This window comes from Bradyrhizobium prioriisuperbiae (assembly GCF_032397745.1).
Classification (GTDB): domain Bacteria; phylum Pseudomonadota; class Alphaproteobacteria; order Rhizobiales; family Xanthobacteraceae; genus Bradyrhizobium_A; species Bradyrhizobium_A prioriisuperbiae.
The window spans coordinates 918433-1033775 of sequence record NZ_CP135921.1; the positions used below are offsets into that span (position 1 = coordinate 918433).

At 63.4% G+C, this 115343-nt stretch carries 104 protein-coding genes and 1 pseudogene (2 of these 105 only partly in view); 44 read left to right on the forward strand and 61 right to left on the reverse strand.

The features are described 5' to 3' along the window. Positions 1-784 carry the 5' portion of an adenylosuccinate synthase gene (locus RS897_RS04270; RefSeq protein WP_315835354.1) on the reverse strand. The gene continues 509 nt to the left of window position 1, outside the view, so only the first 784 of its 1293 coding nucleotides appear in the window; it begins with the start codon at positions 782-784; its stop codon lies beyond the left edge, outside the window. A 294-nt stretch (positions 785-1078) separates the two neighbouring features. On the opposite strand from RS897_RS04270, the gene RS897_RS04275 reads away from it, so the two are divergent. Both RS897_RS04275 and RS897_RS04280 read left to right on the forward strand, forming a co-directional pair. Beyond that, positions 1079-1996, forward strand: a complete 918-nt coding sequence (locus tag RS897_RS04275) for a DMT family transporter (RefSeq protein WP_315835355.1) — start codon at positions 1079-1081, stop codon at positions 1994-1996. A 61-nt stretch (positions 1997-2057) separates the two neighbouring features. After that, positions 2058-2675: a glutathione S-transferase family protein gene (locus RS897_RS04280; RefSeq protein WP_315838516.1), complete on the forward strand. Its 618-nt coding sequence runs from the start codon at positions 2058-2060 to the stop codon at positions 2673-2675. A 45-nt stretch (positions 2676-2720) separates the two neighbouring features. Here the strand turns inward: RS897_RS04280 and RS897_RS04285 are convergent, their stop codons facing one another. After that, the gene (locus tag RS897_RS04285; RefSeq protein ID WP_315835356.1) at positions 2721-3995 is read right to left on the reverse strand and encodes a pilus assembly protein TadG-related protein; all 1275 of its coding nucleotides are present in this window, start codon (positions 3993-3995) and stop codon (positions 2721-2723) included. Positions 3996-4108: 113 nt separating this feature from the next. On the opposite strand from RS897_RS04285, the gene RS897_RS04290 reads away from it, so the two are divergent. From RS897_RS04290 to RS897_RS04300, 3 genes are all read left to right on the forward strand, one after another. Further along, a complete protein-coding gene (locus RS897_RS04290; protein ID WP_315835357.1) occupies positions 4109-5350 on the forward strand; it encodes a helix-turn-helix domain-containing protein in 1242 nt (413 codons plus the stop codon). Between the two features lie 137 nt (positions 5351-5487). After that, on the forward strand, positions 5488-7533 hold the full coding sequence (locus RS897_RS04295) for a pyrroloquinoline quinone-dependent dehydrogenase (RefSeq protein WP_315835358.1): 2046 nt from the start codon (positions 5488-5490) through the stop codon (positions 7531-7533). Between the two features lie 249 nt (positions 7534-7782). Continuing rightward, positions 7783-8703, forward strand: a complete 921-nt coding sequence (locus tag RS897_RS04300; protein WP_315835359.1) for a DMT family transporter — start codon at positions 7783-7785, stop codon at positions 8701-8703. A gap of 9 nt (positions 8704-8712) precedes the next feature. Here RS897_RS04300 and RS897_RS04305 read toward each other — a convergent pair whose 3' ends face one another. Beyond that, entirely contained in the window at positions 8713-9918 is a 1206-nt protein-coding gene (locus RS897_RS04305) for an ABC transporter substrate-binding protein (RefSeq protein WP_315835360.1), read from the reverse strand. Between the two features lie 215 nt (positions 9919-10133). Between RS897_RS04305 and RS897_RS04310 the strand changes: the two genes are divergently transcribed. Then, on the forward strand, positions 10134-11261 hold the full coding sequence (locus RS897_RS04310; RefSeq protein WP_315835361.1) for an FUSC family protein: 1128 nt from the start codon (positions 10134-10136) through the stop codon (positions 11259-11261). A gap of 9 nt (positions 11262-11270) precedes the next feature. Here the strand turns inward: RS897_RS04310 and RS897_RS04315 are convergent, their stop codons facing one another. Beyond that, positions 11271-12095 (reverse strand): class I SAM-dependent methyltransferase, encoded by an 825-nt coding sequence (locus tag RS897_RS04315; RefSeq protein WP_315835362.1) that lies wholly within the window; start codon positions 12093-12095, stop codon positions 11271-11273. Between the two features lie 184 nt (positions 12096-12279). Here RS897_RS04315 and RS897_RS04320 point away from each other — a divergent pair, with 184 nt between their 5' ends. Both RS897_RS04320 and RS897_RS04325 read left to right on the forward strand, forming a co-directional pair. Next, the gene (locus RS897_RS04320) at positions 12280-13344 is read left to right on the forward strand and encodes an AraC family transcriptional regulator (protein WP_315835363.1); all 1065 of its coding nucleotides are present in this window, start codon (positions 12280-12282) and stop codon (positions 13342-13344) included. A 144-nt stretch (positions 13345-13488) separates the two neighbouring features. Then, positions 13489-14904 (forward strand): serine hydrolase domain-containing protein, encoded by a 1416-nt coding sequence (locus RS897_RS04325; RefSeq protein ID WP_315835364.1) that lies wholly within the window; start codon positions 13489-13491, stop codon positions 14902-14904. 66 nt (positions 14905-14970) lie between these two features. On the opposite strand, the gene serA is transcribed toward RS897_RS04325, so the two are convergent. The 8 genes and pseudogenes from serA to RS897_RS04365 form a co-directional block, all read right to left on the reverse strand. After that, the gene (gene serA / locus RS897_RS04330; protein ID WP_315835365.1) at positions 14971-16557 is read right to left on the reverse strand and encodes a phosphoglycerate dehydrogenase; all 1587 of its coding nucleotides are present in this window, start codon (positions 16555-16557) and stop codon (positions 14971-14973) included. A gap of 115 nt (positions 16558-16672) precedes the next feature. Continuing rightward, positions 16673-17845, reverse strand: coding sequence for a phosphoserine transaminase (locus RS897_RS04335; protein WP_315835366.1), 1173 nt, complete (start codon positions 17843-17845; stop codon positions 16673-16675). Positions 17846-17980: 135 nt separating this feature from the next. Beyond that, positions 17981-18565 (reverse strand): annotated as a pseudogene (locus RS897_RS04340) (glutathione S-transferase family protein). 112 nt (positions 18566-18677) lie between these two features. Continuing rightward, complete coding sequence (locus RS897_RS04345) at positions 18678-19556, reverse strand: outer membrane protein (protein WP_315835367.1); 879 nt, start codon at positions 19554-19556, stop codon at positions 18678-18680. Between the two features lie 187 nt (positions 19557-19743). After that, positions 19744-20586 (reverse strand): outer membrane protein, encoded by an 843-nt coding sequence (locus RS897_RS04350; protein ID WP_315835368.1) that lies wholly within the window; start codon positions 20584-20586, stop codon positions 19744-19746. 295 nt (positions 20587-20881) lie between these two features. Continuing rightward, complete coding sequence (locus RS897_RS04355; protein ID WP_315835369.1) at positions 20882-22126, reverse strand: MFS transporter; 1245 nt, start codon at positions 22124-22126, stop codon at positions 20882-20884. Between the two features lie 117 nt (positions 22127-22243). Further along, positions 22244-23590, reverse strand: coding sequence for a phosphoglucosamine mutase (glmM, locus tag RS897_RS04360; RefSeq protein ID WP_315838517.1), 1347 nt, complete (start codon positions 23588-23590; stop codon positions 22244-22246). A gap of 322 nt (positions 23591-23912) precedes the next feature. After that, positions 23913-24104 carry a hypothetical protein gene (locus RS897_RS04365; RefSeq protein WP_315835370.1) on the reverse strand — a complete coding sequence of 64 codons (192 nt, stop codon included), beginning with the start codon at positions 24102-24104 and terminating at the stop codon, positions 23913-23915. A 103-nt stretch (positions 24105-24207) separates the two neighbouring features. On the opposite strand from RS897_RS04365, the gene RS897_RS04370 reads away from it, so the two are divergent. Continuing rightward, positions 24208-25347 (forward strand): alpha-hydroxy acid oxidase, encoded by a 1140-nt coding sequence (locus RS897_RS04370; RefSeq protein WP_315835371.1) that lies wholly within the window; start codon positions 24208-24210, stop codon positions 25345-25347. A 116-nt stretch (positions 25348-25463) separates the two neighbouring features. Here the strand turns inward: RS897_RS04370 and RS897_RS04375 are convergent, their stop codons facing one another. From RS897_RS04375 to RS897_RS04415, 9 genes are all read right to left on the reverse strand, one after another. Then, positions 25464-26087, reverse strand: a complete 624-nt coding sequence (locus RS897_RS04375) for a hypothetical protein (RefSeq protein ID WP_315835372.1) — start codon at positions 26085-26087, stop codon at positions 25464-25466. Positions 26088-26178: 91 nt separating this feature from the next. Next, positions 26179-27015 carry a shikimate dehydrogenase gene (locus RS897_RS04380; protein ID WP_315835373.1) on the reverse strand — a complete coding sequence of 279 codons (837 nt, stop codon included), beginning with the start codon at positions 27013-27015 and terminating at the stop codon, positions 26179-26181. Positions 27016-27018: 3 nt separating this feature from the next. Next, on the reverse strand, positions 27019-27450 hold the full coding sequence (locus RS897_RS04385) for a GlcG/HbpS family heme-binding protein (RefSeq protein ID WP_315835374.1): 432 nt from the start codon (positions 27448-27450) through the stop codon (positions 27019-27021). A gap of 115 nt (positions 27451-27565) precedes the next feature. Next, entirely contained in the window at positions 27566-29329 is a 1764-nt protein-coding gene (locus RS897_RS04390; protein WP_315835375.1) for a SulP family inorganic anion transporter, read from the reverse strand. Between the two features lie 68 nt (positions 29330-29397). Then, the gene (locus RS897_RS04395; RefSeq protein WP_315835376.1) at positions 29398-29664 is read right to left on the reverse strand and encodes a helix-turn-helix domain-containing protein; all 267 of its coding nucleotides are present in this window, start codon (positions 29662-29664) and stop codon (positions 29398-29400) included. Between the two features lie 139 nt (positions 29665-29803). Beyond that, positions 29804-31876 (reverse strand): elongation factor G, encoded by a 2073-nt coding sequence (locus tag RS897_RS04400; protein ID WP_315835377.1) that lies wholly within the window; start codon positions 31874-31876, stop codon positions 29804-29806. Positions 31877-32092: 216 nt separating this feature from the next. Next, positions 32093-32572, reverse strand: a complete 480-nt coding sequence (locus RS897_RS04405) for a DUF992 domain-containing protein (protein WP_315835378.1) — start codon at positions 32570-32572, stop codon at positions 32093-32095. A 243-nt stretch (positions 32573-32815) separates the two neighbouring features. Then, positions 32816-33334, reverse strand: a complete 519-nt coding sequence (locus RS897_RS04410; protein WP_315835379.1) for a DUF992 domain-containing protein — start codon at positions 33332-33334, stop codon at positions 32816-32818. 131 nt (positions 33335-33465) lie between these two features. Then, on the reverse strand, positions 33466-34668 hold the full coding sequence (locus RS897_RS04415; RefSeq protein WP_315835380.1) for a pyridoxal phosphate-dependent aminotransferase: 1203 nt from the start codon (positions 34666-34668) through the stop codon (positions 33466-33468). 196 nt (positions 34669-34864) lie between these two features. Here RS897_RS04415 and RS897_RS04420 point away from each other — a divergent pair, with 196 nt between their 5' ends. The 8 genes from RS897_RS04420 (at position 34865) to RS897_RS04455 (ending at position 44659) form a co-directional block, all read left to right on the forward strand. Continuing rightward, complete coding sequence (locus RS897_RS04420) at positions 34865-36106, forward strand: glycosyltransferase family 87 protein (RefSeq protein WP_315835381.1); 1242 nt, start codon at positions 34865-34867, stop codon at positions 36104-36106. A 202-nt stretch (positions 36107-36308) separates the two neighbouring features. Then, positions 36309-36959 carry a glutathione S-transferase family protein gene (locus RS897_RS04425; protein WP_315835382.1) on the forward strand — a complete coding sequence of 217 codons (651 nt, stop codon included), beginning with the start codon at positions 36309-36311 and terminating at the stop codon, positions 36957-36959. 173 nt (positions 36960-37132) lie between these two features. Beyond that, complete coding sequence (locus RS897_RS04430) at positions 37133-37303, forward strand: hypothetical protein (RefSeq protein WP_315835383.1); 171 nt, start codon at positions 37133-37135, stop codon at positions 37301-37303. 92 nt (positions 37304-37395) lie between these two features. Continuing rightward, positions 37396-38559 carry a PQQ-dependent sugar dehydrogenase gene (locus tag RS897_RS04435; protein ID WP_315835384.1) on the forward strand — a complete coding sequence of 388 codons (1164 nt, stop codon included), beginning with the start codon at positions 37396-37398 and terminating at the stop codon, positions 38557-38559. A gap of 333 nt (positions 38560-38892) precedes the next feature. Further along, positions 38893-39723, forward strand: coding sequence for a PAS-domain containing protein (locus tag RS897_RS04440; protein WP_315835385.1), 831 nt, complete (start codon positions 38893-38895; stop codon positions 39721-39723). Positions 39724-40198: 475 nt separating this feature from the next. Beyond that, complete coding sequence (gene olsA / locus RS897_RS04445) at positions 40199-41038, forward strand: lyso-ornithine lipid O-acyltransferase (RefSeq protein ID WP_315835386.1); 840 nt, start codon at positions 40199-40201, stop codon at positions 41036-41038. Between the two features lie 97 nt (positions 41039-41135). After that, positions 41136-42074: an aldo/keto reductase gene (locus tag RS897_RS04450; RefSeq protein ID WP_315835387.1), complete on the forward strand. Its 939-nt coding sequence runs from the start codon at positions 41136-41138 to the stop codon at positions 42072-42074. A 593-nt stretch (positions 42075-42667) separates the two neighbouring features. After that, positions 42668-44659, forward strand: coding sequence for an SPFH domain-containing protein (locus RS897_RS04455; protein ID WP_315838518.1), 1992 nt, complete (start codon positions 42668-42670; stop codon positions 44657-44659). Between the two features lie 32 nt (positions 44660-44691). Here the strand turns inward: RS897_RS04455 and RS897_RS04460 are convergent, their stop codons facing one another. Beyond that, positions 44692-45924 carry a DUF1501 domain-containing protein gene (locus RS897_RS04460; RefSeq protein WP_407654429.1) on the reverse strand — a complete coding sequence of 411 codons (1233 nt, stop codon included), beginning with the start codon at positions 45922-45924 and terminating at the stop codon, positions 44692-44694. Between the two features lie 5 nt (positions 45925-45929). Continuing rightward, on the reverse strand, positions 45930-47438 hold the full coding sequence (locus RS897_RS04465; protein ID WP_315835389.1) for a DUF1800 domain-containing protein: 1509 nt from the start codon (positions 47436-47438) through the stop codon (positions 45930-45932). 147 nt (positions 47439-47585) lie between these two features. Here RS897_RS04465 and RS897_RS04470 point away from each other — a divergent pair, with 147 nt between their 5' ends. Continuing rightward, positions 47586-47807, forward strand: a complete 222-nt coding sequence (locus tag RS897_RS04470; RefSeq protein WP_315835390.1) for a cysteine-rich CWC family protein — start codon at positions 47586-47588, stop codon at positions 47805-47807. On the opposite strand, the gene RS897_RS04475 is transcribed toward RS897_RS04470, so the two are convergent. From RS897_RS04475 to RS897_RS04490, 4 genes are all read right to left on the reverse strand, one after another. Beyond that, positions 47779-48045: a SemiSWEET family sugar transporter gene (locus tag RS897_RS04475; RefSeq protein WP_315835391.1), complete on the reverse strand. Its 267-nt coding sequence runs from the start codon at positions 48043-48045 to the stop codon at positions 47779-47781. The two genes, RS897_RS04470 and RS897_RS04475, sit on opposite strands and share 29 nt — an antisense overlap. A gap of 68 nt (positions 48046-48113) precedes the next feature. After that, entirely contained in the window at positions 48114-48809 is a 696-nt protein-coding gene (locus RS897_RS04480; RefSeq protein WP_315835392.1) for a glutathione S-transferase family protein, read from the reverse strand. A 9-nt stretch (positions 48810-48818) separates the two neighbouring features. Continuing rightward, positions 48819-49520 carry a glutathione binding-like protein gene (locus tag RS897_RS04485; RefSeq protein ID WP_315835393.1) on the reverse strand — a complete coding sequence of 234 codons (702 nt, stop codon included), beginning with the start codon at positions 49518-49520 and terminating at the stop codon, positions 48819-48821. 261 nt (positions 49521-49781) lie between these two features. Continuing rightward, entirely contained in the window at positions 49782-50561 is a 780-nt protein-coding gene (locus RS897_RS04490) for a DUF4394 domain-containing protein (RefSeq protein WP_315835394.1), read from the reverse strand. A gap of 183 nt (positions 50562-50744) precedes the next feature. Between RS897_RS04490 and uvrB the strand changes: the two genes are divergently transcribed. From uvrB to RS897_RS04515, 5 genes are all read left to right on the forward strand, one after another. Then, the gene (uvrB, locus tag RS897_RS04495) at positions 50745-53615 is read left to right on the forward strand and encodes an excinuclease ABC subunit UvrB (RefSeq protein ID WP_315835395.1); all 2871 of its coding nucleotides are present in this window, start codon (positions 50745-50747) and stop codon (positions 53613-53615) included. Positions 53616-53725: 110 nt separating this feature from the next. After that, positions 53726-54097: a tRNA-binding protein gene (locus RS897_RS04500; RefSeq protein WP_315835396.1), complete on the forward strand. Its 372-nt coding sequence runs from the start codon at positions 53726-53728 to the stop codon at positions 54095-54097. A gap of 230 nt (positions 54098-54327) precedes the next feature. Beyond that, positions 54328-54789 (forward strand): nuclear transport factor 2 family protein, encoded by a 462-nt coding sequence (locus tag RS897_RS04505; protein ID WP_315835397.1) that lies wholly within the window; start codon positions 54328-54330, stop codon positions 54787-54789. A gap of 223 nt (positions 54790-55012) precedes the next feature. Further along, the gene (locus RS897_RS04510) at positions 55013-55255 is read left to right on the forward strand and encodes a hypothetical protein (protein ID WP_407654430.1); all 243 of its coding nucleotides are present in this window, start codon (positions 55013-55015) and stop codon (positions 55253-55255) included. 240 nt (positions 55256-55495) lie between these two features. Further along, positions 55496-55927, forward strand: a complete 432-nt coding sequence (locus RS897_RS04515) for a nuclear transport factor 2 family protein (protein WP_315838519.1) — start codon at positions 55496-55498, stop codon at positions 55925-55927. An 83-nt stretch (positions 55928-56010) separates the two neighbouring features. Here RS897_RS04515 and RS897_RS04520 read toward each other — a convergent pair whose 3' ends face one another. Together RS897_RS04520 and RS897_RS04525 are read right to left on the reverse strand one after the other, a co-directional pair. Then, a complete protein-coding gene (locus RS897_RS04520) occupies positions 56011-56661 on the reverse strand; it encodes a 3-oxoacid CoA-transferase subunit B (RefSeq protein WP_315835399.1) in 651 nt (216 codons plus the stop codon). Positions 56662-56682: 21 nt separating this feature from the next. Then, a complete protein-coding gene (locus RS897_RS04525; RefSeq protein WP_315835400.1) occupies positions 56683-57384 on the reverse strand; it encodes a CoA transferase subunit A in 702 nt (233 codons plus the stop codon). A gap of 274 nt (positions 57385-57658) precedes the next feature. On the opposite strand from RS897_RS04525, the gene RS897_RS04530 reads away from it, so the two are divergent. Further along, positions 57659-59614, forward strand: coding sequence for an AsmA family protein (locus tag RS897_RS04530; RefSeq protein ID WP_315838520.1), 1956 nt, complete (start codon positions 57659-57661; stop codon positions 59612-59614). Here RS897_RS04530 and RS897_RS04535 read toward each other — a convergent pair. The 5 genes from RS897_RS04535 to RS897_RS04555 all read right to left on the reverse strand — a co-directional run bounded on the left by RS897_RS04535 (position 59611) and on the right by RS897_RS04555 (position 66766). Beyond that, a complete protein-coding gene (locus RS897_RS04535) occupies positions 59611-60429 on the reverse strand; it encodes an ABC transporter permease subunit (RefSeq protein ID WP_315835401.1) in 819 nt (272 codons plus the stop codon). The genes RS897_RS04530 and RS897_RS04535 overlap by 4 nt on opposite strands. Next, positions 60429-61343 carry an ABC transporter permease gene (locus RS897_RS04540; RefSeq protein ID WP_315835402.1) on the reverse strand — a complete coding sequence of 305 codons (915 nt, stop codon included), beginning with the start codon at positions 61341-61343 and terminating at the stop codon, positions 60429-60431. Before RS897_RS04540 ends, RS897_RS04535 begins: the two co-directional genes overlap by 1 nt. Positions 61344-61347: 4 nt before the next feature. Continuing rightward, complete coding sequence (locus RS897_RS04545) at positions 61348-62490, reverse strand: ABC transporter ATP-binding protein (protein ID WP_315835403.1); 1143 nt, start codon at positions 62488-62490, stop codon at positions 61348-61350. Then, a complete protein-coding gene (locus RS897_RS04550) occupies positions 62483-63973 on the reverse strand; it encodes a glycerol-3-phosphate dehydrogenase (RefSeq protein ID WP_315835404.1) in 1491 nt (496 codons plus the stop codon). The genes RS897_RS04545 and RS897_RS04550 overlap by 8 nt, the downstream gene beginning before the upstream one ends. Before the next feature lie 147 nt (positions 63974-64120). Then, positions 64121-66766 (reverse strand): sensor domain-containing protein, encoded by a 2646-nt coding sequence (locus RS897_RS04555; RefSeq protein WP_315835405.1) that lies wholly within the window; start codon positions 66764-66766, stop codon positions 64121-64123. 204 nt (positions 66767-66970) lie between these two features. Between RS897_RS04555 and RS897_RS04560 the strand changes: the two genes are divergently transcribed. Then, the gene (locus RS897_RS04560) at positions 66971-68074 is read left to right on the forward strand and encodes an NAD(P)/FAD-dependent oxidoreductase (RefSeq protein ID WP_315835406.1); all 1104 of its coding nucleotides are present in this window, start codon (positions 66971-66973) and stop codon (positions 68072-68074) included. Positions 68075-68287: 213 nt separating this feature from the next. Here RS897_RS04560 and RS897_RS04565 read toward each other — a convergent pair whose 3' ends face one another. Further along, positions 68288-68473, reverse strand: coding sequence for a YdcH family protein (locus tag RS897_RS04565; RefSeq protein ID WP_315835407.1), 186 nt, complete (start codon positions 68471-68473; stop codon positions 68288-68290). A gap of 380 nt (positions 68474-68853) precedes the next feature. Here RS897_RS04565 and RS897_RS04570 point away from each other — a divergent pair, with 380 nt between their 5' ends. Continuing rightward, positions 68854-69060: a YdcH family protein gene (locus RS897_RS04570; protein WP_315835408.1), complete on the forward strand. Its 207-nt coding sequence runs from the start codon at positions 68854-68856 to the stop codon at positions 69058-69060. On the opposite strand, the gene RS897_RS04575 is transcribed toward RS897_RS04570, so the two are convergent. Continuing rightward, complete coding sequence (locus tag RS897_RS04575; RefSeq protein ID WP_315835409.1) at positions 69050-69859, reverse strand: GGDEF domain-containing protein; 810 nt, start codon at positions 69857-69859, stop codon at positions 69050-69052. The genes RS897_RS04570 and RS897_RS04575 overlap by 11 nt on opposite strands. A gap of 246 nt (positions 69860-70105) precedes the next feature. Between RS897_RS04575 and purE the strand changes: the two genes are divergently transcribed. From purE to rpsU, 3 genes are all read left to right on the forward strand, one after another. Continuing rightward, positions 70106-70594 (forward strand): 5-(carboxyamino)imidazole ribonucleotide mutase, encoded by a 489-nt coding sequence (gene purE, locus RS897_RS04580; RefSeq protein WP_315835410.1) that lies wholly within the window; start codon positions 70106-70108, stop codon positions 70592-70594. Beyond that, positions 70591-71700: a 5-(carboxyamino)imidazole ribonucleotide synthase gene (locus RS897_RS04585; RefSeq protein ID WP_315835411.1), complete on the forward strand. Its 1110-nt coding sequence runs from the start codon at positions 70591-70593 to the stop codon at positions 71698-71700. Before purE ends, RS897_RS04585 begins: the two co-directional genes overlap by 4 nt. 172 nt (positions 71701-71872) lie before the next feature. Continuing rightward, on the forward strand, positions 71873-72184 hold the full coding sequence (gene rpsU, locus RS897_RS04590) for a 30S ribosomal protein S21 (protein ID WP_315835412.1): 312 nt from the start codon (positions 71873-71875) through the stop codon (positions 72182-72184). A 73-nt stretch (positions 72185-72257) separates the two neighbouring features. Here rpsU and RS897_RS04595 read toward each other — a convergent pair whose 3' ends face one another. The 9 genes from RS897_RS04595 to RS897_RS04635 form a co-directional block, all read right to left on the reverse strand. Continuing rightward, positions 72258-73076 carry an alpha/beta hydrolase gene (locus tag RS897_RS04595; protein WP_315835413.1) on the reverse strand — a complete coding sequence of 273 codons (819 nt, stop codon included), beginning with the start codon at positions 73074-73076 and terminating at the stop codon, positions 72258-72260. Between the two features lie 106 nt (positions 73077-73182). Next, complete coding sequence (locus tag RS897_RS04600; RefSeq protein ID WP_315835414.1) at positions 73183-74088, reverse strand: cell envelope biogenesis protein TolA; 906 nt, start codon at positions 74086-74088, stop codon at positions 73183-73185. A 169-nt stretch (positions 74089-74257) separates the two neighbouring features. After that, complete coding sequence (locus tag RS897_RS04605) at positions 74258-75355, reverse strand: calcium:cation antiporter (protein WP_315835415.1); 1098 nt, start codon at positions 75353-75355, stop codon at positions 74258-74260. 89 nt (positions 75356-75444) lie between these two features. Further along, positions 75445-76266 carry an enoyl-CoA hydratase-related protein gene (locus RS897_RS04610; protein WP_315835416.1) on the reverse strand — a complete coding sequence of 274 codons (822 nt, stop codon included), beginning with the start codon at positions 76264-76266 and terminating at the stop codon, positions 75445-75447. 82 nt (positions 76267-76348) lie between these two features. Next, positions 76349-77749, reverse strand: a complete 1401-nt coding sequence (locus RS897_RS04615) for an NAD(P)(+) transhydrogenase (Re/Si-specific) subunit beta (RefSeq protein ID WP_315835417.1) — start codon at positions 77747-77749, stop codon at positions 76349-76351. 12 nt (positions 77750-77761) lie between these two features. Next, complete coding sequence (locus RS897_RS04620; protein WP_315835418.1) at positions 77762-78085, reverse strand: proton-translocating transhydrogenase family protein; 324 nt, start codon at positions 78083-78085, stop codon at positions 77762-77764. Positions 78086-78096: 11 nt separating this feature from the next. Beyond that, the gene (locus tag RS897_RS04625) at positions 78097-79227 is read right to left on the reverse strand and encodes a Re/Si-specific NAD(P)(+) transhydrogenase subunit alpha (RefSeq protein WP_315835419.1); all 1131 of its coding nucleotides are present in this window, start codon (positions 79225-79227) and stop codon (positions 78097-78099) included. Positions 79228-79317: 90 nt separating this feature from the next. Next, complete coding sequence (locus tag RS897_RS04630; RefSeq protein WP_315835420.1) at positions 79318-79470, reverse strand: aa3-type cytochrome c oxidase subunit IV; 153 nt, start codon at positions 79468-79470, stop codon at positions 79318-79320. A gap of 202 nt (positions 79471-79672) precedes the next feature. Then, a complete protein-coding gene (locus RS897_RS04635; RefSeq protein ID WP_315835421.1) occupies positions 79673-81565 on the reverse strand; it encodes a M3 family oligoendopeptidase in 1893 nt (630 codons plus the stop codon). Between the two features lie 258 nt (positions 81566-81823). On the opposite strand from RS897_RS04635, the gene RS897_RS04640 reads away from it, so the two are divergent. The 4 genes from RS897_RS04640 to RS897_RS04655 all read left to right on the forward strand — a co-directional run bounded on the left by RS897_RS04640 (position 81824) and on the right by RS897_RS04655 (position 88130). After that, positions 81824-82039, forward strand: coding sequence for a hypothetical protein (locus tag RS897_RS04640; RefSeq protein WP_315835422.1), 216 nt, complete (start codon positions 81824-81826; stop codon positions 82037-82039). Between the two features lie 90 nt (positions 82040-82129). Continuing rightward, positions 82130-83632 carry a sigma-54-dependent transcriptional regulator gene (locus RS897_RS04645; protein ID WP_315835423.1) on the forward strand — a complete coding sequence of 501 codons (1503 nt, stop codon included), beginning with the start codon at positions 82130-82132 and terminating at the stop codon, positions 83630-83632. Positions 83633-84015: 383 nt separating this feature from the next. Then, a complete protein-coding gene (locus RS897_RS04650) occupies positions 84016-86106 on the forward strand; it encodes a L,D-transpeptidase family protein (RefSeq protein WP_315835424.1) in 2091 nt (696 codons plus the stop codon). Between the two features lie 356 nt (positions 86107-86462). Continuing rightward, positions 86463-88130: a peptidoglycan L,D-endopeptidase MepK gene (locus tag RS897_RS04655; RefSeq protein ID WP_315835425.1), complete on the forward strand. Its 1668-nt coding sequence runs from the start codon at positions 86463-86465 to the stop codon at positions 88128-88130. A 150-nt stretch (positions 88131-88280) separates the two neighbouring features. On the opposite strand, the gene RS897_RS04660 is transcribed toward RS897_RS04655, so the two are convergent. Next, on the reverse strand, positions 88281-88556 hold the full coding sequence (locus tag RS897_RS04660) for a DUF2312 domain-containing protein (RefSeq protein ID WP_315835426.1): 276 nt from the start codon (positions 88554-88556) through the stop codon (positions 88281-88283). Positions 88557-89113: 557 nt separating this feature from the next. Between RS897_RS04660 and RS897_RS04665 the strand changes: the two genes are divergently transcribed. The 3 genes from RS897_RS04665 (at position 89114) to RS897_RS04675 (ending at position 93011) form a co-directional block, all read left to right on the forward strand. Next, a complete protein-coding gene (locus tag RS897_RS04665; RefSeq protein WP_407654432.1) occupies positions 89114-90583 on the forward strand; it encodes a caspase family protein in 1470 nt (489 codons plus the stop codon). 181 nt (positions 90584-90764) lie between these two features. Further along, positions 90765-92204 carry a caspase family protein gene (locus tag RS897_RS04670; RefSeq protein WP_407654433.1) on the forward strand — a complete coding sequence of 480 codons (1440 nt, stop codon included), beginning with the start codon at positions 90765-90767 and terminating at the stop codon, positions 92202-92204. Positions 92205-92363: 159 nt separating this feature from the next. Continuing rightward, positions 92364-93011: an OmpA family protein gene (locus RS897_RS04675; RefSeq protein WP_315835429.1), complete on the forward strand. Its 648-nt coding sequence runs from the start codon at positions 92364-92366 to the stop codon at positions 93009-93011. A 59-nt stretch (positions 93012-93070) separates the two neighbouring features. On the opposite strand, the gene RS897_RS04680 is transcribed toward RS897_RS04675, so the two are convergent. From RS897_RS04680 to RS897_RS04715, 8 genes are all read right to left on the reverse strand, one after another. Continuing rightward, positions 93071-94510 (reverse strand): amidase, encoded by a 1440-nt coding sequence (locus tag RS897_RS04680; protein ID WP_315835430.1) that lies wholly within the window; start codon positions 94508-94510, stop codon positions 93071-93073. Positions 94511-94520: 10 nt separating this feature from the next. Next, entirely contained in the window at positions 94521-95615 is a 1095-nt protein-coding gene (gene atzD / locus RS897_RS04685) for a cyanuric acid amidohydrolase (protein WP_315835431.1), read from the reverse strand. A 48-nt stretch (positions 95616-95663) separates the two neighbouring features. Continuing rightward, on the reverse strand, positions 95664-96587 hold the full coding sequence (locus tag RS897_RS04690; protein ID WP_315835432.1) for an ABC transporter permease: 924 nt from the start codon (positions 96585-96587) through the stop codon (positions 95664-95666). Between the two features lie 20 nt (positions 96588-96607). Beyond that, positions 96608-97702: an ABC transporter permease gene (locus tag RS897_RS04695; protein ID WP_315835433.1), complete on the reverse strand. Its 1095-nt coding sequence runs from the start codon at positions 97700-97702 to the stop codon at positions 96608-96610. Position 97703: 1 nt separating this feature from the next. Next, on the reverse strand, positions 97704-99206 hold the full coding sequence (locus RS897_RS04700; RefSeq protein WP_315835434.1) for an ABC transporter ATP-binding protein: 1503 nt from the start codon (positions 99204-99206) through the stop codon (positions 97704-97706). Positions 99207-99246: 40 nt separating this feature from the next. Further along, on the reverse strand, positions 99247-100272 hold the full coding sequence (locus RS897_RS04705) for a BMP family protein (protein WP_315835435.1): 1026 nt from the start codon (positions 100270-100272) through the stop codon (positions 99247-99249). 218 nt (positions 100273-100490) lie between these two features. Beyond that, positions 100491-101453, reverse strand: coding sequence for an IclR family transcriptional regulator (locus tag RS897_RS04710; RefSeq protein ID WP_315835436.1), 963 nt, complete (start codon positions 101451-101453; stop codon positions 100491-100493). 87 nt (positions 101454-101540) lie between these two features. After that, positions 101541-101843 (reverse strand): DUF1244 domain-containing protein, encoded by a 303-nt coding sequence (locus tag RS897_RS04715; protein ID WP_315835437.1) that lies wholly within the window; start codon positions 101841-101843, stop codon positions 101541-101543. Positions 101844-102064: 221 nt separating this feature from the next. Here RS897_RS04715 and RS897_RS04720 point away from each other — a divergent pair, with 221 nt between their 5' ends. Together RS897_RS04720 and pyk are read left to right on the forward strand one after the other, a co-directional pair. Further along, positions 102065-102679 carry a DUF1036 domain-containing protein gene (locus RS897_RS04720; protein WP_407654434.1) on the forward strand — a complete coding sequence of 205 codons (615 nt, stop codon included), beginning with the start codon at positions 102065-102067 and terminating at the stop codon, positions 102677-102679. Then, positions 102676-104112, forward strand: coding sequence for a pyruvate kinase (gene pyk / locus RS897_RS04725; RefSeq protein WP_315835438.1), 1437 nt, complete (start codon positions 102676-102678; stop codon positions 104110-104112). Before RS897_RS04720 ends, pyk begins: the two co-directional genes overlap by 4 nt. A gap of 118 nt (positions 104113-104230) precedes the next feature. Here the strand turns inward: pyk and RS897_RS04730 are convergent, their stop codons facing one another. From RS897_RS04730 to ykgO, 4 genes are all read right to left on the reverse strand, one after another. Beyond that, positions 104231-104656 carry an OsmC family protein gene (locus tag RS897_RS04730; RefSeq protein WP_315835439.1) on the reverse strand — a complete coding sequence of 142 codons (426 nt, stop codon included), beginning with the start codon at positions 104654-104656 and terminating at the stop codon, positions 104231-104233. Between the two features lie 78 nt (positions 104657-104734). Further along, entirely contained in the window at positions 104735-105703 is a 969-nt protein-coding gene (locus RS897_RS04735; RefSeq protein WP_407654528.1) for an alpha/beta fold hydrolase, read from the reverse strand. 114 nt (positions 105704-105817) lie between these two features. Continuing rightward, positions 105818-106453 (reverse strand): tetratricopeptide repeat protein, encoded by a 636-nt coding sequence (locus RS897_RS04740; RefSeq protein ID WP_315835441.1) that lies wholly within the window; start codon positions 106451-106453, stop codon positions 105818-105820. A 120-nt stretch (positions 106454-106573) separates the two neighbouring features. Next, a complete protein-coding gene (ykgO, locus tag RS897_RS04745) occupies positions 106574-106699 on the reverse strand; it encodes a type B 50S ribosomal protein L36 (protein WP_315835442.1) in 126 nt (41 codons plus the stop codon). A 368-nt stretch (positions 106700-107067) separates the two neighbouring features. Between ykgO and RS897_RS04750 the strand changes: the two genes are divergently transcribed. The 4 genes from RS897_RS04750 to RS897_RS04765 all read left to right on the forward strand — a co-directional run bounded on the left by RS897_RS04750 (position 107068) and on the right by RS897_RS04765 (position 110463). Continuing rightward, positions 107068-107937, forward strand: coding sequence for an amidohydrolase family protein (locus RS897_RS04750; RefSeq protein ID WP_315835443.1), 870 nt, complete (start codon positions 107068-107070; stop codon positions 107935-107937). Positions 107938-107999: 62 nt separating this feature from the next. Next, complete coding sequence (locus RS897_RS04755; protein ID WP_315835444.1) at positions 108000-109049, forward strand: aldo/keto reductase; 1050 nt, start codon at positions 108000-108002, stop codon at positions 109047-109049. A 2-nt stretch (positions 109050-109051) separates the two neighbouring features. After that, complete coding sequence (locus RS897_RS04760) at positions 109052-109906, forward strand: amidohydrolase family protein (RefSeq protein ID WP_315835445.1); 855 nt, start codon at positions 109052-109054, stop codon at positions 109904-109906. A gap of 80 nt (positions 109907-109986) precedes the next feature. Beyond that, positions 109987-110463, forward strand: coding sequence for a YbaK/EbsC family protein (locus RS897_RS04765; RefSeq protein ID WP_315835446.1), 477 nt, complete (start codon positions 109987-109989; stop codon positions 110461-110463). A gap of 175 nt (positions 110464-110638) precedes the next feature. On the opposite strand, the gene RS897_RS04770 is transcribed toward RS897_RS04765, so the two are convergent. The 3 genes from RS897_RS04770 to RS897_RS04780 form a co-directional block, all read right to left on the reverse strand. After that, a complete protein-coding gene (locus tag RS897_RS04770) occupies positions 110639-111505 on the reverse strand; it encodes a fumarylacetoacetate hydrolase family protein (protein ID WP_315835447.1) in 867 nt (288 codons plus the stop codon). A gap of 38 nt (positions 111506-111543) precedes the next feature. Then, a complete protein-coding gene (locus tag RS897_RS04775) occupies positions 111544-112542 on the reverse strand; it encodes a tripartite tricarboxylate transporter substrate binding protein (RefSeq protein WP_315835448.1) in 999 nt (332 codons plus the stop codon). Between the two features lie 248 nt (positions 112543-112790). Beyond that, complete coding sequence (locus RS897_RS04780) at positions 112791-113516, reverse strand: FadR/GntR family transcriptional regulator (RefSeq protein ID WP_315835449.1); 726 nt, start codon at positions 113514-113516, stop codon at positions 112791-112793. Between the two features lie 330 nt (positions 113517-113846). Between RS897_RS04780 and RS897_RS04785 the strand changes: the two genes are divergently transcribed. Then, positions 113847-115037: an ABC transporter substrate-binding protein gene (locus RS897_RS04785; RefSeq protein ID WP_315835450.1), complete on the forward strand. Its 1191-nt coding sequence runs from the start codon at positions 113847-113849 to the stop codon at positions 115035-115037. A gap of 147 nt (positions 115038-115184) precedes the next feature. Continuing rightward, positions 115185-115343: the 5' portion of a hypothetical protein gene (locus RS897_RS04790; protein WP_315835451.1), read on the forward strand. It continues 132 nt past the right edge of the window; only the first 159 of its 291 coding nucleotides appear in the window; it begins with the start codon at positions 115185-115187; its stop codon lies beyond the right edge, outside the window.

The window sequence follows — 115343 nt, forward strand, 5'->3', positions numbered from 1 at the left end:
CATAACCGACCGCGCCCGGCCCCATGCCGGTGCCGGTGGCAGCCTGGGCCGCGACCGTGTTGGACGAGGTGACATAGGGATAGGTGCCGTGGTCGACATCGAGCAGCGCGCCCTGCGCACCTTCGAACAGGATGCGCTTGCCTTCCCGGCGCTTCTGATCGAGCAGATTCCACACCGTCTCGGCATAAGGCAACACCTTCGGCGCCAGCGCCGTCAGCTCCTTCAGGATGTCGCCAGCATCGAATTCCGGCAGACTGAGGCCGCGCCGCAGCGTGTTGTGATGCACCAGCAGGCGATCGATCTTGTGCGGCAACGCGTCGAGGTCGGCGAGGTCCATCAGGCGGATAGCGCGGCGGCCGGCCTTGTCCTCATAGGCGGGGCCGATGCCGCGCCGGGTGGTGCCGATCGCGGTGCCGGTGTTGGAGGATTCGCGCAAGGCATCGAGCTCGCGATGCAGCGGGAGGATCAAAGTGACGTTTTCGGCGACGCGCAGATTGTCCGGCGAGACCGCGACGCCCTGCCCGCGCAGCCGCTCGACCTCATCGAGAAAGGCCTGGATGTCGAACACCACGCCATTGCCGATGACGGAGAGCTTCGACGGCCGCAGCACGCCCGAGGGCAGCAGCGCCAGTTTGTAGGTATTGCCGTCGATGACCAGCGTATGACCCGCATTATGGCCGCCCTGGAATCGGACGACGATGTCAGCCTGTTCCGACAACCAGTCGACGATCTTGCCTTTTCCCTCGTCGCCCCACTGGGCGCCGACGACGACAACATTGGCCATTTCGCAAAAGTCCCCTGAAATCCGTCAACAGGATGGGTTTGGAACGACTCACTTTGCGGCCGGGGCCGCTCGCATGTGAGACAAATCAACCGGATAAAGGATGCGGGCGGATGACGCAAGCCAAATGGGCGATTTCCGCATGGGCGCGATGCAGCCAAACCATTGATATCCCCTGAAAATCCTTCATTGTTGCTGTCATCGGGGTCGCTGCCCCGACAATCCGGCGGCGCAATCCGTTTAGAACCTGCCCGGAGCCCCGGCGCTCCCCACCACAGCCACCGAAGTACCGCAAAAATGACGGCTTCCGATCTGCCCCGTGGGCCCTCGCCGATCGGCTGGCTGGGCCAGCAACCCTACCTGCTGCTAAGCCTGACCTCGCTGTTCTGGGCCGGCAATATCGTTGTCGGGCGCCATCTCGCGGGCGTGGTGCCGCCATTCACCCTGTCGTTCATCCGCTGGGCCGGCGCGACGCTGATCATCCTGCCGCTGGCCTGGCCACATCTTACCGCCGACTGGCCCGCCATCCGCAGGCAGATCGGATTGATGCTGTTCCTGTCAGTCAGCGGCGTCGGCATCTACAACACGCTGGCCTATTACGGCCTGCAATACACCCAGGCCCTTAACGCGCTGCTGCTGCAGTCCGCGGGGCCGCTGTTCGTGGCGCTCTGGTCGCTGGTGCTGCTTGGGGTCCGGCTGAGCTGGCTGCAGGCCTTCGGGATCGCGGTCTCGCTGGTCGGCGTGCTGACCATCCTGACCCGAGGACACCTTGAGACGCTTGCCGGAATCCAGTTCAACCGCGGCGACCTGTTCTTCACCGCCGCGCTGGCGATCTTCGGCGTCTATTCGGCGCTGTCGGTGAAGCGGCCGCCGATCCACAATCTGTCGTTTCTGGGATTCACCATGGGCTTCGGCGCGCTGTCGCTGATCCCGCTGGTGATCTGGGATGCGTTCTACAGTCCGCCCGTCGAGGTCTCCACATCGAGCCTGCTATCGCTCGCCTATGTGGTGATCTTTCCCTCCACGCTCGGCTACCTCTGCTTCAACCGCGGCATCCAGTTGATCGGGGCCAACCGCGCCGCGCCGTTCTTTCATCTGATCCCGGTGTTCGGCGCCGTCATGGCGATCGCCTTTCTCGGCGAGCGGCCGGAATTGTTCCATCTGGTGGGCTTCGCACTGGTGCTGGCCGGGGTGTTTATCGCGGCACGAAAATAGGGGATCATCCACCGTTCGGACGCGCCCCAATAATCAGAATTCCGGAAAGGTCTCGCCCATGATGATGACGCTTTATTTCGCTCCCCACACCTGTGCACTCGCCTCGCACATCGCGCTTGCGGACGCCGGCGCGGACTATGTTGCCGAGATCGTCGACTTCAAGACAAACCAACAGCAGAGCCCGCAATACCTGGCCATCAATCCCAAGGGCCGCGTGCCGGCGCTGGTCACCGACCGCGGCATCCTGACCGAAACCCCGGCCATCCTGGGCTTCATCGCGCAGAGCTTTCCGCAGGCCCGGCTTGCGCCGGCCGATCCCTTTGCATTCGCGCAAGCGCAGTCGTTCAACAACTATCTGTGCGCCACGGTGCATGTGGCGCATGCCCATGGACCGCGCGGCCGTCGCTGGGCTGACGAACCCGAGGCGATCGCCGCCATGCAACGCAAAGTGCCGCAGACCATGACCGCGTGCTTCGACCTGATCGAAAACGGCATGCTCAAGGGGCCGTGGGTGATGGGCGAGAGCTATTCGATCTGCGATCCCTATCTGTTTACGCTGACGACGTGGCTGGAAGGCGACGGCGTCGACCTCACCCGCCTGCCGCGGGTGATGGATCACCATCGCCGCATGGCCGAGCGAGCCGCGACACGCAAGGCGCTAGCCGAGCAACTGGGATGATCGATCGACGATAAGGCAGGCATTCTTGAAGACAGGCGCGCTTGCTCAGTTGGTGAGGTGTGCTTGCGCCACGGCTTTCTGAAACAGCGCGGTCATGGCATCGGAAATGCCCTGGGTCGGGCTCACCTCGAAATAGAAGCCCGGCGACGCACAGCTCTGCATGTTGGTGGCGATCTCGCTCGAAAACGGCGCTATCCAGGTGTTGTACCAGGAATTGGTCGGCAGCGGCAGATAGGTGGTGTAAAGCACCGCGATCTGGATGCCACGTTTCTTGATCGCCGTGCAGGTCGCCACGGTCAGTGGTTCCTGGCAACGGCCTCCGGTGGTTTTCTTCGTGCACGTCGACGGATAGTACGCATCGGCGACACCGTCGGAGACGAAGAACAGAAATTTCTGCGGAGCCGACGAGGCGCCGGATCCCGGCGTTGCGATCGCATTGTTCATCGCAGCCAGGACATTGTCGTAGTCGGTACACTGGTCGCTGTTGTAGTTCTGATAGGGCGTGGTCATCAGATCGATGGCGTTGGCCGCCGTCTTGGCGCTCGACAGGCTCGCCGTCAATGCCGTGATCGTCGTCAGTGAAGTGCCGTTGCAAGACGGCCCGAACGTATAGATCGCCATCCGGAACTGGTCGGGCACGATCGCCGTCGCGGTCGCCGTGTCCATCAGCGACTGTGTCGCCTGCCGGACCACGTCGATGCGCATCGTCACGCCGAGCTTCTTCGCGAGCTTGTAGTAGTCGTTGGAATTCGACAGGTCATGGCACGCAAACGCGCATTTGTCGGAGGTGTTGGCGACCATCGTCGCAACGTCGGTCGGCGTGGCGGCGACCCCCATCGACGGAGTGTTGTCGAGCAGCAGATGGAAATCGATATAGGTCGGCAGCGCGGATGCCGCCGTCGAAGTGCCGGCCACCGTCATGGTGTTGAAGCCGGCCAGCTTCATGAGCTGGGTCGGCATTTCCGCCGAATAGTTGACGGTCGCGGTGCGGCCGTTGGCGCTGTCGCTGACGCTGACCGAGGCGCTTTTCGACGAAACCCAGGCGACGTCCGATTGCGCGTCGAACATGTTCGACGCAACCGTTTGAGCCACCGACGTGCTCAACGACAGCGCCCCACGATTGACGGCGGACAGCGCGGCCGCATCCGCAGCCGCATCAAGTTTGACCTTGGCCGCCGTGGCAAGGGCGTAGTCGATGGCGGCACCGACCAGACAGAGCAGCACCAGCAGCGACACCCCGAACAGCATGGCGATGCTGCCGCGCCGGTCGCGTCGAAAGCTGTGCAGCAGGTCTCCGGCCGCGCCGATGGCGCGAGCCACCGACCATCGCCTCGTCACGGGAAAACTACTCTCTCTGCACGTTTCCGGATATTTCAGCCAGGGCATGCCTGTATCTCGTATTGAACGCCGCGCCTAATTTTCGGGCTGCCCGTTTGGCCTTCGCCGCTCTGCTCGGCGATTTCCCTACGGTACTATCTTCCGGAAATCTTAATGACGGCGATATTCCACCCGTGCCAAGGCACGCAGCCGGCGGCTCCGTCAATTACCCGGCGGAAACCACGCGACTGAAATTTCGCCATCCAGATCGCTGGAGAATCTTGATATGTTCGACCGCTTCGCGAGCGCTCGTCAGCCGGCGGACAGCATCAGGATTTGACGTGCTCCTCGCCAATTACCCAGAATGCCGATCAGGTGACGCCGACGAGATCGAAAGCCTGTTGATCGCCAATGCCGGCGGCACGCATTTCGATGTGGATCGGGAGCGAGCGAATTTCGTCTTTCACGTCAACATGGTTCGGCTGAACGATGTCGCGCTGCTGTGGTCGACCTGTAATACGGCGATCCACATCGATCATGGACCGGTGAGTTATCTCCGCCATGTTTTTCCAATTGAGAAATCGAGCCGGATCGAGATCGACGGCCGGCCGGCCACCAGCGGATCGCACTTGTCGGGATCTCTGGTCCCCAACGGCAGATCATGGCGCATCGACAACGAGGCCGATTTTCAAAACCTGAGCCTGCGCATCGAAGCCGGCGCTCTCAAGCGAAAATTGTGGGCAATGACCGGCATCGAGCCCGCAGGCGACCTGGAATTTCAGCCATCGGACAACGATAGCCGCACGCTGTTGCTGCGAGACGCCGTATTCCGGTTTGCCCACGACATCCAGGCCATGGGACCGCACCTCCCGGCTCGCAGTATGCTGGAGCTCGAACAGGTGCTCGTCGTCGGGTATCTGCTCTGCAACCGACACAACTACAGCCAACTGCTGCAATTGCAGCCTGCGGCGCCAAGCCTCGCACAGGTGAGGCGCGTTGAGGATTTTATCGCCGCGAACTGGAACAAGCCGCTCGATATCGAAGTGCTCGCGGCAGTGGCTGATGTCAGCGTCCGAAGTTTATTCCGGAGTTTTCGAAACCTGCTGGACTGTTCCCCGCAGGCTTTCGTCAAAAAGATCAGGCTGAAGCAGGCGAGGACGCTGCTGCGCCGGGGCGGAGACTCGACCTCGGTGATGGCAATCGCCCTGCAATGCGGCTTTCACAGCCTCGGCCATTTCGCGCGGTCCTATCGCGATCTGTTCGGCGAGTTGCCATCGGACACCCTGCACCACAGCCGGCCCTCGATCCATATCGAGCCCTCTGAGCAAATCAACGGATCCAGCCCAAAGACGGCTTGATCGGGTCTCGCCATTTTGCAGCGTCGAAGGTGCCTTGCCCAACCGCGTCGCACTTTGCACTTGCGGGTCCCATCGAGTCCGGACCATGCTCTCCATCACGCTGGCGAACGGGCGACCAGGGGGACTGCGTCGAGATCATGAAGCGGCCGAGTTGCCTGATTGCACATGTTCCGATTGCGCTTGCCTTGGTTGCGCTCGCCCTGATCCCGCTCGCGCCTGCGACCGCCTGGCAGCATTGGGGCGGCGATGGCGGCGGCACGCGGTTCTCGCCACTCGACAAGATCACGCCGGCCAATGTCGATGGCATGGTCAGGGCCTGGGAGTTCCGCACGGGCGACCTGCAAAACAAGTCACCGGCGCTGATGGCGCGGACCAAATTCCAGACGACGCCGCTGCTCGTCGAAGACAGTTTGATCTTTTGCACGCCCTTCAACGACGTGGTCGCGCTCGATCCGGGCACAGGCGCACAAAAGTGGCGCTTCGACCTGAACATCAGCACCGATCTGCGGCCGGCCAACCGCTGGAACTGCCGCGGCGTCGCCTATTGGCGCGATGATGCCCGTGCAGCGGATGCGGCATGCCGCAGCCGTATCTTCATGGGCACCAACGACGCCCGGGTGATCGCGCTCGACGCGCGCACCGGACGCCGCTGCGCGGAGTTCGGCAGCAATGGCGAGGTCCGGCTCGATCCGGGCGTGCCGCTGGATTGGCCGGGCGAATACCAGATCACCTCGCCGCCGGTGGCGAGCCACGGCGTCGTGGTGGTGGGATCGGCCATCGCCGACAACCGCCGCGTGAGCGCGCCGCGCGGGTCGGTGCATGGCCTCGACGCGCGGACCGGCGCCCTACGCTGGACCTGGGATCCGCTGCTTCATGACGGCGTCGATGCCGGCCATGCCAATGTCTGGGCGCCGATGTCGGTCGATGAAGCGACCGGTGTGCTGTATCTGCCGACATCGTCGCCGAGCCCGGATTTCTGGGGCGGCAAGCGTCCCGGCAACAATACGCACGCCAACTCCGTTGCTGCGCTGCGCATCGAAAGCGGTGAGCTGATATGGGCCTACCAGACCGTGCATCACGATGTCTGGGATTACGATCTGCCGGCGCAGCCGACACTGACGCGGATCGACACCAGCAGCGGCCAGCGCGATGTGGTGATCCAGGCCACCAAGCAGGGCTTGCTGTTCGTGCTGGACAAGACCACCGGTCAACCGGTGTGGCCAGTCGAGGAAAGGCCCGTGCCGCAGAGCGGCGTGGACGGCGAGCTGTTGTCGCCGACCCAACCGTTCCCAACCCACCTGCCCGCATTGGTGCCGCAACGTCTGTCGGTGGACGATGCCTTCGGCGTGCTTCCATTCTGGGATCGTCCCGGCTGCCGCGCCCAGTTCGCCAGCAGCCGCAATGACGGCCTCTACACGCCGCCGTCGACCCAGGGCACCCTGCTGTTTCCAATGACCGGCGGGGGCGTCAACTGGGGCGGCGTCGCCTTTGATCCGGTCAACCAGATCCTCTACGCCAACACCAGCCGCGCGGTGCAGCGCGTCACTTTGATTCCACGTGCGGCGGTCGGCGACGATTTCAAGGCGCCGCCTGGCCATGATTACGGACCGCAGCGTGGCGCGCCGTTCGCGATGACGCGCTCGCTGGTGGCCTCGCCTCTCGGCATGCCCTGCAACAAGCCGCCGTGGGGCGCGCTGGTCGCGGTCGATTTGAAGGCCGGCAAAATTCTCTGGCAATCGTCGGTCGGAACCACCGAAGACCGCGCGCCGCTCGGCATCCCCTTCGCGTTCGGCACCCCGCTCGTAAATGGCGTCCTGGTCACCAAAGGCGGGCTCGTTTTCACCGGCGCGATGGATGCGTATCTGCGTGCCTACGACGCGAAGTCGGGCGCAGAACTCTGGCAGGGTCGCCTGCCGGTTCCCGGCATCGCCAATCCGATGACTTATCTCTGGAACGACGAACAGTATGTGGTGATCGGAGCGGGTGGCAATTCCGAGTCCGGCGCGACGATCGGTGACAGCCTGGTGGCGTTCCGCCTGGCGCGCGCCAGCGAAGCACCGTCGCTGTGGTCGCGGACCATCGATCGGCCCGGTGGGCGCTTCTGGAGCGGCACCATCGGCATCGTCGTCGCACTCGCTTGCCTGCTCGCCATCGGTGTCACGTGGCGGCGGCGGCGCATCTGACGTGCCGCCTGACCATTCGATATGCAGGTGTCGTTTTCACGTGCAGATGACCGCACCGCGCGCAATTCCACATAGGACGGTCCCGGCATTGGGTGTTGTCGCTGCGCGCGAAGTGGGACACATTTAGAGCGTCAGAATTTGCAAACTTGCCGCTCAGTTTCGCAGTTGTGGCTTTGCTGAATTTCAAGCTCCAGCGCCCGTCGCGCACTTGTGTGCTCACATGCGCGTTCACAGCCATTTCCGATCCATATGACCATCGCCGAACGTCCATCGTATCGATCATCCGTGTTGCAGCGACTGAACAACCAGCCGTATCTGCTGCTCAGCCTGACGTCGCTGTTCTGGGCCGGCAACCTCGTGCTCGGACGCTTTGTGGTCGGGCACATCCCACCCCTGACAATCTCGTGCATCCGATGGGCTGGTGCGGTGCCGATCATCCTGCCGATGGCTTGGCCTTATCTGCGGCGCGACTGGCCGGTGATCCGCAAATCCCTGCCGATGTTGCTGCTGCTGTCGCTCACCGGTTATGCGGCCAACAATGTGCTGGCGTATTACGGCCTGCACTACACCCAGGCGCTCAATGGATTGCTGATCCAGTCGTCCGGACCGCTGTTCGTGGCGTTGTGGTCTCTGGTGCTGTTCGGGGTGCGGCTGACGCTGGCGCAAGCCGCAGGCATCGCCATCTCGCTGACCGGCGTCTTCACCATCCTGCTGCACGGCGACCTCGGCGCCATCGCGCGGGTCCACTTCAACAAGGGCGACATCATGCTGACGCTCGCCCTGGTGGTGTTCGGCATTTATTCGGCGCTGATGCCGAAACGTCCGCCGATCCATCCGTTCTCGCTGTTCGCCTGCACCGTCACCGGTGGCGCACTGTTGCTGACGCCGCTGATGATCTCGGAAATCGCCGCCGGCCAGTATCCCGTGTTCGATCTGACCACGGTCCTGTCGCTGGGATACGCCATCCTGTTTCCGTCGATCCTGGGTTATCTCTTTCTCAACCGCGGCATCGTGCTGATCGGGCCGAACCGGGCGGCGCCGTTCATTCACCTGATCCCGGTGTTCGGCTCGGCGATGGCGATCATCTTTCTCGGCGAGCGGCTCGAGCTGTTTCACATCGTGGGTTATGCGCTGGTGCTGGGCGGCATCTTCATGGCGTCTCGGAAATGACTGCCGCAACTATTTGACCAGCGGACAGCCGCCTTCGCTGAGTGGACGGAACGCCTGCTCGGCGGGAATCTTCGCCACCAGCTTATAGAGATCCCACTCGGACTTGGACTCCTCGGGCTTCTTGACCCGGAACAAATACATGTCACGCAGCACGCGGCCATCGATCCGCAGCCTGCCGCCGTGGGTCATGACATCGTTGACCGGCATCGCCCGCATCTGCGCCATCACCTGGTCGGCGTCGCGGGTACCGGCCGCCTGCACTGCCTTCAGGTAGTGCAGCACGGCGCTGTAGGCGCCGGCCTGGGTCATGCTCGGCATCCGCTTGGTCCGCGCAAAAAACCTTTGCGACCACGTCCGCGTCGCCTCGTCGAGATCCCAGTAGAACGCCTCGGTCAGCATCAAGCCCTGGGCATCCCTGAGGCCGAGACTGTGGATATCGCTGATGAACGCGACCAGCGCCACCAGCTGGGTGCCGCCCTGGGGCAACCCGAACGCGACCGCCTGCCTGATGGCGTTGATGGTGTCGGAGCCGGCGTTGGCGAAACCGACAATGTTGGCGCGCGATCCCTGCGCCTGCAGAAAGAACGACGAGAAATCCAGGGTGCCGAGCGTATGGCGCACCGCACCGTGAACCCGCCCGCCGTTGGCGACCACCACCGCCGCCGCGTCCCGCTCGAACGCCTGGCCGAAGACATAATTGGCGGTGATGAAGAACCAGTCCTTGCCGCCGCGCTTCGCGATGCTGTCGACGGTGCCGTGCGACATCGCGTAGGTGTCCCAGGTCCAGTGAGCGGCATAGGGCGAGCAGGATTTGCCGGTGATGTCGGAACTGCCGGCGCTGGTCACCAGCGCGATCTTCTTCCGCTCTCGCGCCAATTGCATGACGGCCACAGCGACATCGGAGGTCGGAATGTCGGTGATGACATCGACGCCGGAATCGTACCAGTCGCGCGCAATCTTCGACGCCACGTCCAGGCTGTTGCGACCATCCGCCGATACGATCTCGATCGGCTTGCCGAGAGCCTTGCCGCCGAAATCCTCCACCGCCATTTTCACGGCCTCGACCGAGCCCTGGCCGCCGATATCCGCCAGCGCCCCGTTCACATCGGCAAGCACGCCGATTTTGATGGCATCCGCCGTCTGCCCGAACGCCTGCGGAGACAAAACCGCAACCAGCATGAGTGCAGCGATGGAGCGAACGCCGAGCGAGCGCATCTCGAGAGCCTCCCGAACAATGTTCCTTATCGGTGCAGGGTGCTGCACCTTTGTGCAAAGTCTAGCAGGAAGCCCTACCGGAATGTAGAGCGCAACCTGAAACACGAATCTTCACAGCGAGCGAAAAGTCCCAGGCTTTCCGATTGCGATCGGGGGCCAGCCGGATTACCAAGGGCCCGGTTGTTCTCACCATCGAGATTGCACGGACCATCAGCTTGCCGACCATCAGTAAACTCGTGTGGCTGCGGATCCGGCTCCATCAGCGCCGGGGACAGCTGATTCTGGCGCTCCGGATCACGATCTCGGCGCTGCTGTCGCTGGCACTGGCCCTCGCTCTCAAGATGCCGCTGCCGCTGTGGGTGGTCATGACCGCGCTGATCCTGACCCAGGCGAGTGTCGGCCGCTCGCTGCGTGCGGTCACCGATTACATGATCGGCACGCTCGGCGGCGCGATCTATGGCGGTGCCATCGCCGTGCTGATCCCGCATGAAAGCGAGATCGCGTTGCTCGCCGTGCTGGCGCTGGCGGTGGCCCCGCTGGCGGTGCTGGCCGTCTTCAACCCGCGCATGAACATCGGACCGGTGACTGCCGTGATCGTGCTGCTGCTGCCGGCCGTCACCCATCACACCCCGCTGGAGTCCGCCATCTACCGCGTGCTCGAGGTGATGCTCGGTGCGTCGACCGGACTTGCGGTGTCCCTGCTGGTATTCCCCTCCAGCGCGCACGATCAGGCGATCGAGGCGGCGGCACGCACCCTCAATCTGATGGCGAAAGCGTTCAGCAAACTGGTCTCTGACATCGCTCATGGCCGCGACGTGGACTCGCTGCACGAAATTCAGGACGGCATCGGCAAGGCGCTGGTGCGGCTCGACACGGTCGCGGCGGAAGCAGCGCACGAACGATCGGCAAAACTCGCCTCCGAGCCCGAGACCGGCCCGCTGTTGCGTACATTGCTGCGGCTGCGCCACGACCTCGTGATCATGGGACGCGCGGTGGCGATGCCGCTGCCCGACGTGCTGCAGACCCACCTCGATGCGCCCATGGCGCAGGTGAGCGACGCCTTCACCGATTACATGCGCGGCTGCGGCAATGCGCTGGTAGCGCGGGGCAACCCGCCGCCGCTGGATGCGGTGCGCCTGGCCCTGGAAACCTATGCCGTGGAGGTCTCGGTCGTGCGCCGCGAGGGACTGACGCGAGATTTGCCGGCAGATGACGCCGAGCATTTCTTCGCGCTGGGATTCGCGCTGGACCAGATCCACCAGAACTTCCGGGATCTGGAGCGTTGCGTCACCGAATGGTCGCAGACACCCACGCCAACGACCACCAAAACGATCGCGAAATAGGCCGGTCGGCTATTTCACGCCGCGGCCGAGATAGGCATTGAACGTCAGCGTCACGGCGCCCTCGCCGAGCGCGCCCTGCAACCGTTCGAAGACGCCGCGCGCGACCTTGTCCCAGGTCTGCTCGCCCAGCTTATGACGCAGCAGGACGATCGGCGCCGTCGTGCGCTGGATCATGCTCCAGCATTCGGAGAGTGACGATGCCGTCGAGCTGTGACTGACGGACTCGATCCTGACCTCGCGGAAGCCCGCTGCCGTCATTTCATCCGCGAATGCGCTGGGGTCGCCCAGCGGCGCCTTGCCTTCCCCGAACGGCAGGTTCGGCAACATGGCCCGGACGCTCTCCATCACCAACGCAAACGGCCGATCGAAAGGTGCCCAGCTGCTCACCACGGCACGCCCGCCCGGCCGCAACACGCGTCGCATCTCCTGCAATCCCTTCGCGCGATCCGGAAAGAACATCAGGCCGAACATGGAAAAGGCCCCGTCGTAGGTATCGTCCGCGAACGGCAGGGCTTGACCATCCCCAAGCCGCGCATCGATGGCCGTCCCGGCTTCGACGGCGCGGCGGTTGAGATTGGCGATCATCGTTGGCGAGAAGTCGATCGCACTGACTGTGGCACCGGTCTTGGCCGCAAGCATGGCCAAGGTGCCGGGACCGGTGGCGACATCGATGACGCGCCCCCCTGCCGGCAGGGCGGCAATCCGTAACGCATCGGTCGCGAACAACTCGAATTGCGGCACCAGTTCAGCCGCATAGGCATCGGCCACCAAATCCCAGGGCTCCGGGCTCGCCAGAGGGCTAGTGGGCGGGGTTTTCTCGACGGCGTCCTGCATGGGTGACGGTCCTCTGGTCGAAATTGAAGCGGCGCCACTTGTGTAGGGACCTTGTGGCTTTTTCACATCTCCCGAACAGGAGATCGAGGCGGAGGGCGCCAAAGAAGCATGACTGCAAATTGAACCGGGATGTGAGAGGCTCTAACCTCGCGACAAACGAGGCCTGCCGGACCCATCGATCGACATGACCCTTGCCACCATCGACCTTGCCCTGCGAGTCGGCACCACGGCGCTGCTATTGCTGCTGGCGATGGTGCTGCTGCGCGACGTCGGCCACACCACAGCGGGACGGCTGGCCGCCGCCTTCGCGCTGGGATCCGCAGCCTACGCGCTGAGTTCGGCAGCCGGTTTCGCTGAGCCTGTGACGTGGTCGCGCGGACTGCTGATCGCGCTGTCGACCGGCAATGTGGTCGTATTCTGGCTGTTCGCACGGGCGTTGTTCGACGACGGCTTTGTCGTGCGCGGATGGCATGCCGCGGCCTGGGCGGCGATGGTCAGCCTGAGCATCCTGAACTGCGCCGTGCTGGCACCCGACCATGGCCCGGGCAACCGCATACTCGGTCCGGCCCTGACCCTGGCCGCCCTCACATTCATCGTGCTCGCGGTCGGCCAGAGCGTCGCATCGTGGTCCGCCGACCTGGTGGAGGGCCGTCGCCGGCTGCGGGTGTTCATTGTGGCCGCCACCGCAATCTATGGCGGGATCAACACCGCTCTGCAGTTGCTTCCCGCCAGCGACCCGCCGTCGATGCTGTTCAGCACCATCAACGCCCTGGCTCTGGCCGGGATTGTCGCCGTCATCACGGTCTCGATGATGCGGGCCGCGGGTGACGACGTGTTCGTGACGCCCACCCCTGCCCGTCACGCCGGCCCTCCGCCGGACGAGCCCGCGCACGTCACCGATCGGAAACTCGCCGACGCGCTGGCGCGGCTGATGTCGGAGGAGCGGATCTATCGCCAGGAAGGCGTGACCATCGGACTGCTTGCCACGCGACTCAGTGTTCCCGAATACAAGGTACGGCGACTGATCAACCAGCAGCTCGGCTACCGCAACTTCAACGTATTTCTCAACAACTACCGGATCGAAGAGGCCAAGGCGGCGCTGGCCGACCCGGCTCAGGCTGCCGTGCCGGTCACGACCATTGCGCTCGATGCCGGCTTCCAGTCGCTGGGACCGTTCAACCGCGCCTTCAAGACCGAGACCGGCGTGACGCCGACGGAATATCGTCGCGCTCGGACATCGGCAGCATAAACTTCTGATTTCCAGCTGAAATTTCGAATTCGGCCAGCCGTTTCCAGCTTTCGGTCAGGCCGATTCCAGAATCGGCGAGCGGCCGCTGCACGCACCGGGCTTGTATCCCTCCACGCGCTCAGGCGCAGCAACGGGAACGAGCCGATGAAAAAAGCCAACATGTTGATCCTGGCAACAGTCAGCGCGACAGCACTGGGCGTCGCCACTCTGACCGCGGCCTGGCCGAGCGGGCCGGCGCGCATCGCCACCGGCTTCATCGCCCATGTGCTGTGCTCGGAGGCCTTCGTCGCGGGGCGCGACCCCGGCCAGGTTCTGTCCGAGACGATCGACGTCATGCCTGGTGTCGGATTGATCAGCTGGGGCATCCGGGTCGAGATCGATCGCTCCCGCAGGCAGGTGACCACGACCCTGTTCGGCAACGCGCCAGGCCGCGCCGCCTACCGCGACGGCCTGGGATGCATCATGGTACATGACGCGCAGCCGGTCGATGCAGCGCGGCCACCAGCAGAGGCCGCAACGCCACCGCTGCTGCCGGAGATCGCCGGCCCCGTGGAAGTCGACACGACCGATTCGCGCCTCAAACTCGCGCTGGAGCACGCTTTCACCGAGCCCGGCACACCGCAGTTCCAGCACACCAAGGCGGTGGTCGTGGTCCAGAACGGCAAGCTCATCGCCGAGCGTTACGCGTCGGGCTATGGCGTCGACACGCCGATCCACGGCTGGTCGGCGACCAAATCGGTGATCAACGCCTTGATCGGAATCCTGGTGCGCCGGGGCAAACTCGCGGTCGATCAGCCCGCACCCGTGGCGCTGTGGCAAAACCCCGGCGACCCGCGGCACGCCATCACCATCGATCACCTGTTGCGCCACACCAGCGGACTGGCCATGGGCAGTTCGCTCAAAGCGTCACTGAGGAGCGTGTTCGCCCCGGTCAACCGGATGAAATTCATCATCCGCGATATGGCGGAATTCGCCGAGGCCGCGCCCCTGGAGACCACACCCGGCGAGGCCTGGAATTATCACGACGGCAACACCGTCATCCTGTCGCGCATCATTCGCGATGCCGTGGGCGGCCATGCCGCGGACGTGGTGCGCTTTGCGCGACAGGAACTGTTCGACCCGCTGGGCATGCGCAACGTGACGCTGGAATTCGATGCCACCGGCACGCCGGAGGGGTCGAGCCAGATGTTCGCAACCGCCCGGGACTGGGCGCGCTTCGGTATGCTCTATCTCGACGACGGCGTCATCGGCGACAGGCGCGTGCTGCCCCAGGGATGGACGCGCTACAGCGCTGCGCCCACACCGGACGCCTGGGTCGGCTACGGCGCCGGCTTCTGGACCAATCTCGGCGATAGTTATGGCGCCGGTGTGCGGACCGGCCTCGGCATGCCGCGCGACGCATTCATCGCCAAGGGCTCGTTCGGGAAATGGGTCATCATCATCCCGTCGGAGCGGATGGTGATCGTGCGCCTCGCCGTCGCCCGCGACAAAGACGACGTCGAGGGCGTCTCGCGTCTGGTCCGCGATGTTATCGCCGCGACCAGGAACTCCGGCAGCTGACCCAAAAAAGCCGCCGCGCTGACGGCGCGACGGCTTCAAAATTTTACAATCGTTTAGCCGTAAGGCTCAGAACGTCAGCGCCTTGGCCTGCTTCACATGCGGCAGCGCCAGCGTCTTGGCCAGCGCGTCCGCCGGCACCTCGCCGTCGACCTCGACCAGAGCAATGGCGTCGCCGCCCGGCTTGTTGCGGCCGAGATGGAAGGTCGCGATATTGACTTTGGCGTCGCCCAGCAGCGATGCGAACTGACCAATAAAGCCTGGTTTGTCCTCGTTGGTGACATAGATCATCGACCTGCCGAATTCGGCGTCGACGCGGATACCCTTGATGTCGACCAGACGCGGCTTGCCGTCATGATAGACGGTACCGGAGACCGAACGCTCCTGCTTCTCCGTCGTCACCGTCACGGTGATGAGGCTCTCGTAATCGCTCTGCGCCGCGCGTGTCACCTCGTCGACCACCATGCCACGCTCCTTGGCGACCACCGGTGCGGAGACGACATTGACGTCACCGAGCATCGGCCGCAGCAGCCCCGACAGCGCCGCCGAGGTCAGCGCCTTGATCTTCATCTCGGCGACCTGGCCCTCATAGGTGATCTGTACCTTGGTGATGCCACTGTCGGTGAGCTGGCCCGCGAACGATCCCAGCTTCTCGGCCAGATCGATGAACGGCTTCAGCTTCGGCGCTTCCTCCGCCGTGATCGACGGGAAATTCACCGCGTTGGAAATCGCACCGGTGAGCAGATAGTCCGACATCTGTTCGGCAACCTGCAGCGCCACGTTTTCCTGCGCTTCGGTGGTGGAAGCACCAAGGTGCGGCGTGCAGATCACGTTGGGATGGCCGAACAGCACGTTCTTGGTGGCCGGCTCCTCGACAAACACGTCGAAGGCGGCGCCGGCGACATACTTGGAATTCAGCGCGTCGACCAGTGCCTGCTCGTCGACCAGGCCACCACGGGCGCAGTTGATGATGCGCACGCCCTTCTTCATCTTGGCGATGGCGGCGGCGTCGATGATGTTCCTGGTCTTGTCGGTCAGCGGCGTGTGCAGGGTGATGAAATCGGCGCGCTTGAACAGGTCGTCGAGCTCGACCTTTTCGACGCCGATGTCCTTGGCGCGCTCCGGCGACAGGAACGGGTCGAACGCAATCACCTTCATCTTCAGGCCCTGGGCACGGTCGGCAACGATCGAGCCGATGTTGCCGGCACCGACAACGCCGAGCGTCTTGCCGGTGATTTCCACGCCCATGAAGCGGTTCTTCTCCCACTTGCCGGCCTGGGTGGAGGCGTCGGCCTGCGGGATCTCACGCGCCAGCGAGAGCATCAGCGTGATGGCGTGCTCAGCGGTGGTGATCGAGTTGCCGAACGGGGTGTTCATGACGATGATGCCCTTGGCGGTGGCCGCCGGGATCTCGACATTGTCGACGCCGATGCCGGCACGGCCGATCACCTTCAGCTTCGCCGCCTTCTCCAGGATCTTCGCAGTCGCCTTGGTCGCCGAACGGATGGCGAGACCGTCATAATTGCCGATGATTTCGGCGAGCTTGTCCTTGTCCTTGCCGAGGTTGGGCTGGAAGTCGACCTCGATACCGCGGTCTTTGAAGATCTGGACAGCCGCGGGAGACAGCGCGTCGGAGATGAGAACCTTGGGTGCCATTGGAATGTTCCTTCACCTCCCATGACGGGAGGAATCGGCCGTCGCGGCCGGGGTCATGCGAATGATTGAGACTGCAAAAGGACGAAAGCCCTCCCATTGGGGAGGGCTTCGAACATCAGGCAGCTTTCGCCTGCGCGGCCTTGGCTTCCGCAAAGGCCCAATCGAGCCAGTGCGTCAGGGCGGCTACGTCGGACGCTTCCACCGTGGCCCCGCACCAGATGCGCAGGCCGGGAGGGGCATCACGGTAGTGGCCGAGATCGTAACCCGCGCCTTCCTTCTCCACCGCGCCAACCAGCGCCTTGGCGAAGGCTGCCTGCGCGTCGGCCGGCAATGCGGTGATCGCCGGATCGACAACCTTGAGACACACCGAGGTGTTGGAGCGGATTGCGGGATCAGCGGCGAGGAAATCCACCCACGGCGTCTTCGCAACCCAATCGGTGATCACCTTGGTGTTGGCATCAGCACGTGCGATCAGGCTCTTGAGGCCGCCGACCGACTTGCCCCAGTTCAGCGCATCGAGATAGTCCTCGACGCAAAGCATCGACGGGGTGTTGATGGTTTCGCCGACAAAGATGCCGTCGATCAGCTTGCCGCCCTTGGTCATGCGGAAGATCTTCGGCAGCGGCCACGGCGGGGTGTAGCTTTCCAGCCGCGCCACGGCGCGGGGCGACAAGATCAGCATGCCGTGCGCGGCTTCGCCGCCCAGCGCCTTCTGCCAGGAGAAGGTGACGACATCGAGCTTCGGCCAGTCGAGCGGCTGCGCAAACGCAGCGGACGTGGCGTCGCAGATGGTCAGGCCTTCGCGATCCGCCTTGATCCAGTCGGCGTTGGCGACGCGCACACCGGAGGTGGTGCCGTTCCAGGTGAACACCACGTCGGACGCCGGATCGACCTTCGACAGATCCGGGATCTCGCCATAGCCCGCGGTGAGCTTGGTGACGTCCTTCAACTTGAGCTGCTTGATCACGTCGGTGACCCAGCCGTCGCCGAACGATTCCCAGGCGATGGTGGTGACGGGCCGCGGGCCGAGCAGCGACCACAGCGCCATTTCGACGGCGCCGGTGTCGGACGCCGGCACAATGCCGATCTTGTAGTCAGCCGGAACTCCGAGCACTTCGCGGGTCAGGTCAATCGCAAGCTTGAGCTTGGTCTTGCCGACCTTGGCGCGATGCGAGCGGCCGAGCGCTGCGTCCTTGAGATTTTCGGGGGTCCAGCCGGGGCGCTTGGCGCAGGGGCCGGAAGAGAAATGCGGAACGTTGGGCCGCGTGGCGGGCTTCGCCTGTGTCATAGTCTATCCTTCCAGATAGCTGCCTCTCGGTGGGGAGAGGTATCCCGCCGGCGGATTTAGGGAAAATGCGGGCTATCGTCAAGGAACTTCGGCCGCGGCTGATCACAACCGTGGCATGCAAGGCAGGCGGAGCGTTCAGCCGCCGATACCAAGCGCCTGTTCGGCCTCGCCGATCCAGCGGCGCAGCGCCGGATGACCTTCGAGATCAAAGCCACCTTCGTGGGCGATGCGGGTATAAGCGAGCAGCGCCACGTCCGCCAACGAAACCGCGTCTCCGACCAGGAATCGGGTCTTGAGCAGTTGCTGCTCCATCCGCGCCGGCGCCGCATAACCGCGCTTGACCTTCTCCGGATCGAGTTCGGCGACCGCCTTGCCGAGATAGACCATGTGGAAGCGGCAGACCGAAACATACGGTTCGTGGCTGTACTGCTCCCAGAACAGCTACTCATCCATCTTTGCCGCCAGAAAAGCATCGGTGGGAATCAGCGCGCTGCCACGGGCGAGATAACGGATGATGGCGTTGGATTGCGCAAGCGTGCGGCCGTCATCGAACTCGACCAACGGCACCTGCCCAGCGGCATTCATGGCGAGGAACGCCGGCGTGCGGCTTTCGCTTTTCATGATGTCGATATCGATCCAGGTGTAGGGCAACGCGAGATGATCGCACACCCATTTTACCTTCAGGCAGTTGCCCGAGCCGGTATCGCCATGGATTTTCATGGGTCCGCCCTGCGTTTGTCCGCCAAGCGAAACAGAGCAAGCGCAGCGAGTCAATTCGGGAGCGACTGGCGGCGATGTCGCAGCCAGCCGACTTGATCCATCTTCGAAATGATCAGAACTTGTAACCGACGCCGGCGCGCACGGTGTTCATTCGAAGGTCGATGTTATTCACCGTCTGGAACTTGATGTATTCGTATTCGCCACGCGCAAACACGTTACCGAACAGCATCGCTTCCAGACCCACGCCGAGCGTATATCCGTATATAAAGACGCCGTTTCCGGACTGCGCTTGCGAATAGACTGATGTAATCGTTGGCCCAGCCTGAACCGGTGGCGTCGCCGTCGTGTAGAACGTGTCGGTTTCGGTGACAGTCGCGGCGCGATAAATATTAGCTCGACCAACCGCCAGACCGCCGAAGACATAGGGCATGAAATTATCGACCGCCCAGCCTGCGCGTCCGCGCAAGGTGAGCACATCGGTTATCTTGGCCGAGGCGTTTCCACTCAGTTGAACGCCGCATTGGCCGGTCGTCCCTGTTGGCGGTACGATGCACTTGCTGTCGTCGACGGAGACCGCTGGCAATGAGTTGTTGACCGACGACCCAGCCAGGCCCGAAAGCCGGCTATAGTTGGCTTCGATACCGACAACGACATCGTCCCACTGCGAATTCCAACCGACGAATCCGCCAAAAGTTGTGCTTGTCGGACTACTTTTACCGAGCAGTGTCCATTTTGAAACGACATCGCCAATAGCGACGTTCTGAAGTGCATAGGCGGTAAGCGATTGCGTGGCCTTGCTGAAATCCATGGCCCCGCTGCTATAGCCGAACTGGCCACCGATGTAGGCGCCCTGCCAGTTCACGCTCGACCTGCTCAAGCCATCGCTGAAGCCACCGCGCAGAATCGGGAGATCGGAGAGATCCGGAAGATCGGCGGCCTGTGCGCCTTGCGCCATCACGGCCATTACCGCTGCCAATACCAACCGACGCATGACGACACTCCACTCACAACCAAACGATGCGCGAAGTATTGCGCGTTAACCTTAATCAATGGTTGCCGTCATGTGATTGCGGTTGAATTGGCGACGCAATGCGCGCGCCGAATTGCAATCGTAGACATAAAAAAACGGCGCGGAGAGCATCCGCGCCGTTGAGGTTGCAGTGGAGACAAGAAAGCGATCAGCCCTTGGTGATCAGCGGCCGCGGCGCGTAGACCGGAGTCGGGTCGAGCGACCAGCGCACGCCGAGACGCACGTCCTGCGAGGTGATGTGCTTGAAGGTCATCGGGTTGACGACGTTGTTGGTGCCGTCGAAGGCCTTGATGTCGCCGGTGATGCCGTCGCCCAGATCGACATAGCGATAAGCCAGTTCCATCGTCAGGCCTGGCGTGACCTTGTAGGCGAGGCCGGCGTGGACGGCCCAAGCGAAGTTCCATTTCGAGGCGCTGTCGGCGAAGGCCGAGCTGGGGAGAGCTCCGGCCCCGAAACTCGCGAGCCCTTGGTCAGTGAAGTTGGAGATGGTGACGCGCGAGGTACCGACACCGGCGCCGATGAACGGTGTGACACACCACCAGGTGCCGAGATCAACATAGGCATTGGCCAGGAACAGCCACTCGGACTTGCTGGCCGAATAGTTGTCAACGCCGGCGCCGATCGGGCCACCACCGACCGGGAAAGTGTTGAGATCGCGTCCATGGAAGTTCGCGCTCGCCCGATATTCACCGGTCGCGTCTACGCGAAACCAGTTGTTGATCTGGTAGCCCACACCGAGGCCGTAAATGCCTGCGCTGTCGAAGCCCAGCGTCTGGTTCTGCGTGATCAGGTTGGCGTCGAGCGCGTTGTTCAAACGCTTCACGCTCTGATTGCTGATGCCGATATCGCCGCGCAGATACCAGCCGCCGAAGTCGGCGGGCGGCGGCGGCGCGTAGGCTGGCGGCGGCGCGATCGGAAGATCGGCAGCCAGCGCCGCGGTCGACAATAACGATGCCGCGGTGGCGGCAAGCAGATACTTCAGATTACGCATTGGTCGGTCCCTTTCGTCCGGTGAGGCAGACGACGCAAAAGGCCTCACGAAAAACTCACAACCGGACGATGGCACCAAATGTTTAAGCGGCACTTAACCCTAATTATTAAGGTTGATTTTTGGTGATAAAGGTGTGGCCGCGGTATCATCATATCGGAACGATTGCTGTGTTCGACGCAAGTCTTAACAGTGTGTTGATTAAAACAGCCTCGACCGCCCCCTTGTGTGAGCGGTGCCAGCCTCGAATCATTGCAGCAAATGGAACGGCGGCAAGCCCTCGCGATATCGCGGAACTCTATGCTTGGACGCTGCGCTTCAGGTTGGGCAGGAACACCGCCAGCAAACCAATCGCCGGCAGGAACGCGCAGATCGCATACACGAAATCGATTCCCATGCGATCGGCAACCTCGCCGAACACCGCGGCGCCGATGCCGCCGGCACCGAACGCAAAGCCGAAGAACAGCCCGGAGATCATGCCGAAGCGATGTGGCAGCAATTCCTGCGCATAGACCATGATCGCCGGCATCGCGGAGGCCATGATGAAACCGATGATGACACTGAGCACCGCGCTCCACATCAGGTCGGCGTGCGGCAGCAGCAGCGTGAACGGCAGCGCGCCCAGGATCGAGGCCCAGATCACATAGCGACGCCCGATGCGATCGCCGATCGGCCCGCCGAAGAAGGTGCCGGCTGCGACCGCTCCAAGAAACAGGAACAGATAGAGCTGCGCGCTTTGGGTCGACACGCCGAACTTGTGAATGAGATAGAACGTATAATAGCTGCCGATGCTGGCCATGTAGAAATATTTGGAGAACACCAGCACGATCAGGATCGCGATCGCCATCGCAATGCGCGACGTCGACGGCGCGTGCGGATCGCGCACGAGCTGGGCCGCCTTGCGCGGCACGATGCGGGGTTTGTACCAGTTCCCGATCCGCCACAAGATCACAATGGCCAGCGCCGCGATCAACGAAAACCACGCCAGACTCGGCTGGCCGAATGGCACCACGATCAGCGCCGCCAGCACCGGCCCCATCGCCGAGCCGAAATTGCCCCCGACCTGAAACACCGACTGTGCGAAGCCGAAGCGACCGCCGGAGGCGAGCCGCGCAATGCGCGCAGATTCCGGATGAAACACCGCCGATCCCAGACCGACCAAAGCCGCTGCCAGCAGAATGACGTAGTAGTGGTGCGCGACGCTGATCAGCAACAGGCCGAAGAACGTGAAGCCCATGCCGGCGGCAAGCGAATACGGCATCGGCTTCTTGTCGGTGACAATGCCGACAAGCGGCTGCAGCAGCGAGGCCGTTATCTGGAAGACCAGGGTGATCAGCCCGATCTGCGCGAAGTCGAGCGCGTAGTTGTCCTTCAGGATCGGGTACACCGATGGAATCAACGACTGCATGGTGTCGTTGAGGAAATGCGAAAAGCTGATGCTGCCGAGCACGACGTAGGTAGGCCCGGCGGAGATCTGGCCGGTGGTCGACGTCACTGTCGGCACGGCAACAGCGTCTTCGGCAATGACGACAGGCTTGTTCACGGCAGCGTCCAGCGATCGCAATTGATGGGGATCGATGCTGGTTTTATGGCCCGAACCGGCGCAAAACCAGCCTCATTTCACCATGGCAGCTGTGCGGCAGGCGTGGACGGCGCGTCGCTACGCGGCCGCCGCCTGGCTCAAGGCCGACACCACGATGTCGACCACCTCTTCGACCACGTCGCGATCGTCGCCCTCGCCCATCACACGGATCACCGGTTCGGTGCCGGAGGAGCGGACCAGCAGCCGGCCATGGCCGTTCAGCCTGTTTTCGGCGGCCTTGATCGCGGACTTCACTTCGGCATTGTCCAGCGGCTTGCCGCTGCGATACCGGACGTTCTTCAGGATCTGCGGCAGCGGATCGAAGCGATGGCAAACCTCCGACACCGGCCGTCCCAGCTTCTGGATCACCGCAAGCACCTGCAGCGCGGAGACGAAGCCGTCACCGGTGGTGTTGTGGTCCGAGAGAATGATGTGCCCCGACTGCTCGCCGCCGACATTGTAGCCCTGCGCCAGCATCTGCTCGATGACATAGCGGTCACCGACCGACGTGCGCACCAGCGACAAGCCCTCAGCGGCCAGATAGCGCTCCAGACCGAGATTCGACATCACGGTGGCGACGATGCCCGGCTTCGACAGCCGCCCGTCTTCCTTCCAGCTCTGCGCCACGACGGCAAGCAACTGGTCGCCGTCGACCACATGGCCGCGCTCATCGACGATGATGACGCGATCCGCATCGCCATCGAGCGCGATACCGATATCGGCGCGCATTTCGCGCACCTTGCTGCGCAGCGTCTCCGGCGCGGTCGAGCCGCAATCCTTGTTGATGTTGAAACCGTCGGGCTCGACGCCGATCGAGATGACATCGGCGCCCAGTTCCCACAGCGCCTCTGGCACCACTTTGTAGGCGGCGCCATGGGCACAATCGATCACGACACGCATGCCGTCCAGGCTGAGACTGCGCGGCAGGGTGCGCTTGGCGAATTCGATGTAACGATCGTGCACGCCGTCGATGCGGCGGGCGCGACCAAGGCTGGCGCTGCCGGCGAGCTTCTTGGTGATGCTCTCGTCCATCAACTGTTCGATCTGCATCTCGACATCATCGGACAGTTTGTAGCCGTCCGGCCCGAACAGTTTGATGCCGTTGTCGTCGAACAGGTTGTGGGACGCCGAAATCATCACGCCGAGATCGGCGCGCATCGAGCGCGTCAGCATCGCCACCGCCGGCGTCGGCATCGGGCCGAGCAGCAGCACATCCATGCCGACCGACGTGAAGCCGGCCACCATTGCGTATTCGATCATGTATCCCGAGAGGCGGGTATCCTTGCCGATCACCACGCGGTGGCGGTGATCCCCACGCTGAAACACCAGTCCTGCGGCCTGCCCGACCTTCAGCGCCAGCTCCGGCGTGATCACGCCATTGGCGCGACCGCGGATGCCATCAGTTCCAAAATACTTGCGAGCCATCATTCCCCCGCTCTGCGTCCATCCCCCTGGACGCGAGCCACGATTATACGTCGGGGCTGCTTATAAAGCTTTTGAGACGAAAACGACTTCAAAAAATATGATGAATCATTACTGGCTGACGGATCCTGTCCACCCGCAATACACTGAAATTGCTTGATAATTAATCAGACCAAGGTTTGAAAGGCTGCCCTGCCCCTACTTCTGCTCAAAACTCGGGGCCATCATTTTACAGCCTGACCTGCGACGGCCGGCCGGCACCGCCGGGTTCGGAGCGCACAATCCGAACGACGATTCGACGCCGCCATTGCGGTGCGGTGAAGGTCTAAACGTCTCCCGAACGCTTGATGTGACGGTCGTCCTTCGAGGGTGCCGGCTGGGTCACGCTCACGGGGTCGGACGCGGGAAACGTCTCCTCGAGGCCCTCCTCCAGCGCCTGTTCAAGCGCGGCCTTCTCGGAGGCTGGGCTTGTATCGTGCTTTTTGCTGTGCTTTTCGTCCAGTCTCGGCCCGGCCATGGATGCGCTCCGCAGTTCATCGCAACACAACGCGCTGCGACCACAGCCGTTCCATGCTATCTGACGGGCAGATCAAACAACAAAGAGGGCTTTGGAAACTCCCATGAAAGACATCACCTGCATCGAGGACCTTCGGCAGCTTCACAAGCGCCGGGTGCCGCGCGCCTTTTTCGGCTATGTCGACGCCGGCTCCTATGCAGAGGAAACGCTGCGCGCCAATCGCGAGGACCTGCAGAAGATCAAGCTGCGGCAGCGGATCCTGGTCGATATCTCGAAGCGCGATCTCGGCACCACGGTCCTTGGCGAGACAATCAAGTTGCCCCTGATCCTCGCGCCGATCGGCTCCGGCGGCATGCAGTATGGCGACGGCGAAATCCACGCCTGCCGCGCCGCCCAGGCCGCCGGCATTCCCTATACGCTCTCCACCATGTCGATCTGCTCGATCGAAGACGTCGCCGCCAATGTCGACAAGCCATTCTGGTTTCAGCTCTATGTGATGAAAGATCGCGGCTTCTGCAAAGCCCTGATCGAACGCGCGATCGCGGCGAAATGCAGCGCGCTGGTGCTGACTGTCGACCTGCAACTGCTGGGCCAGCGCCACGCCGACATCAAGAACGGGCTGTCGGTGCCGCCGCAGCTTCTGAAATTCAACAACATCGTCGACTTCATCACCAAGCCGGGATGGGTCGCTGGCATCCTGCGCGGCAAGAGCCGGACTTTCGGCAACATTGCCGGTCATCTGCCGCACGCTCAGGATCTGGCCTCTATATCCGGCTGGGTCGCGTCGCAGTTCGACACCTCGCTGAACTGGAAGGACGTGGAATGGATCCGCAGCATCTGGCCGGGCAAGCTGATCCTCAAAGGCATTCATGATGTCGAAGACGCGCGCGAGGCGGTGAAGACCGGCGCGCACGGCATGGTGGTCTCGAACCACGGCGGACGCCAGCTCGACGGAGCCCCCTCGTCGATCTCCGTGCTGCCGAAGATCGTCGACGCGATCGGCACGCAGACCGAAGTGTTGTTCGATGGCGGTATCCGCTCGGGTCAGGACGTCATGCGCGCACTGGCGCGCGGCGCGAAATCCTGCATGATCGGACGCTCCTATATTTACGGCCTCGGCGCCGGTGGCGAGGCCGGCGTCGCCAAGGCGATCGACATCATCGCGCAGGAGCTCAGCGTAACCATGGGGCTGTGCGGCATCAACAAGATCAGCGAGATCGGACCGCAGGTCATCGCAGAGTAACAGATCACACCGAAGCGCAATGCTCTCTGCCTCGGTTCGCATCTGCAAACAAAAAGGCCGGCGTGCGAAACGCCGGCCTTTTTTCTTGTGCACGAGAAAACGCTCTGACGTCAGATTTACATCGGCGGCGTAATGCCGTCGCGACCGACCAGCACCCGCTTCGACGACAACGTGCCGTCACTGGATTTGGTGACGAAAGCGATGATCTTGGCGCCGGCCTTCAACTCGCTCTTGTCGCCGTCCGCGAAACTCACAATCGGCGTATCCGGACTCACCACGACTTTCTTCTCGCCATCCTTGTATTTGACCTCCAGCGACTTGCCGTCGTTGCCCTGGACCTCCTGGGCGGCGACGGTCGCGTTGGTCATTGTGCTGTTCGGGCGCAGATCGTACTGACGAAAGCCCTCGGCGGTGCCACGCGCGGATTCGGGGAAAATATGAATCGCGATCGCCTTCTGGCTGCCGTCGGCCTGGGGCATTCCGGTGACGCCGATGTAGGAGCCGGACTTCACGTCGGCGAGCGTGGCCTTGACGAGCCCCGTGACGACCACGTCGCCGGTCACACTGATCTTCTGGGTGGAACCATCGCGCGCCGTGACGGTGAGGGTGCCGCCATCGACGCTGTCGATGGTGCCGCGGATTCGTGAGGGCCCCTGCTGCTGGGCGAACGACGGGCCGGAGCCCGACACGACCGCAAGCACAATCGCTGCGGCGACGAGTTTCAGAGTTTTTTGGGGCATGAGATGTCCAGGTGAGCGTACATGAGAAGAGGCGGGATCAACCTACCCCTAACCCTGAAGATACGCCCCTATTCCCGGATTGTTACCCCGTTCACTTGCGTGTGAAGAGATCCGCCTCGACCAGCGCCCGCAGTTCAGGCGTGACGTGCGGTGTCTGCCCAAACCACAGCGAAAAGCCGCGCACTGCCTGGTACAACAGCATCCCCAGGCCATCCGCCGTCCGCAGCCCTCTTGCCGTGGCAGACGCAAGCAACGGCGTCACCAGCGGCGCGTAAACCAGATCACTCACCACCGCGTCGGAAGGAAGCCGGCCGACGTCGAGGGCCAGCGCCGGCTGCCCGTTCATGCCAAGGGACGTGGTATTCACCAGCAGCCGTGTCGCGGGGAGGATATCGCCGATGGCATCCCATGCGACCACATGAACCCTGGCACCAAATTGCGATGCGAGCTCCTCGGCCCGGGCCTGGGTGCGATTGGCGAGGCCGATCCGGGCGATGCCGCGCTCCAGCAGGCCGAAGATCACGGCCCGCGACGAGCCCCCGGCCCCGAGCACCAGCGCTTGAGCCGTGCCGTCCCAGCCCGGCGCGCTGGCATCCAGATTATGGATGAAGCCTTCGACGTCGGTGTTGGTGGATCGCAGCACTCCGTTGTCGAACCACAGCGTGTTGGCTGCTCCCACCGCCTGCGCCCGCGCATCCGGCGATGCCAGCGCCAGCATGCGCTCCTTGTGGGGAATGGTGACGTTGGCGCCGACATAACCGTGCGACGTCAACTGCCCGACGAAATCATCGATCGCATCGGGCGGCACGGCCTCGATCCGATAATCGCCGGCGATACCGAGCTTATCGAGCCAATACTTGTGGATGATCGGCGAGCGCGAATGCGCCGCCGGCCAGCCAATCAGACATGCCGCGCGAAGCTTGCTCATTAGCTACACGCCGGCATCGGCTTTCAATCCGGCGGCCTCGATGGCAGCAATGGTGCAGGCCTCATCATTATCGGAAGTGTCACCGGAAATGCCGACCGCGCCGATGATGCTGCCGTCAGTGCCGCGCACCAGCGCCCCACCCGGCATCGGCGCGAACCGGCCGCCGCTGATCTCGGAAATCGCCGCGGCGAATTCCGGCTGCTTGGCGGCCCGTACCGCAAGCGGGCGACCGCCCGAATTGAACCCGAGGCAGCCATAGGCCTTGGCGCGGGCGATGTCGGGACGGAACAGACCGCCGCCATCCTCTCCGGAGAACGCTACCAGCACACCGCGCGCATCGAGCACGGCAACGCCGACCGGCTTCAGTTTCAGCTCACGCGCCTTGTGCAGCGCGGCTTCAATGATCTTTGCGGCTTGCGCCAGTGTGAGAGACATGGTTCGACCCGATCCTAGTAGTCTTGCCCGATAATCTTGCCCGATGATTTCTGGTTTGGGGCGTGTTCACCCGCCCGCTTTCTGGGTCAAACCACGTCAGGCCGGATGGAGTCAATCAGGCAGGGTCGGAGCCGGACCGATCGATATTGGCGGCATCGGCCGTCGCCGGCGGTGAGACCGCGCCAATATTGGCGTGTGCCAGCGCGACCGCCGCAGCAATGCTGGTCATGAAACGGACCTGCGGTTGGCGAACCCCATGAAGCAGCAGCGTATGTCGCACCGGGGCCCGCGCCCCGGTCACGTAGACACGCACATTCCTGCCCGCCGCCTTGCGCACAAAGCCTCCGAGCGTTGCTGCGGCGCTCGAATCCAGCAGCGGCACCGCCGACAGATCGATCACATAGGCTTTCGGATGTTCGGCGATCCGTTCCAGCGCATCGGCAACGGTCGCCGTCGCGCCAAAAAAGAAGGCCCCGGAAATGCGATACACCACCACATCGGGATCGGTCGCGAGTGTCGCGTCGTAAGGCACCCGCGCTTTTCCGCCCGCGGCGTCGGAGTGATCCTCATTCAACAAGAGCGGCACATTCATGACGTCAACGGTGTGAGCCATGCGATGCAGGAACAGCAGCGAACTGAGGCCAAAGCCGGCAAGAATACCTTCCGTCAGATCACGAAACACAGTCAGCAGGAAGGTTGCCAGAACGACGATCGCATCGCTGCGTGACGCGCGCACCAGAGTTGCGAACGCGTGCCGCTCGGCCATGTTCCAGGCCACCGTCGCCAATACGCCGGCGAGTGCGGCAAGCGGAATGTAACTCGCCAGTGGCGCGGCCAGCAGCATGAACAGCAACAGGAAGACCGAATGCAGAATCCCAGAGAGCGGCCCGCGTGCGCCGGATCGGACATTGGTCGCGGTGCGAGCAATGGTGCCGGTGACGCAAATGCCGCCAAACAGCGCGGAGGCCATGTTGGCGGCGCCCTGGGCGACCAGTTCGCAGTTGGAGCGATGGCGGCGCCCCGTCATGCTGTCGGCAACGACGGCCGACAGCAGGCTTTCGATGCTGCCGAGCAGCGCGAACGACAACGCCGACGGCAGAACCTCGATGATCTTGGCGAGCGTGATGGCTGGCAGTTGCGGTGCCGGAAGCCCGCGCGGGATGCCGCCGAAGCGGGTCCCGATGGTTTCCACTGGAAGATTGCAGGCCCACGCAACAACCGTCACGAGGCCAACCGCGATGAGAAGTCCCGGCCAGTGCGGCCGCCAGATTCGAATCGCGACAATGGTTCCGATCGCCAGCGCCGACAACAGCACGGCGAACGGACTCACGGTCGGCCATGCCAAAGCCAGCGCCTGCAGCTTCGGCAACAGCGCGCCGGGTTCGGCGCCGGCAAGCGTAAACCCGAGAAGATCCTTGATCTGACTGGCGAAGATGATGACGGCGATGCCAGCGGTGAACCCGACCGTGACCGGATAGGGAATGTATTTGATGAAGGTGCCGACCTGCAGGAAACCGGCGGCCAGCAGAATGAGGCCCGCGAGCATGGTGGCGAGGATCAGGCCATCGATGCCATGCAGATGGACGGTTGCCGCCACCAGCACGATGAACGCGCCGGCCGGACCGCCGATTTGAAACCGGCTGCCGCCGAGCAGCGAGACAACGAAGCCGCCGACAATGGCGGTATAGAGTCCGCGATCCGGCGTGACGCCCGATGCAATCGCGATCGCCATCGACAGCGGCAGCGCGACGATCGCGACCGTCAGGCCGGCGACAACGTCGGCGCGAAAATCCCGCAGCCGATAGTTCTCGCGCAGCACGGTGACGAGCTTCGGGGTGAACAGATCGACAAAGGTGGGTTGCAGAGCAGTGGCGGCCATTGTCGTCCTTTCCTGCCGCGTGAGTTGCCTTTGCAGGATCGGCGACCGTTGCAGCCGCCGGTTTTCAGTCAGCGCAAATCTGGAGGCTTTGCATGTTTGAAACGCACGCCGCGCCCCCCCTCGGTGCTTTGCGCGTTATCGCCGATCAGCTCGATCCCGGCGCGGTCGAAGGCTTCGACGACTTTCATCAAGGTATCGATCACACCGCGCACCGTGCCGTCGCTCGCCTCCATGCGCTGGATCGTCGGCAGCGACACGCCGGACATCTCCGCGAGTTGCCGCTGGTCGATACCGAGCAACGCACGCGCCGCGCGCATCTGAGCGGGAGTGATCATGTCAATTCCAAACGTTTAATTATGGTGCATAAAACATCATTTATACCATAAATACAATGGATATTTAGTCGAAAAGATTCTTCGTAGAAAAAGGGGCGCTGCGAACAGCGCCCCTTTAGGCTTCCAAATCGGCGTCTGGTCAGGCCGCCGCGGAACGATGTGCCGCGATGATCTGGTCCGCGGCGCGGCCGGTGACCTCCGCCATGTGATCGAACCGACGGGTAAAACCACCGGCGCCAGCGGTGGCCGACCGCAGCTCGACAATCAGGTCGCCGATCTCGGCTTCGGGCATCATCGCCCGGACCGCATCCCATCCGGACCAGTTTTCGCGGGTGTCAAACGACAGGATCTGTCCGCGCCGCCCCGACAGGATGGCGTTGATTTTCGCCGTCGCATCGGTCGGACAGACGATCTCGACCACATAGATCGGCTCCAGCAGCACCGGCTGGCACTGCGGCAGCGCTTCGCTCATGCCGGTGCGCGCCGCCGTGCGAAACGCCAGATCGGACGAGTCGACACTGTGATAGGAGCCGTCAGTGAGGGTGACGGCGATATCGATCACCGGGAAGCCGAGCGGGCCTCGCAACAGCGCGTCCTTGACGCCCTCCTCCACCGCCCCAATGTAGTTGCGGGGCACCGCGCCGCCGACCACTTTCTCGGTGAAGGTGAAGCCGGTGCTACGTGGCAGTGGCTTGATCTCGAGCACTACGTCGCCGAACTGGCCGTGGCCACCGGACTGCTTCTTGTGACGGCCGCGCTGGGTGATCGGCTTGCGGATGGTTTCCTGATAACCGACGCCGGGCGGATGCTGCTTGACGTTGACGCCGAAGCGATCGCGCAACCGCTCCAGCGCCACCCGCAGATGCATCTCGCCCTGTCCCCACACGACCATCTCATGGGTCAGCGGATCGTGAATAACGGTCAGCGACGGGTCCTCCTCATACAACCGCGTCAGCGCCTGGCCGAGCTTGACGTCGTCCTTGCGGTCGACTGCAGCAAGCGCGATCGCGAGCACCGGAGACAATGACGCGATCTCGATCAATGACGCCGGCGCGGTCTTGCCCGACGAAATCGTATCGCCGGTCTTGATCTGGTCGAGCTTGCCGAGCGCGATCACGTCGCCCGCATCGGCCGACGTGCGTTTGGTATCGCTCGCCGCGGAGGCCGCCGACATGCCGGAGACGCGACCGGAACGGCCATCCGACGATTGCACGGTGGCCCCCTCCTCCATGTGCCCGGCCAGCACCCGGCTAAGCGACAGCTTGCCGCCATGCTGCAGATGCGCCGTCTTCATCACGTAAGCGATCGCGTCCTTGCCTGTCGCAGCGGCTCCAAGGCGCTTCGCTGTCTCCGCCACGCCCGGGCATTCATGCCGCAGCGCCTTCATCAACCGCAGCACGCCGTTCTCGCGTGTCGCCGACCCCAGCAGCACCGGACAAATCTGCCCGTCGCGCAACTCCTTCGCCAGATCGTCGAACACGGCATCGCGCGGCGGCGGAATATCTTCCAGCAATTGCTCCATCAACCGGTCGTCGTGATCGGCCAGCTTTTCAAGCATGGTGAAGCGGGCTTCCTTTTCGCGATCGAGATCGCTGCCTTCCAGCGCCACCACCTCGGAGGGCATGTGCTCGCGGTAAACGAAGGCGCGCTCCAGCGCGAGGTCGACGAAGCCGGCGATAATATTGTCGGTCCAGATCGGAATCTGCCGCAGCACCAGCGGCACCCGCGAGGCCGGCTGCAGCGTGGCCAGCGTCTCGCGCACCCGCTGATCCGCCTTGTCGATCTTGTTCAGAAACAGAAAGCGCGGAATGCCGAGGTCTTCCAGCTCGCGCATGATGATCTGAAGCTGCGGCAGCTTGCGCTGGTCGGCCTCGCAGACCACCACCGCGGCATCGACCGCCGGCAGCGCCGTACGCATGTCGTGGATGAACTCCACTGATCCCGGGCAGTCGATGAAGGTATAGGTATCGCCCATGAAGGTCGTGGTGGCTGCGGTCAGCCCGACGCTCATGCGATGGCTGCGCGCCTCCGGGGATGAATCTCCGAAAGTGGTGCCTGCTTCGACGGTGCCTGGTTTGGGGATTGCGCCTGTGCGCGCGAGGATAGCCTCGAGAAGGGTGGTCTTACCGCTTTGGAATGGGCCCACGAGCGCAATGCACCGTGGACCTCGGGGACTTCTGACATCAAGTCCCTTTGAGACTTCGTGTCCCATTGCCGCCTCCTGACTGGAGCTCGGCCCATGATTGGGTCGGCGACGGGGATCGTCTCAGGGGTCCGCCCGGTTGGCAAGGACGAAACTTGCGGCTCTGCAACATGACGCCAGCCGACCGTCAAAGGAGCTGCCGTCTGCCACGTCGGCGCAAGACAAACGGCCGATACGAAATTCGTATCGGCCGCCTCAGGTCAGATCACGTCAAATTGTCTGGATTCAGCGTCCCGGACGCAGGGTCAGCTCGGCAACGCCCGCCGCGATGCTGATGCCAACCTGACCCTGCAGGCTGAGCGGCTGCAACGCGAACGAATTCGTTGAACCACCGATCAACGCGTTGCCGCCGACACCGACGCCGACCGTAGCGCTGCCCTGCACGCCGCCGTAGCCGCCGGAGAGATCGCCGGGACCGATCCGGTTGGTGGGGGCGAACACTGCCCAGGCCAGCGCGCTCTGCTCGGTAATGCCGAGGTCGAGGCCGATCTTGCGGATCTGCGCCACATAATAATCCGGCGCCCGGCCGTCGGCGTTGAACACGCAGGACAGGTTGGTGACCGAGCCGACGATGAAGCCGAGGCTCGAGCCGCCGCGGCACTCGAGCACGCCGACCTGAACGCGGCCTTGCTGGGCATGAGCAAGCGTGAACGACGCTGCAAGTGTGATGGCGGCAACTCCGAGGAGTGCAGACAGGCGGCGCATGGGTAATCTCCAGCTGGGTCGCAAGGGCGACGGACGGACATGACGGAAGAAGACGACGAACAGCAAAGGCGGCAAAAGCGCGGGGGGCGCGCGTAAGGCACTTCGAACCGGTGTCATTAGTCCATAGCAGGGCGCAATGTTCAATGACGCCGCGGCCACACACGCCCAACAAAAAAGGCCCGCAGTTGCGGGCCTTTTGAGCTGTCAACGAGAGCCTGGACCTGTCAGTCCGGCTCCGTCGTCTTAGTGATGATGACGATGGCGACGGTGAGCGCGGCGCTTCGGACCGAGATCGGCCGGGCGCAGCTGGACGTCGACAATGCCGGCGACGGCAGCAAGACCGGTCTGGCCCTGCAGGCTAAGCGGCTGCAGCGAGTAGGCGTTGGCCGAACCGCCGACCAGAAGGTTGGCACCGATGCCGACACCGACCGTCGCGTTGGCGCCGATGCCGCCATACTGTCCGGCAAGCGCGCCACGTCCGACGCGATAGGTCGGGGCGTTCACGGCCCAGGCAAGGCCGGTCTGCTGGGTGACACCGAGGTCAAGGCCGTAGCGATGAACGCTGGCGATATAGGGCTCGGCCGAGCGGCCGTCGTTGCTGCGGAAAATGCACTGCAGCTCGGTGGCCGAACCAACGACGAAACCGACGTTCTGACCGCCCTGGCACTCGAGAATGCCAGCCTGAACCTGCTGGGCATTGGCGGATGCGAATGACGCGATGAGCGTCGCGGTGGCGATGCCGATGAGGGCAGGTAGACGCATGATGTTTGACTCCGGAGGAAAGATTTTTTGAACGCGGCAGACGATGAGACAAGCGCCGTGTCAAAAACATGGCGCTTTCTAAAAAAAGCCGCGATAGTCGCTAACGGGCAACACAGAACCGATCTAAACGGTTACCGAAGATTGCCGCAGAAACGCTGGATCCGCTTGCAGGCGTCTTCGAGATCCGAGGTTTTGGTGGCGTAAGAGATGCGAAACGCCGGTCCGAGGCCGAACGCCGACCCCTGCACCACCGCAACCCCCTCGGTCTCCAGCAGCTCAGTCACGAAATCTTCATCGGTCTCGAGCTTTTTGCCGGATGGTGCGGTCTTGCCAATGGTGCCGGCACAGGACGGGTAGACGTAGAATGCACCCTCCGGACGTGGGCAGTTGATGCCGTTCGCCTGGTTCAGCATCGACACCACGAGATCACGGCGTTCCTTGAACACCTTGTTGTTCGCGGGGATGAACTCCTGCGGTCCATTGAGGGCCTCCACGGCGGCCCACTGCGCGATCGACGACGGATTCGACGTCGATTGCGACTGGATGGTGGCCATGGCGGCGATCAGGGGCTGCGGACCGCCCGCATAGCCGATACGCCAGCCGGTCATGCAATAGGCCTTGGAGACGCCGTTCACCGTCAGCGTACGGTCGAACAGTTTCGGTTCGACCTGCGCCGGCGTGGCGAACTTGAAGTCGTCATAGACCAGGTGCTCGTACATATCGTCGGTCATGACCCAGACCTGCGGATGGCGGACCAGAACGTCGGTGAGCGCTTTCAGCTCGGCATGGCTGTAGGCCGCGCCGGTCGGGTTTGACGGCGAGTTGAGGATGATCCACTTGGTCTTCGGGGTGATGGCACGCTCGAGATCGGCCGCCTGCAGCTTGAAGCCATGCTCCGCCGTGCAGACCACCGGCACGGATTCACCGCCAGCCAGCGCCACCATTTCCGGATAGCTCACCCAGTACGGCGCCGGGATGATGACTTCATCCCCCGGATTGAGGGTCGCCATCAGCGCGTTGTAGAGCACCTGCTTGCCGCCGGTGCCGACCGTGATCTGGTTCGGCTTGTAGGTCAGGCCATTCTCGCGCTGGAACTTGGCGATGATCGCCTCCTTCAGCTCGGGAATGCCGTCGACAGCCGTATACTTGGTCCTGCCGGCCTCGATGGCGTGGATCGCCGCCAGCTTGATATTGGCCGGAGTATCGAAATCCGGTTCGCCGGCGCCGAGGCCGATAACGTTCCTCCCCGCCGCTTTCAGCTGCCGCGCTTTATCCGTGACCGCGATGGTCGCGGACGGCTTCACACGGGCGAGCGAGGCAGACAGGAAAGACATCGTTTTCTCCTTGCGAACGACCGCGAGCGGGAACGCGTGCGAGTCGGATTTTGTGGGCAGGGTCGTACCCTAAAGCCCGCGTTCCAGCACCGCAAGAAGCTTCGCCGAAAAGATGCGGAAATGCCGGCCGGACTAAGGAAACCTTAAAGACGGGTCCGCTACCCTCCGCGCAACATTCGTCAATTTTTGCAGGTAAATGGCTCATTTTTGGCAATCGCTGCGGAGCGGCGGCTGGCTTACCCCGGCGCGAGTGTGCGGCTATAGCCTGCTGCTGCTCGGCATGACGCTGGCGGGGCTGCTGGCCTGGGTGGCGCTGTCGGATCACGGGATCGACCGCAACGGCAAGCCGCTGGGGACCGATTTCTCGAATGTCTATGCCGCCGGCGTGCTGACCCTGAGCGGCCAGGCCGCGGACGCCTACGACCCACCGCGCCAGTACGCCGCTGAACGGGCGGTGTTCGGGGGGCGCGAGGTGCCGTTTTTCGGCTGGCACTATCCACCGTTCTTCTTCGTGGTGGCCGCTCTGGTTGCGACCATGCCCTATGCATGGGGACTTGCCCTATGGCTCGCCACCAGCGGGCTCGCCTACCTCGCAACGATCCGTGCGATCCTGCCGAACCGCAGCATCGCCTTTGACATCGGGCTTGCGGCGCTCGCCTTCCCCGCTGTTCTCGTCAACATCGGGCACGGCCAGAACGGATTCATGACGGCGGCACTGCTCGGCGCAGGACTCCATTTGCTCGATCGCCGGCCAGCGCTCGCCGGCCTGCTGATCGGCCTCCTGGCCTACAAGCCGCAATTCGGCGTGTTGATCCCACTGGTGCTGCTGGTCAGTGGACGCTGGACTACAATCGCGGCGGCCGCAGCCACCGTCGGCGCGCTGATCGCCATGACCTTCGCGGTGTTCGGCGCCGGCGTCTGGCAGGCCTTTTTCGCGTCGATGACGTTCACGCAACAGGTGGTGCTCGAACAGGGCGGCACCGGTTGGGAGAAAATCCAGTCGATCTTTTCGGCGACACGGATGTGGGGTGCCAGCCTTCCGGTGGCGTATGCGGTTCAGTCCGCGCTCGCGCTGGCACTCGCGGCAAGTCTCGCGTGGCTGTGGCGCAGTGACGCCGGGCGCGAACTCAAGGCTTCAGCGCTGGCGACGGCGTGCCTCCTGGCCACACCATATGTGCTCGACTACGACCTCGTCGTGCTGGCGGTGTCGATCGCATTCTTCGTCCGCCACGGACTGACGCACGGCTTCCGCGACTACGAGATCAGCCTGCTCGCCGCAGTCTGGACCGTGCCCCTGATCACGCGCAGCGTGGCCGGGGTTACCGGCATCCCGCTCGGGCTCATCGTCGTGATGGCGCTGTATGTGCTGACACTGCGGCGTGCGGTCACCGATATCGGTGGCGTGAGCATTTTCAACCATCGCCTCGCGCGCGTGTGAGTCGCGGGACACTGGTTCTGTGGGCCTTGTTCCGAAGATCCTGATTTTGCCAGTATTGATGATGCCAGCATGTTCTGCTGCGCCTGTGGCATGCTGCACTGCACTTTGACTTTTTCAAAATCGAGGGGGTTGCAGCACGGCATCGCAGACACCATTCTTGGTGCGCAGCGGGAGAACGGTCGTGCATACCGGACGACGATCGATGTACAAACTTTATACGATGCAGCGCTCAGGCAACAGCTACAAGGTTCGCCTTGCGCTGGCGTTGATGAACGCGCCGTATCATGCGATCGAAATCGACATCCTGAAGGGCGAAAGCCGCACCCCCGAATTCCTTGCAAAGAATCCCAACGGGCAGGTGCCGCTTCTGGAAGTGGCCGACGGTCGCTATCTCGCTGAGTCCAACGCCATCCTCTGGTATGTCGCAATCGGGACTTCGCTGGCGCCGGAAAGCCGGCTCGATCGCGCCGATGCGATGCAGTGGATGTTCTTCGAGCAGCACGCACTCGAGCCGAACATTGGCGCGGCCTATTTCTGGCTGTCGCTGGTCAAGGGCGGCCGTGAACTGCATGCCTATTCGCTGGAAGACTGGATGGAGCGCGGCTATCGCGCGCTGCAGGTGATGGAGAATCATCTGCAGACTCGCGACTATTTCGCCGCCGGTCAGCTCACGGTGGCGGACATCGCGCTGTATGGCTACACTCACGTCGCCGACCAATGCGACTACGACCTGTCCGGCTTCCCTGCGGTTCGCGCCTGGCTCACGCGCATCGAGCAGGAGCCCCGGTTCGTGGCGATGGACTGGGCCCCGACCGAGGTGCCCGAAGACGAGACCGGCGTCCCCGCGGAATGAAGTGTGGGATCAGCGGGGGCAACTGAAATTTCGCCGGTTTTTCGCCTCGATTTCGCCATTTCCGCCGCGCGGACGGCCGCAATCTTGACGGTGCTTTTTGCCAGATTCCGGCGATGCGGTGATTCGCCCGCAGCGCGTATGTCGCAACATGTTTTAACCATGGACGAACGACCATGACCCGGTCGCGGAGTGCAGGCCACGGTTTTGGAGACCGTGCCGCACTTGCTGCTTCTCGCCTGAAAAACACCATCGCGGCTTCGCTCGCGATCGGATCGCTGTCGCTGTGCCTGATCGTCACGCTCACCATGCTGTCGATCCGGATGGTCGCCGCGATGCCCATGTGAGCGCGGCAGGCGCCATTTTGCACGTTGCACCATTGCATCAGCGGTCATTCGCTTAGGCGGCGAAGCCATCCGCCTCATACCAGAGACGCCCGATGAAAACGCCCATTGTTCTCGTGACTGCATCGCTGACGCTTGCGATCGTGCTCACCACCAGTTTGGTAATCGCCACCGGCACGCGCGGTGATAATCCATCGTTCGGATCGTCCGCCGGGCCGCTCGAGGTCGAAACCATCGCCAGCGGCCTGATGCACCCCTGGGCGCTCGCCTTCCTGCCTGACAACCGCATGCTGGTCACCGAGCGTCCCGGACGCATGCGCATCGTCACGCGTGACGGCAAACTGTCGCCGCCGCTCGTCGGCGTCCCCGACGTCTGGGCCTCCGGTCAGGGCGGCCTGCTCGACGTCATCACCGACAGATCGTTCGCCGACAACCGCACAATCTATTTCTGCTATGCCGAGCGCGTGGCTGGTGGCGGCCGCACCGCGGTCGCGCGCGCCACGCTTGCCGACGGCGCCTCGCCGCGCCTGGCCGACGTGAAGGTGATCTTCCGCCAGGACGGTCCGCTCTCCTCCGGCAACCACTATGGCTGTCGCATCGCGCAGGGGTCCGACGGCAACCTGTTCGTTACCCTCGGCGAGCATTTCAGCCCACGCAACGAAGCGCAGAACCTCGGCAATCATCTCGGCAAGCTGATCCGCATCACGCCGGACGGCGCGGCACCGAGCGACAATCCATTCGTCGGGCGCAGCGATGCGAGGCCCGAAATCTGGAGCTACGGCCATCGCAACGAACAGGGCCTCGCCATCAACCCTGCCACCGGCGATCTCTGGGAAATCGAGCACGGCCCGCGCGGCGGTGACGAAGTCAACATCATCGGCAAAGGCAAGAACTACGGCTGGCCGGTGATCGGTTACGGCATCGACTACAGCGGCGCGAAAATTCACGACAGCACTGCCAAGGACGGCATGGAGCAGCCGGTCAAATACTGGGTGCCGTCGATCGCTCCCTCGGGCATGACGTTCTATACGGGGGCGAGTTTTCCGTCCTGGAAAGGTAGCCTGTTCACCGGCGCGCTCGCCGGCCAGATGCTGGTACGCCTGACGCTCAACGGCAACAAGGTCACCGGCGAGGAACGTCTGCTGCAAAACCTCAACGAACGCATTCGCGACGTTCGGCAAGGACCGGACGGCGCGCTGTGGCTTTTGACCGACACCCAGGCCGGCCGCATTCTGCGCGTGATGCCGGCGCCAAAATAGCCGGAACGGCCAAGCGCCCTGTTACCGCTTTCCACGCATTGGGCATGAGACGAGTACCGGCGGCGATCGGCATAAAGCCGGCCCACCGATCGAATGCATAACCTCCCCCGGATATCAATCGCACGACGATGGTGCACGCGAACGCACCCGCCCCTGTTCTGGAACGTCTCGATTCCAGATATCGCGACCTTGAAGCGCGATCCTTGATTCAAATTTGGTGAAATCCGCGACATTCGCCTTAGAACTTCGTTAGCGCCGACGGCGAAAACACGATGCTACCACAACAGACACGCAACATTCACAGGGCTAATCTGAGCGCGAACGGTGAGTTCCATGCGCTTGGACTGGCGAACGGTATCGGGACCTTTTGCGGCGGCCGCACTAGCGGTCGCAATATTCGTTATCGACCGGTGGGTCGTTGCCGTCCCCGAGGCAGCGGCGTTGTGCATCGGTGCGGTGGCGCTGTCGGCGGCGGTTGGCGGAATAGGCTCCGGCCTCGCAAGCGCCGCTATCTCCATTCTGTTCACTGCGCTGCTTCTGATGCCGTCGGACGCACCGCCGCTGGCCGGCCCGCAGTTCGCGAGGTTGATCGTCGTCTGCGTCGCCGCCCCGGCCATCGCGTCGATCATCGGTCTCATGCAATCAAAACTCACCGGCGCCATCGCGCGCGAGCGCGAGCGGCGCATGAGGCTCGAACAATTGTCCGGCGCGCTCGACGAGATGGATATCGGCGTCGTGCTGCTCGACACCGACACCCGCGCCCAGTTCATCAACCGTGCTTTTCGGGAGATGTTCAGGCTGAGCGAACAGCAGGCACGGAACAAGCCTCCATTCGTAGCCCTGATGTATCACGGCCGCGATATCCATGCCTACGAGATGCCTGAAGCCGAACTCGGCTCCTACATCTCGACGCGCATCGCCCAGGTCCGCAGCGGCGATCCGACGCCGATCGACCTCAAGCTGACTGATGGCCAGGTATTGCGTTTCCGCTGCGCAGCACTGCCTGACGGAGGCCGGATGCTGACCTACATGCCGATCACCGATCTGATCCGGCGCAGCGACAATCCCGCCGACCGGGACATGCTGCTGGCACAGCGGGCCGGGCGCGGCAATGCCGACTGGATGATGCGACATGCAGCGAGGACACTGGGTGCGGCCGAATAGTGCTGTGGACAACTGCGATCCGATCGCAACCGGAAACAAATCCGGCAGCAGTCGTATCTTTTTGCCCGCGCAGAAAAAATCGGCATTTTCTCGTCCGCGTATCGCGGATGTCGGCGTCATAAATGCACAACAAAACCGGGCTAGCCTTTTGTCTGGACGCTGGTCTACCCCCCGTCGCTGATCAGGCGTGCCAGTGCGTATCCGGCACGAGCCAAGGCGCTTCTACAATCACGCGCTTTTGCAATCAGGGTACGCGCTCAATCTGAGAGTCGAGCATTTCACGGCACCCCGAACTCCGACCCGCCGGACAAATGCTTTGAGCGGCCCCCGCCAGTCGCCGCGTCTGGCCGGGGCCGTTTTTTTTGCTGGTTGCGCCGCCTTCCGTCACCCCGCTTTTTGCACTCGTGTTTTTGGTCGCAACCCGATAATCACGTCGTAGGAAAACCCTTAGAGCCGGCTTTGACGAATCGCCCCGATGATCCGTGTTGTCCTGACCGTTCTGACCCTGCTGCTGCTGACGCTCGTGCTGCTGCCGTTTCAGCTCGCCGGAATTCTGTTCAATTCTCGACTGCAGCGCATCGTGCCCCACCTGTTTCATCGCGCCGTCAGCGCGATCATCGGCATTCGCATCCAACAGATCGGACAGCGTTCCAGCGACCAGCCGTTGCTGATCCTCTCCAATCACGTCTCATGGCTCGACATCATCGTCATCACCGCGGTCGCGCCGGTGGTGTTCGTCGCCAAGCACGAAGTCGCGGGCTGGCCGGTGTTCGGATGGCTCGCCAAACTTCAGCGCACGATTTTCATCGAACGCGAGCGCCGTCACAAGACCGGCCAAGTCGCCCGCGAGATGGGCAACCGCCTGAGCGATGGCGACACCGTCGTACTGTTCGCGGAAGGCACCTCGAGCAACGGCAACCGTATTCTCCCATTCCGCTCCGCGCTGGTCGGATCGGTGCATCATGCGCTCGGTGACGAGACCCACCATTCCAGCATCATGGTGCAGCCGCTGTCGCTGGCCTATGTCGGCATCGGCGGGGTGCCGACCGGCCGGGCGCTGCGCGACAAGCTCGCCTGGTACGGCGACGCCGACCTGATGCCCCATATTTTGGGGGTGCTGCTGTCAGGCGCGGTCGACGTCACGGTGAGCTGGGGGGCCCCAGTCGCCTATGACATGAGCGCCGATCGCAAGCAGATCGCCCGCGCCGCGGAGGCATCCGTGCGGCAGATGACATCAGCCGCCCTGCGTTATCCGCCGCCGAAACCCGCCGCCGATCTCCCGGAGGCAGCGACCGCCGTGCCGGGCATGGCCTGACGTCCCCTGCGCGTCACCATCATGCGACTTGCGAGAACCGGCCGCAGCGATCAGAGTACGGGACACCGCTCCCACGCCTCTTCTTCAGGACCCCATCATGGACATTCGTAATCTCGGCGGCTCCGGCCTGCGTGTCTCCGCCGTCGGCATCGGTTGCAACAATTTCGGCCAGCGCACCGACGCCGAGACCTCCCGCAAGGTGATCCACAAGGCGATTGACCTCGGCGTCACGCTGTTCGACACCGCCGACATCTATGCCGGACGCGGCGGTTCGGAGACGGTGATGGGCGACGTGCTCGGCGACCGCCGCAAGGACATCGTGCTGGCCACCAAGTTCAGCAAGGCCATGGACGACAGTGGCGAGAAGCAGGGCGCCTCGCGCCGCTACATCATATCCGCTGTCGAAGCCAGCCTGAAGCGACTGAAGACCGACTACATCGATCTCTATCAGCAGCATGATTACGATCCGCGTACGCCGATCGAGGAAACTCTGCGCGCGCTCGACGATTTGGTCCGGCAAGGCAAGGTGCGTTACGTCGGCTGCTCCAATTTCCCGGCTTGGCGCGTCGCCGAAGCGCAGTTAATCGCCAAAAGCCTCGGCACACATGCGTTCGTGTCCTGCCAGGACGAATACAGCCTGCTGGTGCGCGGCATCGAAGCGGATCTGCTGCCCGCAGCCCAAGCCTACAACATGGGCCTGCTGCCGTTCTTCCCACTGGCCAACGGGCTGTTGACCGGCAAATACGCCGACGGGAAAATCCCCGACGGTACGCGGCTCGCAAAGGTCGATTATCTGCGCGACAAGTATGTCAATGACCGCAACCTTGCCGTGACCAAAGCGCTCAGCACGTTTGCCAAAGAGCGCAGCCACACTTTGCTCGAACTGGCGTTCTCATGGCTGGCCGCACGCCCGCAGGTCTCGAGCGTGATCGCCGGTGCGACCTCTGTCGAGCAGGTCGAGCAGAACGTCAAGGCGATCGCGTGGAAGCTGACTGCCGACGATCTGGCCGGGATCGATAAGATCACGAGCGCCTGACATCGAGCTGACAGCATTAACGGAGCCGCGTTTTCGGTTGGGCCGAAACGCGGCTTTCTCATGTGATGCCGTCCTGCGTTGAAGATCGCCCTTACCGCAAAGCCAATCAAATGGCTGTGATAAGCCGGCCCCCATGCGTCCGGCGCACAGCACCCTTACGATTTTGTCGCGTTGATTTGCAATGGCGGGAGCACCACACCTTGCTGTGTATTGATTGCGTTTCGGCATACGTGGTCTCGCCGCACTAATCCATCGCAGACCACCGCACGATTGATTATTCATTGTTAGTGTCATGACCACACTGGTCACCAGACGCCCTCCCCGTACTGCGAACGACACAGGCGCAAGCCGGCTGACGCATCGGCAGTGCAAAGAGTTGCGTTACACACAAGCGCGAGCTTCCCTCACACCTCCGAAATCCATCGCGTTTTTCGCGCCGACATAACAGCGCCGACGGCTGACTGCGGCCCCGCGAACGGACTTCGACTGATCACCGCCGGCAACGGCGATGACGCCGCGTGCATTCGCACGCGCGCAGACTTCACTCCACCGGAGTATCACCCATGGACATCAATGGCCTTCTGGCAACCGTCATGTCGACGGAGGTCTTCCCTGCCGTCGCCTGGATCGCGGCGCTTGCCGCCGTCCTCGTCCTGCTGCGTGTCGCCAACATCTTTCGCTACATCTCGAACACTCAGGTCGGGATCGTGGAGAAGCTATGGGCGATGAAGGGCTCGATCACATCGGGCTTCATTGCGCTGAACGGCGAGGCTGGCTTCGAACCCGAGATCCTGCGCGGCGGCATCCACGTCTTTTTCCCGTTCACCTATCGAATCCACACATCCGACCTGGTCACCGTCGGACAAGGCAAGATCGCCTATGTGTTCGCGCGCGATGGTGAACCGCTTGAAGCGTCTCAGGTGCTTGCCGCCAACGACACCGAAGACAAATCGGACTTTCAGGATGCGCGGAAATTTCTCCTCGGCGGCGGCCAGAAGGGTCCGCAGCGCAAAATTCTGCGCGAGGGCACCTATGCGATCAACACCACGCAGTTCGCCATCATCACCGATGAGCGGGTCTATGGCCACGCGTTGAGCGCGCAGGAACAGGATGTGCTCGACAGCATGAAGCAGACCATTGCGGAGCGCGACGGCTTCATCCCTGTGATGCTCGCCGCCGACCACGATCTCGTCGGCATCGTGACCATCCATGACGGCCCCTCGCTGCCGTCGGGTGAAATCATCGCGCCGGAGGTCGGGACCAACCGGAGTGATCTCACCACCTTCCACAACAACTTCCAGGAACCGGAAAAATTCCTGAAGGCGGGCGGCTATCGCGGCCGCCAGCTGCAGGTCATCGTCGAAGGCACCTGGTATCTTAATCGCCTGTTCGCAACCGTCGAGGCCGTCTACAAGACCGTGATCCCGGTCGGCAATGTCGGCGTCGTGATCTTCTATACCGGGCCGAAAACCGCCGACGTCTCCGGCGAGCAATATCGCCATGGCGAACTCGTGATGAACGGCAGCCGCGGCGTCTGGCGCGACCCGCTGCTGCCCGGCAAATATGCCTTCAACACCTATGCCGGCAAGATCGAGATCATTCCCACCGTCAACTTCATTCTCAAATGGGTGCGGGGTGAAGTCGGCGCGCTGAAGCTCGACGAAAACCTGTCGGAAATCTCGCTGATCACCAAGGACGCGTTCGAGCCGACACTGCCGCTCTCGGTGGTCATGCACATCGACTACAAGAAAGCGCCGATGATCATCCAGCGCTTCGGTGACGTGAAGAAACTGGTCGAGCAGACACTCGATCCGATGGTCAGCGCTTTCTTCAAGAACATCGCGCAGAAGATGACACTGATCGAACTGTTGCAGAACCGCGCGGCGATCCAGGAGGAATCGGGCAGCGAAATGAAAATGCGGTTCGAGGCCTACTCGCTCGAACTGCAGGAGGTGCTGATCGGCACGCCGCGCGCGCCGGCCGGCGACCAGACCATCGAGAACATCCTGATCCAGTTGCGCTCGCGCCAGGTGGCGCGCGAGCAGGTGACGACCTTCCAGGAGCAGGAGAAGGCGGCCGTGCAGGAACGCACGTTGAACGAGGCGAAAGCGACCTCGGCCGCGCAGATCGCGCTGACCCAGTCGTTGATTCAGGTGAAAGTGCACGAGAACGAGGGCGCCGCCGCACTGGCGCGTGCGCTGAAAGATGCCGAGACCGTGAAGGTGACGGCTGCCGCGGCCGGTGAGCGCGCGCGGCTGGAAGGCCAGGGCAAGGCTGACAAGGCACTGGCAATCGGCACCGCAAACGCGCAGGCCACCAAGCTCGCGGTCGACGCCTATGGCGGGCCGGAATATCGCCTGGCGGAGCAGAATTTTTCGCGCTTCGCCGACGCTTTGACCAAAATCAACCAGCCGCTGGTGCCGCAGTTTCTAATGTCGGGCACGCAGGGGCAGGACAGCAACAGTGGCAACAATGGCGGCCTGATCCCCACCGCTCTGCTCAGCACCATGTTCGGACGCATGATGCCTGATGCCTTGGAGAAGTTGAAACAGGAGGCGCCGCAACCGACGCGCCGCGGCAACTAAACCTTTGCGAAACGATATGCCGGTTGCGGGAGTTATCCAATCAATCCCGCGACCGGCTTCGCCGCGCCGCTGTCAGGAAATACCGACGCCGAGAGCACACGTTCGCTCAGGCCGAGGTGATCCTGCAACACACCTTTGATCACGCCACGCAGGTCCGTTGTCGGTTTCAGGTCGCGGCTCTCATAGAGATTCGCAACCTTCAGGCCGGGCCAATCCGAAATCACCCGGCCACCTTTCACGGCGCCACCCGCCAGCAAGGCGACGGTGCCGGTCCCATGATCGGTGCCCTCGGTGCCGTTGATACGCGCTGTACGGCCGAATTCCGTCGCCACCACAATCACGGTGTCGCGCCAGCGCGGACCAAGCCCGCTTTCGAAATCCGACAACGCCCCGTCGAGCCCGCCGAGCAATTGCGCGAGACGGCCGACCGGGCCGCCTTCCTGGGCATGGGTGTCCCAGCCATCGAAGGCCAGGGCAGCAATGCGCGGACCGTCGTCCGCGGCCATCAGCTTGGCCGCGCCCTTGGCGGCGATCCGCATCGCATTGACACCTGGCTTCGGTTTCATCGCCTCGTCGCCGCGCGCCGCAATCTTCTCGATCTGCAGGCCCTGGGCCAGCGAAGACGCCAGTTGCGGATCGCGATGGCGATAGAGATCGAGCAGTCGCATCGCGGTGTCGTCGGCCGCCTGCGGCAGCGTGGCCGGCGCCCAGCCGACGGTCGGCGCCGCGCCGCGCAGCACCAGCGGGGTGGTCGGGCCGATGGCAAGGCCGCTTGTCACCCGCTGGCCGCGCGGCAGGTTCTCGATCGCCCGATTGAGCCAGCCCGACTGCACGCGCCCAGGCCCGGCAAAGCCGCTTTCCAGCACGTCCTGGCCGTCGAAATGCGAGCGTTCGCGATAGGAGGTCGCCACCGCATGCACCACCGCCGCCTTGTTATCTCGGTACATGCGGGCGAATTCCGGCATCGCGGGATGCAGCGCGAAAAAGGAATCCAGCCCGATCGCCGCATGCGGTCCGTCCGATGTCAGCGCGATCGAACCGTGCAGCGCGGCATAGTCCGGGTCGCCAACCGGCGCCACCGTGGCAAGCCCGTCGAGCGCCCCGCGCAGGATGATCACGACCAGGCGCGGATCACGGCCATCGGCGGCGCGGGCGAATTTCGGCAGGTACGCCCAGGCAGCGAATGTCGCCGATCCCAGCAGCAGCGAGCGGCGGGCGATGCCGCGCTGGGTTGCGCTCTCACAACAGTCCATCGTCAGCTCCATTGGTGTCATCTCCTCTGGAATTCCGGCGACATCAGCAGCAGCGCCAGCGCCTGCTGGCGCGATTCGGCCCGCTCCACAGTCTGCCGCGTTTCCGGCGACGCGGCTTGACCCGCGACGATATCGAGCAATTCGCGTGCATCGACCGTATCAGCGATACGCGAGGCGAACTGCGCCGCCACGTCAAGCCGGAGCTTCATGCCTTCCGGCGACGCCCAGGCCGCGTTGGTGTCGGCAAAGCCGTTCGGCCCGGCCGGGGTCCAGAGCGGCTGGCCAAGCAGGCTGAGCGCACCAAGGATGCGTCCCGGCTCTTCGGGAATGCGCGCCAGCAGCCGCCCGGACGCGATCAGATACTCGTAAGGCGTGCGCATCTTGGTCATCGGCGCCTGCCAGGCGGCGTCGGCCTCCAGCAGCGCCACCGCCATGGCCTTCAAGTCGCCATCGGTCTTGCCGAACACGTCCGCCAGCCGCGCCACTAGAGCGGGCGGCGGATCGTCGGCCACGAAATGCCGAACGAATTTGGTGGCGATGAATTTGGCAGTCGCCGGCCGGCGCGCGATATCGGCCAGCGCCGCTTCGCCTTGGGCAAGGCCGGTGTCCTCATAACTCTTGCGCAGCAAGGTCTGCGGCCCCGGCTCATGCGCGTTGGCGTTGAAGGCGAACGCACCGGCCGCACCGAGCTTGCCATCGCGGCCGGCATAGGTCCAGCCGGTGATGATGCGCGCTAGCGACGTCACATCTTCCTGCGTGTAACCGCCCCCTACACCGAGCGTATGCAATTCCATGATCTCGCGCGCGAGATTTTCATTGAGGCCACGCTTGCGATTCTGCCCCGCCTTCGAGGCCGGCCCGACCGATTGCTGATTGTCGAGGAAAAACAGCATCGCCGGATGCTGCTCCACCGCCTTCAGCATGTCGCCGAAACGTCCCAGCACATGCGGGCGGATCGCCTCCCGCTCAAAGGCACCCGCCCAGATATGGGCCGGCTGACCCTTGTTGGTGGAGATACAAAAATGATTGGACCAGAACGTCACCAATCGCTCGACAAAGCCGACCTCCGCAATGCTGGCTCGCTGAAACCGCGCCAGCGCCTCGGCGCGATAAATCTTCTGGACAACATTGAGCGGCTGCGGCGCTGGTTTGGCGGGCTGCACCTGTGGACCGGCCGACATGGCGTCGGGGGAGGCCATCGGAGCCGGGTTGACCGGGCTGTCGGATGGCGCCGCGACGATCATTGGCTTGTCAGGTTTGACATCATCCGGCTTGACCGCCGCCTTCGCCGCGGCATCGCGCTGCTGCTTGACCTCGTCCTGGTAGTCGAACAGCAACTTCGCCAGTGCCGGCGTATCCTGCAAGCCGGGCGCATCGAGCAGTGCCACGCCGGGTTTTGCCAGTTCCGCCTTCACGTAGCCGCGGGGATCGGAGGCCGCGCTGGTAAAGTCGCCGGATGCGCCACCGCGTGCCCCGAGACCGAATCTATTGAGCGCCACCAGGGCGGCTTGCGGATCTCGGGCCATTGACGTTCTCTTGAAGCGTCCTCACGAACAATCTTTCGAACCGCCCCGTCCGTCGCGGACGTTGCGTTGGGCGATCGAATGACCCAACTATATGGGGTTCGTTGATGAACCCGACATGAAAGATGCGCCGGAACCAGGGTGGAGTTCGTGACAAATCCGTTAGGTTCGCAATCTCCCGACGCATCGCCGGCCCGCCGGCTGACATGCGCGCGCTGCGGAACCGCGTTCGGCTGCGACCTGTCGGCGACATGCTGGTGTCATGAGGAGACGGAGCGACTGCCGATGCCGGTCGACGGCGCGGACTGCCTGTGCCCGGACTGTTTGCGAATAGCAGCGGACGCTAACCGTAACGCAGCTTCATCGCGATGATGACCGAGGTGAACACGATCGACACCGCATTGGCACCGATCAGGGGCCAGTCGGCAAGCGCGATCCCGTAGGTCAGCCAGCAGACCAATCCCGCGATGAACGTCAGGTTGGTCCACAACGAAATGGCGCGGGTGTCCTTGTAGCGAATCAGCCGCACCGCCTGCGGCAGCCAGCAAATCGTTGTCAGCACGGCGGCAGCCATGCCGATCCAGGGAACAGCGGCGGAAAATCCGGTCATGATGGCCTGCGATCACAAAGATTCGTCGGCCCATTATGACGGCAACGCCTTCGCAAGCCAAACCGGCGCTAGACCTCATATCCTGGCGATTTGCGCGCAAGGCCATCGAACGCATCGAGCAATCGTTCGCGCCAGTCGAAAATCGAATCATCAGGTTTCAGCAGTTTGAACGGACTGGTCGCCCGCGCCCACTGGAAGCCCCCGAACATGATATAGTCGGCATAGTTCGGCGCCGTGCCGCCGATGAACGGCTGCGACCGCAGCGTCAGCCGCAACGGATCGAGCGATTTGCGGAAACCTTCGACGGCTTTGTCGCGCGGCGCCGCAGCCTCCTCGAGGGTTCGGCCCAGACGCGCCTCGCGTGTCTGGCGGAAGTAGGCTTGATCGACCGGCAGCAGATGGTCGTGGATGTCGGCGGCGATCAGCGGGAAGATCCCGCCAACGATCGTCACGTCGCCCCACCAGTTGAGCATGCGTCCCATGGCACGGCCGCCGTCGCCGCCGAACAGCGAGGGACGGTCGGGATAACCATCCTCAAGATAGTTCGCGATCGCCCAGGAATCCGCGACCGTCGTGTCGCCGTCCAGCAGCACCGGCACCTTGTCGGAGTTGTGCGGAGCAATCGCGCTTTTTTCGGTAAAGCGCCATGGCACGGTTTCGGCATCGAGGCCTTTGTGCGCCAGCGCCATCCGGGTGCGCCAGCAATACGGACTGAACGGACGCCCCGCATCCGCACCGACCAGTTCGAACAGCTTGCGTGCCATGATCACCCCTTATCTGACGACGGCGGCAGTTTGCCCGAACAGGATCTTCCTCTCCTCCTCAGTGCGAATGGTGGTCGCGTTCGGGTTGACCTGTTTGGACAGCGCATAGGCCCGCTCGGTCGCCGGCCGCGCGCGGATCGCTTCGAACCAGCGTTTCAGATGCGGGAAATCCTCCAGCTTCTGGCCCTGGCGTTCGTAGGGCACCACCCAGGGATAACTCGCCATGTCGGCGATCGAATAATCGCCGGCGAGGAAGTCACGATCGGCCAGGCGCTTGTTCAGCACGCCATACAGGCGGTTAGTCTCGTTGACATAGCGATTGATCGCATAGGGCAGCTTTTCCGGAGCATAGATCGCGAAGTGATGGTTCTGCCCGGCCATCGGGCCGAGGCCACCCATCTGCCAGAACAGCCACTGCAGGGTGTCGAATTTGACCCGCACATCGCTGGAGAGAAATTGGCCGGTCTTCTCGCCGAGATAGGTGAGGATCGCACCGGACTCGAACACCGAGATCGGCTTGCCACCATCTTTCGGCGTGTGGTCAACAATCGCCGGCATGCGGTTGTTGGGCGAGATCGTCAGGAAATCCGGCTTGAACTGGTCGCCGGTCCCGATGTTCACCGGGAGGACCTTGTAGGGCAGCCCGGTTTCCTCAAGATACATCGTGATCTTGTGGCCGTTCGGCGTGGGCCAGTAATGAAGGTCGATCATGGGACGATCCTGCGTTTTTCTGATTTTGGCCGGCATCCTAAAGTAGATGCCACTGCATGAACTTGCCGGAGTTCACTCAATCCCCATGGCGAAGTCAATGGCGTGCCGATCGTTTCGCGCCGACGTGATATGCGTTCCCGCATAACAGACCGCCGATGCTGACTTGGGTCGCTGCGCAAATCCACGAGACAACACAGGCCCGTCGAACAAACGGCGCCGCGCAGGATGCGCAGCGCCGTCGCAAATTATGACGCGTTGAGATCAGCTCCCGGGCAGGATCGCAATATCCTTCACTGAACCGCTCACACCGGTGATCTTTGCTGCCTCGGTGGCTTTGCCGGTGGCGAGGTCGATGCTGTGCAGCGTGTCTCCCGCCATCAGCCAGGCTTCATTCTTGCCGTTGCCATCGGACCAGATGTCGAATGCGACGGTTTCGGCCTTGATGCCGAGCTTGCCGACGGCACTGAGAACGCCGTCGTTCGGTGGCGCCTGCTTGATCAGGCCGCCGATGGTGCCATCGATATTGAACAGGGCGGTCTCCTTGGCCCCCTTCACGGAATTTGTGTAAGCACCGGCGACGATATTGGGCTTCTCGCCCTTGTGCATATCGCTATCGGCGTATTTGTGATCGCCGTCCTTGGTCACCTTGCCGTCATCGACATTGGCGCGCAGGTTGGTGCCGTCGGCCCCCATCACCCGCAACCGATCCGCGACCGGATTGAAGTCGACCGTCACGGCAACGCCTTTGGCCACCATGGTATCGAGCTTGGACTTCGTCGTCGCCTTGCCATCACTGGCGATGGTGATCACGGTTCCGTCGTCGACCACGCCATAAAGCATGCCGTCGGCGGGGCGAACATCGATACCAACCAGAGCGCCGGAGATGCCGGTCACCTTGACAGTCCCCGTCACCTTCTTCTGCCCGGTATCGACTGTCGCGATGGTGTCGCCGCCGACCAAGGCTGCGACTTGTGCCGCACCCGCCGTCGCGGATGTCAGGAGTAACGCCGCGGACGCGGCAAAAAGCGAACGCAAGATCATGTCGATCTCCCTTGTGGAACTGGCACCGATGCCGTGCGAGCTACGACGGCGATCGGCCGCCGGTTTCGGTTTCGCGGCGCTTTGCCCCGCGTCCGGGTGACGCATCGACTCTCTACAAAGGTATTTTTTACCGGGTCCGGAAACGGTCTTTTATTGACCGGAAAACAGACCCATATTCCGCCCATGGCGACTCCCCCCGACAAACCCAAAAAAAACAAGACTCCGAAATCCAAGGCGCACCGGCCCGATGTGCAGCCGATCGGGCCTGCGCTCGCCGAGCTGCTGAATCCGGCGATCAATCGCGGCGAAAGCGGCGTCGGCTCGCAAACCGGCCTGCAACCGCCGCCGGAGAATTCGTGGGAACGCCGCGCCGGTGGCGAGGCCGCCGCGCATCGCGCCCGCGCCTCGACCAAGGCCGCCGACGGACTCCCGACCGATCCGTTGCCGGACCGGAATATGACGCGCAACACCAAGCTGGCGCGGGCCAATCCATTGCGCGCGCAGCCGCAACCGTCCGGTGCACGACGCGAGGGGCAGGGCTTCGACGAGGCCCCGCAGGCCAATTACGGCACCAGCGCGTCGATCCCGACCATGGATCCGGAACTGGCCAAACAACTCGGCCTCGATGTCGAGGATGACGACACGCTGGCCCGCCCGGCACGCAACAAGATGGAGGCCTTCGGCGTCGCGGCGACCGCTGACGCGCTGGAGAGCCTGATCCGCGACGGCCGTCCCGAGTTTCGCAAAGACGATGGCAGCCTGAACGTATGGACGCCACATCGGCCGTCGCGCCCGGAGAAATCCGAAGGCGGCGTCCGCTTTCAGATCAAGTCCGAATATACCCCGAAGGGCGATCAGCCGCAGGCGATCAAGGAACTGGTCGAAGGCATCCAGCGCAACGAGCGCACCCAGGTGCTGCTCGGCGTCACCGGGTCCGGCAAGACCTACACCGCGGCACAGGTGATCGAGGCGACGCAACGCCCGGCCATCATCCTGGCGCCGAACAAGACGCTGGCCGCGCAGCTCTATGGCGAGTTCAAGAGCTTCTTCCCGGACAACGCGGTCGAATATTTCGTCTCATATTACGACTATTACCAGCCGGAAGCTTACGTCCCGCGCACCGACACCTATATCGAAAAGGATTCCTCGATCAACGAGCAGATCGACCGCATGCGCCATTCGGCCACGCGTTCGCTGCTGGAGCGCGACGATGTCATCATCGTCGCCTCGGTGTCCTGCATCTACGGTATCGGCTCGGTCGAAACTTATACCGCGATGACGTTCACCCTGAAAAAGGGTGAACGTACCGATCAGCGGCAGATCATCGCCGACATGGTCGCGCTGCAATACAAGCGCACCAGCGCCGACTTTTCCCGCGGCACCTTCCGGGTGCGCGGCGACACCATCGATATCTTCCCGGCGCACTACGAAGATCGTGCCTGGCGCATCAATCTGTTCGGCGACGTCATCGAAAGCATCGAGGAATTCGATCCGCTAACCGGCCACAAGAGCGACGAACTCGAATTCATCAAGATCTATTCCAACTCGCATTATGTGACACCGCGGCCGACCCTGATCCAGGCCATCAAGGGCATCAAGAGCGAGCTGAAATGGCGGCTCGACCAGCTTAACGCCCAGGGCCGGCTCTTGGAGGCGCAGCGCCTCGAACAGCGCACCACCTTCGATCTGGAGATGATGGAAGCCACCGGCAGTTGCGCCGGCATCGAAAACTATTCGCGCTATCTCACCGGCCGCAAGCCGGGTGAGCCGCCGCCGACCCTGTTCGAATACGTGCCTGATAACGCGCTGGTGTTCATGGACGAGAGCCATGTCACCGTGCCGCAGATCGGCGGCATGTTCCGCGGCGACTTCCGGCGCAAGGCGACGCTTGCCGAATACGGCTTCCGCCTGCCCTCCTGCATGGACAACCGTCCGCTGCGGTTCGAGGAATGGGACGCAATGCGGCCGCAGTCGGTCGCGGTGTCGGCGACGCCGTCGGGATGGGAATTGAACGAGAGCGGCGGTGTGTTCGTCGAGCAGGTGATCCGTCCCACCGGACTGATCGATCCGCCGGTCAACATCCGCCCGGCCCGCACCCAGGTCGACGATCTGGTCGGCGAGGTCCGTGCCACGGCGGCGGCGGGCTACCGCTCACTGGTGACCGTGCTGACCAAGCGCATGGCGGAAGACCTCACCGAATATCTGCATGAGCAGGGCATTCGTGTCCGCTACATGCACTCCGACATCGACACCATCGAACGCATCGAGATCATCCGTGACCTGCGGCTCGGTGCTTTTGACGCGCTGGTCGGCATCAACCTCTTGCGCGAAGGCCTCGACATTCCGGAATGCGCGCTGGTGGCGATCCTCGACGCCGACAAGGAGGGCTTCCTGCGCAGCGAGACTTCGCTGATCCAGACCATCGGCCGCGCCGCGCGCAATGTCGACGGCAAGGTCATCCTTTATGCCGACCAGATGACCGGCTCGATGGAACGCGCCATCGCCGAGACCGATCGCCGCCGCGAGAAGCAGGTGGCCTACAACACCGCCCATGGCATCACGCCGGAAAGCATCAAGAAGTCGATCGGCGACATCATGAACAGCGTCTACGAACGCGACCACGTGCTGGTCGAGGTCGGCGACGGCGGCATGGCCGACGATGTCATCAGCATCGGGCACAATTTCGAGGCGGTGCTGGCCGATCTCGAAACCCGGATGCGGGAGGCCGCCGCCGACCTGAACTTCGAGGAAGCGGCGCGGTTGCGCGATGAGGTCAAACGGCTGCGCGCCACCGAACTCGCCGTGGTGGACGACCCCACCGTGAAGCAGCGTGTGGTGGCGGGCAAAGCCGGCGCCTACGCCGGGACGAAGAAATACGGCGACGCCGCCAATCTGCCGCCACCTTCGAAAAGCACCCGCGCCAAGAAGCCCAACCTCGACGAGATGGGACCCGGCATGGAATCCAAGCCCTATCGCCCCGATCCAGCTCCTGGCCCATCGCCCCGCTCATCCGGCGGCTCGCCGGGCCATCGCGGCCGGTGGAAGAAGCGCTGATGCGGTGCACACCAGACGGCCGGGGCGCCAAGCACCCCGGCCCTTTCTCATTCCCTAAATGTAATCATCCCTGTTGATGCCGTCATAGCGGCCAGCGAACAAGCGAACCGATGTCCGAGCCTGCAACACCATCTCATCCCATTACCTATGACGACTTCGCCAAGGTCGATTTGCGTATCGGGCGCGTGATCGAGGTGCTGCCGTTCCCAAAGGCGCGCAATCCATCGTGGAAGGTGAGGATTGATCTCGGCGACCTCGGCGAGAAATGGTCCAGCGCACAGATCACCAATTATACCGCGGACGAACTGGTCGGCTCGCTGGTGGTCTGCGTCTGCAACTTTGCGCCACGCAACATTGCCGGCTTCATGTCTGAAGTCTTGATCCTCGGGGCGCCGGACGCACGCGGGAAAATCCTCGTACTCTCACCGCGCGCACATCAAGGCGGCGCCGAAGCCATCGCACCGGGAGCAAAAGTGTATTAACCTCCAGTTGATCCGTGAACGGTCCGCGACCGTGACTTAGTCAGCATTATTTTAGACAGCTGACAAGACACCCCGGAAGCAACCGCGTGCGGATGATGCTAAACGCCTGCAATGTCGACACATGTCATAAGAAAACGGTAACGTTGCAGACCCATTTGGCTTGATCGACAACCGGTTCCATCACTAGTGCAGTGCCATTGTACAACTGCCCGTGTTGCGGAAGTTTGGTCATGGATGCGAATTCAGCTCGCCAGTGCGTGCTGACCTTCCTGGAAGGTTTTTATGCCGGTGATGCGGCGTGCGTGGAGCAATGCTGCGACGATGGTTTCGTCTCCCTCACCTATGCGCCGGTCGAGATCTTTCCACATCTCGGCCTCAAGCAGGGCAAGGCCTGGATCGCGGAAGCGATCCGTATCCAGCAGGAGCGATATTCCCACCGCAGCTACTCCGTGCGGTTCATCGTGGTCGAGGGTCTGCGGGTCGCCACCCTGTCGGACGTCAGCCTGACCAAGCGCAGCGACCAGCGCGTCGTGAAGTTCGCGATCGGCGAATTCTTTACCTTGAGCAACGGCCGCATTCTGGAGCATCGCGCGTTCTTCGATTCCCTCGATCTGCTGCAGCAACTGCTTGGGCGCGATTTGACCGAGGCCTTCGCCTCCAGCGTCAAGCTGACGATGACAGCGCGGGATTAGGCCGCGTTCTTCGCACGGACGGGGCGCTTCAACGTCTTCGCGCCCGCTTGCCGGGTTGCAACGCCCCATCCGACGTTCGTAGCATTCGCCGCTATTGAACGTTTTACGCTTGGCCGCGACCAATCCCGCAACCCTCCACGATCCATGGGCACGGGACACATGGTTTGAAGAAAACTTGGCTTGAGAACAGCACGGCCTGAAGAAAGCACGCCCTGGAATGAGAATGATTTTGCTGGTTTTTGCCGGGTTGGTGCTGGGGGTGCTGGTGGGGGCCGCCCTCGGTCTCGGCGCTGGTTTGGCGTGGACCAGCTATTTCGAGACCAGCAGCTTTGAGGGCTACAGCGGCATGCTGGTGTTTCTGACCTTCATGCCAATCGGGGCCATGATTGGCGGACTCATCGGCGCGATTGGACTGGGGATGTTCGCGCTCCGCGACGGCGAGCCACGAGCGCGGCGGGAACCCTGATCAGCCTGCCAAAACGGCAAAATCGCTCTTTTCCGAGTATTTTCAATGGCTTTTAACCAACACAATAACGCGCTGGCATACCAGAACATTTGTGCAATGCAATAATTGCAATTGTATGACAACGCCCGCGTGCATATACGAGCGGCCAACACAGTGGGAATGCAGCACCCCGGCGCAGCGCCAAAGAAGGCGCAAGAGGCCGTCTGCTGTTCTTTGCATATCAGTTTCAGGATCAGCACCATGACAGAGCACAGCCTCTGGCGTTTCTCTCGTGCGTTACATCTCGCCATCAATGAGGGCGAGATGGATCAGCTCGACGCCGTACTGGACGATGAGATCGACTGGGCGATCTACGGACCGATCGACATGTTCCCATTTCTCGGTGCCCGGCGCGGCAAGGAGGCGGTGATGGAGGTGTGTCGTCAGATCGCAGATAACGTCCGCGTTCGCCGCTTCGATCGCGAATCGGTGATGCTCGGCGACGAGCAGGCCTCCTCCCTGGTCCGTTATTCATTGACCTCGGTGGACTCGAACAAGCCGATCAGCATCCGGGCTGCCTATTTCGCGCAGTTCAAGCGCGGACGGCTGGCGTGCATGCGTGTCGTGCTCGACACCTTCGACCTGGTCGAACAGGCGCTGGGCCATCCCATCCACCTGCCGGCGGCTGTCTGACCCTTCGCGGTTCAACGCCATAAGAAAACCGCCCCGGGTTTGGCCCGAGGCGGTTTTTGCGTTTGCCATACGGTGCGACAATTTTAGGTGTTCTTCAGCGCGATCCGGAAATCAGCCTCGGTCTTCGCTTTGACGTCTTCGAGAGTGACGCCGTCGGCGAGCTCGATCAGCGCCATGCCGTCATTGCCGTGCTTGTCGATGGTAAACACCGCGAGATCGGTGATCACCATGTCGACCACCTTCTCGCCGGTCAGCGGCAAGTTGCAGCGATGCAGCAGTTTCGCACCGTCCTTGGCGGAGTGCTCCATCACCACCACCACGCGCTTGACGCCGGCGACGAGATCCATCGCGCCGCCCATGCCCTTGACCATCTTGCCGGGGATCATCCAGTTGGCGAGATCGCCGTTCTCGGCCACCTGCATCGCGCCCAGGATCGACAGGTCGATATGTCCGCCGCGGACCATCGCGAAGGAATCCGAGCTGGAGAAATAGCTGGTGGTCGGCAGTTCGGTGACGGTCTGCTTGCCGGCGTTGATTAGGTCCGGATCTTCTTCGCCCTCATAGGGGAACGGACCCATACCGAGCATGCCGTTCTCGCTCTGCAGCTGAACGTCGACGCCTTCGGGGATGAAGTTCGACACCAGCGTCGGGATACCGATGCCGAGATTGACGTAGTAGCCGTCGCGCAGTTCCTTGGCGGCGCGGGCGGCCATCTGTTCACGAGTCCAGGGCATTGAGCTTCTCCTCTCGATTCGTCAGGCGCGCTTGCGCGTGGTGCGCTGCTCGATACGCTTCATGGCGGTACCGACCTCGATAATGCGCTTCACATAGATGCCGGGCGTGTGAATGTGATCGGGATCGATCTCGCCGGCGGGGACCAGATGCTCAACCTCGGCCACGGTCACCTTCGCAGCGGTCGCCATCATCGGATTGAAATTCCGCGCGGTCTTGCGATAGACGAGGTTGCCGGCGGTGTCGCCCTTCCAGGCGTGGACGATGGCGAGATCGGCGACCAGGCCGGTCTCCAGGATGTATTTTTCGCCGTTGAACTCACGGACATCCTTGCCTTCGGCGATCAGCGTGCCGACGCCGGTTTTGGTATAGAAACCGGGGATGCCGGCGCCGCCGGCGCGGATGCGCTCGGCCAGCGTGCCCTGCGGGTTGAATTCGAGTTCCAGTTCCCCGGCGAGGAACTGCTGTGCGAACAGCTTGTTCTCGCCGACATAGGACGAGATCATTTTCTTGATCTGGCGCGTCTCGAGCAGGCGGCTCAAGCCGATGCCGTCGACGCCGGCATTGTTGGACACCACCGTCAGATCCTTGACGCCGGATTCGCGCAGTGCGTCCGACAGCGCCTCGGCGATGCCGCACAGACCGAAACCGCCGGACATGATCATCATGCCGTCCTTGAGGATGCCGTCGAGCGCGGATTTCGCGTCCGGATAGACCTTGTTCATCGCTGTCCAACCTGATGGGAAATGGAGGGAGTTGCTGCAGACTATTAGGCGAAATCGTCGAGACCCGTCAATCATCGGGGCCGGGCAGCCGGACGTGGCGCATGGCCGCCATTGGGGCAGGGGCGCGCCGCCGCTCACCCGCCCGTCTCATCCCCCTCCGGCGACCCTCGATGGCCTTGAAAGCGTCAAGAAAAACCATCAAGTTGCGGGCGATTACGGCGGCCGGACCCCGGGTCCGCCCGGCCTGCAACCCAATTCGGATCAGAGATTGACGATAGCCCAGGGAATTAAGCGCCTCGGGACGCCGATTGCGGCGTTTCTCGGCATTGTCGTGATCGGATTGATTGCCGTTTCCTGGCTCACCGACCGCAATGCCGTGATCCGCGCCGTGGAGGACCAGCTCCGCACGGCGACCGGGCTCGATCTGGTGGTCGACGGTAACGTCCATGTGTCGATGTTTCCGGGCGGCTATGTCGAACTTCAGCGTATCGGCTTGAAAGACGGCGGCGCGACCGAACCGGCCCTGAGCGTCGACACCCTCACGGCAAACCTGCGGCTGATACCGCTCCTGATGCAGCGCTTCGAAATCTCCGACGTCACGCTCGACCGTCCGCGCATTATCGTGACACGGAGCGCTGACGGCCGCAGCAACTGGGCGCCGATCGTCGAAACGCTGTCGCGCCGGATCAAGCCCGGCGTCGACAGCCCGGTCTCGTTTTCGGAGATCAAGATCAAGGATGGCACCCTCGTTTATCAGGACGAGGCGCAGCACGCCCTGGAAACCGTGACGGCCGCCGACATGTCGTTCGCATGGCCATCGATTTCGCGGTCGTTCGCCGCGACCGGGCAATTCGACTGGCGAGGCGAGCGCATCGATGGCAGCGTCAGCATCAATGACTTCGTCGCGGCACTGTCCGGCGAACGATCCGGCCTGAAGGCACGGATCGCCGGCAAGCTTCTGAAGTTCGCCTTCGACGGCGCCGTTGCCGACCGCGCCAGCCTGATGATGGAAGGAACGCTGACGGCGGATTCCAGTTCGCTGCGCAATGCCCTGCGCTGGGCCGGGCATGACCTGCCCGGCGACGGCGGCTTCGGCCGCTTTGCCTTGAAGGCGCGCGCCAACGTCGTTGGCTCGCAGGTGGCGCTGACCAACGTCAATATGGAAATCGACGGCAATGTCGCCGAAGGCGTGCTGACCTACAGCAACGACAGCCGCCAGACGTTGCAAGCGACACTGGCGTCCGACGCCCTCGACATCACGCCCTATGTCAACACCATGCGCCTGTTGGCCACTGGCGCCCGTGACTGGAACAGGCAGTCGTTCAATCTGCAGAGCCTGTCCGCAAGCGACCTCGACGTCCGTCTGTCGGCCGGCAAGGTGACGGCGGGGACTTCAAAATTCGGACGCACCGCGATCGGCGCCAACCTGCGCAACGGCACGCTGGCACTGAGCGTCGGCGAGGCTCAGGTCTTCGGCGGCATCCTCAAGGGATCGCTCGGACTGTCCCGCACCGACACCGCGGCGGAAGTGAAGGCGCAATTCCAGTTCAGCGATGTCGATCTCGAAGCGTTTGCCGGCGAGGTGTTCGGCAATCGCAAACTGGCCGGGCGCGGCAATCTCAACCTCGCACTGGAAGCGTCCGGCGCGAGCGCCTACGAGTTGACGCAGTCGCTCGACGGCACAGTGACGTTGACAGGGCATGACGGCGCTTTGATCGGCTTCAATGTCGAACAACTGCTGCGTCGGCTGGAGCGTCGCCCGCTGTCCGGCGCCGGAGAGTTCCGCAGCGGCCGCACGCCGTTCTCAACCCTCAATGTCGTGCTGAAGCTCGACAAGGGCATCGCCAGCACCGAGGACGCCCGCATCGAAGGGCCTTCGGCCCGTCTGGTGCTGAGCGGCACGGCCAGCGTGCCGGCGCGGGAATACGACCTGAAAGGCGTCGCCAGCCTGGTCTCGGCTCCGAATACGCCGCCTGCATTCGAACTGCCGTTCGTGGTCCAGGGCCCCTGGGACGATCCGCTGATCTTCCCGGATTCCGATGCACTGATCCGCCGCTCGCCGGCCTCGGCGCCGCTGCTTAACGCCGTGCGGACGCGGGACGCCGTGCGTTCGGTGATCGATCGCTTCAAGGGCACGCAGAAACCGGCTGCTACCCCTGCGCCAGAGAGCCCGTCGCCGGCGAACGCAGAAGCACCAGCCAAGGATGCGCCGGCCCCAAGCTCGAACTAAAGCGGAGCCGCGCTTTCGCCCTGCGCGCTCGACAGTTTCGACGCCAGCGATGCCGCCACGATCACCACCGCAACGCCGGCGATCACCAGTGTGCAGATGGCGTTGATTTCGGGCTTCACGCCGAGCCGCACCTCGGAATAGATTCGGATCGGCAAGGTCGCCGCGCCCGGTCCAGTGGTGAAACTCGCAATCACCAGATCGTCGAGCGACAGCGTGAAGGCCAACAGCCAGCCCGCGATCACGGCCGGCAGAATCAACGGCAGCGTCACCGCAAAGAACGCCCGCGCCGGCGCGCATCCCAGATCCATTGCCGCCTCTTCCAGGCTGCGATCGAGCCCGCGCAGCCGCGATTGCACCACCACGGTCACGAAACACATGGTCAGCGTGGTGTGCGCGATGGTCACGGTCCAAAAGCCGCGCTCGACGCCGGTTGCGACGAACAGCAGCAGCAGCGACAGGCCGGTGATCACCTCCGGCATCACCAGCGGCGCATACAGCATGCCGGAGAACAGCGTGCGGCCACGAAAGCCTGCGCCCCGCACCAGCGCCACCGCGGCGAGCGTGCCCAGCAGCGTGGCCGCCGTCGCCGAACAGAATGCCACCCGCAGGCTCATCCATGCCGCCTCCAGCATCGCGCGGTCATGGAAGAATTCGTGATACCAACGAAGCGACCAGCCGCCCCAGACCGTGACAAGACGCGAGGCATTGAACGAATAGATCACCAGGATCAGGATCGGCAGATAGAGAAACGCCAGCCCCAATGCCAGCGAGACGGCATTAAAGGCCGACAGCCTGACCAGCGAGCGCTGCGCCATCAGCTTGCTCCCTCGAGCTGGCGGCGCTGCAGCTTTTCGTACAGCAACAGCGGCGCGAGCAGCAGCAGCAGGAGCACGATGGCGATGGCAGAGGCCACCGGCCAGTCCTTGTTGGTGAAGAACTCCAGCCACAGGGTCTGCCCGATCATCATCCGGTCGGACCCGGCCAACAGGTCCGGAATGACGAACTCGCCGACAATTGGGATGAAGCACAGCAGCACCCCGGCCCCGATTCCCGGGAGCGACAACGGCAATGTCACCAGCCAGAACGCCTTCAGCCGCGAGCAGCCGAGATCGGCGGCTGCCTCCAGCAGCGCATGGTCCATCTTTGCGAGCGTCGCATAGAGCGGCAGGATCATGAATGGAAAATAGGAATAGACGATGCCGAGATACATCGCGCTGTCGGTGGCAAGCCAGACCACCGGCCGGTCGACGATATGCAGGGCCTGCAGCACGGTGTTCAGGAGGCCGTCGTGCTGCAGCACGTTGATCCAGGCATAGATGCGGATCAGAAACGAGGTCCAGAACGGCACGATCACCAGTGTCATCGCCAGCGGCTGCAGCGATGCCGGCAACCGTGTCATGCCATAAGCAACCGGATAGCCGATGGCGAGCAGCAGCGCAGTGGACGACAGCGCCACCACGACACTGCGCAGATAAGAGACGATATAAAGATCGTCCGAGAGCAGCAGCGCAAAATTGCCGGAATTGAGTTGCGACAGCGCGTCCTTGAGACCCTGCCAGCCATCGGCCAGCGAAAACACAGGAATATAGGGCGGCTGTGCGATCGCGGTCTGCGACAGGCTGATCTTCAGCACGAAGCCGAACGGAACCAGGAAGAACAGCAGCATCCACAGATAGGGCGTGATCGCCGCAAGACGGGCGGGCCGGGTGAAGATGCGGCGGCTGGTCATCGGATCACGTCTCCAGCACCACGCAATCGGCGGCCGCAAAGGACGCCGTCACCCGCTGTCCCGTAGACATCGCATCGCCATCACTGCGCGACGCATTGGTGACGGAGGCCCGCAACACAAAGCCGCTGTCCAGCCTGATCCGATAGACCGACGCGCCGCCGAGATAGTTCACGTCGATCACGTCACCTGCGAAGCGATTGAAGCCACCGTTGCCGGCATCGGCATCGCCGGCAGCAACTCCGAACTTTTCGAGCCGGATCTTTTCCGGCCGGATCGCGACACCGATATCGGCGGACTGCGGCCGCGACGTCGGCACGGCCGCGATGGTTCCGATATCCGGCGCATCGACCATGATGCGATCGGCCGCATGCAAAACGATCCGGCCCTCGATCATGTTGATGTCGCCAACGAAGCTCGCGACCCAACGGGAATTCGGCGCCTCATAGAGTTCGCGCGGGGTTGCCACCTGCACCAGCCGGCCACGATCCATGACGCCGATGCGATCGGCGACGGTCATGGCTTCTTCCTGGTCATGGGTCACGATGACGAACGTCATCCCGAGCCGGCGCTGCAGCTCCATCAGTTCGGACTGGGTGCTTTCACGCAGCTTCTTGTCCAGCGCCGCCAGTGGCTCATCGAGCAGCAGGATCCGCGGGCCGCGCGCCAGCGAACGTGCCAGGGCCACGCGCTGGCGCTGGCCGCCGGACAATTGATCGGGTTTGCGCGCCTCGAGTCCTTCCAGCCGCACCAGTGCCAGCATCTCCCTGACCCGAGCCTCGATGTCGACTTTCGGCAGGTCCGTCCGCTTCAGTCCAAACGCGATATTGTCGCGCACCGTGAGGTGCGGAAACAGCGCGTAGTTTTGAAACATCATGTTGACCGGGCGGCGATGCGGCAACACTGGTGCGATATCCCGGCCATCGAGCAGGATCGCCCCCTGGTCGGGCGCCTCAAACCCGGCCAGCATGCGCAGTAGCGTGGTCTTGCCGCAGCCGCTGGGGCCAAGCAATGCGAAGAACTCGCCGGCCCTGATGTCGAGTGAGAGGCCATCGACGACGACAAAGCCGCCAAACCGTTTGACCACCGAAGCAATACGCAACAACGGCGTGTCCGCCGCCTCCGCCGTGACGCGTCGCCCTTCAGCCATCGCCCCTCGCCGCGCGATCACCCGAGACATGCGCCCGCGTTTTCATGAACTGCTCCAGCCTGTCCTGATCGCGCGCGGCCATGGTTAGTCCGAGCCGCGAGCGCCGCCAGATCACATCGTCTGTGAACCGCGCCCATTGCTGCCCGATCAGATAGCGCACTTCCTTCGCCGACAGATCCTCGCCAAACATCGGGCCGAGATCGTCTGGAACGCGCACGCCGTCAAGCAGATTTTCGATCCGGGTGCCATAGGCCTCCACCATTCGGTGGAGGGTGGCCTCACCCAGGAACGGCCAGCGACGGCGCGCGGCCCCGGCAAAGCCACCGATATCGCCCGCGGGAATGTTGCCGCCGGGCAGCCGCGCATCCGCGGTCCACGGCTTCGGCATAGGAAAGAACGGTGCGAGCGCGGCCATCCCGGCCTCAGCGCGCCGGCGCGCAGTGGTGGCGTCGCCGCCGAACATGGTGAGCAGTGGCGCCTCGCCGGACCCGCGCTGCAGGCCGACAAAGCCGTCTCGCCCGTATTCGTCGCCGACCTCAGCGACATGCACCCCGGCCAGCGCATGAAGCGTGTCGGTGGGTTGCAGCGGCACCCTGAAATTGCGGTTGGCGACATCGAGCAAATAGGCGATCTCCCGCGACGCCACCGACACCATGGCGGGGTCCCCGGCAAAATCCTCCTCCACCGTGCCGATCAGGGTAAAATCCCGCTCAAACGGAACGGCGTGGACCGACCGGCCCTCATCGGTGCGGAAAACATAAGCACCGTCGTGATCGAACAGGCGCCGGACCACGATCTGGCTGGAGCGTCGCAAGCTGACCTTGGGAGACGGTAGTCGCAACACGGTCTCCGCGACCGATGCGATCCATCCACCGGTCGCGTTCGCCAGCGCCTGCGAGGATACGATCTGGCGCTGGCCTCGATTGACCACGGCAAGCCGCCAGATGTCCGAGCGGTCAGCGCGGACACATCGCGCACCGGTCCAGATGTCGGCGCCACGCTCGGCCGCATCCACCGCGCAGTGGATGGTCAGACGCGCGACATCCGCCAGCCCAACCCCATAAGCAAAGGCAAGACCAGACGGTTGCTTCAAGACCTGCCCGAACGGGTCATGGGTCAGTTCGATCACCCCGGCGGCCGGCAGCCTTCCGTGCGCCAGCCGGTCGTGGATGATCAGCCCCAGCCGTCGCAGCCACGATGGCCCTGCTCCATCCCCCAACGGCATGACACAGCGCACCGGCCGGACCAGATGCGGTGCCGTGCGCATCCAGACGTCGCGCTCGGCTGCCGCTCGCCACAGCGCACGCAAGCCGCCGGGCATGCGGGGGTCGGCCTCGATTAGAGGAGAAGCGGCAGAGGACGCGCCAGCGGCGAGATCGCCTTGCTCCAGCAGCAGCACGCGCAAGCTGCGTCCCGCCGCATCACGGGCGATGCTGGTGCCATTGAGGCCGCCGCCGATGATCGCAAGATCGTAATCTGCCATCCGCGCCTATCTCCGATTCGGAGCATGGCAAGCGGCGTGCGCAAAACCAAGGCGTCGCTTTGGTTATGCCCGGAGGTAAGAGACAAATGCCCGCGCCGTGGGCCGCGCGTGGACCGAAATCCTGGCCGGCCTCTCCGGCCGGTCTTGCTAGCCGGTTTTGCGGATATCGAGGTCGGGCGGGATCTCACCGACAATGCCGAGATATTGGGCGATCGGCGCCGGCTTGCCGAGGAAATAGCCCTGCACCTGGTCGCAATTTTCCTGGGCCAGGAAGGTCAGCTGGTCCTGGGTTTCGACACCCTCCGCCACGATCGAGATATCGAGGCCATGACCCAGCCCGATCATGGCGCGGATGATTGCCGCCGACTGCGCATTGCGGCCGAGATTGAGCACGAAGGTGCGGTCGATCTTGATCTTGTCGAACGGAAACGCCTGGAGATAGGTCAGCGACGAATAGCCGCTGCCGAAATCGTCCATGGCGATCCGCACGCCCAGCGCTTTGAGGCGCCGCAACAGCGACAGGCCGCGGTCGAAATCCTCGATCAGGACACCCTCGGTGATCTCCAGTTCCAACCGGCCCGGCTGCAGCCCGGTTTCCAGCAGGATCGAGTGCACGAGACCGACGAGATCGCCATGCTGGAACTGCGCCGGCGACAGGTTGACCGCGACCTGCATCGGCTTCGACCACGACGCCGCTTCCCGGCATGCCTCGCGCAGTATCCACTCGCCCAATTCGACGATCAGGCCGCTTTCCTCCGCCAGCGGAATGAAATCGCTCGGTGGCACGAAACCACGCAACGGGTGAATCCATCGCGCCAACGCCTCAAAACCGATGAATTCGGGCGCGATGACGTCGTGGCCGGTCAGGGCCTGCGGCTGATAGTATAGCGAGAGCTGGCCGTTGCGCACCGCTGCCGCGAGATCCTGGTGCAGCGCGCGCCGGTCGCGAATTTGCTGATCGGTTTCCGCCTCGAACACACTGATAGATCCGCGTCCTTTCGCCTTGGCGCGGAACAATGCCACGCTCGCGTTCGCCAGCAAGGCGGCCGCGTCGGCGCCGTTGTGCGGGAAAATCGCAATGCCGATGGTTAAACCAGTGCGGACCGACTTGCCGTCGATCACGAACTCGTCCTGCATGGTATTCATCAGCCGCTGCGCCAGCGTCTGTGCGGCTTGCGGCTGCTGGCCATCGATGATCAGGCCGAATTCGCCGCCGCTTAGGCGCGCCACCACGCCGCCTCGGGCGGCGTCCTGAATACGGCGTGAGACCTCGATCAGAAGTTGATCCCCGACCGAGTGGCCGAACACGTCGTTGACTTCCTTCAACCGCTCCATATCCACCGACAGGACGGCGAACTCCTCGTCCGAACCGCCGCAGGCATCGATCATCTGGGTCAGCGCCTGGATGAAGGCGGCCCGGTTCGGCAGATCCGTGAGGGTGTCGTGGTAGGCCATGTGCGCCATCCGGGATTCGGTCTGGCGGCGGTCGGTGATGTCCTCGTTGGTCTTGATGAGGTATTGCGGTTCGCCGGCGTCGTCGAGCACCGTGACCCGCCGGGTCAGGAACAGGCGCAGGCCGTTCTTGGTCTGGATCGGCTGTTCCTCGATGGTCGGCACCTTCTTGCGGATCGCGATGTTATCGCGCTCCACGATCAGCCTGGCCGCCGATCCGTAGATCTCCTCGACGGTGCACCCGATCACCGCTTCGCGCTCGCGGTTGAAGATCTTTTCGGCGCTGCGATTGACGAACAAATACTGGCCATCGCTGACGCGCTTGACGTCGAGCGCGAGCGGGACGTTGTCGATGATCATTTCGAGAAATTTTTTGGTGTTCTCGAGCTCGCAGGACAACTGTCGGCGCTCGGTGATGTCTTCGAGCAGTGCGATCAGGAACTCGGGCTCGTTGCTGTCGTTGCGGGCGACCACCCGGTTGCTGTCCAGGATACGCGTCTGACCGTCGCGTTCCACCGAGAATTCCGAGCGCAACTGGCCTGTCGGCGAAGCGACCGCGGCGCGATCCAGCTCGTTGACACTGATCGAGGCTTTGAGCGTTGCGATCTCGTCGGCGAGTTTGCCAATGATCTGGTCGCGCGGCAGTTGCGAAAACTGCTCGAAGGCGCGATTGGCCAGAATATAACGGCCATCCTCGATAGTCTTGGCCGCGACGCTGACCGGGATATTGTCGATGACGGATTCGAGGAAACGCTTGGTGGTCGCCAGCTGTCGCTGCAACTGCCGCTGTTCGGTGACGTCCTCATGGGTCGATATAACGCCGCCGTTGCGCAGCGTCCGATGCTTGACCAGAATCGCGCGTCCCTCGGGGAGTTCGGTGACGCAGCCCTCTTCGCTGCGGACCTCGCGGAAAAAGTCCTCGACGTCGCCATCGAGCATGCCGAGGCGCTTGCGAAGTTCGACCAGGTCACGCACCGACATGCCCATCCGCAGATCGGAACGCGACAAACCGTAGAGCTTGAGGTAGCTGTCGTTGTAGAAAACCAGGCCCTTCTGCGCATCGACCATGACGATGCCGAGGCTCATGTTGTTCAGCGCGGCATTGACGAAGGCGGTGCTGCGCCGGTTGGCGCGTTTCGCCTTCTCCAGTGCCGACATGACCCAGATGATGATCGCCGCGAGAAACGCGAAGATGACAAAGTCGGCCAGCAGGATCTGCCAGATCGTGCTCGGATCCGCCGAGGCATCACCGAGGGCAAGCGCCGGCGCCATGCTGGCCGCAAACGCGCACAGGACGGCCGTTGCGAGAATGATCGCTTTGCCGCCCACCTGCCTGTGCATGCCCTTCACCAGCCACTCGCGCAAATTGCTAGCGAGTGTCTGGTTGCACCCGTTTGAATCGGGTAAACGCGTACCCGACAAGGCTCAGAACTTGACTTAAATTAAGGCAAATGGCCTTTCATGATTAATGTCGTGATAAGAAGCGGCGACGTTCGAAGAAGGTCGCGGTTAAGAAAACGCTAAACCCCAGCATTTGAGTTCGGAATGGACAAAGTCGAGTGCATCGTGATCGGCGCAGGCGTGGTTGGCCTCGCCGTTGCCCGCCGTCTGGCCCAGGCGGGCCGCGAAGTCATCGTTATCGAGGCCGCAGACGATATCGGAACGGGGACATCGTCGCGCAATAGCGAAGTCATCCACGCGGGAATCTACTACCCCACTGGAAGCCTGATGGCGCGCCACTGCGTCAACGGCAAATACGCGCTCTACGACTACTGCAGGGATCACGGCATCCCGCATCGCCGCTGCGGGAAACTGATCGTCGCCACGACCGCCGACGACGCAGAGAAACTCGCCGCTATCCGCGTGCGGGCCGCAGCCAATGGCGTGGACGATCTTGAGCTCCTGGATGCCGACGCCGCCCGCGCACTCGAACCGGCACTGAACTGCACCGCCGCTTTGTTGTCGCCATCCACCGGCATCATCGACAGCCATGCCTTGATGCTGGCGCTGCGCGGCGACGCGGAAGACGCCGGCGCCGCGATCGCGTTCAACGCCCCGTTGTTGCAGGGCCGCGCTGTCGGAGGCGAGATTTCCGTCGATATCGGCGGCGAAGCGCCGATGAGCCTGGCATGCCGGCTGCTGGTCAACGCGGCGGGGCTCAATGCCACCGCGATCGCCCGCAGCATCGACGGCATGCCGGTCGAGAAAATCCCCACGGCCTATCTGGCCAAGGGCAATTATTTCAGTTGCGGCGTCCGCTCGCCGTTCACGCACCTGATCTATCCGGTGCCCGAACCCGGCGGCCTTGGAGTCCACCTGACGCTGGACCTGGGCGGCCAAGCCAAATTCGGTCCCGATGTCGAATGGGTCAACACGATTGACTATGAAGTCGATCCTGCCCGGGTGGAGCGCTTCTATCCGGCCATCCGCCGGTATTGGCCGACGCTGCCGGATGGCGCATTGACGCCCGGATATAGCGGGATGCGGCCGAAGATCGTGCCGCCGGCGGTGGCGGTCCAGGATTTTCTGATCCAGGGCCCCCAGGATCACGGCGTCCCTGGGCTGATCAACCTGCTCGGCATCGAATCACCGGGGTTGACCTCGTCGCTGGCTATCGCCGACCATGTCGCTGAACTCGCGACGGCTTGAGGTACCTGCAAACAACCTTGAGATACCTGTAAACAACAATGCGCGCGCGGACCACGCCGCTCGCCCCAAAGTCAGTCATTTGTTTCAAAATTTTACGTCTGAGATGCACGCTTTGCGCGGGCAGGTTGTTGACTTGCTGCCCGCGACAAAGTGCGAAGCTTGACTTGCTTGGTCGCTTAAACCTGAGTTGGTTGCAGAAACCTGATCGGGACGTCAGTGGAGCGTTTCGTGAGCGACTAGCCTCAGGCGCTCGATCTCGTCCTTGACCATCAGTTTGCGGCGTTTCAGTTCGACGATCCACAGATTATCTGTGGACAGGTGCCTCAAGGCATCGTGCAATTCGCTTTCCAGAACCCGATGTTTACGTTCCAGTTCAACGAGATGCGCCTCAATCGCCATAAGAAGTCTCCTCTATCAGATGGACCTCAGCTCTGGACCTGGACCATCGATTGTACATGAGCCAATACGGCTGTCGACAGGAACGTTCTGGAGTCGATTGAAATCTGCTTGCATGAGGAAAACCTTCTATTTTGATGAGTTCAAATGGATTCTGCGGCGAGCCGGTGTCTGCCCACCATTTCGCTTTGCAACAAGAAATGCAGCGATGTCCGACCAACCCGAAGCCCAGCAAACACAACCTCTTGATACCGCCGCTGGCAGAGACCATCATTTTCTGCAATGAGGATGCGGGACATCGCCAGACCGCTTCGGCCGACCTCCGACCAACCCGCCGACTTGACCGCGCAGCTTCGATCGCGCACACGTGACCGCCGCAGACAATGACCGATCAGGACAACAACGAATTCGCATTGGAACTGGCGCGACTGCAACAGGAACACCGTGACCTCGATGTCGCCATCGAGGCTTTGCAACATTCGCCGGCACCGGATCTGCTGCGGCTGCAACGATTGAAGAAGCGCAAGCTGCAGCTGCGCGACCGGATTTCATTCATCGAAGATCAGATCACGCCCGACATCATCGCGTGAGTTCGCGCGGCGCGGAGATGCCAGCCGCAGTCTCGCGGCGATGTCTCTTGCGCTCGTACATCGCGAGATCGGCGCGCTCCAGCGCAGCAACCGCATCGTCGACCCCAGCGAGAACCGTGACGCCGGTCGACGCCCCCGACATGATCGAGTGGCCGCGAAACACGAAGGTCAGGCGATCGATCGCATCCTCCAGCGCACGTGCCTTCGCCAGTGCATCGGCCTCACTCAAATTCCACAGCAGCACCGCGAACTCATCACCGCCGAGCCGGCCCACCATGTCGGACGAACGCACGTGCCGCTGCATCACATGGACGATGCCCTTGAGCACGGCATCGCCCGCCGCATGCCCGAACGCATCGTTGATCGGCTTCAGGCGATCGACATCGAGCACGATCAGCGCGCCGCTGGCCTGGTAGCGCTTGATGTAGGCAAGCGCACGGGTCAGCTCACGTTCGAAACCGCGGCGATTCAAGACGTCGAGCAGGACATCGGTTTCGGCGACCCCTTCCAGGTTCGCGATCCGCGCCTTGGCGCGGGTGAGCTGGATCGTGAGCTTGCGAAGCCTGACTTCCAGTTTTGCGGTGTCCGGATGCCCCAGGACCGTCTGCGGGGCAGCGTTCCCTCCCCCGCGACCGGTTGACGCTGTTTTGGGGCCGGTCGCCGGATTGCCGCCTGCCCGGTCGGAGCCGAGGCGGCCCGGTTTGGCTGATGTCGCGGACTTCAGTCCGGATTTCGATGCGGATCCCGACTTGGAACCGCCTTTGGGCTTCGATTTTGGTCTGGGCGGTGTTTTGGTCATGATCTCTGCGGGAACCGGAACCAAGACTGTTGCCTCGATTCACCATGACAGGATAGTTCATTCCACGGTGCTTGCCAGCGTCGGCCGGTTCGGCAAGGGTACTTCCCGGCGGCAGCGCCGGAACTCGCCAAATCATTGAACGGCCGTATGTTCCTGATACAGCCCGCTATTCCACTTCGCTTGAAGACACGCCCCATATGAGCCTGATACGGTGCTTTTGATTCCGAATTTTACAAAGATTTCTGCATGACAACCGCCGTCGCCATCATCATGGGAAGCCAGTCCGACTGGGAAACCATGCGCCACGCCGCCGAGACCCTGACCGCCCTGGGCGTCGGCCATGAGGCCCGCATCGTCTCGGCGCACCGGACCCCCGATCGGCTGTTCGCGTTCGCCAAGGGCGCCAAGGCGGCCGGCTTCCAGATCATCATTGCCGGCGCCGGCGGGGCAGCCCATCTGCCGGGCATGGCGGCGTCGCTGACGGAACTGCCGGTATTTGGCGTGCCCGTCGAATCCAAGGCCCTCTCGGGCATGGATTCGCTTTATTCCATCGTCCAGATGCCAGCCGGCATTCCGGTCGGAACGCTCGCGATCGGCAAGGCCGGCGCGATCAATGCGGCGCTGCTCGCCGCCAGCGTGTTGGCGCTCAACGATGCCGGACTGGCCGGCAGGCTTGCAGAGTGGCGCAAGCGGCAAACCGAGGCGGTGAAAGAGCGCCCGGAGGGAACTGCGTGACATCTTCAAAGCAGGTGAAGCTGAAGCCCGGCGACACCATCGGAATTCTCGGCGGCGGACAATTGGGCCGGATGCTGGCCTTGGCGGCGGCGCGGCTTGGACTGCGTGCGCAGGTGTTTTCGCCCGATCCGGATTCGCCGGCATTCGACGTCGTGCAGCACGCGACCTGCGCCGAATATGCCGACGTCGAGGCGCTGGAGCTGTTTGCCTCCGATGTCGACGTCATCACCTATGAGTTCGAGAACGTTCCGGCGGCGACCGCAATGATTCTCGAGGCGCGGCGACCGGTACTGCCCGACACCAGGGTGCTGGCGACCACCCAGGATCGGCTGGCCGAAAAAGACTTCGTGACAAAGCTCGGCATTGCGACAGCGCGTTATGTCGACGTGTCGTCGGCGGAAAGCCTGACAGTGGCCGTGGCGCAGATCGGACGGCCGGCGGTGCTGAAGACCCGCCGCTTCGGCTATGACGGCAAGGGCCAGATCATGGTGCGCGAGGGCGACGATCTCGACACCGTCTGGACCGATCTCGAGACCAAGTCCGCCATCCTGGAGGCCTTCGTGCCGTTCGAGCGGGAGATTTCGGTGATCGCGGCACGCAGCGCCGATGGCCATGTGGTCTGCTTCGATGTCACCGAGAACGAGCACCGCGACCACATCCTGAAGTTTTCCACCGCTCCGGCGCGCATTTCCGCCGCGCTGGCCGAGCAGGCCCGCGGGATCGCCACCACCATCGCCGATGCGCTCGATTATGTCGGCGTGCTCGCGGTCGAGCTGTTCGTGGTGCCGGGCACGGAGGGGCCGCGCCTGCTGGTCAACGAGATCGCGCCGCGGGTGCACAATTCCGGTCACTGGACCCTGGACGGCGCCTCGGTGTCGCAGTTCGAGCAGCACATCCGGGCCATTGCCGGCTGGCCGCTGGCGAGCCCGGTCCGACATGGCGAGGTCACCATGACCAACCTGATCGGCGACGATATCGACAGCTACGGGAACTGGCTGACCGTCCCCGGCGCCACCGTCCATCTGTATGGCAAGGGCGCAGCCCGTCCCGGCCGCAAGATGGGCCACGTGACGGAGGTCAAATCGGCCCCGAAATCGGCCAAATAGGCCCCCAAAACCCGGCCAACAAAGCGGCCGCGTTATGCGTAAAAATCAGCCCGGAAGGTGGACATTCCCGGTTTGATCTGTTATCTCCGCGCCCTTGAAGCGAAAGGCGTGGCCTTAGCCGGCCCTTCGCGTTCTTCCGAATTTCTGATTTGAACAGACAAAAGGATGCCGCGTGCAGGTTCTCGTCCGCGATAACAATGTCGACCAGGCTCTCAAGGCGCTGAAGAAGAAGATGCAGCGCGAGGGCATTTTCCGCGAGATGAAGCTCCGCGGTCATTATGAGAAGCCCTCTGAGAAGAAGGCCCGCGAAAAGGCGGAAGCCGTTCGCCGTGCCCGCAAGCTCGCACGCAAGAAGCTGCAGCGTGAAGGCCTGCTGCCGATGAAGCCGAAGCCGGCTTTCGGCGCCCCCGGCGCGGATCGCGGTGGACGCGGCCCAGGTGCTGGCGCTGGTGGTCCGGGTGCAGGTCCGCGCGGACCGCGCTAAGCCTCAATTCATCCATGGAATACGAAAACGCGGGCTGTCGGCCCGCGTTTTTTGTTGCCTGTTTCACTCGAACTCAGTCCGTGCCGCTCAGGAAAGCCCGGGCGATCTCCACCGCTCCCAGCGTGTCGAGATTGATGTGAGTGCCGAGCGGAAACGCGACAAACCGTTTCTGTCCGGCTCCCAGATTTCCAGGTGCCAAGTCGAACAATCGCCGGCCGAACGCTATCGGGATAACCGTATCCTGCTCGCCGTGCATCACCAGCAGGGGCGCCTTGAGCGCAGCGATGCGGGTGTCCGACGCAAACCGGTCGCGCAGCAGCAGGCTGACCGGCAGCCATGGAAACGCCCCAGCAGCAACGGCGACAGTGGACGTGTAGGGCGCCTCCAGGATGAGCTTGCCGACCGGGCGCGTCGTGGCGACGGCGACCGCGACGCCCGTTCCCAGCGAATAGCCCCATGGGACAAGACGATCACTGCTGTAGCGCGCCGCGGCGAAGTCGTAGGCGGCAGCGGCATCGTTCAGCAGTCCCTGCTCGGTCGGCTGCCCGGTCGAGCCGCCATAGCCGCGGAATGACAGCGCGACGAGCCCGGTGCCGTCAGCGACGATGGCGCGGAGGCGCTGGACCCGCCACGCCAGCACATCGCCATTGCCGTGAAAGAACATGACGACCGGTTTGCCCGGCCTGGGCGCGACATGCCAGACGATGACTTTCTCACCGTCCCGGGTCTCGAGGACAACTTCCTCGGCCTCGGCAAATCCCGCTGTCACAGGCGCGGTTCTTGAGGTCTGCGGCACCGGATACATCAGGGCGCGCTGAAAGATGAACATGATAACGACCACGGCCAGATAGGCTGCGAGCGCGCCACCAGCGATCCATCGCACAAGGGTCATCCGCCAGATCCAAGACAGCGCCGCGACCGGGGCTTTCACCAAGACCTTAACGCCAATAAAAACGGGCCCGAAGGCCCGTATCGTTCATTCCTGAATTTAACCCGCGCTATTGCGGCACAATCGTGTGGATGACCGAGCGCGCCGCAGACAGCACATCGTCAGCGACCGAAGTCCGCGTCGACGCCGGCTGAAGATCGATGGGCGGCCGGGCTGCGGGAATGTCGGCGGGCGGGATCAAGCGGTTGGCGTCGACCATACGCCGCGGCGGCGGCACATAAAGCGGGGGTGCCTGCGGGACATCGCCAACGCTGGCCTCCACTGATGGCGCCATCACGGTCACCGGCGGCGGCAGAGGCTGCACGGCGGCGGTGCGCGGCTGGACAGCCGGCGGAACGGCGACAACGTTCATGCGCACCGGCTCACGGGACGCCGGGAGTGGTGCCTCACGAACCGCTTCGCGGACAGGCTCGCGAACCGGCTCCAGGGCATGCTGCGGCTCGGCCGGACGCGTCGCCTCCCCCGAGTTGCGCAGGCGCTCGATCGCCGCGCGGGCGAGTTCGTTGGCATCACGGTCGCGGCGTTCATCGGTCTGGGCTGGAGCTGCGGGCGCGATCGATGCGGTGGCGGTCTCATTGGTCGGCGGCAGCACCATTCGCACGGCGGCCTTCTCGCGCGGAGCCGGCCGTTTCGCGTCGGCGGAGGCCTTGGTATCGGCCTTGGCTGCCTCAACCGGCTTCTCAACGGCTTTGCCCTTGGCATCCGGCTTGCTGTCCGGAGCCGCCGAGGCTTCAGACTTCGCAGTCTCAGACTTCGCAGTCTCAGACTTGGGCGTGACGTCGATCGCACCCTGGTCATCGCTAGCGCCCGGCGCGGCCTTCGAATAGGCGGCAGCCTTCGGCGCATCGGATCCCGCCTTGGGGATAATGTAATGGTTAACGATGTACGCGCCGACGACGGTCGCGATCACCGATGGAAATATCTGAAGGAAGAACTGCGATACGTATTTCAGCATGACCCAGCAAGACCCGCCTTTTCCCGGGGTTTTGATGCGGGAACTTTAGGGCCGATTGAGGGATCAACTGCGACGGTTCGGTGGCAAAGACCGCAAACTCATCACGGCTGATGACAAATCTGTTTCGAAGCCGCCGACAGGACGCGGATCGTCACTGCCGCTGGCCCCCTCAGGGCGCGAACACCATGAACACGAACACCGCGAACACCAGCATGTGAACCAGCCCGAACAGGATATTGGTGCGGCCGGTGCCGAGCGTCAGCATGCTGATCAGGATGGTCATGATCAGCAGCACCATTTCCCGGGCTCCAAGCCCGAGCACCAGCGGCTTGTCTAGCACAAAGGTCGCGATCGCGACGGCGGGAATGGTCAGCCCGATGGTCGCCAGCGACGATCCCAGCGCCAGATTGATGCTCTTTTGCAGGTCGTTCTTGCGGGCGGCGGCGACCGCGGCAACGCTCTCCGGCAGCAGGATCAGCAGCGCCACCAGCACACCGGCGAAGGCGGGCGGCGCGCCGATCATCGCCGCACCGGCGTCGACCACGATGGAGAACTTCTTCGCCAGCAGCACAACAGCCAGCAAAGACACCAGCAGCAGAGACAAGCTGATCAGCAGCGTCCGGTTCGAAGTGCGCGAGTCCGGCCCGCTCTGCTCGATCTGGCCGACAATGAAGTAATCACGGTGCCGGACGGTCTGGGTATAGAGGAACACGCCATAGAGGACGATGGTGACGATGCTGACGAAGGTCAGTTGGGCTGTGGAATAGAGCGGCCCTGGTGCCGCCAGCGTGTAGTTCGGCATGATCAGCGTGACGGTCGCCAGCACGATCAGCACGCAGAGGTACAAATTGACGCCGGAGACCTGGAAATCCTGCTCGCGGAAGCGCAAACCGCCGGCGAGGATGCAGAGTCCGACCAGGCCGTTACAGACGATCATGACCACTGCGAACACGGTGTCGCGCGCCAGCGCGGAATTGGAGCCTTCGCCCAGCATCAAGGTGACGATCAGGGCGACTTCGATGATGGTCACGGCGAGCGTCAGCAGCAGCGTGCCGTAGGGTTCGCCGATCCGCTCGGCGATGACTTCGGCGTGATGAACGGCGGCGAACACCGTACCGAACAGGATGACCAGCAGCACGGCCGCGAAAACCAAACCGCCGGCGCCCGGCTTGTAGGACAGGCCGAAGACAACGGTCGCAGCGAAGAACAGGACGGCCAGCGACGGGAACATCCAAGACGAGCGTGGCATCGGACCGTGTACGCTCATGCTGGTCTCCCTCATCTCTGCCGCCGCAGCGGCCGAATCGAAAGACTAGCGTTCCCTGTTGACCGTGTCGCCTGCCCGCGATCTGCGACCTACTGGAAATTCGCCGGCCGCTTCTCGATGAAGGCCCGCACGGCTTCCTTGTGCTGGGCCGTGCCCGCCGCTCTCACCATGTTCTCGGCTTCGTGGTCCAGCGACGTGAGGAAATCCACCATCAGGGCCTGATCGAGATTGTCCTTGATCGCCGCATACGCCGCGCCCGGACCATTGGCGAGCCGGCTGGCCAGCGCGAAAGCCTCCGTCTGCAGATCCGCATCGGGCACCACACGATTGACGAGACCCAGTGCCTCGCACCGGCGGGCATCGATCTTATCGGCCAGGAACATCAGTTCGCGGGCACGCGCGGTGCCGGCGAGCCGGGTCAGCAGCCACGACACACCGTAGTCGCCGGTCAGGCCGATCCGGGCATAGCCGGTCGCCATGACGGCGGTCTCGGCCGCAATGCGGATGTCGCAAGCTAGCGCAATCGCAAGCCCGGCCCCCGCGGCCGGCCCCGGCAGCGCGGCAATGGTCGGCTTGCGCAGGCTCACCAGCACGCCCGTCAGGGTGCGCTGGCGTTCGCGCAGCAATGCGACCTTCTCTTCGAACGGGGTCTCGGTTTTCAGGGACCCGCGGCCGCCCATGCCCTTGACGTCGCCGCCGGAGCAGAACGCGGTGCCGGCGCCGGTGAGCAGCACCGCACCGATCGCGGGGTCGTCGCCCATTTGCCGGACCATGCGCCGCAGCGCCGGTGTCAGGTGGTCGGAGAGCGAGTTGCGCGCCTCGGGGCGGTTGAAGGTGATGGTGGCGACGCGGTCGCGCACGGAACACAGCAATTCGTGGGTTCCGGTATCAACACTGACAGCCTCAGACATGATTTAGCTCCCTGCAATCTCATGCAGGGAGCTAATCACATAAGTTCTGTTTTGGCACTTATTGAGTGAGCCGGTTGGCCCGTCACATCGACTTGACGATGCTCTCGGTGACCTTCTTGGCGTCGCCCAGCAACATCATGGTATTGTCGCGATAGAACAATGGGTTATCGATACCCGCATAGCCCGACGCCAGCGACCGCTTGATGAACATCACGGTGCCGGCTTTCCAGACCTGCAGCACAGGCATGCCGTAGATCGGCGAGGTCTTGTCGTCTTCCGCCGCCGGATTTGTGACGTCGTTGGCGCCGATGACAAAGGCGATGTCGGCCTGCGCGAACTCCGAATTGATGTCTTCGAGCTCGAACACCTCGTCGTAGGGCACGTTGGCTTCCGCCAAGAGCACGTTCATGTGCCCGGGCATGCGGCCTGCCACCGGGTGGATGGCGTACTTCACCTCGACGCCTTCCTTCTTCAGGTTGTCGGCCATTTCGCGCAGCGCGTGCTGGGCCTGCGCCACCGCCATGCCGTAACCCGGCACGATGATGACCTTCTGGGCGTTCTTCATGATGAAGGCCGCGTCATCGGCCGATCCCAGCTTGACCGGCTTGGCTTCGCCACCGGCCCCCGCACCTGCCACGGCGGATTCACCGCCGAAGCCGCCGAGGATCACCGAGATGAAGGAGCGGTTCATCGCGTGGCACATGATGTAGGACAGGATCGCACCCGAGGAGCCGACCAGGGCGCCGGTGATGATCAGCGCCGAGTTGCCCAGCGTGAAGCCGATGCCGGCTGCGGCCCAGCCGGAATACGAGTTCAGCATCGAGATCACGACCGGCATGTCGGCGCCGCCGATCGGGATGATCAGCAGCGCACCGAGCACCAGCGCGATGATGGTGATCAGCCAGAAGTCCAGGGTGCTCTGCGATACGACAAGACCGTAGATGAAGAAGATCAGAGCCAGGCCGAGCACGATGTTGATGATATGGCGCGCCGGCAGGATGATCGGCTTGCCGCTCATCCTGCCCGACAGCTTCAGGAACGCGATCACCGAGCCGGTGAAGGTCAGCGCGCCGATCGCAACGCCGAGCGACATTTCAACCAAGCTTGAGCCATGGATGTTGCCGCGGGTGCCGATGTCGAAGGCGCCGGGCGCGTAGAACGCCGCCGCCGCCACCAGCACCGCCGCCATACCGACCAGCGAGTGGAAGGCGGCGACCAATTCCGGCATCGAGGTCATCGGCACACGGCGCGCGATGACAGCACCAATGCCGCCACCGATGGCGATGCCGAGGATCACCAGGATCCAGCCGGAGCCTCCCGATGGCGGATGCGCCGCCAGCGTGGTGGCCACGGCGATCGCCATACCGGTCATGCCGAGGAAGTTGCCTTGCCGGCTCGACGCCGGGCTCGACAACCCGCGCAGCGACAGAATGAAGAGAACTCCGGCGACCAGATAAAGCAGTGCTGAAAGATTGGCGTTCATGACGGCCCCTGCTTACTTCTGCTTCTTCTTGTACATCGCCAGCATGCGCTGGGTGACCAAGAAGCCGCCGAAAATATTGACTGATGCGAAAATCAAAGCGACGAAACCAAAGCCGCGCGCCCACAATGACGCCTCACTGTCGCCGGCAAGTGCGACGCCGACCGCGAGCAGTGCGCCGACCACGATGACCGACGAAATCGCGTTGGTCACCGACATCAGCGGGGTATGCAGCGCGGGCGTCACCGACCACACCACGAAATAACCGACGAAGACAGCGAGGACGAAAATCGACAGCCGAAACACGAACGGATCGACGAGCTGTACAGCATGCTCCATGGCGGCGTTCCTTATGCGCTTTTCGGCTGGAAATTCGGATGGATCACGGCACCGTCCTTGGTCAGCGCGGTGGCTTTGACGAGGTCGTCGTCCCAATTCACCGCCAGCGCCTTGGTCGATTTGTCGACCAGCGTCTCGATGAAGGAGAACAGGTTGCGCGCATAGAGACCCGACGCCGAGGCCGGAACCCGCCCCGCCAGATTGGGGAAGCCGACGATCTTGACGCCACCGATATCGGCGACTTCGCCGACCTTGACGCCTTCGACATTGCCGCCGCGTTCCACCGCAAGATCGATCAGCACCGACCCCGGCTTCATCGAGCGCACCATCTCTGCGCTGATCAGCCGCGGCGCGGGACGCCCCGGGATCAGTGCGGTGGTGATGACGATGTCCTGCTTCTTGATGTGTTCGGCAGTGAGCGCGGCCTGCTTGGCCTGATACTCTTTCGACATTTCCTTGGCGTAGCCGCCGGCGGTTTCCGCCTGCTTGAACTCGTCGTCCTCGACCGCGACGAACTTCGCGCCGAGCGATTCCACCTGTTCCTTCACCGCTGGGCGCACGTCGGTCGCGGTCACCACCGCACCGAGCCGCCGCGCGGTCGCGATCGCCTGCAGGCCGGCGACACCGACGCCCATGATGAAGACCTTGGCGGCGGGCACGGTGCCAGCCGCCGTCATCATCATCGGAAAGGCGCGACCGAAGGCTTCCGCCGCTTCAATCACCGCGCGGTAGCCGGCGAGGTTTGCCTGCGACGACAGCACGTCCATTACCTGCGCGCGAGTGATGCGCGGCATCAATTCCATCGCGAACGCGGACACGCCGGCATCCGCCATCGACTTCAGCGCCGCGTCGTTGCCATAGGGATCCATGATCGCGATCACCAGCGCGCCACGCTTGTAGTTGGCAAGCTCGCTGGCTTCGGGGCGTTTCACCTTGATGACGATGTCGGCGTCCTTGACGGCATCGGCTGTGACGGTCGCCCCGGCGGCCTGGTAGTCCGCATCCAGCACGCCGGACTTGATGCCCGCGCCAGGCTCGATCGCGACCTCGGCGCCGAGCGCCTTGAATTTTTTCACCGAGTCCGGCACCGCGGCGACGCGCGGCTCTGCAGCATCAATTTCTTTGGCAATTGCAATTTTCATGACGCCTCCCGCGGCCGATCGGTCGCGCACAACTTAAAGCACCGCCGATATCTTAATAAAGACCGGCCGAATGCCCGTGAACGGAAATGCTCAGACGAGGAAGATCGCCATCAGGACGACAATGGCGATGACCGCGGCCGTGCCCCACGTCGCAAATTTCAGAAAGCCCTCGTAGGTGGCTTCGTGCGCCGGGTAATCGTTGCCGTCCGCAGTTGTGTAGGCAACTTCGCTATGGTCAGCCATGGGGTCCCCTCCAGTCCTTAAAAGGTACCGGCAATTAGCCCAATTGCGCAGCAAGGGCAACGCCTGCCGAAATCTTATACGGGCGATTAAACCGCCCGTATAAGAGGCATGCAATGGCCCTGCGAGGGTTTTTCACGATGTGGAAACCACGCGGCGCGATGAGACTACCCATCGCGCTGGAGCCAATTCTGCCGCCCGACCGTTATCCCATCGCTTCCAGCTCGGAAATCATGCCCTCGATCACGGAGAGACCGCCGTCCCAGAAGGTGGGATCCTTGGCGTCGAGCCCGAACGGCTGCAGCAACTCCGAGTAGTGCTTGGTGCCGCCTGCCGAGAGCATGGCGAGATAACGCTCGGCAAACCCGTCGGCGGCGCGCTCGTAGACCGCATACAGCGAGTTCACCAGGCAGTCGCCGAAAGCATAGGCGTAGACATAGAACGGCGAATGGATGAAGTGCGGGATGTACATCCAGTAGGTCTCGTAGCCCGGCTTGATCTCGATCGCCGGTCCCAGGCTTTCGCCCTGTACCGACAGCCAGATCTCGCCGATCCGCTCGGCGGTGAGCTCGCCATTGCGCCGTTCGGTATGAACAGCGCGCTCGAAGGTGTAGAACGCGATCTGCCGCACCACGGTGTTGATCATGTCCTCGACCTTGCCGGCAAGCAGCGCCTGGCGCTGTTTTCCCGCCTTGGTGGAGGCCAGCAGTTGCTTGAAGGTCAGCATCTCGCCGAACACGCTGGCGGTCTCCGCCAGCGTCAGCGGCGTCGGCGCCATCAGCGGGCCGTTCTGCGCCGCCAGCACCTGGTGCACGCCGTGGCCGAGTTCGTGGGCCAGCACCATCACGTCGCGCGGCTTGCCCTGGTAGTTCAGCAGGACATAAGGATGCGCCGACGGCGTGGTCGGGTGGGAGAATGCGCCCGGCGCCTTGCCCTGCCGCACCGGCGCATCGATCCAGCGATCGTCAAAGAATCGCCTGGCGATGTCAGCCATCTGCGGTGAGAACGCGCCATAGGCGTTCAGCACCATGTCCTGCGCATCGGGCCATGCGATGGTCCCGGTCGCCGCGAACGGCAGCGGCGCATTGCGGTCCCAGTGCGGCAATGTCTTCTTTTTGAACCAGCGCGCCTTCAGGGCGTAATAGCGGTGCGAGATCCGCGGATACGCCGCGCGCACCGAGGCCACCAGCGCATCCACCACCTCGCGCTCGACGCGATTGGAGAGATGCCGGGAATCGGCGATGTCACCAAACCCACGCCAGCGGTCGGAGATTTCCTTGTCCTTGGCGAGCGTATTGGTGATCAGCGCGAACGTGCGCTCGTTCGCCTTGAAGGTCTTCGCCAGCGCCTGCGCCGCGATCTTGCGCTTGGCCGGCTCCCGGTCCTGCAGCAAGTTCAGGGTCGGCTCGATCGCGAGATCCTTGCCGGCAATCTTGAAGCGCAGCGCCGAGATGGTCTGGTCGAACAGCCGATTCCATGCCGCATAGCCGCTGATGGATTTTTCGTGGAACAGCTGCTCGATGCGGTCTTCCAGCTGATACGGCTTGTCCTTGCGAATATCTTCGAGCCACGGCCGGTAGTATCCGAGCGCGGCGGTCTCCATCGCCTTTTCGACCACCGCATCGTCGATGCGATTGAGCTCGAGGGTGAAGAACAGCAGATGCACGGACGCAGCCGTGATGCGCTCCGAGACATCGCCGTAGAATTTCGAAATCGCCGGATCGACGGTGTTGCCGGCATGAACGAGACCAGCAAACGACACCAGCCGCCCGGCGAGATCGTCGATCGCCTCATAGGCCTTCACCGCGGCCGCGAGCCATGCGCCGCCGTCCGCCGCGGCGACGCCGTCCGCCAGCTTGCCCTTGTATGCGCCCTCGAACGCCACGCAGTCCGCGTCGAGCTTGTCGAGGTCGCGCGCGATCTCCGGCGCATCGATCGAGGCATAGAGATCGGCCAGGTTCCACTCCGGCAGTTTGCCGGCCGACGTTTTTGCGACGGATTTGCTGGCTGCGGACTTGGCCGGGCTCTTGGCTGCGCTCTTCCTGGCAGGTTTCGCGATGGTCTTGGTGGCGCGTCGGGTCGCTGATTTCGCTGGCATGAACGGCGTGAACCTTGTCTCGGCTTGGAAGGACAGGCGAAGAGATGCCGCCCGACCTTCGCCGCGACCACATCCGCCCACAGCATATGTGCGCCGAGCGGGGTCGATCAACCGCCGTTCCGATGACGATCTGATGAAAAGCGAGTCATTTGGCCCTAGATAGTCCGGACGAAGGCACTCGCTATCCGCCCGGACTGCCAGTGCTGCCTCATCGAGATCGCCGAGGTCGCCGTCAGCAAACAGGTCGAGTTTTCGTCAGTGGCGCGGTGCTGGTCACATCACACGTTCACCTCGACGACGACAACTGCATCGAGGTCCCTGCGCGGAGCGAGCTCCGAGGTGCAGCATTTCGCCGATCACATCATCGCCGAACGCGGCGTGCGTTACGGCCGTGTGGTGATGATTCCGACCGACGTGGCAAAGCCGCGCCGGGTGCCGGCGAACAAGCGGGCACACGGGCATCATCACGATTGAGCTGTTGATATTGGATCGCGGTTGCCGGGTCTTAACAGCGCCTTAACGTTCTACCTCCACATTGCCCCAATTCGGGACAGGAGTTGAGTGATGCCCACGCGTATTCTGATCGCTGACGACGACGCGGTGCAGCGCCGTCTGGTCGAAAACATGGTGCAGCGATTCGGGTACGAGGCGGTGGTGGTCGAGAGCGGCGACGAGGCCCTCGCCACGCTGATTTCACCCGATACGCCGGACATCGACGCCGTCGTGCTGGACCTGGTGATGCCCGGCCTGGACGGCATGGGGGTGCTGGCGCGCATGCGCGAGGCCAACATCAATATCCCGGTGATCGTGCAGACCGCGCACGGCGGCATCGACAATGTGGTCTCAGCCATGCGTGCGGGCGCCCAAGACTTCGTGGTGAAGCCGGTCGGCGCCGAGCGGCTGCAGGTCTCGCTTCGCAACGCGCTCAACGCCAGCGCCCTGAAGGGCGAACTGCAGCGGATCAAGCACAGCCGCGAAGGCAAACTGACGTTCAAGGACATCATCACCCGCAGCGAGGCCATGGACACCGTGCTGCGGACGGCGAAGAAGGCCGCCTCATCCGGCATCCCGGTGCTGATCGAGGGCGAATCCGGCGTCGGCAAGGAGCTGATCGCCCGCGCCATCCATGGCTCCAGCGACCGCAGCAGCAAGCCGTTCGTGGCGGTGAACTGCGGCGCCATCCCCGAGAACCTGGTGGAATCGATCCTGTTCGGCCATGAGAAGGGCGCGTTCACCGGCGCCACCGAAAAGCACACCGGCAAGTTCGTCGAAGCCTCCGGCGGCACGCTGTTCCTCGACGAAGTCAGCGAACTGCCGCTATCGGCCCAGGTCAAGCTGCTGCGCGCGCTGCAGGAGGGCGAGGTCGAGGCGGTCGGCGGCCGCCGGCCGGTCAAGGTCGACGTCCGGATCATTTCCGCGACCAACCGTCAGTTGCTCGACCATGTGAAGGGCGGACACTTCCGCGAAGACCTGTTCTATCGCCTGCACGTGCTGCCGCTGACCCTGCCGCCGCTGCGAGCGCGGCGTGAAGACATTCCGCATCTGCTGCGACACTTCCTGGCGCGCTTCTGCGCCGAGGAGAACCGTCACATCACCGGCGTCGACGGACAGGCGATGGCGCTGTTGTCGCAAGCCGACTGGCCCGGCAATGTCCGGCAACTCGAAAACACGGTTTATCGCGCCGTGGTGATGAGCGAAGGTGAACAGCTCGGCATCGCCGATTTTCCGCAGGTCGCGGTCCAGGCCGCTCCCCATGCCGTCATGCCCGCGCCGGCGACCGTGCCCAGCGCACCGCTGACCGTCGCGCCGGCCTCTCCCGTCCTGCCCTCCGTCGTCGCCGACATCCCGATCGCGCCACCGATGCCCGCGGCCGGGAGCCTCGCCATGCTGGCCGCAGACGGCGAGGTCCGTCCGCTGGAAGAGCTGGAAGCCGAGATCATCCGTTTCGCGATTTCCTATTATCGCGGCCAGATGTCGGAAGTGGCCCGGCGGCTGAAGATCGGCCGCTCCACACTCTATCGCAAGCTCGACGAGGCAGGCACGGAGACCTCCGCCGACAGCGACTGACGTCACGCCATTCTCGGCAACATCGTGTTGAGCCGGCGAAGCTTTTCCGGCCGATTCGCTGTCGGGCGAATATTGCGCTGCAATTGAACCGTTGCGGCATGGTGACAGACCAAGGAAAAGCGCGCGTCAAGGCGCGCAAACCGTTGCAAGAACGCCCGAATTGCAGTCAGTTTTGCGTGAGTTGATCCGCTGGCGCTAGCCGCCTGTGTCGGCCACGTATATGCCTTGCTTGTGCGTTGTGGTGCAAAATGCCGAGATAAAACCGGCACCTTTGTGATCGGTTGTTGCCAGAAGTGAGTGAAGTCGGAGCTTTGACCGGCGGAACTTTAGAACACGGTGGTCTGCTCCCTCCCGGACGGATTTCATCACCAAGGGGTGCAAGAATGCATAATGCTTCGAATGGCCGATACGATCGCATGCTGAGCGCGGTCGCAGCGACGTTCCTCATGGTGTCGTCGACAGCCGCATTGGCCCAGTCGCCCTCCGCTCCACCCCCAGCCAAAAGCGCCGCCGAACTGGCCATCGATGCCGCGGTGCCGATGCCAGAGCCGGCCAATGTACCGCCCCCGACCGCAGCCGATATCAAGCCCGACACCACCGCTGCCGCGCCAGCCGCAATCGAGAAGAAAGACGCGACCGCGAGCATCCCCGACAAGGCGCCCGAAACCGCAGCCCAGCCGGCGGCGACCGCTGAACCTGCGAAGGAGGCGGTCACGAAAGACGCGGCCCCGACGCCCGCCCCGGTTCAGGCCGCTTCCGCCGTCCCCGCCGCCGATCAACCGGTCGCCGACAAATTACGCGACCTGATCGGCTCGAAGGGCGCCAAGATTTTCGATCGCAAGGCCGAACGTGTCGCTGTCGAAGCATTCTACAAAGGGCGTGAGTATGCACCGGTGCTGACGGAAGGCGGCGCGGTCAATGCCCGTGCCAAGGCCACGATCGCGCGCCTTCAGGACGCGGCGAGCGACGGCCTCAATCCCGCCGACTACCCGACACCGGATTTCGCCGCGGCGACCACGCCGGACGCCCAGGCGGAAGCCGAACTCAAGCTGATGGCGAGTGTGCTCGACTATGCCCGGCAGGCCCAGAGTGGCCGGATGCACTGGTCGCAGGTCAGCGGCGACATCCTGTATCCCGAGCATCCGATCGATCCGGGCGAGGTGATCGCCAAACTCGCATCCACCAAGGACGTCGCGGCGGCACTCGACAGCTACAACCCCAAGCACAAGGGCTACCTCGCGCTGAAGGCCAAGCTTGCCGAGTTGCGCGGCAAGACCGAAACCCAGGCCGCGCCGATTCCCGACGGCGAGACGCTGAAATTCACGCCCGCCCGCAAGAAGCAGGCCGCGGTGGAAATGGAAGATCCCCGGGTGCCGCAGTTGCGCGCCCGCCTCGGCCTCACCGAAAACACCGACGACACCCGTTATGACGAGAAGGTCGCCACGGCCGTCCGCAAATTCCAGGCAAACAGCGACCTGAAGACCACCGGCGTGCTCGACGCCCAGACTGTCCGCGCCCTGAACAGCCCGAAGAAAGACCGGCAGATCGACATTGTCCGCGTCAACATGGAGCGCTGGCGCTGGTTGCCGCGTGACCTCGGGGCCCCCGCGATCGGCGATGCCTATGTGATCCTGAACATCCCGGACTACACGCTCAAGGTGATGCAGCACGGCCAGCAGGTCTGGACCACCCGGGTGGTCACCGGCAAACCGGGCAATCACGCGACGCCGCTGCTGACCGAAACAATGAAGTACATCACGGTCAATCCGACCTGGAATGTGCCGCCGTCGATCATCTACAACGAATATCTGCCGGCGCTGCAGCAGGATCCGGGTGCCCTCGAGCGGATCGGACTAAAGCTTGAGCGCAGCCGCGACGGCAGCATCCGCGTCTGGCAGCCGCCGGGCGAGCGCAATGCGCTGGGCCGCATCCGTTTCAACTTCCCCAACAAGTTCCTGGTCTATCAGCACGATACCCCGGACAAAAACCTGTTCGCCCGGGACGAGCGCGCCTTCAGCCACGGCTGCATGCGAGTGCAAAATCCGGATCAGTATGCGGCCACCCTGCTCAACATCACGATGCCGAACGAACGTTATACGCCGGAGCGGATCCGCGGCATGTACGGCTCGGGCGAGATCGACCTGAAGTTTCCGACGCCGATCCCGGTGAACATCACCTACCAGACCGCCTTCGTCGATGACGCCGGCAAGCTGGAATTCCGCAAGGATGTCTACGGACGCGACAACCAGATGCTTGCCATCCTGCGCAATAGCCAGAGCAAGGATCTGGAAGCGGTGGTGGCCCACGCCCAGCCGAGCTACGCCCGGCCGAAGGGCGACATTCCGCAAGGTGTCGCAATGAACAATGACAACGGCGGCAGCGGCTTCAACTTCTTCGAGCGGCTGTTCGGCGGACCGCAGCCTGCACCGGCTCCGGCCCGATCGCAGCAGCAGCGCCGGGTGTTCACCCGCTGATTCAAGCCTGCTCGGATAAAAATTTAATAGAAATAACAAGGGCTTCGCCAATTGCGAGGCCCTTGTTCGTTAACCACAGCTCTTAAGGGGTGGTATCCAACGGCTCTTTTTTGCCATACTCCGGCGATACTTAATCACGCGCGGTTGATCGGGGGGCACGTAAATCTCGATTAACCCTTCCTGACTAAGACTGTTTGTTTGAGGCCGTCTGATTAAGACCGTGTTCACCCTTTCTCGCTGCACGGGGTAACGAGGAAGTTTGCGACAAGACATTGGTTTGCTGGTCACTGGTTTTCCGATCGTTGGTTATCCCATCGTCTTGGTTGTTTGGGTCGTCTTAAGGGGATCGTTCTGACGTGCTGAGCCGCTTCGCACGCAGCTTGAGTTTTGTGTCGATTCCAAAAGCCGGTGTTTGCCTCGGTGTGGCGACACTGCTGCTTGTTGGCGGCGCCCGCAGTGTGCATGATGCAACCGCCGCCGGCGACACCCGAACCCTCTCCTTTCACCACACTCATTCCGGCGAAGACCTCACGGTCACATTCAAACGCAGCGGTCGTTATGACGAAGCCGCGCTGAAACAGCTCAATCGGTTCCTCCGCGACTGGCGCAGCCAGGATCAAACCACGATGGACCGCCATCTGTTTGATATCCTCTGGGAAGTCTATCGCGACGTCGACGGCAAGCAGCCGATCCAGATCATCTCCGCCTATCGCTCCCCCGCCACGAATTCGATGCTGCGCCGTCGCTCGGCGCATTCCGGCGTGGCCCGCTCCAGCCAGCATATGCTGGGACACGCGATGGATTTCTTCATCCCCGGCGTGCCGCTGGAGCAGATTCGCTCCGCGGGCCTGCGGCTGCAACGCGGCGGCGTCGGCTTCTATCCGACCTCCGGATCGCCATTCGTTCACCTCGACACCGGCAGCGTGCGGCACTGGCCGCGCATGACCCACGATCAGCTCGCCCGCGTCTTCCCGAACGGTCGCACCGTGCATGTGCCGTCCGACGGCAATCCGCTGCCGGGCTATCAGCTGGCGCTGGCCGACATGGAACGCCGCAAGTCGGGTGACGATGCCGGCAGCTTTGCCAGCAAACCCAGCCTGTTCGCATCGCTGTTCCGCGGCAAGCAGGCCGCGGACGAGGATGACGAAGGGGGTGCTGCGTCCACCGCCTCGGCCGAAAACGCGAAGGCGACGCCTGTGGCGCTTGCGGCTTCCGTGGACGCGACGAAGCCCGCCGGCCCGATTCCGCTGCCGCGCTCCAAACCGGCTGCCGCCGCGACCTATCAGGTTGCCTCCGCCGATATGCAGACCGTCGTTCTGGCTCCCGCTGCAACGAACCGCGCCGCTGCCAAGACCGATGCTGCCAAGACTGATGCTGCCAAGACCGCCCCTGCGAAAACCGCGTCCGCAGAGCCGAAGCCGCAAACGCCGGCCGACATCATCAATGCCCGCGGCTTCTGGGGTGACGAACCGGCCAGGCCGAAGCAGGCGACCCCGGCTCAGGTGGCGGCGCTGGCCGCCCGCAATGCGTTCGCATCCGCTGATCCGCAATCCACCTCAAGCTTGCCGCCGGGCTCGCAGGCACTGGCCTACGCACCTGTCGCACCGATGGACCGGACCCGCATTGTCGCCGCCAGCGCGCCGATCCCGCGCCTCACCCGGCAGACCTCGCCGTCACGCAATCCAATGGCGGCCGAAATTACGACCGTCGTCACCAAGGGCCAGCAGGGCCGGCCGTCGGTGATCGCAACCACCGCGCGCATTTCTCCGGCGACCAACACCAATACGGTCTGGATGCGAGCGATGATCCTGGCACCGAGCGCCTCGACCGCAATGCTCGCAAGCTCGCTTGGCGAACAGGACATGACGGTGATGCGGCACCTGTTCCTGAAACCGAACAGCGCAGTCGCCATGACATTCTCGGATGACCCGCAGCTCGGCATCAATTGCGAGCGTTTCTCGGGCTCTGCCGTCGCCACCCTGACGACGGCCTCTTTCGTGACGCGGACCGCGTCGCTGCGCTGACGGCGGGTACCGAGAGGGCCCCCGCTGGCGTCAGCGCCAGATCGCTCCCTGAGAGCGTTTTCCAGCGAAGTGGATACCGGTTCGCGTTAAGAAAACGCGTCAAAACAAAATGCTGGAGCTCCGTTCCGATTCATCGGAACGGAAATAACTCTAGAGCATTCCCAAAGCCTGCATGTAAGTTTCCAGGATGGTTTCCTGCTCCTGGCGCTCGTTGGCGTCCTGCTTGCGCAAGCGAACGATGGTGCGCAGCGCCTTGACGTCGAAGCCATTGCCTTTGGCCTCGGCATAAACGTCGCGGATATCGTCCGAAATCGTCTTCTTTTCTTCTTCCAGCCGCTCGATGCGCTCGATGATGGACTTGAGCTGATCCTTGGCAAAGCTGGTTGAAGGCGATTCCTGTTCCATGACGGCGGCAGAGGTGGCCATCGCTTACTCCTGAGTGACAAATTGATTTGAGGTAACAAGCCATTTTCCGGCAGGACAGCTCCGTGCCGCATGAAAACGCCCTGTTCGGTGTGCGTCGATCAGCCTGCGCGAATCACCGCACCGCGTACGGAGCCCGGGATTACGCAAGACATCTTAAAATGACACTCAAGAGAGTGGCGCCCGCCGTCAAGGCGGGAGGGCGCTCATCCACAGAGACCCACAGGGAAGTTGCGCGGCGCACCGAGCCCCGGCGATTTTTCATTGATTGTGGATCCGCTGCCCATGGCATCGGCATCGAATCATCGGTCCGCCCAGGGGGCACCCGCCGCCACGGTAAACTGTGACCCATCTCACAGGCGCCGTCGTGACCGTGCGCTACGCTTGTTCAATCCACCGGGGTGACGGGCGTAACCCGGGCTCTTTCCGCGCTGCAGGGTTTCGCACTGATCGCACGGTAATTCTCACGGGAGACTGAACCGGAGCGCGATGCGGCCAGACATAAGAGCGGCAGCCGGCTTTCCGCGTGTTGTCTCACTCATCGCCTGCGAGGTGGTGCCATGTTTCGCTCCTTCCATTGCGCCCTTTTCACTGCCGCCGCCCTGTTCGGGTTCCACTCGATGACCCCAGGCGATGCGTACGCGGACAGTCGCCTGGCGCTTGTGATTGGCCAGTCGGCCTATCGCTCGGTGCCGGCACTGCCCAATCCTGCCAACGACGCGAAAATGATGTCGCAACTCCTGCGTGACGCCGGGTTCGACGTCCAGACAGCGGCTGACCTGACGCAAAACGACATGCGCGCGACAGTCAGCGCGTTCGCCGCCAAGGTCGCCGACACCGGGCCGGACGCCATCGCGCTGGTGTTTTATGCCGGCCACGGCCTGCAGATCGACGGCGAAAATTTTCTGGTGCCGATCGACGTCGATCCAAAGCGCGAGGCCGACATCCCGCTGCAGGCCGTCCGGCTCAATGACGTGCTCAATACCCTGGGCTCCGTGCCGAACAAGATGCGCATCCTTTTGCTCGACGCATGCCGCAACAATCCGTTCCCCGAACTCGGCAAGACCGTGGGCCATGGATTTGCGATGGTCGATGCGAAGGCCAGCGCCACGGGCACCTTCATTTCCTACTCAACGTCGCCCGGCGCGGAAGCCGAAGATGGCCGCGGCATCAACAGTCCCTACACCACTGCCTTGCTCAAGGCCGCGCGTGAACCAGGCCTTTCGATCGAGGAGACGTTCAAGCGCGTGCGCGTGTCGGTCAACCAGGATACCAGCGGCCGCCAGACGCCCTGGGACAGTTCATCGCTGACCGATGCCTTCAGGTTCTTCCCACAGCAGAACCAGTCCGATGCCGCAGCTACGCCGGCGCCGAAACGCTCGGCGGAGGACTGGAAGAAACAGTTGAAGGGCAAGGAGCCGCAGGCGGCCTACGACCTCGCGGTCGCCGACGATACGGTCGAGGCCTATGAAGCCTTCGTGGCGCTGTTCACCCAGCCGCCGCTGGCCCCGCGGGTGCGTATGGTGCTGGAGCGACGCCGCGAAATGATCGCGTGGCAGACCACGGTTCTCGTGAACACCGGGCCCTCCTACCAAGCGTTCCTGCAGACTTATCCAAACAGCGATCTCGCCGCGACCGCGCGCAAGCTAGCCGATCGGATGCGCAACCGCTCGCTGAATGCCAACGCCGCCGCACCTGGGCTGATCAACGCCTCGCTGGCAGGACCGACCTGTCCTTGCGGGGTCCAGCCCATCAAAGCGACGCCCACCAGGAAAGTCGAAGACGACGACGATGCCCCGCCCAAACGCGGCATCAAGAAGCCGCCGAAGCGCGTTGCCGACGATCCGCCGCCGCGCCGGCGACGGCCAGCACCCGACGACGATGTTGTCTACGACGCGCCTCCCCAAGTTCCCATCATCGGAGGTATCGGGATCGGCATCGGTGGCTTTGGCGGTGGCGGAGGTTATCGCGGCCGTGGCAGCTACGGCGGTGGCGGGAATTATGGCTCCACCGGCAGAGGCCGTTATTAAGAAGCCCGCAGCTTCTACTCATGCCCGGTGGACAATAGCCAGACCGCCCAAAGACCGACATGCCGGTCTTTGGGCGCGATGCTATAAGCTGAACGGAATTGTTCTGGATTGGCGCCGTATGAACTTCCGCCTTGTCCGATGTATCCGTTTTGTCTTATGGGCATGTCTCACGCTGGCCGTGATGCCGGCAGGATCGCAGGCCGCGGTCAGCCGAGTTGACGGCAACAGGTTTGCGCTTGTCATCGGCAATGCCAAATACGCCGCCGGCGAAGCACCGCTGCAGGAGCCGGTCAACGATGCACGCGATGTGGCCGAAGAGCTCAGGCGCTACGGATTCGACGTCGAGACCGGCGAGAACCTGACCGGGGACATCATACGTCTCGCCCTCGATCGCTTTTACGGCAACATCAAACAGGGCTCGATCGCACTGATCTTCTTCAGTGGCGTCGGCATTCAGACCAGCGGCCAGAACTATCTGATTCCGATCGACGCCAGCATTTGGGCCGAGACTGACGTCCAGCGCGACGGCATCGCTCTTGATGCCATCCTGGGCGAACTCAAAAATCGTGGCGCTGACGTCAGGATCGCGTTGCTCGATGCTTCCCGGCGCAATCCATTCGAAAAACGTTTCCGCAGCTATTTTGCTGGCCTCGCTCCGCTGAAGGCCCCCGGCGGCATGCTTGCGATGTATTCGGCCGCGCCCGACACCGTCGCGTCCGGCGGCGCTGGCGAGCAAAGCCTGTTGGTGAGCGAATGGCTCAAGCAGGTCAGCGTTCCCGATCTGACCGCCGAGGAGATGTTCAACCGGGTCCGCGATGGCGTGTCCCGTGCCTCCCAGGGCGCGCAGGTGCCCTGGCTGTTGTCCACGCTGACCGAACCGTTCGCGTTCGGACTTGTTTCGCCGCAAAAGCGTGTCGAGCCACCGGTGACGACGACCAAGCCGGTGTCTTTGCCGGAGCTCAAGCCACCTCCCGTCGTGATCGAAACGCCCAAGTCACCTGATAAGTCGCCTGACAAGTCGCCCGATAAGCCTAAACAGCCACCGGTCGCCGACACGCCGCCGCTTGTGCCCCCCAATCCACCCATTATCGCCAACATTCCACCGCCCAACACCGTCGCGCCGATCGATGATCCGGCGATCCAGATATTGAGCGGCAAGATCGCGGCCAACCCGAACGACCAGGCATCCTGGTACAAGCGCGGCCAGCTCTACGCCAGCAAGGGTGCCTACACGCTGGCGCTGAAAGACTTCAACGAGGCGCTGCGCCTCAACCCCAGGGATGTCGAGGCCTACAACAATCGGTGCTGGACCCGAACTGTGTCTGGCGATCTTCGCGGCGCGTCGAAGGACTGCGAGGAAGCACTGCGGCTGCGGCCCGGCTTTGCCGATGCCCTCGACAGCCGCGGACTGCTGAACCTGAAGAGCGGACAGATCCGCAATGCCATCGCCGATTTCGATGCTGCGCTTGCCGCCAATCCCAAGCTGACCTCATCGCTCTATGGCCGGGGACTTGCGAAAGTGCGCAATGGCGCCGCCGCCGACGGCGAGCGCGACCTTGCCAAGGCCAAGGCCATGGACCCGAACATCGTCAAGGAATTCGCCAATTACGGACTGCGTTGACGATTTGAAAGGCGCCGCCCCACACTCCGGTGTTCCATTTGAACCGAAGACGACGACGCAAACACAAATGCCGTAGAACTGTTGCTTTTGATTTGACCGATGTGTCGAAGGCGTGACTGCACGCATTGCAGTGCTGCGCTCGTCTGGCAGGAGGGAGAAATGTTGAAATCGTTCGGGAAAGTGAACTCGACCAGTGGCCGTGCGACACTCGTTTGCGCCACCTTGCTGGCACTGACCGCAGGTCTGGCCCATGCCGGCGACGGCGTCAGTGCGGACCAGATCCGTGATGCGCTGACCAAGCCACGGATTTCGCGCAGCATGACGGCCCCGGCTCCCGATGCAACGGCGAGCGCGGCGCAAGGAAAATTCGTGGCGTCATTGCGCAACCGGCCGACGCGTTCGCTGTCGCTGGGCGAGCGCGAGCAGATCGCCACCATCGCCAGGGAGAAACCTGCGATCGATCTCGAGATCACGTTCGACTACAACTCGGCGGAGATCAGCCAGAAGGCGATGCCGCAGGTGGCGGCGCTGGGACAAGCCCTGTCGGATCCCGGACTGAAGGGATCGACCTTTGTGGTCGCCGGTCACACCGACGCGACCGGCGGCGAAGAGTACAATCAGGAACTGTCCGAACGCCGTGCGGAGTCCATCAAGCGCCATCTGGTGGACAAATACGGCGTCGCGGCCGCGGATCTGGTGGCTGTCGGATACGGCAAGTCGAAACCCAAGGATGCTGCCAATCCAGCCGACCCGACCAATCGGCGAGTCGAGGTCGTCACCATGACTGACAAAACCGCATCGAAGTGACGGGATCGTGGGGACGCGCGGCTGGCGAAGCGCCTTGATGCGCCTTGGCGATCCCAGCTTCACATCGCAACGGCAGCCCGAAGCCCGGGAATGCATTGAGGCCTGACCGGCGACCACAGCGCCGCGGCTTCGCATTCGTCCGCCATTGAGACGAGTAATCCGTCACCGCCCACGGGCGCAACAAGCTGAAGTCCGATCGGCAGGCCGTTGCGCGACGATCCGCAAGGCAGGTTGATGCCGGCCAGTCCCGCCATGTTCACAAAAGCGGTGAACACCGCATGCCCGCGCCCGCCGACGCTGCGGCCGGCAATCGTTGTCGGGAAGGGGTCGGTGGCCGGCCACGGCAAGGCAGCCGCCGACGGGGTGAGGATCAGATCGTAACGCTCGAACACCGCTGCGAGGCGGCGCTCGAGGTCGCGGATCACGAGCAGCGCATCGACATAGTCGGCAGCAGAGAACGCGCGGCCGGCTGCGGCCATGTCACGGATGGCCACCGATGCCTTCTCACCAAACCCGGTAAGCCGCGTGCCGAGCCACGACAGGCCGCCCTGACTGATGACGGGCCACGCGGCCGCGATGGCAGACACATCGAAGGGAGCGGTCTGTTGCTCGACGCTATGACCGAGATCCGCGAAGCAGTTGGCAGCGGCATCGACGTGGGCGGCGATCTCCTCATCGACCGGCGCGTCCCCGAAGCGCGGGACGTACAGGATCCGGCGGGCAAGGCGCGGCTCGGCCGCGAACGGAACAAAACCCCGGCTTGCAGGGTCGCGTGCATCGGGCGAAGCAATCAGCCCCATGATAAGTGCGACGTCATCCACCGCGCGCGCAATGGGTCCGACGGTTTCGAGATCAAAAAGGATCGGGGGAAATCCGCCGTCGCGCGGCACGCGTCCGCGCGACGGCTTGAGCCCGATAAGGCCCGTGTGCGAGGCCGGGCGGCGAATGGAACCGCCGCCGTCGGTGGCGATCGCGATCGGGCCGATGCCGGCCGCCACCGCCGCCACCGCTCCTCCGCTCGATCCGCCCGGCGTCAACGCCAGATCGTAGGGATTGCGTGTCGCGCCGAAGAGAGTGTTGTCGGTGTAGCCTTGCAGCGTGAACTCCGGGCAGTTGGTCTTGCCGAGAATCACCGCGCCAGCCATGCGCAACCGCGCGACCGCCAACTCGTCGGCGGCAGGAACATGATCGGCATAGAGCCGGCTGCCCCAGGTGGCGCGCATGCCCTTGACCGCGATGTTGTCCTTGACGGTGATCGGCACGCCGTCGAGCCGGCTCAGCGGCTTGCCGGCGCGATGGCGCGCCGTCGATGCGGCGGCGGCGGCGTGTGCACCGTCACGATCAACCGTGACCACGGCGTTGATCAGCGGATTGACCGCATCGAACCGCGCCATCACGCTGTCCAGGACACCAAGCGGCGAGAATGCACCGGCCGTATAACCGGAGCCGAGTTCGCACGCCGTCAGCGCCCAGAGCGGCGCATTCTCGCTGCCATTCATGGGCAAGGACTCAGACCCGCACGATCGCTGCGATCGGCGCCATGCCCGGCGCACACTGATGCTCGGTGCCCCCGGACACGAAAATCGCCGGGTCGTTGGTCACGCTGGCGATCACCGCGCCGAGGGCGGCACGGGCATGGCGCTCATAATTGATGTCGGCATCCGACAGCATGGTGTTGCGCCAGCCGCGGATCTTGCCCGTCGGGCTCGCCTCGGCCTTGGCGAACACCGCCGCAATCCGGCCGGCATCCTCGCGCCCCACGGATGCGGACACATCCAGCCCCGCGCTCGCGAGCGCCGCGCGCACGCCGTCCGCGTCGATGGCATCCGCCAGCACCGCGTGGCCGATGCGAAGATCTCCTCCGGCTGAAGCGGAATTGCCGAACAACAGCACTTCGCAGTTCTTCAGCTCTCCGCCTGCCGACGTCGAGGCGACGGACGAAAACAGATCGAGCCGGCGGGCGATCACCGCATCCGACAGATCTGCGCCGGACACTTCGCCGAGACCGAGCGCGACGCCAAGGCCCATGGCACCGCGCGCATAGGTTTTGGATCCGTTGGGATCCTCCGTCGCAAGCGCAGCCCCGCGGGCGCGGGCCTCGGTTATGCGAGCCGGAGTCAGCAGCGGTCCCTTGACCTGAACATAATGCACCGCCGACGGATCGGTGATCCCGGTGTCGGCAAGGCAGCGACGAACGGCATCCGCGACCACCTCGACCATCGCCATACGGCCGATCTCCTCCGCCGCAAGTTCGCGCGTGACGGCGATGCCGAGCGCCAACCGCGGCGTTTGCGCCGGCACGCCCGGCACGCGGGTGAAAATCGTGGCATGCGGAGAGAGCACGCCTTCGGTGCCACCGGACCAGACAAAGGCGATACGCGCGCCGACGTCGTCCGGGGTCGTGCCAAGCAGAGGCGCGAGCAGAAGCTGGAAGCTCAGCGTCGCAAACCCGCGCGTAAAATCATTGGCGCCGCCATTGCCTTCGGTCTTGCCGATAACAGCGACAATCGAAGCAGGATCGACCGCGCCAGCGTCGATCAGCGCCTTGAGGCCCGAGACATCATTGGGCGCGGCCATCGCGATCTTGTGGACACCGATTTTCATGGCAAGTCTCCTTCGAAAGGGATGGATCGGAGTTGGGGAGGAAGCCGCTCAGCCCGCATTGTAGGGCCGGCCGATGGCTTGTGGCATGCGTGTGCCGCGGCCGAGCCCGGCGAGCACCAGCAGCGCCAGGGCATAAGGCACCATCTGGATGACATAGGAGCTCACCGGCAGATCGACGCCCTGCAGGCGCACCTCGATCGCGGTGGCCGCGCCAAAGACAAGACAGGCCGCCAGCGCGCCGAACGGCGTCCAGCGACCGACGATGACGGCGGCGAGGGCCAGGAAGCCGCGCCCGCTGGTCATGCCGTCGGTGAAGGTGCCGACATCCTGCAGCACCAGGACCGCACCGCCGAGACCGGCGATCGCACCGCCGGCGATAACGGCGATCTGGCGGACACGAACCGGATCGTTGCCGGCGGCAAAAACCGCCTCAGGATTCTCGCCGCTCGCGCGCAACGTCAGGCCCGCCCGGGTGCGATGCAGAAAGAGATGCATCAGCACGACGATCGCGACCGCCGCGCAAGTCAGCGGAGGTTGCCGGAAAACAGCGGAACCCAGGACGGGCAGATCCGACAGATAAGGAATCGCGATCGCGCCGAGAACGTCCAGACGGATCACCGGTGCATGGCCGCCGAATAACCCGCGGATCAGGAAGCTGGTGAGGCCGAGCGACAGGATGCCGACGGCGAGTCCCGTCACCATCTGGTCGGCGCGGAACCGCGTCACCGCAACAGCGACGATAGCGGCGATCCCGGCGGCGCCGAGAATCGCACAAGCAAGACCGACCATGACACTGCCACCAATGAAGGTTCCGACGGCCGCTCCGAATGCGCCGGCGAGCATCATGCCTTCGATCCCGACTGCGAAGATGCCGGCGCGCTCGGACAGCAGACCGCCGAGCGCTCCGAGGACGAGCGGCACCGCGATGCGCACGGACGCTGCGAGGAGGTTGGCGACAAAAAGGGTGTCCATGACGCTGCAGGCTCCCTGTCTCAGACCCGTTGGTGCCGGTTGTCGAGGCCCATGGCACACAGCACGAAGACGATGCTTAATCCCTGGATCACATCAACCAGCGACGAGGGCATGCCGACGTCCCGCTGCATGGCAAGCGCCCCAGCCCGCAGAAAGCCGAAGAACAGTGCGGCCGGAATGACCGCGAGCGGCTCGGCCGCCGCGAGCAGCGCGACGGCAACGGCGGTGAAACCGAAGCCTTGGGAAAATCCTTCGATCAGGCGGGCGTGTACACCCAGCACCTCGATTCCGCCGGCCAGGCCCGCAAGGGCACCGCCGAGCAGCATGACGCCCATCACACCGCCGGCGAAAGAAACGCCGGCATAGGCCGCGGCCGACTGGCTGCCGCCGAGAAGGCGGATACGAAAACCGAAGCGGGTGCGCCACAGCAGGATCTGGCCGACGATCGCGGCGGCAAGCGCGATCAACAACCCGGCGTGCAAGTCGTAGCCTGGAAACAGCGTCGGCAGGCCGACGCTTTCGTCGAACAGCGGCGACTGCGGAAACCCCGCTCCCGGTTCGCCCAGCGAGCCATTGAGCGCTGCACTGACCAGCAAAACTCCAATGAAATTCAACAGCAGTGTCGAGAGCACTTCATGAACACCGCGCGTCAGGCGAATGGCGGCGGCGATGCCGGACCAGAGCGCACCGGCGAGCATTCCCGCGCAGAGGGCCAGAGCGACGGCGGCAAACGGCGGCAGATTGCCGGCGTTCAATGCGACATAGGACGCGGCAAGGCCGCCGACCGCGATCTGTCCTTCGCTACCGATATTGATGATCTTGGCGCGAAAACACAGCGCCACGCCAACGGCGCTGAGGATATAGGGCGTGCTCTTGTTGAGCGCGAAGGCGATGTTGTCCAGCGAGCCGAAAGCGCCCGCGATCAGCGCGGCATAGGCGACGAGCGGATTCTTGCCCGCCATCAGAATCGGAATCGCCGCGACCGCAAAAGCGAGCAGCACTGCAAGCACAGCGCGGCCGAACGATCCAAAGCTTGCCGAAGCAGGCAACGCGAGCGAGAGACGGGCGAGACGCGGCCCGGCCGCTGGGCTGCCCGTGATGGCATTCTTGGTCATGTCAGGCGGCTCCCGCCATCATCAGGCCGATCCGGGTGACATCGACGGCGGCGCGCGTCATCGGTTCGGACAGGCGCCCGTTGCACATCACGGCAATGCGGTCGCCGAGCGTGAGCACTTCTTCCAGTTCGGCCGAGACGTAAAGGATCGCTCCGCCGGCATCACGCAAGGCAAGGAGTTGCTCGATCACGAAGCGCGCCGCGCCGGGGTCGAGCCCCCAGGTCGGCTGGAAGGCCAGCAGCAGCCGGGGCTGGCGGCCGATCTCGCGCGCCAGGACAATCTTCTGCTGGTTGCCGCCGGACAGCGTGCGTGCCGGGGCGTTGGCACCGGCGGCGCGGATATCGAAAGCGGCCATCCGCTCGACGGCCCGACGGGCGATGGCGCCATAACTCAGAAGCGGACCACGCGATAACGGCGCCCGATCGAAATCGCGCATTACGAGATTGTCGGCGATCGTCATGCCTGGCACCAGGCTGGTGCCGCCGCGGTCGACCGGAATATAGGCAACGCCGGCGGCGAGGCGCTGGCGTGCGCCGAGGATCGAGATGTCGCGACCGCACAGAAGGATACGCCCGCCGCTGGCCGGCAGAATGCCTGCGAGGGTGTCGAGCAGGTCGGCCTGCCCGTTGCCATCGACCCCGGCGACGGCGAGGATCTCGCCGGCTCTGACCTCGAAGCTGACGTTGTCGAGACGGGCGACGCCGGAGCCTTCTGCGCGCGACAGCTTCTGCACCGACAGCGTGACGTCACCCGGCGCCGTGGTGGCGCGCGTCACCGGGGCGGACAGGTCGCGCTCCACCATCATGCGCGCCAGACTTTCGCGCGTCACGTCGGCGACAAACGCGCGGCCGGACACCGCGCCGTCGCGCAGCACCACGACCTCATCACAGATCTCGATCACCTCGGCGAGCTTGTGCGAAATGAAGATGACCGCGCGACCGTTCTCCCGCAGCCGGCGGATCACGGAAAGCAGGCCCGCGACTTCCGGCGGACTGAGGTTCGACGTCGGCTCGTCGAGGATGAGAAGCCGTGCGCCGCGCAGGATCGCCTTGACGATCTCCACCCTCTGGCGCGCGCCGAAGGACAGCGTCGCGACCACCGCATCGGGATCGACCGCAAGGCCGAAGGTGGCGCTGGCCTGGCGAATCTGGGCTGCCATGGCGACCGGCTTGAGAATGCTGCCGGCGTCTTGCCAGCCGAGCATGACGTTTTCCGTCACCGTCATTGCGTCGACCAGCGTGAAATGCTGGTGGATCATGCCAATGCCGGCGGCGATGGCATCGCGCGGGCTGTGGCCGACAAGCGGCGCCCCGGCGACATGAATCCGCCCGGCATCCGGGCGGACCATTCCAAACAGCACCTTCATCAGCGTGCTCTTGCCAGAGCCGTTCTCGCCGAGCAGGCCGACCACACGGCCGGATTCGACTGTGAGATCGACGGCCCGGTTCGCACGAACCGTGCCGTAGCATTTGACGATACCCTGCATATCCAGAAGCGCGACCATGGGGCCTGTCTACTCGCTGATCGAACCGATCGAGACGCCGTCAGATGCCGCCGTGGGCGTCGTCCTTGGTGACGGTCACTTTCTGATCTCCCGAGGCGAACTTCTTGGCCAGCGCCTCAATATCGGCAGCGACCGCGGCCGGGACCGCCGGGTTGAACGCCTGGGTCGCAGAATATTTCAACGCGGCGCCGGTGCTGCCCGGCGTGCCGAGACCGTAGAGCTCGTACTTGCCGCCGAGCGTTCCGGACTTCGCTTCGACAGCGGCGGCGGCGTACATCTCGTCCCACTTCTCGACAATGTTGGTCGCGACGTTCGCGGGAGCGCCGGCGGTGTGATCGGTCGAACGGCCGTTGCAGAAAATGTTGCGCTCCTTGGCGGCCTGGATGATGCCGACCTGGGCGGCGTTCAATTTGCCGCTGATGAAGTCGGCGCCCCAGTCGGCCAGCGACAGAGCCGCTTCCTTGGCGCCGGCAGCATCTTCCATATCCTTGATGTAGATGACCTTGACCTGGATGTTCGGGTTGACGCTCTTGGCGCCGAGGCGATAGGCACCGACCTGGGCCACGATGTTGGGCAAGCCTTCCAAGCTGTTGACCGAGCCGATCTTGCCGGTCTTGCTGAGCTTGGCCGCGAGCACGCCCATCATGTAGCCGAACTGGGTGTTGTCGTAGTCGATAGAGGCGACGTTCTTGCCCGCGCCGGCCGAACCGGAGCCGACAATGAAGGTCGTCTTTGGAAAGTCACGCCCGACCCGCTGGGCGGCCGAAAGGAAGCGGCCGGTATGGCCGATCACCAGGCTGAAGCCGCGTTTGGCATAATCGCGCAGGGCCTCGACCTCGTCGGCGGATTGCACGTTTTCGGAGTAGGCGGTTTCCCAGCCTGCGTCCTTGAGTTTCATCAGGCCCTTGTAACCGACCGCATTCCAGCTCTGGTCGTTGATGGAGCCCGGCAGCAACATCGCGGCCTTGCTCGCGTCCTCTGCCGCGGCGGGGCCGACGAGGACAAAGACCGCCAACGCCGCCAGCGCGGTGCGACGCAGTCCGGGCAGCACCCTCGCACGGCTCATCCGCCCCGTAATCTCTCGCGCCATATCACGCATTGCTCATGCTCCATGATCCGGAAGTGGATAACGATCTCGCCGGCACCCTCCTCGCCCAAACTCCGGTTGGCATCTCGCGGGGCAACGGCAACACTGAAAACACTATCATCGCGGTCCTGAGGCACGGGCGCTTTCCCGCCATGCGGGAGAACGCCGGATATTATTGATGCATCAAAGCATTGCGGTCAGGAGACGGACCCGGCATGCGCCGTCCATCCGGGCGCGCATCCGCCGATCGCCTGCGTCACCTCAGCAGCGGCGGCGAGCACCTCACGGCCGATCCCGGCGAGATCTGCAAAGTCGATGCGTTGGGTTGCGCCGGCAATGGAGAGAGCGGCGATCGGTCTTGCAAACTCGTCGAAGATTGGTGCCGCCACGCAGCGCAGCCCGACAGCGTTGACCTCGTCGTCGACGGCGAAGCGCCGCTGGCGTGTTGCCTTGATGATGCCCGCGAGGTCGCGGTCTCCCCGCGCATCCGCGTGAACAGACGGCAAGGTCCGAAGCAGGAGATCAATCTGGGTATCCGGCAGAGCGGCGATCACCGATTGGCCGAGTGCCGTCCGGGTCATGGCGGATTGCGCGCCGGGGCGCGCGATGCCCTCGGGAAGGTCGCGGCCAGCAGTCTGATACAGCAACGTCATCCTGTCGGCGTCGGCCAAGGCCAGATTGACGGTCTGTCGGCTGCGATCGAGCAGGCGCCGCATGACCGGCGCTGCCATCGCCGCCAGCCGGCGCTTGCGCCCAAAGGCCGCCGCCACGCTGAAACAATGGCCGCCGATGTTCCAGGCGCGGCTCTGCTTGTCGAGATATACGAAACGCCGGGCCTCCAGCGTCGTGAGCAGCCGGTGCACGGTCGACGTGGCCATGCCCGACTTTTCAGCGATATCGACCAGCCGCAGTCCGGCGTCGTTGTCGGCAAGAAGTTCAAGCAAGTCGACGGCACGCGCAACCGCCTGTACCGCATCGCGGTCGGTCCGCGCGTCGGACTTGAGTTCCCTGGGATTCGAACGCTTGGAGGGTGTCCGGGACTTGATTGCCATGGCTGCCGCCTCAACTTGCCAGCATAACGAAGGCAAGAAACGCGCCAGAGGGTGCGGCTGGTGGAGACCAAATCGCCGGAAATACCGGCGAGGACGTTGGGCCTTCATCACCCCGCTGCGGCCGCACTGCGCACGGACGCCAGTTGTGCGACCGAGTTCGGTCACAGACCGACATTCACTTCGCTCGAAAACGCCTTAGTGGCCGGTGTGGCTCTTCTTCATGGCGTCGAGTTGCGCCGGCGAGGCTTCGCTCTGGTGCTTCGCTTTCCAGGTCTCATAGGGCATGCCATAGACCTCTTCGCGGCTCTCATCCTTGGTCAGCGCAACGCCCTTCTCGTCCGCCGCGTCCTTGAGCCAGTTGGACAGGCAATTGCGGCAGAAGCCGGCCAGATTCATCAGATCGATGTTCTGAACATCGGTACGCTCGCGCAGGTGGCCGACCAGGCGCCGAAATGCGGCGGCTTCCAGTTCTGTTCTGGTTTTGTCGTCAAGCGCCATAGTTTGATCCTAAACTGTTCGATCCCAAACTTGTTATGATCCCTGGATGCCAGAGATAGGAATTATCGCACATTTTGCCATATCACGGGCCAAATCCCACCCCAGAGCCTCTGGAGGAGACCACCTGGGCGCAGGCCCCGTTATCGAGATTTAATCCCCATGCCGTTGACAGGCCATGCCGGTTACGCGAAATCAACAATCGATTGATATACCTTGATTAAATGACTGCAGCCGATTCTCGCCCACAACGCCATTCCAATCGTCCGTACGCTGCGAGGCTTCCCTTGAGGTTTTCCTTGGGATTGCTCACGGCGATGCTGGCGTTTGTCGCTCTGTGCGCGTGGAGCAGCCCTGCCGCCGCCGACTTCCGGCTCTGCAACAACACCTCGAGCCGAGTCGGCATCGCGCTCGGCTACAAGGACAGCGAGGGCTGGACCACGGAGGGCTGGTGGAACGTCTCCGCCCGCGCCTGCGAAACGCTGCTGCGTGGCACGCTTGTCGCACGGTTCTATTACATCTATGCCGTTGATTATGACCGGGGCGGCGAATGGTCCGGGCAGGCTTTCATGTGCTCGCGTGACAAGGAGTTCACGATCAAAGGCACCGAGGACTGCCTGGCGCGAGGTTACGACCGCACCGGCTTTTTCGAGGTCGATACCGGCGAGCAGCGTGCATGGACCGTGCAGCTCACCGAATCGAGCGAACAGCAGAAGCCAGGGCCGGGATTGCCCGGCTTGCCAAATTCACCGGGTGGACCAGGTGGGCCGCCTCAACTCGGCGTGCCACCCGCTTCCCCCGGGATTCCTCCCGGCGCCACACCAGGACAGAAACAATGAGACGCCTGCGGCGCATCAAGATCCTCGCAACTCTCGGCCCGGCCTCATCGGACAGCGCAACGCTGCGCAAGCTGTTCGAGGCCGGTGCGGACCTGTTCCGCATCAACATGAGCCACACCTCGCATGACAAGATGCGGGAGCTGATCGAGACCATCCGCAATGTCGAGACCAGCTACGGCCGTCCCATCGGCATCCTGGTCGATTTGCAGGGACCAAAGCTGCGGCTTGGCCAGTTCGCCAATGGCGCGGCTCAGCTCAACAACGGTGAAGCCTTCACCCTCGATTCCAATCCCGCGCCCGGCGACAAGACCCGCGTGCACCTGCCGCATCCGGAAATCCTTGCGGCGCTGCGCCCGGGACACGCGCTGCTGCTCGACGACGGCAAGGTACGCTTGATCGCCGAGGACACCACGCCGGAACGCGCGATCACCCGCGTGGTGATCGGCGGCAAGATGTCCGACCGCAAGGGCGTCAGCCTGCCCGACACCGACCTGCCGGTCTCGGCGATGACGCCGAAGGATCGCGCCGACCTCGAGGCCGCGGTGCAGGCCGGCGTTGACTGGATCGCGCTGTCGTTCGTGCAGCGCCCCGAGGACGTGGTTGAAGCCAAGAAATTGACCCGCGGCCGCGCCGCCATCATGTCGAAGATCGAGAAGCCGCAGGCGATCGACCGGCTGCCGGAAATCGTCGAGGTGTCCGATGCGCTGATGGTGGCGCGTGGCGATCTCGGCGTCGAACTGCCGGCCGAGCGCGTACCCGGCCTGCAGAAGCAAATGACCCGGCTGGCACGACGCGCCGGCAAGCCGGTGGTGATCGCGACCCAGATGCTGGAGTCCATGATCCAGTCACCGGTGCCGACCCGCGCCGAGGTCTCCGACGTCGCCACCGCCGTGTTCGAAGGCGCTGACGCCATCATGCTGTCGGCGGAATCCGCAGCCGGCAAATTCCCGGTCGAAGCGGTCGCCACCATGAACCGCATCGGCGAGGAGGTGGAGCGCGATCCGACCTATCGCGGCGTGATCAGCGCACAACGCCCGGATCCCGAAGCCACCGTTGGCGACGCAATCGCCGACGCGGCGCGGCAGATCGCCGAGACGCTGGACCTCTCCGCATTGATCTGCTGGACCAGTTCCGGATCGACCGCTTTGCGCGTGGCACGCGAACGGCCGAAGGCGCCTGTGGTGGCGATCACGCCGAACCAGACCACGGGCCGCAAGCTGTCGCTGGTGTGGGGCGTGCATTGCGTGATCGCGGAAGATGCTCACGACCAGGACGACATGGTGGAACGGGCTGGCCGCATCGCCTTCCGCGATGGCTTCGCCAATTCTGGCCAGCGCGTGATCATCGTGGCCGGCGTTCCGCTCGGCACGCCCGGCACCACCAACATGGTGCGCATCGCCACCGTCGGACCGAACGGCGACGCGAACGTCTAACCGTCACGATTTTCTTTAGAGTGATTTCAGCTGTAGCCCGGATGACCGCTATCAGCGACATCCGGGATCAGACGGTCCCGCATGTCGCGTTGCTCATGCGGGCTACGGACTGCGAAGCTCAGCTCACCAGCGATGCGTCGAGCGTGATTTCGGCCTTCAACAGCTTCGACACCGGACATCCCGCCTTGGCCTTGGCCGCCAATTCCTGAAACGTCTTGTCGTCGACGCCGGGAATCTTGGCTTTCAACGTCAGATGCACGGCGGTGATGGCGAAACCGTCGTCAACCTTGTCGAGCGTGACTTCGGCGGTGGTGTCCATCTGTTCGGCGGTGAGCTTGGCCTCACCCAGGATCAGCGACAGCGCCATGGTGAAACAACCGGCGTGGGCCGCACCGATCAGTTCTTCGGGATTGGTGCCCGGCTTGCCTTCGAAGCGGCTGGCAAACCCATAGGGATATTCATTGAGCGCGCCGCTCTTGGTGGAAATCGCACCCTTGCCATCCTTGATACCGCCGCGCCAGACGGCCGACCCTTGCGTCTTCATGTCCACTCTCCCTTGCGATGAAAATCATCAAACGCACGACCTATGATCGATTTATGCGTCAACTTGATGTTCAGGCTTTTATCGCTCTCGCGCCACAGCCTGTGATGCAGGCGACATGGCATCCACCATCGCGTCGATTGCGTCGATCACGATTTCGGGCGCGGCATTTTGCGTCATGTGACCGACGCCGGGCAGCACCACGAGTTTCGCGTTCGGCACCGCCGCGACGAAGGGCCGGGAGTGGACGTCGATATAGACCGTCTTGTCGGTATCGCCTGATATCACCACGGTGGGGACCTTGATCTCGCCATAGCGGGAAACCTGCGCCGCGACCGCGGCCTTGAGCGCCGACAGATCGTGCGCATTGGTCAGGAATTCGGACGGCCGCAGCAGCAACGCCGTGGCGGTGTCGCGAGCATAATGCGGCGGCATGGTCTGCGGCAGGAACACCGATCCCGCGCCGGCGTCCATGATGGCGAGACCGATCGGCAGCGCCAGCGTTCGCGCGAACAGCTCGCCGATCAAAGGCTTCACCCCGAGTTCATGATGCCAGGCCACGCCGCCACGCCAGGGATGCGTCACCGGTGCGAGCATCACCAGGCCCGCCACGCGGGACGGATGATCGAGCGCCATCGCCGGCCCGAGCGCACCCGCCCATGAATGCACCACGAAGATGGCCCGCGCGACGCCGAGTTTGCCAAGCGCTTCGTCGATCATCGCCGCCTGGATCGCCGGCGTGGAGTCCGTCAGCCGCTCGCGCGTACTCCAGCCGTGGCCGGGGCGATCGATCAGGATCACCCGGTGACGTTTGGACAAAAGGTCGCCGAGCGGCTGGCGCATCGCCTCCAGATTCGAACTGGCGCCGTGAACCAGAACCAGCGGCGGTCCCCTTCCATCTTTCGGTCCGATGTCGACCACATGCAGTCGCCCACCCGCCACATCGATCATCTGCCCGGGCGGCCGGTACATCCGCTGGATGACGATCACGCCGACTTGCGTGATCAGCGCCAGCCCCGCCAGCACGACCACGACACCGATCAAAAGCAGGGAAATCATGCGGAGCGAATTTCTCACAAACACAATACGAGGTGATGGACGATCGGTTTCGCGCCGAAATGATCAACTGCGCGGATGAACCATCTCCGTTTGAAAATCAGTCGGTCAGATATCCCGGCCTTCCACTTTCTCGGTCAGGGTTTTGACCAGATCGGGAATCTTTTCCAGCCGCGGATTAACCGCGAGGGCCTGACGGAACGCCTCGAGGGCATGCTTCTCGTCGCCGTATTCCTGCATGATCATGCCGAGGCCCGCCAGCGCGCCGAAATGGCGGGGTTCGCGCGCCAAGACCTGCCGGATGTCCTCCAGCGAGCGGACATAATCGTTCTTCAGGTAATAGACCGTGGCGCGCCGATTCCAGCCTTCGATGTAATCCGGCCGCAGCTTGACCACGCTGTCCAGCAGCTTCAGCGCCACGTCGAGTTTCTGGCCTTCCATGGCCACGCGCGCCCGCGCCATCAGCAAGGCGGCGGTATCGCTGGGGGTCGCCGACCAGACCGCCCAGATGCGGGCTTCGACATGCTTGGCGCTGGTCTCGTCCGGCGCCGCCTTCAGCGCCCCGAACAGGAAATCCAGATTGCGGGTTTTGTCGCCGCCGACGCGGGGCAGCTCTTTCGGCGGCTCCGGCAGCTTCTTCTGTTGCGGGCCGACCTGGGGCCGCTGCTGCGCGCCTGCGGGCGTCGCCAGCGTCAGTCCGAGGGTGAGAAGTCCAGCAATGATTGCCGCCGACCGATTTGTCATCGGTGAAGTGTAGACGTGCTTTTTCGCACTGCAAAGCACCGCAGTGTCAAACGGCTGTGATTTAAGGGGGAAGACGCGATAAGGAGGCCCAAAGCCCCCGAAACTCAGCCTTTAAGGAACTCAGCCCTGGCGGGCTTTGAACCGAGGCTGGACCTTGTTGATCACATAAACCCGGCCCTTGCGGCGGACCAGACGGTTGGCGCGATGGCGGCCGCGCAGCGACTTCAGCGAATTACGGACCTTCATGACAAACCTGCTCGTTGATAGGCCCGCATTCAAGGCCGGAAAACAAGGTAAAATCTAGAACATCCCGCCGGCAGCCGGGCTGCGCGAGACGTGCGGTTTCTAAGCCATGCGACGGTGGAATGTCAATCCGATCAAGGCGACTTCCGGGAAAAACCGCTGGCTAGCGCCTGGGAAGGTAGCCCGTTTCGCCTTGAAATACCTCATAAAACCCACTCCGGCCGCCTTTGGTAAACGGATATCCGGCGGATTGCCGACATTGAACTGACGTTTGTGGAGGGAATCAGCCGGCTTGAGGCCTCGACAAAATTCATTATAAGATATAATCAATTCTGATACGGCCCCTTTTTCCTCCCGCTCCGGTGCCCGCCATGCCCAATCTCGACGACGTCATCGCCATCGACATCCACACCCACGCGGAGGAGCCCTGCGGCACGCACGGCGACGACGGTTATGACGATTTCCAGGCGGCGATGGCCGACTACTTCAAGTCGCCGCACAAGCATCCGCCGACCGTGCCGGAGACCGCGGCCTACTACCGCGCCAAGAACATCGCCGCGGTGATCTTCCCGGTGGATGCCGAGCGCGAGACCGGCTTCCGCCGCTACAACAATTACGAGATGGCCGACCTCGCCGCGCAGAATTCCGACGTGCTGATTCCGTTCGCCAGCATCGACCCGGCCAAGGGCAAGGTGGGCGCGCGCGAGGCGCGCAAGCTGATCGCCGAGCACGGTATCAAGGGCTTCAAGTTCCACCCCACCATGCAGGGCTTCTATCCCAACGACCGCATGGCCTATCCGCTGTACGAGGCGATTGCCGAGGCCGGCTCGATCGCACTGTTCCACACCGGACAGACCGGGGTCGGCTCCGGCATGCCGGGCGGCAACGGCATGCGGCTGAAATATTCCAACCCGATGTACATCGACGATGTCGCGGTGGACTTCCCCGACATGAAGATCATCCTGGCGCACCCCTCCTTCCCCTGGCAGGAAGAAGCGCTGTCGGTCGCGACCCACAAGCCGAACGTCTACATCGACCTCTCCGGCTGGTCGCCAAAATATTTCCCGCCGATCCTGGTGCGCTACGTCAACACCATCCTGCAGGACAAGATGCTGTTCGGCTCCGACTGGCCTGTCATCACGCCCGATCGCTGGATGGCGGATTTCGCCAAGCTCGAGATCCGCGACGAAGTCAGGCCCAAGGTGCTGAAGGCCAACGCGCGCAAGCTGCTCAACATGTGAGGCACGCCAGCGGTCCACCGCCGGGGCTCGCATTTGCGGACGCTGCTCGCTAACATTGTCGGATGACCGCACAGCCCGTTGTCCCGCCTCGCCTGCCGCTCCGTCCGCTCGGCCGAACCGAACTGAATGTCAGCACCATCGGTTTCGGAAGCGCACCGCTCGGCGATCTCTACGCCCGCCTTGATGAGGCCACCGCCATCGGCACTGTGACGGCGGCGCTGGACCACGGCATCACTTTGTTCGACACCGCGCCGCTCTATGGATACGGCCTTGCCGAGCATCGCTGCGGCACCGCGCTGCGCCGCAGCCCGCGCAATGAATTCGTGCTATCCACCAAGGTCGGCCGCTGGATGGATCCGGCACGCGCCAAGACCGGGCCGTCGAGCGGTCCAGGGGGCTTTGTCGGCGGACTGCCGCATGCCGCCGTGGTCGACTATTCCTATGACGGCACCATGCGCGCCTTCGAACAATCGCTGCTGCGGCTCGGGGTCGATCGCATCGATATCCTGCTGATCCATGACGTCGACGTCTGGACCCATGGCGCCGACATGATCGAACAGCGTTTCCGGGAGGCGATGGAGGGCTCCTACCGCGCCCTCGACAAGCTGCGCAGCGGCGGTGCCGTGACGGCCATCGGCGTCGGCCTCAACGAAGCCGACATGTGCGAGCGCTTCGCCCGGGCCGGCGATTTCGACACCATGCTGCTGGCGGGACGCTACTCGCTGCTGGAACAACCGGCGCTGGCGAGCTTCCTGCCGCTGGCGGAACGCAAGGGCCTCGGCATCCTGCTCGGCGGCGTGTTCAATTCCGGCATTCTCGCCACCGGCGCACGGCCTGGGGCGCACTATAATTATTCCGTGGCGCCGCCGGAGATCATGGCGCGCGTCGAACGGATCGAAACGGTGTGTCGTGCACACGGCACGCCACTGGCCGACGCCGCGCTGCAGTTCGCGCTGGCGCACCCGGCCGTTGCCAGCGTTGTGCTGGGTGCCGTCTCGGGTCAGGAGGTGCAGCGGAACATCGACTCGTTGTCGCGCCAAATCCCAATCGGCCTGTGGAGCGATCTCAAAGCCGAAGGCCTGCTTGATACTCACGTCCCGGTTCCCGCCTAACCATGACACCACGGATCGACGCGCATCAGCATTTCTGGCGCATGGCGCGCGGCGATTATGCATGGTTGACGCCCGCGCTCGGCGCGATCTACCGCGATTTCGATCCGGACGATCTGGCGCCACATCTCGCCGCACATGGAATTTCCGCCAGCATCCTGGTCCAGGCCGCGCCGACCGAGGCCGAGACCGCATTCCTGCTCGACATCGCGGACAAGACCGCGTTCGTCGCCGGCGTGGTCGGCTGGACCGAATTTGCCTCACCCGATGCGCCAGCCGCGATCGCGCGACTCGCCACCCATCCGTTGTTGGTCGGCCTGCGCCCGATGGTGCAAGATATAACCGACGACGACTGGCTCGCGCACGCCGACCTGGCGCCGGCATTCGACGCCATGATCGCGCATCAGCTCGTGTTCGACGCGCTGCTCAAGCCGCGGCATCTGCGGCGGCTGCTCCCCGTGCTCGAACGGCACCCGCAGTTGCGTGTGGTTGTCGATCATGCAGCCAAGCCCGCGATTGGAGCCGGTGACGACACGGCCTGGCGCGACGACATCGCCGCCGTCGCGCAATTCCCCGATATCGCCTGCAAGCTCTCCGGCCTTGTCACCGAGGCACCGTCCGGCTGGACGATCGATGACGTCAGACCCTACACCGATCATCTCCTGAGCTGCTTCGGCGCCGAGCGATTGATCTGGGGCAGCGACTGGCCCGTCGTCACCCTCGCGGCCGATTACGGCCGATGGCTCGCGACCGCTGAACGTCTGATGGCATCGCTGGATGCAACCGCGCGGGCGCGCGTATTCGGTGGCAACGCGGCCACACTCTATCTGTCACATCGCGGCAGGCGGATCACGGGATGAGCGGCGCGCGTGCTTGAGAGTTCGAGCCGTTTTGGGCATGGTGCGGCCTCCCGTCCGAACACCTCTCCCAGGATAACGTCATGAGTCTCGAATCGGTCCGCGCCTTCTTTGCCGCGCATGCGCCCGACATTGCCGTTCTGGAATCGCCCCAGAGTTCCGCCACCGTCGCACTCGCCGCAGAAGCATTCGGTGTCACGCCGGAACGCATTGCCAAGACCCTGTCGCTGCGGGTCGGCGACCGCGTGATGCTGGTGGTAACCTGCGGCACGGCGCGGCTCGACAACAAGAAAGCGCGCGCCGTGTTCGGCGGCAAGCCGCGGATGCTCAATGCCGAGGAAGTGGTGGCGGCCACCGGCCATCCGGTGGGCGGCGTCTGTCCGTTCGGACTGCCGACGCCGCTGCCGATCTATTGCGACGTGTCGCTGAAGGCGTTCGATGAAGTGGTGCCTGCGGCAGGTGCGACCAACAGTGCGGTGCGCATTTCACCGGATCGGATGGCGGAGCTGACATCGGCGGAATGGGTGGATGTGTGCGAGTTGGCTGCGCCGGTGGGGTGATAATTTCCGTTATGGCCCAGCGAAGGTCGTCCCACCCACCATCGTCATCACCGGGCTTGTCCCGGTGATCCCGCTTAGGAGGGCATTGCGCCCCTAAGCGAGGTTGCCGGGACAAGCCCGGCAACGACAAAGCAAAAGTGATCGTATCGCGAAGAAGCTGGCAATCAGTTCGCTATCACGCCACGAACTTGTTCTCGATGCGGCCGATGTTTGAAATCTCCATCGCCACCACGTCGCCCGCCTTCAGGAATTTCGGCGGGGTGAAGCCGATGCCGACGCCGGCGGGGGTGCCGGTGGCGATGATGTCGCCGGGGACCAGCGCCATGCCCGCGGAGATCGTCGCGATCAGGGTGGGAATGTCGAAGATCAGGTCGCTGGTGTTGGCGTTCTGGCGCAGCTCGTCATTGACCCAGCATTTGACGTCGAGATTTTCCGGGTCGAGTTCGTCGGAGGTGACGATCCAGGGACCCATGGGGCAGAAAGTATCCAGCGTCTTGCCGAGAAACCACTGCTTGTGATTCTTCTGGCGGTCGCGCGCGGTCACGTCGTTGACCACCGTGTAACCGAAGACGTGCTTGTAGGCGTCCGCCTTGGCGATGTCCCGGCCGCCCTTGCCGATGATGACGGCGAGCTCGACCTCGTAGTCGACACTCGAGGTGATGTGACTGTGCAGCTTCACGTCGTCATAAGGACCGACCACGGTGTTCGGCCCCTTGGAAAATACCGCCGGATAGTCGTCGATCTCCGCGCCCTTCACGGCGCCCGCTTCGAAGCCGGAACGCGAGAATTCCTTGGCGTGTTCGCCGTAATTTTTGCCGACGCAGATGATGTTCCGGCGCGGCACCTCGATCGGTGCGTGTAGCCGCACCTCGGCGAGAGCATGGCCTGGCGCGTCGGACGCAAGCTGCGGCTTCAGCGTTTCATAACGGGCGATGAGGTCGACCATGTCGATAGCACCGGCGATCGGCCGCACGCTTTGTCCTGTAACGTCGACCACGCCGAGGTGTTTCGAGCCTTGATGAGAGTAGGACGCAAACTTCATGATGTTGCCTTCTTGGGTGGCTGACAGAACTGGTAGCGTTATTCGACCTTGCCGATTTTCTTCACGGCCGCGATCAGGCGCGCGCTGTCGGCTTCGACGAACTTGGTGAACTCCGGCGCATCGAGATAGGCCACGGGGCTGCCGGCGGTCTCGAACGTCCTGGTCACTTCGGGTGTCTTGACGGCGTCGGCCATCGCGGCCCGCAGCCTGGTCATGATCGGCTCCGGCAGCGCCTTCTGCGCGAACAGGCCGGCCCAGATGTAGAACTCCACATCCTTGTAACCGAGTTCCTTGAAGGTCGGCAGATCCGGGAAGCTCGGGATTCGCTGCGCGCCCCAGTTCGCCAGCACGCGGATCTTGCCGTCATCGACCTGCGGCCGCAGCACACCGGGCGCCGACGCCAGCGCCTGCACGGTGCCGGACAAGACGCCGGTCAGCGCGGGGCCCGCGCCGCGGAACGGCACGTGCAGCAGCTTGATGCCGGCGTTCGCCGCGAACATTTCCATGGCGACGTGCAGCGTGCCGTAGGGGCCGGACGAGCCGTAGGTGATTTCGCCGGGACGCTTTTTGGCGTCGTCGACGAAATCCTGCAGCGTCTTCCATGGCGCCGATGCCGGCACCGCCAGCAACGTCGGATCGGCAAGCACGCGCGCCACCGGCGCGAACTGCGAGACTTCATAGGCCACCGGCCGCTCGAACAGGCGATCGGCTTCCGGCAGCACCGCAAGCGACGACAGCGTCATCAAAAGTGTATAGCCATCGGGCTCGGCACGGGCGGCCTGGGCATTGCCGACCGAACCGCCGGCACCGCCGGCACGATTGTCGACCACCACCGGCTTGCCGAGAATGCGCTCCAGCGCCAGCGCCACCGGCCGCGCGGCGAGATCGGCCTGGCCGCCGGCCGGGAACGGCACGATCATGGTGACGGTGCGCGCGGGCCAGGCGCTCTGCGCCAGCGCGGCCATATCGAGCGACGACAGCGCGCCCTGCGCCAGTGGCCACGCGGCGGCCGCCTTGAGGATATCCCGGCGATTCATGATCTCTCTCCCTGCGATGTTTCTTGATTCAAAGCGCGATGACGTTTGGTTGAACCGACCTCTCCACATTTGCGGCTCACCTCGCCCCGCTTGCGGGGAGAGGTCGCCGCGCCCTCGCGCGGCGGGTGAGGGGGCAGCCACGAGCTCCGAGCCATTGAAGGGCCCCTCACCCCAACCCTCTCCCCGCAGGCGGGGAGAGGGAGCGCGCCGTGCACTGCCGCAGCCGTTTCGACCCAAGCTCTTCATGTTTAGTCCAGCAGCACCTGCGCGCCGACCAGATTGCGTTTGACGTCCTGCAGATGCCTGAGCATCTCGGCGGCCGCAGACTTCGCGTCGCGGGCCCGCAACGCAGCGATGATCCGGCGGTGCTGGGCCTGCACCCGGGCGCGATGCTCCGGCGTCATGGTGCGCTCCTTCAAGGCCGCCCATTCCGCCTGCCGGCGCACCGCATTGATCGCGTCATAGATGTCGATCAGGAGCTGGTTGCGGCAAGCAGCGATCAGCGCCTGATGGAACAGGCCGTCCCACATTTCGAAATCGGCGATCGTCTCCGCGGCCTCGCCATGGTCGAGGCAGCTGGTCATGGCATCGAGTTCGGCGCCATTGGCCCGCGCCGCGGCGAGTTCGGTCGCCTGCGGCTCCACCATCAGCCGGACTTCCATGATTTCGAGCGGACTCGCGCTCTCGATCCGCCGTGTCAGATCATCGGCGTGCGCGCGCGGCGACGGCGTGACAAACGTGCCGCGGCCGACCTCGCGATAAATCCGCCCCTCATCCTCGAGAACCTTCAGCGCCCGGCGCACGGTGTTGCGGGCGGAGCGAAAGCGCTGGGCCAGATCGCGCTCGGTCGGAAGCTGCGCACCGGGCTTCCACTCGCCCTGCTCGATCATCTTGCGCAACTGAGAGAGCAGACGCGCGGCTGATGGCGACGCTTTCAGCGAGGCCGGCGGCGATTCGAAAGGTTTTGCGTTCATCAGGGCGCCACAGCTCACCAAACTAGACCAATTGAACCATTGGTTCTCCAACGGCGCGACCATGGCGCAAATTGTTGCCGCGGACAATCGGCTTGATACGTCAACTTTCGGACGGTTTGACGCAGCCATGAGCCTGAATATGTCGAGCCACATGCGCGATCTGGTTCAATTGGTCCAAGACGCTTCAGCGACTGCAGCATGATTGCGGATACCTGCCATGACCGCGCTGATCTTGGAAAAAGGTCTGATCGCGCGAGGCGATGACTTTCCTGTAGAACCATCCCGCCGAAACAAATCGGCTGTACTGAAATAAAAAGCCGGGAGGCATTTATGAAACTGAGATTTTTGTCCGCCGTTGCCGCTTGCAGCCTGCTGCTGGGTGGCGCCGCGACGGCCCAGGGCGTCAAGATCGGCATCCTCAACGATCAGTCCGGCGTCTACGCCGACTACGGCGGCAAATACTCCGTGGAAGCCGCCAAGATGGCGATCGAGGATTTCGGCGGCGAAGTGCTGGGACAAAAGATCGATCTGGTCACCGCCGACCACCAGAACAAGCCGGACCTTGCGGTGAGCATCGCGCGCAAATGGTATGACGTCGACGGCGTCGACATGATCACCGAACTGACCACGTCGTCCGTCGCGCTGGCGATCCAGGATCTGTCCAAGCAGGCCAAGAAGATCGACATCGTGGTGGGTGCCGCCACCTCGCGCATCACCGGCGATGCCTGCACGCCTTACGGTTTCCACTGGTCGTTCGACACCCACGCGCTGGGCGTCGGCACCGGCGGCGCGCTGACCGAACAGGGCGGCGACACCTGGTTCTTCCTCACCGCGGACTATGCCTTCGGCTATTCGCTGGAGCAGGACACCAGCGACATCGTCAAGGCCAAGGGCGGCAAGGTGCTGGGATCGGTGCGCCATCCGCTGAACTCGTCCGACTTCTCCTCGTTCCTGCTCCAGGCCCAAAGCTCCAAGGCGAAGGTGGTGGGATTGGCCAATGCCGGCCTCGACACCATCAACTCGATCAAGCAGGCCTCCGAATTCGGCATCGTCGCCGGCGGCCAGAAGATGGCCGGCCTCTTGATGACGCTCGCCGAAGTGCACGGCCTCGGCCTGCAGGCAGCGCAGGGCCTGGTGCTGACGGAAGCGTTCTACTGGGATCGCGACGACAAATCCCGCGCCTTCGCCGAAAAATTCTTCAAGCGCACCGGCCGCATGCCCAACATGATCCAGGCCGGCACCTACTCCTCGACGCTGCAGTATCTGAAGGCGGTGAAGGCCGCCGGCACCAAGGACAGCGACGCGGTGGTGAAGAAGCTGAAGGAGCTTCCGGTCGACGACGCCTTCGCCCAGGGCAAGGTGCAGGAGAACGGCCGCATGGTGCATGACCTCTATCTGTTCGAGGTCAAGAAGCCGTCGGACTCCAAGAAGCCGTGGGACTATTACAAGCAGCTCGCCACCATTCCCGGCGACAAGGCCTTCCCCTCGGCCAAGGACAGCGGCTGCCCGCTGACGAAGTGAGATAGCGCAACGGGTCCATTGGGGGAGCGATGGTTCAACCGTCGCTCCCCTTTTTGATTCGGCCCGCGGGGCTACGGCTGACCTAAATCCGACATATCCCGGGATTTATCTCGGTCAGCGGATGATCCCCTGAAGGAAAGGCCAGTCATGCGTCGCGTCGTTTTCGGAAGTCTCGTCTGCCTTGCCATCGCTGTCGGCGGCAGCGCCTTCGCTGAGGATGCGACGCCATCCTCCGGCGCCCGCATGCACGACAGCAAGCCGGTCGCGACATCGAAAAAAGCACGCGCCACCTCGGCCCCTCTCTCA

Excerpts from the sequence above, each read along its gene's own strand:
- RS897_RS04275 (WP_315835355.1), top strand. The coding sequence starts at position 1,079 with ATGACGGCTTCCGATCTGCCCCGTGGGCCCTCGCCGATCGGCTGGCTG.
- RS897_RS04280 (WP_315838516.1), top strand. The coding sequence starts at position 2,058 with ATGATGACGCTTTATTTCGCTCCCCACACCTGTGCACTCGCCTCGCAC.
- RS897_RS04295 (WP_315835358.1), top strand. The coding sequence starts at position 5,488 with ATGAAGCGGCCGAGTTGCCTGATTGCACATGTTCCGATTGCGCTTGCC.
- RS897_RS04300 (WP_315835359.1), top strand. The coding sequence starts at position 7,783 with ATGACCATCGCCGAACGTCCATCGTATCGATCATCCGTGTTGCAGCGA.
- RS897_RS04305 (WP_315835360.1), bottom strand. The coding sequence starts at position 9,918 with ATGCGCTCGCTCGGCGTTCGCTCCATCGCTGCACTCATGCTGGTTGCG.
- RS897_RS04315 (WP_315835362.1), bottom strand. The coding sequence starts at position 12,095 with ATGCAGGACGCCGTCGAGAAAACCCCGCCCACTAGCCCTCTGGCGAGC.
- RS897_RS04320 (WP_315835363.1), top strand. The coding sequence starts at position 12,280 with ATGACCCTTGCCACCATCGACCTTGCCCTGCGAGTCGGCACCACGGCG.
- RS897_RS04325 (WP_315835364.1), top strand. The coding sequence starts at position 13,489 with ATGAAAAAAGCCAACATGTTGATCCTGGCAACAGTCAGCGCGACAGCA.
- serA (WP_315835365.1), bottom strand. The coding sequence starts at position 16,557 with ATGGCACCCAAGGTTCTCATCTCCGACGCGCTGTCTCCCGCGGCTGTC.
- RS897_RS04335 (WP_315835366.1), bottom strand. The coding sequence starts at position 17,845 with ATGACACAGGCGAAGCCCGCCACGCGGCCCAACGTTCCGCATTTCTCT.
- RS897_RS04345 (WP_315835367.1), bottom strand. The coding sequence starts at position 19,556 with ATGCGTCGGTTGGTATTGGCAGCGGTAATGGCCGTGATGGCGCAAGGC.
- RS897_RS04350 (WP_315835368.1), bottom strand. The coding sequence starts at position 20,586 with ATGCGTAATCTGAAGTATCTGCTTGCCGCCACCGCGGCATCGTTATTG.
- glmM (WP_315838517.1), bottom strand. The coding sequence starts at position 23,590 with ATGGCTCGCAAGTATTTTGGAACTGATGGCATCCGCGGTCGCGCCAAT.
- RS897_RS04365 (WP_315835370.1), bottom strand. The coding sequence starts at position 24,104 with ATGGCCGGGCCGAGACTGGACGAAAAGCACAGCAAAAAGCACGATACA.
- RS897_RS04370 (WP_315835371.1), top strand. The coding sequence starts at position 24,208 with ATGAAAGACATCACCTGCATCGAGGACCTTCGGCAGCTTCACAAGCGC.
- RS897_RS04375 (WP_315835372.1), bottom strand. The coding sequence starts at position 26,087 with ATGCCCCAAAAAACTCTGAAACTCGTCGCCGCAGCGATTGTGCTTGCG.
- RS897_RS04380 (WP_315835373.1), bottom strand. The coding sequence starts at position 27,015 with ATGAGCAAGCTTCGCGCGGCATGTCTGATTGGCTGGCCGGCGGCGCAT.
- RS897_RS04385 (WP_315835374.1), bottom strand. The coding sequence starts at position 27,450 with ATGTCTCTCACACTGGCGCAAGCCGCAAAGATCATTGAAGCCGCGCTG.
- RS897_RS04390 (WP_315835375.1), bottom strand. The coding sequence starts at position 29,329 with ATGGCCGCCACTGCTCTGCAACCCACCTTTGTCGATCTGTTCACCCCG.
- RS897_RS04395 (WP_315835376.1), bottom strand. The coding sequence starts at position 29,664 with ATGATCACTCCCGCTCAGATGCGCGCGGCGCGTGCGTTGCTCGGTATC.
- RS897_RS04400 (WP_315835377.1), bottom strand. The coding sequence starts at position 31,876 with ATGGGACACGAAGTCTCAAAGGGACTTGATGTCAGAAGTCCCCGAGGT.
- RS897_RS04405 (WP_315835378.1), bottom strand. The coding sequence starts at position 32,572 with ATGCGCCGCCTGTCTGCACTCCTCGGAGTTGCCGCCATCACACTTGCA.
- RS897_RS04410 (WP_315835379.1), bottom strand. The coding sequence starts at position 33,334 with ATGCGTCTACCTGCCCTCATCGGCATCGCCACCGCGACGCTCATCGCG.
- RS897_RS04415 (WP_315835380.1), bottom strand. The coding sequence starts at position 34,668 with ATGTCTTTCCTGTCTGCCTCGCTCGCCCGTGTGAAGCCGTCCGCGACC.
- RS897_RS04420 (WP_315835381.1), top strand. The coding sequence starts at position 34,865 with ATGGCTCATTTTTGGCAATCGCTGCGGAGCGGCGGCTGGCTTACCCCG.
- RS897_RS04425 (WP_315835382.1), top strand. The coding sequence starts at position 36,309 with ATGTACAAACTTTATACGATGCAGCGCTCAGGCAACAGCTACAAGGTT.
- RS897_RS04430 (WP_315835383.1), top strand. The coding sequence starts at position 37,133 with ATGACCCGGTCGCGGAGTGCAGGCCACGGTTTTGGAGACCGTGCCGCA.
- RS897_RS04435 (WP_315835384.1), top strand. The coding sequence starts at position 37,396 with ATGAAAACGCCCATTGTTCTCGTGACTGCATCGCTGACGCTTGCGATC.
- RS897_RS04440 (WP_315835385.1), top strand. The coding sequence starts at position 38,893 with ATGCGCTTGGACTGGCGAACGGTATCGGGACCTTTTGCGGCGGCCGCA.
- olsA (WP_315835386.1), top strand. The coding sequence starts at position 40,199 with ATGATCCGTGTTGTCCTGACCGTTCTGACCCTGCTGCTGCTGACGCTC.
- RS897_RS04450 (WP_315835387.1), top strand. The coding sequence starts at position 41,136 with ATGGACATTCGTAATCTCGGCGGCTCCGGCCTGCGTGTCTCCGCCGTC.
- RS897_RS04455 (WP_315838518.1), top strand. The coding sequence starts at position 42,668 with ATGTCGACGGAGGTCTTCCCTGCCGTCGCCTGGATCGCGGCGCTTGCC.
- RS897_RS04460 (WP_407654429.1), bottom strand. The coding sequence starts at position 45,924 with ATGGAGCTGACGATGGACTGTTGTGAGAGCGCAACCCAGCGCGGCATC.
- RS897_RS04465 (WP_315835389.1), bottom strand. The coding sequence starts at position 47,438 with ATGGCCCGAGATCCGCAAGCCGCCCTGGTGGCGCTCAATAGATTCGGT.
- RS897_RS04475 (WP_315835391.1), bottom strand. The coding sequence starts at position 48,045 with ATGACCGGATTTTCCGCCGCTGTTCCCTGGATCGGCATGGCTGCCGCC.
- RS897_RS04480 (WP_315835392.1), bottom strand. The coding sequence starts at position 48,809 with ATGGCACGCAAGCTGTTCGAACTGGTCGGTGCGGATGCGGGGCGTCCG.
- RS897_RS04485 (WP_315835393.1), bottom strand. The coding sequence starts at position 49,520 with ATGATCGACCTTCATTACTGGCCCACGCCGAACGGCCACAAGATCACG.
- RS897_RS04490 (WP_315835394.1), bottom strand. The coding sequence starts at position 50,561 with ATGATCTTGCGTTCGCTTTTTGCCGCGTCCGCGGCGTTACTCCTGACA.
- uvrB (WP_315835395.1), top strand. The coding sequence starts at position 50,745 with ATGGCGACTCCCCCCGACAAACCCAAAAAAAACAAGACTCCGAAATCC.
- RS897_RS04500 (WP_315835396.1), top strand. The coding sequence starts at position 53,726 with ATGTCCGAGCCTGCAACACCATCTCATCCCATTACCTATGACGACTTC.
- RS897_RS04505 (WP_315835397.1), top strand. The coding sequence starts at position 54,328 with ATGGATGCGAATTCAGCTCGCCAGTGCGTGCTGACCTTCCTGGAAGGT.
- RS897_RS04510 (WP_407654430.1), top strand. The coding sequence starts at position 55,013 with ATGATTTTGCTGGTTTTTGCCGGGTTGGTGCTGGGGGTGCTGGTGGGG.
- RS897_RS04515 (WP_315838519.1), top strand. The coding sequence starts at position 55,496 with ATGACAGAGCACAGCCTCTGGCGTTTCTCTCGTGCGTTACATCTCGCC.
- RS897_RS04520 (WP_315835399.1), bottom strand. The coding sequence starts at position 56,661 with ATGCCCTGGACTCGTGAACAGATGGCCGCCCGCGCCGCCAAGGAACTG.
- RS897_RS04525 (WP_315835400.1), bottom strand. The coding sequence starts at position 57,384 with ATGAACAAGGTCTATCCGGACGCGAAATCCGCGCTCGACGGCATCCTC.
- RS897_RS04535 (WP_315835401.1), bottom strand. The coding sequence starts at position 60,429 with ATGGCGCAGCGCTCGCTGGTCAGGCTGTCGGCCTTTAATGCCGTCTCG.
- RS897_RS04540 (WP_315835402.1), bottom strand. The coding sequence starts at position 61,343 with ATGACCAGCCGCCGCATCTTCACCCGGCCCGCCCGTCTTGCGGCGATC.
- RS897_RS04545 (WP_315835403.1), bottom strand. The coding sequence starts at position 62,490 with ATGGCTGAAGGGCGACGCGTCACGGCGGAGGCGGCGGACACGCCGTTG.
- RS897_RS04550 (WP_315835404.1), bottom strand. The coding sequence starts at position 63,973 with ATGGCAGATTACGATCTTGCGATCATCGGCGGCGGCCTCAATGGCACC.
- RS897_RS04555 (WP_315835405.1), bottom strand. The coding sequence starts at position 66,766 with ATGCACAGGCAGGTGGGCGGCAAAGCGATCATTCTCGCAACGGCCGTC.
- RS897_RS04560 (WP_315835406.1), top strand. The coding sequence starts at position 66,971 with ATGGACAAAGTCGAGTGCATCGTGATCGGCGCAGGCGTGGTTGGCCTC.
- RS897_RS04565 (WP_315835407.1), bottom strand. The coding sequence starts at position 68,473 with ATGGCGATTGAGGCGCATCTCGTTGAACTGGAACGTAAACATCGGGTT.
- RS897_RS04570 (WP_315835408.1), top strand. The coding sequence starts at position 68,854 with ATGACCGATCAGGACAACAACGAATTCGCATTGGAACTGGCGCGACTG.
- RS897_RS04575 (WP_315835409.1), bottom strand. The coding sequence starts at position 69,859 with ATGACCAAAACACCGCCCAGACCAAAATCGAAGCCCAAAGGCGGTTCC.
- purE (WP_315835410.1), top strand. The coding sequence starts at position 70,106 with ATGACAACCGCCGTCGCCATCATCATGGGAAGCCAGTCCGACTGGGAA.
- RS897_RS04595 (WP_315835413.1), bottom strand. The coding sequence starts at position 73,076 with ATGACCCTTGTGCGATGGATCGCTGGTGGCGCGCTCGCAGCCTATCTG.
- RS897_RS04600 (WP_315835414.1), bottom strand. The coding sequence starts at position 74,088 with ATGCTGAAATACGTATCGCAGTTCTTCCTTCAGATATTTCCATCGGTG.
- RS897_RS04605 (WP_315835415.1), bottom strand. The coding sequence starts at position 75,355 with ATGAGCGTACACGGTCCGATGCCACGCTCGTCTTGGATGTTCCCGTCG.
- RS897_RS04610 (WP_315835416.1), bottom strand. The coding sequence starts at position 76,266 with ATGTCTGAGGCTGTCAGTGTTGATACCGGAACCCACGAATTGCTGTGT.
- RS897_RS04615 (WP_315835417.1), bottom strand. The coding sequence starts at position 77,749 with ATGAACGCCAATCTTTCAGCACTGCTTTATCTGGTCGCCGGAGTTCTC.
- RS897_RS04620 (WP_315835418.1), bottom strand. The coding sequence starts at position 78,085 with ATGGAGCATGCTGTACAGCTCGTCGATCCGTTCGTGTTTCGGCTGTCG.
- RS897_RS04625 (WP_315835419.1), bottom strand. The coding sequence starts at position 79,227 with ATGAAAATTGCAATTGCCAAAGAAATTGATGCTGCAGAGCCGCGCGTC.
- RS897_RS04630 (WP_315835420.1), bottom strand. The coding sequence starts at position 79,470 with ATGGCTGACCATAGCGAAGTTGCCTACACAACTGCGGACGGCAACGAT.
- RS897_RS04635 (WP_315835421.1), bottom strand. The coding sequence starts at position 81,565 with ATGCCAGCGAAATCAGCGACCCGACGCGCCACCAAGACCATCGCGAAA.
- RS897_RS04645 (WP_315835423.1), top strand. The coding sequence starts at position 82,130 with ATGCCCACGCGTATTCTGATCGCTGACGACGACGCGGTGCAGCGCCGT.
- RS897_RS04650 (WP_315835424.1), top strand. The coding sequence starts at position 84,016 with ATGCATAATGCTTCGAATGGCCGATACGATCGCATGCTGAGCGCGGTC.
- RS897_RS04660 (WP_315835426.1), bottom strand. The coding sequence starts at position 88,556 with ATGGCCACCTCTGCCGCCGTCATGGAACAGGAATCGCCTTCAACCAGC.
- RS897_RS04665 (WP_407654432.1), top strand. The coding sequence starts at position 89,114 with ATGTTTCGCTCCTTCCATTGCGCCCTTTTCACTGCCGCCGCCCTGTTC.
- RS897_RS04670 (WP_407654433.1), top strand. The coding sequence starts at position 90,765 with ATGCCGGCAGGATCGCAGGCCGCGGTCAGCCGAGTTGACGGCAACAGG.
- RS897_RS04675 (WP_315835429.1), top strand. The coding sequence starts at position 92,364 with ATGTTGAAATCGTTCGGGAAAGTGAACTCGACCAGTGGCCGTGCGACA.
- RS897_RS04680 (WP_315835430.1), bottom strand. The coding sequence starts at position 94,510 with ATGAATGGCAGCGAGAATGCGCCGCTCTGGGCGCTGACGGCGTGCGAA.
- atzD (WP_315835431.1), bottom strand. The coding sequence starts at position 95,615 with ATGAAAATCGGTGTCCACAAGATCGCGATGGCCGCGCCCAATGATGTC.
- RS897_RS04690 (WP_315835432.1), bottom strand. The coding sequence starts at position 96,587 with ATGGACACCCTTTTTGTCGCCAACCTCCTCGCAGCGTCCGTGCGCATC.
- RS897_RS04695 (WP_315835433.1), bottom strand. The coding sequence starts at position 97,702 with ATGACCAAGAATGCCATCACGGGCAGCCCAGCGGCCGGGCCGCGTCTC.
- RS897_RS04700 (WP_315835434.1), bottom strand. The coding sequence starts at position 99,206 with ATGGTCGCGCTTCTGGATATGCAGGGTATCGTCAAATGCTACGGCACG.
- RS897_RS04705 (WP_315835435.1), bottom strand. The coding sequence starts at position 100,272 with ATGAGCCGTGCGAGGGTGCTGCCCGGACTGCGTCGCACCGCGCTGGCG.
- RS897_RS04710 (WP_315835436.1), bottom strand. The coding sequence starts at position 101,453 with ATGAAGGCCCAACGTCCTCGCCGGTATTTCCGGCGATTTGGTCTCCAC.
- RS897_RS04715 (WP_315835437.1), bottom strand. The coding sequence starts at position 101,843 with ATGGCGCTTGACGACAAAACCAGAACAGAACTGGAAGCCGCCGCATTT.
- RS897_RS04720 (WP_407654434.1), top strand. The coding sequence starts at position 102,065 with ATGACTGCAGCCGATTCTCGCCCACAACGCCATTCCAATCGTCCGTAC.
- pyk (WP_315835438.1), top strand. The coding sequence starts at position 102,676 with ATGAGACGCCTGCGGCGCATCAAGATCCTCGCAACTCTCGGCCCGGCC.
- RS897_RS04730 (WP_315835439.1), bottom strand. The coding sequence starts at position 104,656 with ATGAAGACGCAAGGGTCGGCCGTCTGGCGCGGCGGTATCAAGGATGGC.
- RS897_RS04740 (WP_315835441.1), bottom strand. The coding sequence starts at position 106,453 with ATGACAAATCGGTCGGCGGCAATCATTGCTGGACTTCTCACCCTCGGA.
- ykgO (WP_315835442.1), bottom strand. The coding sequence starts at position 106,699 with ATGAAGGTCCGTAATTCGCTGAAGTCGCTGCGCGGCCGCCATCGCGCC.
- RS897_RS04750 (WP_315835443.1), top strand. The coding sequence starts at position 107,068 with ATGCCCAATCTCGACGACGTCATCGCCATCGACATCCACACCCACGCG.
- RS897_RS04755 (WP_315835444.1), top strand. The coding sequence starts at position 108,000 with ATGACCGCACAGCCCGTTGTCCCGCCTCGCCTGCCGCTCCGTCCGCTC.
- RS897_RS04760 (WP_315835445.1), top strand. The coding sequence starts at position 109,052 with ATGACACCACGGATCGACGCGCATCAGCATTTCTGGCGCATGGCGCGC.
- RS897_RS04765 (WP_315835446.1), top strand. The coding sequence starts at position 109,987 with ATGAGTCTCGAATCGGTCCGCGCCTTCTTTGCCGCGCATGCGCCCGAC.
- RS897_RS04770 (WP_315835447.1), bottom strand. The coding sequence starts at position 111,505 with ATGAAGTTTGCGTCCTACTCTCATCAAGGCTCGAAACACCTCGGCGTG.
- RS897_RS04775 (WP_315835448.1), bottom strand. The coding sequence starts at position 112,542 with ATGAATCGCCGGGATATCCTCAAGGCGGCCGCCGCGTGGCCACTGGCG.
- RS897_RS04780 (WP_315835449.1), bottom strand. The coding sequence starts at position 113,516 with ATGAACGCAAAACCTTTCGAATCGCCGCCGGCCTCGCTGAAAGCGTCG.
- RS897_RS04785 (WP_315835450.1), top strand. The coding sequence starts at position 113,847 with ATGAAACTGAGATTTTTGTCCGCCGTTGCCGCTTGCAGCCTGCTGCTG.